We start from the raw sequence: 115,343 nt of genomic DNA, 5'->3' as shown, positions 1-115,343 counted from the left end.
GTTTTTGAGTAGCGATCGCCAAGTCCTCTGACGTAAACGTATTTCCCTCCTTCTATAGAAACACCGGTTACTCTCTTCGCAGCTTCAACAGCGGTTCCATCACCAGTCATTGCCATTTTCTCGGATGAAATACCGTCCATCATAACAACGGACTTACGCTTCACAGTCATCAGAGCTTCTTCCGATTTCCGGGTAGCTTCGGCCGTAACAACAGCAGCTTCTAGCTGCTGGCTGCTCACTTTGAGCCGAATACGCGAAAGCGTAGTCGTTTCTCCAGCATCTACCTCAACACCTTCGACAGTGAGGGTTTGAAAAGATATAAAAGACACTTTCAAATTGTATACACCAGGCTCCACCTTTATGGAAAAATTTCCGTCCAAATCGGTGTAGGATCCGTTGGAGGTACCCTCTATCATAACTGTGGCTCCAATGATAGGCTGACCATTGGAGTCTTCGATGACAGTTCCATTGATCGTTCCTTTTTGCGCTTGAGCAAAAATTGCTGACAGAACAAAAAAAGCAGTCGCTAAAAACCTCATTTTAATTGAGTTGAAAATTGTTAGGTTAAATAGAAAAGCAGACTTGCGGATTTTCCACAAGTCTGCTGTATTGGATTTGTATTGAAACTTTGTTTTCAGTTTTCTACAATTTACTGGAACACTCCAGCTTGCTGGGCCCACGTCCAACCATTAAACACAGAGACATCAGCCTGGCCTGAACCACCTGCAGAAATTCCCGCTGGAGCTGGACCATTGATGTAATCACCAAGGTCTGCAGCCGGAACATCGAGCAATACATTTGAGAAAGTAACACCGCTTACAGTAGTAAGGTCTACGTTGTCATCTTCTGATACCTGTTGACCTGACTCCAAGATGTTTGTGATAAAAATATTTTCGAGATCAACGATTGAATTATCATCAACATTGATAAGGTCTTCAGAATTGTTGCCATCAGCTGAAGCGTAAACTGTACCGTTCATGATAGTGTGACCTGCTTGCATTGATCCTTCAGGACCATCGAGCTCAAAGCAGTGACCTGTCACTCCTGACACAACAAAATTATCTACGGTTCCTGCCCAAGACTGGTCAGTGTCAAGACCATCATCACCACAGTTCCAGACTACAATGTTTGAAGCATTCACAGTTCCACCGAACCATTCAACACCGTCATCCTGGTTTGCCACTACTTCGATGTTTTCAACAACAGTTCCAGTACCTACACCTCCAAGAGTGAGACCGTTGATTTCGTTTCCTGCACCGATGTTAGAACCACCGTGACGAATAGAAATGTGGCGCAGAACACCAGAGTTGTCTCCTGGTTCGTTTCCACCGTAAAGACCGTTTTGGTCAGAAGTTGGAATACCTTCGATCTGAACTTCGCTCACATCATCTCCTGCTTCATTAGAAGCAGAGATTGGCGCTTTACCGAGAACGATAAGTCCACCCCAGTAACCACGAGTGTTAGCATCCAGGTTTGGGCTTGCAAAGTCACCACCAGCAACTTGCTCAGGAGTGATCTCATCTGCAATAGTAGTAAAGATGATCGGCAAATCCGGGTCACCATCAGCCATCAATTTGCCACCTCTGGCAATCAAGAGAGCTGTAGCATTTGGACCTGCACCAGCTTGACCTTTAATGATAGTACCAGGATTAATTGTGAGAGTAGCACCGTCAAGTACTGTGATACGTCCACCGAGGATGTAAACATTATCGCTTGTCCACTCAGTGTCAGAAGAAATATTTGAAGTCACCAAAACTTCACCTTCTTCTGGCTCTGGGTAAACGCAAGAACCGTCATCTTCTTCGGCATCTGCGTTGTAGTTAGTAGCAGTTGGATCTGTACAGCCTTCTTCCTTAGCGCAAGATGTTGCAAGTACAGCAAAGGCTCCAAATACTGTAGCTAAGATTAGATTACTTTTGAGTTTCATCGTTTGAGAGAATTTGATTTAAAATTTCTTTTGAGTTTTGAATTCGCTTGCAAAGCAATAGCAGAATCATCAACGCAGGGTTAGTTCACAATTAACGCTAATTGAATATTGTGTTAACTCAATGTTTCCAAACTCCGAAACCTTCTACTGGCAGTCGAATCCGAGCTTTAGCTGACGAGGTAAAAGCTGAAAACTCTTTCTGTGAATAGCACATGGACCGTGCTCCTCTATGGCTTTTCGATGTGTTTTGGTGGGATAACCCTTGTGGGTAGGGAATGAATAAACCGGATAACTTTCGTGGTACTTTTCCATGATCTCATCGCGGTGAGTTTTGGCTAGAATTGAAGCCGCAGCGATCGAAAGAAATTTTGAATCGCCTTTGATGATGCATTCGTAGTCGAGCTCCTTGTAAGGGTTAAACCGGTTTCCATCAATTAAGAGCAACTCTGGCGAATTGCTCAGCTGATCGATGGCGCGGTGCATGGCCAGAAACGAGGCGTTGAGAATGTTGATCTCATCAATTTCTTCTGGCGACACAATGCCTACACCCCAGCTCACTGCCTTCTTTTCGATTTCTTTTCGTAGTCTGTTGCGGTCGTTCAACGATACCTGCTTGGAGTCGTTTAGCGCGCTAAACCGAACGCGTGGTGGTAAAATTACAGCTGCCGCAACCACCGGACCTGCAAGGCATCCACGGCCCGCTTCATCGCAACCGGCTTCGAGTTTTCCTTTCGTGTAAAATCGCTTTAAAGACATTTTTGCAAAGATAAAACAGAGATCTAAAGAAGCCTTTTTTGCCTGGCGAGTTTCTCCACACTTCCCCAAAGCTTTTTAGCCGTGAGATCCCAGCTAAATTGTTTCACACGTTCGCTTCCTTTTTGAATTAACTCTTTGCGCAGGGCTTCGTCCGTTGCGATTTTTTTCATCGTCTCGGCAATGGAGTTCACATCAAATGGATCTACCAACAAAGCGGCATCTCCGGCTACCTCCGGCATGCTCGTTACATTAGAGGTGATCACCGGAACTCCACATTTGAAGCCTTCCAAAATGGGAATGCCAAAACCTTCGAAGTAAGGAACGTAAACCACCGACAAGGCACCGGCAGTGGCAACCTTCAATTCATCGGCACTGAGCCTGCCGCTAAACATCACTCTTTCGGAAAATTCCATCGACTCGAAAACTGATTTCATATCAGCGTTCCAATAATACTTTTCACCCACAATCACCAGCCGGATGTCTTCTCTGGAATTTTTTGAAAACTGATCGAATGCTTTGAAAAGTCGAGAGATATTTTTCCGCGGATGCAGCGAACCTACAAAAACGAAGTAGCGTTTTCCTTCTGCAAATTTCTTTCTGGACTCCTCTTGCTGACTTTCAGAAATCGGAGCAAAACTTTCGTTAACTCCGTTGTAGGCCACGTCAATCTTTGATGGTGAAATGCCGTACTGCTTTTCGATATCGCTCTTGCTAAACTCTGAGACAGTAACTAGCCGATCGGCCTTTCGAGCGTATTTCGGAAACATCGTTCTGTAAAACATCCGAATGTGAAAAGGCAAGTCGGCCGGGTAGTGTTCGAAGTTTAGATCGTGGATTACCGATAGAGTCGGCTCTTTAGTACGCAACGAAACGTATCCATCTGGCGAGAGAAAAAGATCACAGCCGAGGGCTTTCAACGCATTTTTCACACTGAACTCAAACCAGTAAACAAAAGCCAGCGGGTGCCTGGCTTTGGGAGTGAGTACCACCGGGTAAACATTGTCAGCAAAGACAAACTCCTCGCTGTAGGGTCGGTCGAAAAAGAAGAAAAAATCATGCTCGGGATGTTGCTTCACGATCCGCTTCATGGTTTCGAAAGTGAACCAACCGATTCCATCCAGCTTTCCTGAAATCAACAACCGCGTATTTACTCCAATTTTCACTTTACTTCGATGGTATTCTGATGAAACGGTGGGCGAAGTTAAGGGATTCCGCCACAACTGAGGAATGATTATCTTGCGCCACGATTTTTCGATCCACCGCGCGCTATGCAAAGAAGGTTTGTTTTCAACCTCATATTACTTCTGCTGCTCAATCTACTGGTGAAGCCTTTCTATATCTTTTTCATAGATATGGAAATTCTCGAGCGTGTGGGTGCCGAAGTTTACGGTAACTACTTCGCGCTGATCAATTTCTCTTTCATTCTCAACATCATTCTCGATATGGGAATGACCAACTTCAACACCCGTCACATCTCGCAAAATGAGCACTTGCTGCGAAAACACTTTTCCGGGATGCTGTCGCTCAGGGCAATTCTTTTCATTTTGTACCTGATTGCCGTGCTGGTTTTTGGCTTTTCTTTTGGCTACTCCACCGAGCAACTCGAGATTTTGGTCGTACTCGCCTTTAACCAGGGACTCGTTGCCACCATTCTATTTCTGCGATCAAACCTCACGGCACTGCAGCTTTTTAAGCAAGACAGCCTGGTTTCGATTCTAGATAGATTGCTGCTCATCGGCATGATGGGAGCTCTGCTTTGGGGTGGAGTCACAAGCGAGCCGTTTCAGATCGAATGGTTCATCTACGGACAAACGATCGCCTATTTTTTAACGGCTCTTTTCGTTCTGATTTTGGTAGTTCGCCAAACAGGAAAACTGCGTCCACGGATCGAACCGATCTTTTCGAGGGTCATTTTAAAACAAAGCATTCCCTACGCTCTGCTCACTCTTTTTATGATGGTGCACTACAAAACCGATGGTGTGATGCTCGAGCGAATGCTCGACAACGGAACGCTGCAAGCCGGGATTTACGCCTCGGGATATCGGTTTTTCGAGGCCGCCAACATGGTCGGTTATCTCTTTGCTGTTTTGCTCTTGCCGATGTTCTCCAGGGCGCTCAAAGAAAAGGATGACGTGGGTCCGCTGGTGGCCCTTTCGTTTAAGCTGCTTTTCAGTGGTGCTTTTATTTTGGCTGTTGTTTGCTTCATTTTCGATAAAGAAATTCTCAGTCTGAGGTTTTCAAAACACCTCGATGAAGCTGCTCCGGTTTTTGGACTCTTGATGTTCAGTTTCCTCGCCTACAGCCTCTCCTACATTTTTGGTTCGCTGCTCACAGCCAGTGGAAAGCTGAAATGGCTCAACATCCTGGCCTTTTCGGCAATGGCGCTGAATATTATCATGAACTTTTTTCTCATCCCCACGCAAATGGCCTACGGCTCGGCACTGGCGAGTTTGGTCACGCAGGCATTGGTTCTTGCTGTTCAAATTGGACTGATGCTGCACGCCTTCAAGTTCCGGCCGAATTGGGGGCTTTTATTGCGCACAGCTTTCTTCGTCATCTTGGTGATAACTACCGCCTGGAGCACGGCAATAATTAACTGGAAATGGCAGTTAGAGTTTGTATTTGTGACTGGCGCAGGGCTGCTTTTCGCAATTTTGACTGGCATGCTCAGCGTGAAGCGCTTTTTCGCTTTGATAAAACAGCGCCAACAAGAGAATTAGCAAAGTAAACCTACAACTAACATCCGTGGGACAAATCACTATTTTTGCCCCAAAATTTTTTTTGAGTAGATGAATTCAGAATCCCCTTCAGAAAACAACACGCACCTAAAGTCCAACAGCCTTTTGGTGTTTCTTTTTCGCAAGTCAAAAATCATCATCGTAGTCTGTGTGATAGCCGCTATTATCTCGGTAATCGCTTCGCTGATGATCCAGGAAAAATATCGCTCTTCAGTGAGGATGTTTGCCGCAGCAACCAACTCTATCGGTCGATCTTTTATGAAAGAAGACAACCGTGAAGATTTGATGGAACTCGGAGAAACAGAGCAGGCAGAGCAGCTCTTGCAGCTCGTCAATTCACACGAGGTTCAGGAGTTTGTGATCCGCAAATACGATCTCTTTGAGCACTACAACATCGACCCGTCTCAGAAAGGAGCCAATAGCCTCATGAGCAAAGCTTACAATGAAAACATCAGCTCGAATCTCACTAAGTTTGGTTCTGTTGAAGTGGAAGTTTTGGATGCCAGTCCAGACACAGCCATGCTCATTGCCAACGACATTGCCGCTATGGTGGACACTGTGAGCAATAGGTTGAAAAATGAGCGAGCTCAGCAAGCACTCGACATGGCCGAAGCGGAGTATCAAAAGCTGCTTCTCGAGATCAAAGAAATGGAAGCGGAGATGAGTGAGCTGCGAGAGCTGGGAATCTTCGACTACGTGACTCAAATCGAAGGGATGAACGAGCAATACGCCACAGCACTTAGCGAAGGCCGGACCACTCAGGCAAAAAACATCAAAGAAGAAATGCAGGAAATTGCCAAGTACGGAAGTGAGTACCAACGTCTTGAAACTTTAATTGAGTCAGCTTACGAACGTGAGGCCATTCTAAAAGGAAACTACGAGCTGCTCAAGATCGATGTGGCCTCAACAATCCCAGCCAAATTTGTGGTAAACCGCGGACAGGTTCCCGATAAAAAAGCGTACCCGGTTCGCTGGCTAATTGTGGTGATGTCTGTGGTTTCAGCGTTTGTGTTCACCGTGATTCTCTTGCTTGTTTTCGAGAATTTTCAGCGAATGAAACGCGAAGGGCTGCTGTAACTCTATGCTGAATCTCACTGCAAAACAACGAACCAACTGGCTTTATGCGCTCGGGCTTTTGTTTGCCCTGGCCAACGGGGTTTTTATTGCGCTGGAGTTTTACTACTTCGCGCTGTTACCGCTCGTAATGCTGGTTTTATGGGCGGCTTTCATGCGGCTCGATTTGTTGCTTTTGTTTGTCGTTTTCAGCACTCCCCTGTCGTTGAATCTGGAGGAGCTTGATTTGGGTCATCTCGACATCGGCTTCTACCTGCCCACAGAGCCGCTGCTTTTTGGCATCCTGATTCTTTTCATTTTTAAGTTACTCTACGGAAAGTCCATAGACCCGAAGATTTTCAAGCACCCTGTCTCACTGGCGATCTATGGCTATTTGACCTGGATGTTTTTGACCTGCATCACGAGCACCATGCCACTGGTTTCATTCAAATTTTTGTTGTCCAAGATGTGGTTCATAGCAGCCTTCTACTTTTTGGCCGTGCACATTTTTAAAAATCCAATTCACATACGTAGGTACTTTGTGCTCTACCTCATCCCGCTGACCGGAGTGATCATTTATACCATCATCCACCACTCGCAATACGGATTCGACATGGACGCGGGCCACTGGGTGATGTCGCCATTTTTTAAGGATCACACATCTTATGGCGCTGTGCTGGCCATGTTTCTACCTCCGGCTATCGGACTGTCCTTTATGAATAAATTCTCGCCACTGCTTCGCTTTTTTCTACTCTCGGCAGTGGCTATTTTGGTCGTGGGAATCATTCTTTCCTACACACGGGCGGCCTGGGTGAGCCTGGCAGCAGTAGCTGCTCTTTACGTTCTGATGGTGTTGAGAGTACGCTTGAATCTCATTTTGGTGGTGACTTTTGTGAGTGGTTTTCTTATTTGGAACTATCAGGAACAACTGCTAATTGAATTGAAAAGAAACTCCTCGGAGTCTTCGGACGAACTTGCCGAACACGTGGAGTCGATTTCGAATGTAACTTCAGACAACTCCAACCTGGAGCGCCTCAACCGTTGGGATGCTGCCATATCGATGTTTAAAGAAAAACCAGTTTTCGGATTTGGTCCCGGCACTTATCAGTTTCAGTATGCGCCCTACCAGAAATCTGAAAACCTCACGTGGATCAGTACCAACAATGCCGATGGAGGAAATGCACACAGTGAATATCTTGGGCCGCTGGCCGAAACGGGTTTCATGGGAACGATCACTGTTTTGATTCTATGCTACGTAGTGCTGCACCTTGGTTTCAGGCTTTTCTTCACTGTGAAAAATCCGAAGTGGCGAATCGTTGTCGTATCTACTTTCCTGGGCTGGGTAACTTACATCATTCACGGAACGCTCAACAACTATTTGGACACAGACAAAGCATCGATCCCATTCTGGGGCTTCATTGCCATTTTGGTCGCCATCGACCTTTACCACAAAGAAGAAGAAAAGGACGGTCCGGCTTTAGAAAATCCGGCAGCTTAGAATCGCTGTGTCATCAAAGTATGGCTGACTCTCACGGAAGTCGTCAATTTCACGCATGATTTTCTTGTTTAGGTCTAAAGGTGACAGCTCGTGAGCTTTTCGCAAAATATTTATCAAGCGTTTCATGCCGTATTCCTCGCGATTGTCATTCTCCATTTCCACCAGTCCATCGGTGTAGCACATCACTGTAGAGTTTGGTTTCACGGTGATCTCACCGAGGTTAACTTGTGGAATCTCATCGAACATGCCGAGACCATAAGTTCCGAGACTCAACAGCTCGATATCTCCCGACTCATCAGTCAGTACCGGTGGATTATGCCCGCAGTTCACGTATTTCAGCTTTCGGGTTTTCAGGTTGTAGATGCACACGAAAAAAGTGATAAACTTTTCTCCTCGAGCGCTCGACATCACGCGCTCGTTAAGCTCCTGAATGAGCTCGAGCATGTTTGGCTGGCGATAAGAAAAAAGTGCTCTAAGATTAGCCTGAAAGTTCGACATCAGAAAAGCCGCAGAAACTCCCTTTCCGGATACATCTGCCATGCACATCATGATTTCTTCATCGTTGAGCTGAAGAAAGTCGTAGTAATCTCCGCCAACCTGTTGGTGAGGTTTGTAAACTGCCGAGACCTTGTAAGCTTCGTGCTCGGGAAATTCTTTGGGCAGCAGCAACGACTGCATTTCGGCAGCCAGTTCGAGCTCCTTGTTGATGCGCTCCTGAACCAAACTCTGCTCGATAAATTTCTTGTTGCGAATGGCCACGATAATGATGTTCGTCAAAGTTTGAATGAACTTCATGTGTTTGATCACCGGACTCATTCGGATTTCATCTTCTCCCAAATCGCCAACCATGAGGTAAGCGAGTGGCACTTCATCGTGATGCACAGGAATGACTACATCGAAAGACTCAGTTTGGCCTCCTGAAGTAAGGTTAAGCGAGATCGATTCTGATTGATTAAAAAAAGATTCATCCTTGATATCGCGAATTTCACCAGCTACACCCACCTTTAGGATGCAGGTCCAATTACCCATTTCCTCAGCGAAGAGGATGACCTTTTCGATGCCCAGCCGATTGACGAGCACATTGCGATAAAGATCGAGCAGTTCTTCAACATCGAGATTCTTGTTGATAGCCTGCGTAATTTCCAAAAGGGCATTGAGCTTATAACCTTTTAATTCGAGCTTTTTAGTGAGTCGCAGCAGGCGTGAAGACATGGTGGAGCTTATTTCAGTTTTTCGATAATCTTCGGCAATTTACGGATCATGGCGATTTCTTTAAACTTTTCGCGCACCTCTCCTGCCGGACTACCAAAGTAGGTTTTATTTGGTTCAAGTGATTTTGTGAGTCCGCTCTGCCCTAGAACAACCGCGTTTTCTCCGATGCGTAAATCGCTGGGAACGCCAACCTGACCCCAGAGCGTTACGTTGTCTTCGATCCAAACACAACCGGAAACGCCAACCTGAGCCGCAAAGAGACAGTTTTTTCCAATTTCGCTATCGTGGCCGATGTGCACGTGGTTATCGAATTTGCAGCCATCTCCAATAATGGTGTCGCCAGTAACTCCGCGGTCGACAGTGGTGCAAGCACCGAGCTCCACTTTGTTGCCAATCACCACTCTTCCGCAAGTGTGCATGCGGTCGTATTCTTTTCCTTTCTTCTTGTAGTAAAAAGCATTGGCCCCAATCACGGCATTCGCATGAATAATCACATCGTCACCAATCACCGTGTCGTCATAAATAACAACTCCGGAATGGATAATGCAGCGCTTTCCAATTTTCACTTTGGGTCCGATTACTGCCCTCGGATGCACGATTGTGTCCTCTCCGATCTCAGCGGACTCGTCCTGTTCTTCCGTCCACGGAGTAAAGGGGTTGAACTTTTTGGTGAGCTTGTTGAAATCGTCAAATGGATGTTTTGAAACGAGCAATCCCTTTCCCTCAGGGCAATCCACTTCTTTGTCGATCAAGATAGTGGTAGCGGCTGATTGCAACGCCTTGTCATAATATTTTGGATGGTCCACAAAAACCAGATCTCCGGGCACCACCTTGTGGATTTCGTTGATTCCTGAGACTTCGTGGTTGGGGTCACCAACATACTCGCAACCGAGCATTTCAGCAATTTCAGCGAGTGTTTTGGATGGGGATAGTTTCATTTTCCTACTTCAGATTTGTGAACGAAATTAACCAATTGACTGCATATAAAAAATGCTCCCGATAGGTGTCGGAAGCATTTTTTAGAGATTTGTTTTGAAGTCGCCTTTTTTGAATTTGCCATGGTTAGCAAACTCTTTCCCTGTGTCTCGACTCCGCTCGACAACCGGCTTGCCCGCAGGCAACTGGCTGGTGCGGTGGGAGTTTCTCGAGCGGAGTCGAGAGACCTTTGAAAAAAGCATTAAAATTCAAGCAGGAAAGCACCAAGCTAATGGGTTGGCCATTGAAATTATTTCTTCAATCGCTCTGAGTATTCTTTCGTTCTTGTGTCGACTTTAATCATGTCCCCGGTGTTAATGAACAGCGGCACACGCACTTCTACTCCAGTATCGATAGTCGCTGGCTTTAGAGTGTTTGTGGCTGTGTCACCCTTCACACCTGGCTCGGTATAAGTCACTTCTGCTTCCACAAAATGTGGCACCTCGCAGCTCAGCACTTGCTCCTCTTCAGCATGGAAAACGATGCTGCAAATCAGCTCTGGCTTCAAAAATTCCGGAGAGTCAATCAGGTGTTCCTGAATGTTGATCTGCTCGAAATTCTCAGTGTTCATAAAGTGATAGCCGGTGTCGTCTTTATAGAGAAACTGGTATTCGCGTGTTTCGATTCGCACCGGGTCGATTTTGTGTCCTGCAGAAAAAGTCTTGTCGAGTACTTTTCCGTTGTTCAGGTTTTTGATTTTGGTTCTGACAAATGCAGGACCTTTACCTGGTTTCACATGCTGAAATTCTATCACCTGGAACAGGTCGTTGTCCATCTTGATGCACAGCCCGTTTCTGATATCTGAAGTAGTTGCCATAATTTTTCTAATCGGTTTGCTGACAAAAATAAATGAAATGCCCGCATTGGCAAGCATCCCCGTTCGTCAGCTTACTTGTTATTTTTCGAATTTTTCAACACAAACTCTTCTTCGAATCTCCTGGCGATGGCGTTCACCGCAAAATCAAAGTCTTCTTTGGAGATGTTGTTTGGCGGACCCTGAGCGGTGTTGCTGATGTCGATCACGTAGATCCTGCCGCTCTTTTTGTCACGCAGCACATCCAGTTCCCCGTATTCGAGATTCACTTTTTCGCAGAGCTCGTTCATGAGGCGAATTTCTTCTTCGGAGAAAACCTCTGTGCTTGGCTTCACCTCGGCCTTAATGGTGGTTTTAAATCTCCTCCAGTTGTTACGGTACTTGAGATAAACGAAATCCAAAACGCCATTCACCACGACCACGCGGATGTCCATCACCAACTCGTTTTCAACGGAGTTGTCGATCAGCAACTGGTAGATCGCTCCTTCCTCGGTTTCTTTCAATGGCCCTTCTACCACTTGACCATCGTGAGTTGCATTCACATTGCTCTTCTGAACCATCTTTCCCTCGTAGGTGAAAGGATCAACGAAAGTGGAGTATCCAAAAACTTCGGCTGTTACTTTCTCAGTAAAAACCTTGCTGAGGTCGCGGCTGTGGAGGTTTACCACTCTCTTTTCTTTCGCCACTTTCTCGAGCCAGTGGTACTCTTCCCGATAGGTGAGATACTCCCAGTAGATGGCCAAATCGAAGTTGCTCTTTGGGTTGTTGGTTATCTCGTAGTTGAGTGCTTTTCCAACCTTGTAGATCGTGGAACTCCGACTTGGGTAGTGCGGATAAACCAGCAGCGTTTTAGAGGCCGAACCTCTTTTGAGTTTGTTCTTGATTCGCAGTCCGAGGTGATTCATATCCTTGAGAAACATCTCAAAAACAGGCATCTCTCGTCTATATCTATTAAAAATGCCTCTGCGAAATTTGGGAAGGAAATACATGCAATTCGTTTGATAAACTGGTGCAAAGCTAAGGACTTTCAACTTGTCTTTGGATTAGAGATTTCGCACTGCGCTGATGACGTCAAAACCTCACCCTCAGCTGCATCTTCAGCTCGCTCTTTACCTGGCCATCGATTTGATTCAAGCCGGTGCTGATGTTTTCCTGATTGTCGTAAAACCAGCGCGACCAGCGCACCCACAGGTCCACTCCGCGGGCCACATCCCATTTCACCATGGCGTAAACTCTGGAGCCGCGGTAGAAATAGGCGGGGATGGAGAATGCGTAGAGCAAGTCACTTTCGTAGGAGTAGATCCGCGAGTCGAAGCTCTCGGTATCGAAAAGTGCGTATCGGAAACTCACCGACCACGGACTTTCCAACTTCTTGAACTGCACATCCTGAGCGATCAAAAACCCTTGCTCGCGAGGCGTGCCGACCTGGTTGAAAATATTCCACTCCACACGGCTTTTCAATTTGAAAGATTCACTCACTTTGTAGGAAGCGTTGATGCGATAGTTTGTTTGCTCGTAAGCTACTGGGTAGTCGATCATAACATCCGGCTCGGGGACGTTGCGATCTTTTTGAGTGTAGCGTGCGCGGAAATAAATCTCCGTGTTTCGAGCGGGATTCCAGTTGAGCTGCGCCAGCCACTCGTAGCCATCGGCCGGAGCATCCGATCGAAACTGTAGCCACGGAAACCTGAACTGGTCGAAGTAAGCGCTGAAATTCCACTTCTTTCTCAGCTTGGCATCGAGGCCGAAATAAATTCCGCGCTCATTGGCAGGTCGTGAGCTTTCGCTGAAAGCATTGGTGTAGAGCGACTGGTAATCTTTTGTGAAGTGACGGTGAACCACAGTGACCGACAGCCTCGGATCGAGTGCAACGAGCACTCCGTTGATCGTGGCGAAACCTCCGTTTTGACTTCGTGAAAACTCCCCAAAAAAGTTGAAGTTGTTTTTCACCCAGTTGTAGTCGAGGCCGGTCACAAAGTTTTCGTTGTTGTCGAACTGAAACTTGTTGTAAGGCTGAAGCGTCCGTTGCACATCGGCATCGTAGGTCGATCGCATGGCGGTGATTCCGAAGTGAAACTTGCGCTTGTCGAACGACAAATTTCCTCCGATGTGTTCTTCCAAAATCGCGTCTTTATCAGCCACTTCATTTTCTGTTCGGTGAAATCCGGTGGCCTGAAAAGACGAAACTGTAAATCGCGGCTCACCATCCAGCGAATCGATTGCGGTCACGTTCGCATCGATCATTTTTCGGGAGTAAAAAGTCGTCAACTCCCAGTTTTTGTGACCGAGCGTCACTGCTCCTCCTCGCATAAAAAGATTTTCGTCAACCGAAGTGTAAGGTCGAATGCCCACCTGGTTTCGCTTCACGTTTAGCGCAAACGAAGATTTTCCAAAACCGAGTCCTGACCAAACGGTGAGCCCCTGACCAAACTGTGCGTGAAAATCGCCAAGTGCTGCCGCTCGCAGCCAGCCATCGTCAGAGTAAAAAAGGTGGCCCGAGTAAAAGTCGAATCCCTGCTTTTGTGTTCCTTCAAAAAACTCTTCTCCCGGATCTTTTTCTGCCGTGAGTCCCACGCTAAGGTTCTTTCTGAACTTGTAGCGATACCTAAGGTAGTAGCGGTCCTGGTTTCCCAAAAATCGGTTTGGTGGATCATCAAGATCTTCTTCGGGAATATCAGTGTAGCCCTGCTGCTGCTCGAGGATTCTGGTGTAGCGCAAAAACAAATCGTGTTTACCCTCGGTGAGCATTTCTTTAATGGAAAAACCAGCAAGCTCGCCTTCATCGCTAACTGTGATAAACGGACGCAGATTGTTGATCGTTTCGCGGTCGAAACCTTCCACAGCCTGCAACTCAAAAATGGACTCCAGCTTTCCATAGCACTCAATGTGTTCCAGCAAGTAGTTGATCTGGATATCTGTCAGCAAGTAGAGCTGGCGAAGTTCTTCGGCAGTGGCCGCGTTCAGGTTCAGCGGATTGTCGTAGAAAAAATTGAGGTCGTCAAAAAGTGTGGTGTAGTCGAGCTCGGTGTCTTCATCGAGGTTTCCAGCAATGGTTTCGATGCGCTGCTCGATGATGTCTTGCTTTTGGAGATCGGTTTCACTCGCCTCTTCCTGTGCCTGCATTTGCAAAAAGCAAAAACACAACAGCAGAGAACAGCCGATTTTCATCCAATCATTCAGCCGCATAAGTGAGAGAGATTTGCGGAGTAAAACCAAGCACTGCGCGATAAGCAGAGGCGATGTCGAGTTTAAATCCCTTAAAAGCGTAGCCAAACCCAAGACTGGTGGAAGCCGGGGCAGTTCCGACTCCGGCTCTCACAAAAAAGTCATCTACCAACTGATACTCGAGCCCGGCTTTGAAGCGCACATCGTAGTCGAGGTCTTTGGAAAACTCGGCCACGGTGACAATCTTTTCGGAAAAGCGATATTGAATTCCCGCCTTTAGAATCGATGGCGTTCGCTCGTCATTGTAATCGCTGAGCTCTGTGCGGTTCGGATTGTAAACATGAGCGGCCAGCATCAGCTCGTCATTCATTTGGTATTGAAACCCGGCCTGCACAGTAAACCCACCTTGCGAACCGTAGTTTTCTCCGAGGCGGAGATTGAGGTAATCGATTTGCACTCCGGCATAAAAATCCTCACCTAGTTTTCTGGCGTAGGCCAATCCGTATTTGCTCTGATTGTAGAGCGAGTATCCGTAAGAATTGTAGGAAAGTCCGAAGGTTCCGCCACCGACAGGCACTGCCAGCGCAGCTCCGCGGACTGACAGTTCTTTGAGCGTAAAACGACTTTCGTAAAAAGCTCCGGCCGAGATGGTTTCCACACCGGCAAGACCCGCCTGGTTGTTAAACACAGACCACACATCCTGAAAAGTAAGCGAAGCATTGGAGACCCCTGCAGCCCTGGCACTCCCCGGCAGGTTGGTGTCCTGAGCAAAAGAAAGTGCAGCAAAGCAGCCCACAAAAAGCACAGTTAGTAGAAGTCGTTTCATAGCTAGTAATGAGATTGGGAAATTAGTGATTTTAGGTAAAATGGAGCTGTCAGAAAAGTCAACCTCCCATTCTCAATTTATTCACACCTGCTTAATGTTTACCTAAAGGTGATTGGCGTAATTGTAGAAGTTACAAACCACCTATGCCTCTAATTAACTATTACCTCTCATTCGAGCACTCTCACCCACCATGAGTCAGTAGACTCACCAATACAACCCATGCCCCTTCTGAAAAAGTCTCATGAAGAAATTCTTCAGAACGTACCTCACAGCGAAAACGTGATGGTTCACAAAGAACCAAACCCAAAATAAACTATACTAAAACCAATTATGATTCGCTTTTTATTTTTCCTTTTTATTTTTTTTCCTGTTCTGATTGGAAACACTCAGAACTTAATTCCGAATCCGAGTGGAGAAAATTTTATTGAATGTCCAGAAACATTGAATGCATTAGAAACTTCTTCAACAGGATGGATCAATTTTAGAGGCTCTCCAGATTATTTTAATTCTTGTTCTGAAAGCCCTTATCTGGGAATCAACAATTCACTTGGATACCAACCACCACGAACTGGTGAAGCGTATATGGGGGGGCTTACCTATCATATAGGCTTGCCTCAAGAAAGAGAGTATTTGGGAGTAGAATTAACGGAACCATTGACAATTGGTGAAATTTACCACATCTCCTTTTATATTTCTGTTGCTTTTCGAGAGGAAACTGGTATTTACTTGGCCTCAAACAATCTAGGATGTCTCTTTATGGTGAATAATTACTTAGATTCAGACGAGTTTGGAAACATACCCAATTTTAGCCATTATAATTTTCAAGAGCTAAGTACGGATACCCTGAATTGGATAAATCATTCCTTCACTTTTGTTGCAGATTCGGCCTATCAATATGTTGCTTTCGGAAATTTTTACGATGATGACAATACAACCATTGAATATCTAGCAGTGGGAGAAGGAAATGCTGGCGCCTACGTTTTCTATGACGATTTTTGCATCTCTCAAAGTAAAAATGAGTGTGAGGTCACAAATTACATAAATAAGGAGGAAAGTATTCTTGAAATTTATCCTAATCCCGCTAGTCAATTCGTATCAGTTTATTCCACTAGTCCAATTATTTCTGTGACTCTCATTGACATGCAGGGAATGAAACATGAGGTTGATATACAAAGATTAAATAGTAACGACTATAAAATAATTCCGGATGAATTTGCATCGGGTACGTATATTCTTCATTTGAATACTGAAAAGGAAATTTTTGACAAGCGTATTATGATTACAAAATAGCTTCATCATGAAAAAATTAATTTTTTTGAGCTTTGTGATGCTGTCTCTGAGCGGCATGACCCAGGTAACCTTTAATAATAACGCCCCTGTAGCAGGACGTTACGTTGGTTTTAACAGTTCAGCAAACCTTCCACTCCCCATCCGCAACGATGGAAATGCAGACATCGAAATCTGGCGGAATCTGATTCAAAGAATTCGAATTGGCGAAATAAATACGTACAACGGACTCAATGGTCTTCAGGAAGTACAATGCACCCGAATGAGTCTCGGACTAAATGAAATAGATGACAGTAACGGAGAGGATGACAGTTATAACTTTGCCTGGTCGATGCTGCATCTTTGGAATGATGAATTATCCTCAAGTATGCAAAGAGACTGGTTCAATGTAGGTACTTCCTACACTACCAACAAGGACTTTTTTTATTGTGGTTTAATGGAAAGACCGACATCAACCGGTGACGACAACCAAAGTGACGCTATACTGGCCTGGGGCTCCAATGAAACTACAAATCCTGATTATTTCCGAATTCTGTTTTTAGCACGAACTACTGGTCAAGGTCCTGCTGCAACCGAACAAGGAAGAGAAACATTTAGAATCACTCCTTTGGGAAATGTTGGAATTGGTGATTTCAGCTCCATGTCCACTGGACTAAATGAAGACCCGACCTTCAAACTGGATGTCGATGGTAACGCTCGGTTTAGACAAATTCAGCAAGCCGCGGGGAATGTCCTCATCACCGGAAAGCAAGAGGATGCTATTGGAGATTATAGTTTGAGATACCTCTCATTTTCTGGTAATCAAAATGAATATCTTGCTGGGGATGGCACATGGCAAGATGTTAACTGCGAATGGAATATCAATGGCAACGATCTTTCAATGGGTTATGCTGGCGCCTGCCAGACCGGAAGTATAGGGATTGGCAGCCTTGCTCAAGGCGATTCTAAGGTACACATCGAAGATGAGGTGGTCAATGACTTCCAGAATTACCGAACGCTCAATGTGGAGACCACAGTTACCGCAGATCAGAGTTTTGATATTGGAATAAACTCAGATATTCTTGATCAGGGACAGGGAGAACCTATTGCAGTTAACGGCTTTGCGAGAGGGGGAAAGTCTGCAATTGGAGGCCGATTTGAAGCCCGATCAGCTCAGTTCACTTCTCAAAATCTCATTGGTGTTAATGGAATAGCAATTGATTCTCAATCTGCTGAAGACGAGGATAACGCAGCATTCGGAGTTTATGGATTTGCCAGATCGGATTTAGCCTGTAGACAAACTATAGGTGTATACGGTGAAGCAAGAAACACATCTTCCTCGAATTGCACTGCTGAAGTTCATGCAGGATATTTCGCAGGCGATATCGTTCAGTTTGGAAACTCAATCATGCTTTCAGATGAAAACATCAAGTCAAATATCACAGAAATTCAAAATCCACAAGAGATTTTAATGTCACTTCAGCCAAAAAGCTACTCTTATAATTTGGAAAGCACTATTGGCCAAAACCTACCCCAAGGTACTTTTCACGGATTCATTGCGCAGGAAGTAAATGAAAGCTTTCCTTCAATAGTCTCAGATGTCATGATTCCAGCGAAATATGACGAGTTGGGTAATCTTGTCCAACCCTCTGAAACTCTCAAGGGGGTCAGATACACTGAGGTCATTCCTGTTCTGGTAGCCGGTTATCAGGAACAACAAGCCGTAATCGACCAGCAAGCTTCAACCATTTCTGAAATGCAAAGTCAGATAGATGAACTTTACTCTATGGTGGCTGATTGCTGTGCCGATGCCAGCAATCGCTCGCAAAACACTGGAGAAAATACAGATCAGTACGAGTTGGAAATTGAAAAGCCATCTCTCGATCAAAATGTTCCTAATCCTTTTCAGGAAAAAACCACAATCACCTATCGCTTGCCAGAGCAAACCTCGATTAAGGTTTTAGTTTCTGACAGCAAGGGAAATCTGGTGGAAACTCTTGTAGAAGGCCAAATGCCAGAAGGTGAATACACAATCAGATGGGATGCTACAGGTCTTGAGTCCGGCATCTATTTCTACTCACTTCAGTCAAACGGAATTGAACTGGTGAAAAGAGCAGTGAAACTCTAATCGAACTAAGATTCAAAAAGAATAGGAGGCAGCACCGATAACTGAAGTGCTGCCTCTTTTTTTCCTTCCACAGCCACTCAGGATTTTAATCCGCTGTGGATTGCTGAATTCCAAAAAATAAATATCTTTGCACCCCTTTTTCAGGATTCAGTTCCTGAATGGGCTTGTAAAGACAAGCAAAAAAATGCGGGTGTGGTGAAATTGGTAGACACGCTAGACTTAGGATCTAGTGCCGCGAGGCTTGGGGGTTCGAGTCCCTTCACCCGCACTTTAAAATTTTAATTAGCCGGAACGTACCGGAAACAGCAGAACAAGCCCGGAAAATTCCGGGTTTGTGCATTTAATAAGCAATCATTCAAACCCTACATCCACATGGATATTCAACAGGAAAAAGTGGACGAACTGAATGCAGTTCTCAAAATCAAGTTGGCTCCCGAAGACTACAAGCCACAGGTTGACAAGGCGTTGAAGCAATACAAAAAGCAGATCAACATGCCTGGCTTCCGCCCGGGAATGGTGCCGATGAGTGTTGTTAGAAAACAATACGGAAAGTCAGTGCTTGCCGAAGAGATCAACAAAGTGCTCAGCGAAAGCATCCAAAAGCACATTGAGGAAAAGGAACTCAACATCCTCGGAAATCCACTGCCAAAAGAAACCGATCAGGTGGAAGGCGACTGGGACGATCCGCAGGAGTTTAAGTTTGAATATGACCTCGCCCTCGCTCCGGACTTCGAAATCAAGCTTTCGGCTAAAGACAAATTCACTTACCACAAGATCAAGATCGACAAGAAACTGATCGACCAGCAGGTGAGCGACCTCGCCAAGCGCTACGGCAAAATGTCGGAGCCAAAAGAAAGCGGTGAGAAAGACATGCTCATGGGCCAGTTCGTTGAGCTGGACAAAAAAGACGAGATCAAAGAAGGCGGCATCATGAAAGACGCCACCATTAGCATCGAGTTTGTGGAAGACAAAGCCACCAAGAAAAAACTCACCGGATTGAAAGTGGGTGATGAAGTGGTTGTGGATCCACACAAAGTTTCCAAAGGACACGATGACCTCGCCAAAATGCTCGAAATTTCTCACGAGCAGGTGCACGACATCAACACCAACTTCCGCTTTAAGGTAACTGAGATCAAGCGTCTCGAACCGGCAGAAGTGAACCAGGAGTTGTTTGACAAAATTTACGGTGAAGGCGAAGTGAAGTCGGAAGAAGAATTCCGCAAGAAAGTAGCGGCTGATCTCGAAAAGACTTTCGAAAACGATCAGAAACGTCTGCTTCAGCGCGACATCACCAAAAAGTTGATCGACAAGTTCGACCCGACTTTGCCAGATGAATTCCTCAAAAGATGGATCAAGGTGGCCAACGAAAAGCCACTTACCGATGAGCAGATCGAAGAGGATTACCCAAACTACTCGCGCAGCCTCAAGTGGCAGCTGATCGAAAACAAGATCATCAAAGAGAACGACTTGAAGGTGGAGCCGGAAGAAGCGGTAAACCACGTGAAGAAAATGATGGCGGAGCAGTACGCACAGTACGGCCTGCCAGCTGACGAAGAGCAACTAAACATGGTGGCTCAGCAAGCGCTTTCTAACAAGGAAGAGTCGCAGCGCATTTTCGAAAACCTCTACGAAGAGAAGGTGATCGAAGCAATCAAAGAAAAAGTGAAAGTGGACGAGAAAGAGGTGAGCATGGACAAGTTCATCGAAATGGCCAACGAAGGGTAGTCGTAAAGAGATTTAAGCACTCCTTCATAATCTCTCGACTCCGCTCGAGAAGCTCCAGCCGCACTACAGAGCAAAGTGCACAAGAAGGTTGGCGAGCTAGTAGAGACAAGGCCAGTTTCTCCAGACTTCAAAAAGACAAAAGCCGGATAGATACTGAATCAAGTTCAGCATGACATCCGGCTTTTTTAATGCTCTTTTGCCCGACAAGGAAAACTCCCCAAAGCCACACCCACTGAACAATCGGAGCCGTTTTCAGTTAGTTTTTTCGAATTGACTTAGCTCATTTTTACTACGACTATTTCGAGCTATATTTGTCAGGCCCATTTTTGTGGGGCAGAATTTTTGAGAAGAAGCGTATATGATCACAGAAGCAACAACTCCCGAATTTCCACATAACCCCTCGGTTTTTACCAGCGAAGTCGACTTCGACAACACAGAAGTCGCATTTCAAAGCAAATCCGACCTCAAACTGCGTAAAGCTTACTGGCTTTTTAAGATGGTCGGACGCACTTCTTTGGTGAAACTGGGTAAAGGAATGACCTTCCTCGCCCTGAAGCTTCGCATTCCCATTGCGTGGATCATTCGCCCCACTATTTTTCAGCAATTCTGCGGAGGTGAAAGCATTGAAAGATGTGCCAAAACCACCAAGATTTTGGACGCTTACAACATCGGAACAATTCTCGACTATTCGGTAGAGGGAAAAGAAACCGAAGAAGATTTTGAAAGAACCACAAAGGAGGTCATCAAAACCATTCAGACGGCCGAAGGTAATCCGCACATTCCGTTTTGTGTTTTTAAAGTAACGGGGGTTGCACGTTTCGATTTGCTCCACAAGATCAACGAAGACGAGAAGCTCACCGAAGACGAAAAAGCGGAATTCAAAAAGGTCCACGAACGCATCGAAAGAATTTGCCAGACCGCTCACGAAGCGCGAACTCCGGTTTTTATCGATGCTGAAGAGAGCTGGATTCAGGACACCATCGATAGCATTGCCGAGGAAATGATGGCGAAGTACAACGATGAGAATGCGATCATTTACAACACTATTCAGCTTTATCGCCACGACAAGCTCGACTACCTGACGAGACTACTCGACATGGCCAAGGAGAAGAACTTTCGCCTCGGAGTGAAACTCGTTCGCGGGGCCTACATGGAAAAGGAAAGAAAGCGCGCTGACGACATGGGCTACCCATCACCGATTCAGCCCGATAAAGAATCGTGTGACCGCGACTTCGACTCTGCCATGGTTTTTTGCATGGAACACCTCGATGACATTTCTTTTTGCGCGGGAACCCACAACGAGGAAAGCTGCATGTATCTCGTGCAAATGATGAAGCAGTTCAACATCGAAGGTCCAGATCCACGAGTGTTTTTCGCACAACTTTTTGGAATGAGCGACCACATCAGTTTTAACCTTTCGAATGCCGGCTACAACGTGGCCAAATATGTGCCTTACGGTCCGATTCGCGAGGTGATTCCTTACCTCATTCGAAGAGCCGAAGAGAACACTTCTGTGAAGGGACAAACAGGACGCGAGCTCGGCTTGATTATGAAAGAGCTCAATCGCAGAAGATCTATGGCCGGAAATCGCGTGAATAAAGTTCGTTCGAAACCTCAGAGCGCCTAAGCGAAAAGTTTAGCAATCGCAATCTACTTCTCTTTCCAACCACTCTACTTTGGTGACGGTAGATGTGCTGTCTCCAGCGGCAAAAGTCATTCGGTAATTCTCAGATTCGCTCCGGGAAGCATCCACGATGTAGATCAACGGATTTTGGTGAACCTCGCTTAAATCAAACTGCACACTACCCGTTTCGAGCAGGTGGTAGAGATCGTCTTCAGTGATTTCGCGGCAATCCATCAGGCACTTGGCGCGCTCGGTAATTTGAAGTTCGGTTTCGTTGAGTCGCTTTAGTACTCGCGCATTTGGCGCCCAGCCAAACCAGTCGCGACCACCAAAAAGGATGATGCACAGCAAGGTGCCAATTCCCAATCCGATAAAAAATTTGTTGAAGCGTTGTCTGAAATTCATGCCACTGGTTTTTGCGACTTCAAAAGTACCAAAATGAGCTGCTAAATTTCTCTAAACGCTACTCAATTCGGAGCAGAAAAACTGGTAAAATCCATCACTTCGAATAACTTTGAACCTAAACACAACGATAGATGCTGAGCTGCAAGAACCTCACTTTTTCTTACGACAAGGACAACGCGCTGCAGTTTCCTGATTTCGAATGCGCCACAGGAGAGCACGTGCTTCTACTGGGAGCTTCGGGAACTGGGAAAACCACGCTGCTACATCTGCTTGCCGGCTTGCTAAAGCCCACAGGAGGAAAAATTGAAATTGCAGGAACCGACCTCACCGGGCTTTCACAAAAAAGGCTCGACAAGTTTCGTGGAGAAAAAGTGGGAATCGTTTACCAAACTGCTCACTTCGTTAAATCGCTCAGTGTGATCGACAATCTGATGATGCCTCAGTTTTTGACAGGCAAACCGACTCAACCACAGAAAGCAAAAGAATTGCTCGAGCGGCTCGGCATCGGCCACAAGGCCCACAGCAAGCCATCAGACCTAAGTGTTGGTGAGCAACAGAGAGCTGCCATTGCTCGCGCCCTTATCAACAACCCGGAAGTGATTTTGGCCGATGAGCCTACCTCCGCCCTTGACGATAAAAATGCTCTTGAAGTGTTGCACTTACTCGAAGATCAGGCTCAGGCCGCCAACGCCACGCTCGTGATTGTTACCCACGACAACAGACTCAAAAGTCACTTTGAAAAGCGCATCGAACTATGAATCTGATTAAAGTCAGCTGGAAAAACATTCAGTACAAACCTCTGAGTACAGGACTGAGCTTGCTGCTCCTGGCTTTTGGGGTGGGCATTATCAGTCTGCTGCTTCTTGTGGAAGTTCAGCTCAAAAACCAGTTCGACCGCAACATCAAAAATATCGACATGGTGCTTGGGGCAAAAGGCAGCCCGCTGCAACTTATTCTTTCAAGTGTTTATCAGGTAGATGCGCCAACGGGAAACATCAACTATCAAGAAGCGCAGCGAATAGCAAAAAACCCTTTTGTAGAAAAGGCCATTCCTCTGGCCTATGGCGACAATTTTAAATCCTACCGAATCGTAGGAACTACTCACGACTACGTAGATCACTACAGCGCTAAAGTGAAATCGGGAAAGCTCTGGTCGAAGGAATTCGAAGCTACAATCGGGAGCAAGGTTGCCCAAAACGAAGGACTCGAAGTAGGTGACACTTTTTACAGCGCCCACGGCCTGGAAGACACGACAGACATCCACAAGGACAAGGCATTTACCGTAGTGGGAATTTTCGAATCGTCAGGGACTGTGGTCGACCAGCTTGTGCTCACAGGAGTTCAATCCATTTGGGGAGTTCACGAAAGTCACGGGCATGACCATGATCACGCTCACGAGCACGAAGAGGACAGAGAAATCACGGCCATGTTTTTGAAAGTTCGCAACAAGATGGCACTCTTCAGCATTCCCAAACAGCTCGAAGATTCAAAGATTCAGTCGGTGTTGCCCTCTGTAGAAATCAATCGCCTAAACGAAGGATTTGGCATTGGCATGGGAACACTTCGGGTGATTGCAATCGCCATCATGATCCTATCTTTTGTTAGTGTTTTCATTTCGCTCTACAACTCACTCCGCGAGCGAAAATACGAGCTGGCACTGATGAGAAGTATGGGCGGAACCAGAGGCACGCTCTTCAGGCTGATCTTGCAGGAAGGACTGCTGCTGGCCATTCTCGGCTTTGTGATTGGAATTGTGCTTAGCCGCATCGGCCTTTTGATTTTGTCTCACTACATGTCCGAAAATTTCCATTATTCCCTGGATCAGATCGGAATGGTTAGCGGAGAATTTTGGATGTTGCTGATCACTATCTTTGTGGGAATTTTGGCTTCATTGTTGCCAGCTTACCGGGCAATGAAAATCGATATTGCAAAAACGCTTTCCAATGAATAAACACAGTTTTTATCTTCTTTTCGCAGGACTTTTGTTTTTTATGGGAGCACCCAAAATGGAGTACGATGAATTCAGTGACTTCTCATCTGAAGCTCCAGTCGAACTCACCTGGGATATGCTCACAGACGTAGAGTTTAAGGATGTATACGTGGAAGAAATTGACGCTTACTACTGGAAGCCAACCTTCGGGGAATCTGTCAAAAACCTGGAGGGTAAAGAAGTTTACATCACTGGCTACATCATCCCTGTGGACTACGATGAAAACTTTTACGTGCTCTCACGCTACCCTTACGCCAACTGCTTTTTCTGTGGTGGTGCGGGGCCAGAATCGGTCGTTGATCTTCGTTTCAAAAAAGAAGATGGAAAAACTTACAAGACGGATGAGCGCGCCACATTCAAAGGCACACTGCGATTAAACGCAGACGACATTTACGAGATGAACTACATCCTCGAAAACGCGGTGGAGTACAACTAGTCTTTTGGTTCATCCTCTCCATTTCCAATTTTGAATGCCAACATGGCCGAGAGCGAATTGTATTCGGCCATTGAGTATGTGGTTGACAATTCTACCACATGCCCCAATTTAAAACTAGCACCCACTGCGAAACGTGGCCGACTGTTGGTGGCTTCAACAGAAATGGGATCTGTGGTACTAAAAGCTTCCTGAACTGTAGGTGGTGCCGGCTTGGGAACAGCCTGATATTCCACTTCAAACGAATACGTACCGAGCATGTCGAACCTAGTTGAAGTGTTGTAGTATCCAACCAAACCGTAAATTGAAAGTAACTTGAAATCGTATGAGGCGACAGCCTCAAGATTCAGTGAGTGGTCAGTCATTCGAATTTCTTGATTCTCGCCTTCTAGTAAATCTTCCGGTTCGTGCCTAAAGGTAGAGTAGCTGTAGTAAGCTCCAATAATCGTGTGAAACTTTCTGTCCTCATCAGCAAAATACTGCGTGATGTCGTGTCGAAAACCTCCTCCAATTAAGAAGTGATTTACATCCAATACTTTGATTGGCGGAATTATTCGCAATTGCAACTCACTGGCTTGTGGCAAACCCATTCCAATTTGAAGAGCCGCTCCAGGCACTCCATTGTTGGGAGTCGTAATTCCCGAGAGAGCCGCGATCTCCTCTTCGTAGGTAACTGTTCCTCCCACGCCTCCCTGAACCCGGTAGATCAATTCCTGCTCTGTAGCCCCACCAAGCACTGTCGGCAACTCAGGATTTGAAGGATCCTTCAACCTGAGATTATCCGTAAAACCTACCTCGTTGAAGTTGAACTTTGTGTTTGGCGACCTCAAAAAAGTGGCCGTAGCCTGTACACCGATGCTAAAGGCAAACGGTTCGAGAATTTCGCCAGACGGCTGCCATCCTGAAACCTGGTTAGATCCGTAAGCGTCCAACACAGGACCGATGTACTCATTAGAGTACAACTGAAGGTTGTAAACGAAATCTTCTGTAGCCGCTTCAGAGTCGAAATCGATCAGCTGCGCCTGAGTATTGAAAACAGTAAAAAAGAGTGCAGGTAAAAGTAGAAGTCGTGACATCGATTTTGTTTTAAGCATTAGATCGGGTAAAAGTAAAACCCTAAAATGTCAAAACAATACGAAAGAAGAGCCTATTTGGATTTCATTTAATCTTGACTCCTTTAAATCACTCCTTAAACTTCAGCTTCTCCGACCTTCCCTTTCGGAAAATGCGGTTGCTGTTGCTCAGTCCTTTTCTCAACTCTCGTTGCTTTTCTTCCGGCAGGTGAATGATATCCTGGCAGTCGGATGAGCAGCATCCCTCGTACTTCTCTTTGCACTCATCGCATTGGATGAAAAGCAGATGGCAGGCATCGTTTACACAGTTGGTGTGCGTGTCGGCCGGTTTTCCACACTGGTGACATTTGGCAATCACTTCGTCAGAAATCCGCTCCCCTCTCCGATCGTCAAACACAAAGTTTTTACCGCGAAACTTATTTTTGATTCCCTCGAGCTTTGCTTTTCGAGTGTATTCGATAATTCCCCCATCGAGTTGATGAACATTTTCGAAACCTTCGTGCTTCAACCAGGCGCTGGCTTTCTCACAGCGAATTCCTCCGGTGCAGTACATCACGATGTTCTTGTCTTTCTTGTCCTGGAGCATTTCTTTCACCTTGGGCAGCTCCTCGCGGAAAGTGTCTACATCGGGTAATATTGCTCCTTCGAAATGCCCCACTTCGTGCTCGTAGTGGTTTCGCATGTCGATCAGGATCGTATCCTCGTGATCAGTCAATTCGTTGAACTCTTTTGCGCTCAGATGTTTTCCTCGATTTGTTACATCAAACGTTTCATCGTTGAGACCATCTGCAACTATTTTATCGCGGATTTTGATCTTCAATTTAAAGAACGATTTTCCATTGTCATCAACCGCGATGTTGAGTCTCACTCCATCCAGAAAAGAAATGGAATAAAGGTGTTCCTTAAAAGCGTCAAAGTTTCTGGTAGGTACAGAAATTTGAGCGTTGATTCCCTCACTCGCCACGTAGGTGCGGCCAAGCACACCGAGCTCATCCCAGTGGAGGAATAAATAATCGCGAAAAAGTTGGACATTTTTGATGTGAGCGTACTGGTAAAAAGAAAGCGTGGTGCGCTCCTCTTTACTGTTGGCGATCATCTCTTTAAGTACGCTCCTGTCGGTTTGGTTAAATAGCTTCTTCATTTACAATTGCAAGTTATAAACGGAAACCCTGCTTACCTTTCAGGATCCTGATTTGTTAAATAAAAGTGCAAAGATAACTATTTCAATTCGTTGAAATTTTCACAACGAATTTTAACAATTCATCGACAATTCCAACCCGTTCGCGGACGTTGATTAGCTGTTCGTTTGACGAACCAATTTTACACCCCTGACGGTGTTGAAAAAATGGGAGCTGGAATCACGTGAGTGACTCGATTTTTTGACTATTTTCAGGGGGCCTTAAAAACAAAATACACTGGAAAATGCTTGAATTCTGCAAGAAAGTTTTGACAAAGGTGAGTTTCGATCGCCTGCTTTTCAAAAAGGAGCTGAAGAAATCGATCAAGTGGTTAAAGAAAGATGAGCTAATCCAACTTCAAAAGTGGTGTGAAAACCGATTCGGTCACCTCTACCGTGACATTATTCAGGAATCATTTCCTCCGGCATTGGCCTGACCTTCATCTGGAAGCTCTTTAATGAATTCGAGGTTTCTCAGGAGACCTTCAAACTTTGTTCGTTTCACAGCCGATTTTCTAAATATTTCATTAAAAACATCGCGAGTAATCTCGTACCACTCTTCGCGTTTCATCTCGAGCAATTTCGGGTGAGGTTCGAAATGAGGTTCTTTGTGTGGTTTCGAAAACCTGTTCCAGGGACACACGTCCTGGCAGATGTCGCAGCCAAATGCCCAGTTTTCAAAGTTCCCTTTTTCCTTAATCGGAATTTCATCTCGCAGCTCAATGGTGTAGTAAGAGATGCATTTGCTCCCATCAACCACGTAGGGCTCGGTGATGGCATCTGTGGGACAGGCATCAATGCAACGGGTACAAGTTCCACAGTAATCTTTGATCGGACCATCGGGCACCAATTCCAAATCCAGAATCAACTCCGCCACGAAGAAAAACGATCCGCTCTGCTTGTTGATCAGATTGGTGTTTTTGCCCATCCAGCCAATTCCGCTTTTCTCAGCCCAGGCCTTGTCGAGCACAGGAGCTGAATCTACGAACACACGCCCTTCGATGTCGCCTACCTCTTCCTGTAGCCGATCAACCAAGGACTTCATTTTTTCTTTAATCACAAAGTGATAATCCTTGCCGTAGGCATACTTCGAAATTTTCGGTGCGCTGGGATCTTTCTGTGTTTCGGAGGGAAAATAATTGAGCAGCAGAGAGACCACAGATTTTGCTCCCGGCACGAGCTTTCTCGGGTCGAGGCGCTTATCGAAGTGATTTTCCATGTAGCGCATCTGCCCGTGCATTTCTTTCTTCAGGTAATTCTCTAGCCGTGGAGCCTGATCTTCCAGGAAATCGGCTTCGGAAATTCCACAGTAGTCAAAACCCATCTCCTTCGCCAATCGCTTTACGAGTGCCGTTCGCTCTTCTTTGATGTGTAAAGTGCGTGACATAAATTGGCGTTTTATTGACCGGGAGTTGCCAGTCTAAAGTCGCTAGAGCAATCGGCCCTGCGATGGATTTTTGTAAAGTCCTAGGTGCTTGTAGGCTCTTTCCGTCACCTGCCTTCCGCGAGGCGTGCGAATAATGAATCCTTCCTGAATTAAAAATGGCTCGTAGACCTCTTCGAGCGTTCCCTTGTCTTCTCCAACAGCAGTTGCAATTGTGGTGAGACCAACCGGTCCACCTGAAAACTTGTCGATGATGGCTGAGAGGATTTTGTTGTCCATTTCATCGAGCCCAAACTCATCGACATTCAAGGCCTCAAGTGAGGAATGAGTGATTTTCAAGTCGATCAGTCCATCTCCTTTTATCTGCGCAAAATCTCGAACTCTACGCAGCAGTGCGTTAGCAATTCTGGGCGTTCCCCGGCTTCTGCGTGCAATCTCATAAGCCGCGTCCTCTTTGATTGGAATATCCAAAATATGAGCGCTCCTTTCGACAATGTCGGTGAGTGTTTGAGCATCGTAATAGGAAAGTCGGCTATTGATCCCAAATCGAGCGCGCAACGGAGCTGTGAGCAATCCCGAACGTGTTGTGGCCCCCACTAGTGTAAATGGATTGAGTTCGATCTGCACAGTGCGCGCATTTGGGCCGGTATCAATCACGAGGTCGATGGCGTAGTCTTCCATCGCTGAGTAGAGGTATTCCTCCACTACTGACGAAAGTCGGTGAATTTCATCGATAAAAAGCACATCGTTTTCTTCGAGGTTGGTAAGGAGTCCAGCAAGATCACCCGGTTTGTCGAGCACTGGCCCAGAAGTGGTTTTTATCCCCACTCCCATTTCATTGGCAATGATATTGGCAAGAGTGGTTTTCCCAAGTCCCGGAGGGCCGTGAAGCAAAACGTGATCGAGCGACTCCGATCGCTTCTGCGCAGCTCTTACAAATACCAACAGGTTATCGAGAACTTTTCTCTGACCGGTAAAATCGTCAAACGTCTTTGGCCTGAGAACCCTCTCCAGCTCCTTGTCTGAAGACTGTTCGGCTTCTTCTTGAAAATTGAAATCGCTCATGCTTTTCTAATGGTTAAAACAAAGGTAAGGATTGACAACATCAATTTGCAATCAGAGTTCGTCACGAATGAGGTCCTTGTAGATCTCGGAAAAAAGCACTCTAACTTTTAGCAAATAAACCGGTGAAGTGAACTGGTAGTTGGTCGGCTCGTTGTTTACGATCATCAATCTGTAGCCCACACCTACTCCAAGTCCCAAATATTTTAATAGTCGATACTCTACTGCCATTGCCGGTTCGTAAGAAACCATCAAACCGGATTTTGTTCTTTGCTTTTCTTCGTTCTGATCCTTGTAAGTCAAATTGCTCCATCCTATCCCAAACTGAACGGGGATTGTTACATACCACTTGTTCTTTCTGTAAAACGTGTAGTCGAGGTAAGGTGAGAAATAAAAATAATGTAGGTCAGCTTCTCTTTCGAATGTTCTTTCTTCGGCTTCGAACTCATAAATAGTTTCAAAATCGGAGGCCAACCAATTAAACCCAAGACCATAGCCAATCACATTCTCGTAAGTGACTCCTGCTTTTACTCCGCGAATTCTGGCGCTTCTGCCTGTAATAAAAGAATTGCGAGTATCCAGCCGGGCTGTGAAAGAAGGCTCTCCTGAAAATGCAGCTTTGAGACTGTCACTTAGACTTGCCGGCTGGGCCGAAATGACACCAGAGAACAAGAGAGACCAAAACATAAAAATCACCAACTGCCGCATAAAAGAAATGTCCGTATTTAATTAATACGGACATTCCAAAGCTACAGTATATTTTCAATTTTTTAATGGCCCTCTTCGCCAGCTTTGAGCGGCACCGTTTGAGGGACAAAATCCGTATCGTAATCTGGATTACTGTAATCGTAAGGCCAACGGTGAACTACCGGCAGCTCGCCTGGCCAGTTACCATGTACGTGTTTCACTGGAGTTGTCCACTCGAGGGTGTTAGACTGCCATGGATTTTCTGGGGCACGTTGCCCGCGGAAAATGCTGTAGAACAAGTTGAAAAGGAACAATGCCTGAGCAACAGCTCCAATGATGGCGAATACACTAATCACTGTGTTGAGTTCCACAACCCAATCGAGGAACGGGAACTCTGAGTAGCTGTAATATCTACGTGGCGAACCAGCAAGACCGGTGAAGTGCATTGGGAAGAACACACCATAACCGCTTACAATTGTCAGCCAGAAGTGGGCGTAACCCAATTTGGTGTTCATCATCCTTCCAAACATTTTCGGGAACCAGTGATAAATACCACCGAGCATCCCAAAGATGGCCGACATTCCCATCACAATGTGGAAGTGACCAACCACAAAGTAAGTATCGTGAACTTGAATATCGAGTGCCGAGTCGGCAAGGATAATTCCTGTGAGACCACCAGTAACAAATGTCGATACCAAACCGATGCTGAATAGCATGGCAGGTGTGAATTTGATATTTCCTTTCCAGAGTGTTGTGATGTAGTTAAACGCTTTTACTGCAGATGGAATCGCAATCAAAAGAGTTGTGAATACAAACACAGACCCGAGGAATGGACTCATACCACTGATAAACATGTGGTGACCCCAAACAATAAACGAAAGGAATCCGATGGCGAGAATCGAGCCGATCATGGCGCGATAACCGAAGATTGGTTTTCTCGAATTGGTGGAAATAACTTCAGAGCTGATACCAAGAGCAGGAAGAAGTACAATATACACTTCAGGGTGTCCCAGGAACCAGAATAAGTGCTCATACAAAATTGGAGACCCACCAGTAACGTCAAGAGCTTCACCTCCGATGTAAATATCTGAGAGGTAGAAGGCCGTTCCCATACCGCGGTCCATCAAAAGAAGAACCACTGCAGAAACAAGAACCGGGAACGAAAGCACACCCAAAATGGCTGTTACCAAAAACGCCCAAATTGTAAGAGGAAGGCGGGTCATCTTCATCCCTTTCGTACGAAGGTTTACCACTGTAACGATATAGTTCAAACTTCCCAAAAGTGAAGATGCAATAAAGAGCACCATTGAGATCAACCAAAGAGTCATTCCCATTCCAGAACCAGGCATTGCCTGTGGAAGAGCACTCAACGGAGGATAGATCGTCCAACCACCTGACGCTGCACCGGTTTCGATGAACAACGATGATATCATGATCACACTGGATACAAAGAATAGCCAGTAAGAAAGCATGTTAAGGAATCCAGAAGCCATATCTCTCGCACCGATCTGAAGCGGGATGAGAAGGTTACTGAATGTTCCTGAAAGTCCTCCTGTTAAAACGAAGAAAACCATGATGGTACCGTGAATGGTAACCAGAGCCAGATAGGCGTTTCTATCCAAAACACCTTCGGGTGCCCATCGGTCTCCGAGGAATGTGTTGAGGATGGCAAAAGATTCACCGTCCCAACCAAGCTGGAGCCTGAAGAACACCGATAGCATCAGTGCCACGATCCCCATAACAACGGCAGTCAACATAAACTGCTTTGAGATCATCTTGTGGTCTTGAGAAAAGATGTATTTCGATACAAAACTTTCCTTGTGATGATGTGCATGTGCGTTTGCAGCCATAATTCTCTAGATCTATTTTCTTTCTAAATACTTTTAATCAGTCTTTGTTGCAATCTGCTGACTGAAATTATTCTTCCGGGTTTTGGGATTCTTCAGAAGCTGCCATTTCCGCACCTTCCATATTTTCAGATTCCTCACCCTCGTTCATCTCAGGATCTTCTGATTCTTCGTTTTGTTCTTCATTGCTGGCCTCTTGTTCTCCCATGGAGGCGCCAAAAGTTTCTTGTTCTGCCAACCAGGCCTGGTAGTCCTCTTCACTTTCAACTACAAGTTTGATTTGCATATTGAAGTGAGCCGAACCACAAATCTTGTTGCAGAGAAGCACATAGTCAAAATCGGGGTTTTCCGTGATCTGACGCATGCTGTCAGTAGTAATTGTCGGAGTCACTTTGAATCGTGTTGGCACGCCAGGAACAGCGTTCATTTGAGCTCTCAGATGAGGGAGGTAAGCCGAGTGAATCACATCACGGCTTCTAAAGATCATCTCTACCTCACGGCCAACTGGCAGGTGGAATTCACCTTTCATGATTTTGTCATCCATCCCAGCTTCCCAGGCATTGATTCCATCGATTTCATATGACTCGAGATCGTAAACTCGCTGTTTGTGGCGAGTAAGTCTGTACTTTCGGTCTTCGAGAGCTTCAACCTGATCTTCCGGAAGCAACAACATTTCTTCACTTTGCAATCTCTCTTCCAGAGTCTTGATCTCTTTGTCAAGTTCTGCAATCTTTTCGTTGATGGTTTTGTCGGTGATCAAACCGAGCGGATTCATCGTGCTGATCACATTGAAGTTGGCAGCTCCGAAAGCCCCATTCTCTCCAGGATAGCGGGCAGTCCAGTCGAATTGCTTCGCATAGATCTCCACTTGTAGTGTTCCTTCAGAAGCCTTTCCTGTAATGTCGCTCCATGTTCTCAATCCGTAGATGATCAAGAAGGCAAGAACGATAGAAGGGATTACTGTCCATACCAATTCCAGACGGTTATCGTGTGGGAAGAATTTCGCCTTGCGATCCTTTCTGAAGTAGTACTTAAATGAGAAGTAGAACAGCAGCGTGTTCACAATGAAAAACACAGCAATGATGATCCACAAGTTGATCGTCATCAATTGATCCATTGCAGCACCGTGTTCAGATGCGGCAGGTGGAAGATAGTTGCCATACTCGACCATCAGGTAAATTACACCCGCATAAAAAGCGAGCATAAATACAATCATCAACACGGCATTCAACTTGTTGTCAGCGTGGGAGATCTCCTCTTCGCGCTTATTTCGCATTTTCGCGGAGAGCTCATACACTTTTGCCAGCTGGGCAATTGCGATTATTCCCAAAATGACAACCAATACGATGAGAAGCTTCAACATGGCTTTTTATCTATTTTCTTCTTTCTTAATTCTTTCTTTCTCTACCTGTTAGATATGGTGGTTTTTACTTTCCTCCATATAAGGATTGTTCACTGGAACGAGCGGTGCCTTAGACAGGGCATTAAGCACCACGTGAATAAACAATCCGAGGAAACCGAGTGCTAGCCCGATCTCAAATAATCCGAACACGTTGTGGTCGTGCATTGTTCCAGGAATAATCATCAAATAAACATCTACGAAGTGACCAACAAAGATCAAGGTGGCCACAAACATGAGATAGTTGGTGTTTCTTTTTGCATCGCGCGCCATCAGGATAAAGAATGGAGCAGCGAAGTTGATCGCGAACATCAGGAAAAATGGCGTCATATAGTTGGCGTATCTCGTTTCGAAATAAACCACTTCTTCAGGAATGTTCGAGTACCAAATCAACATGTACTGTGAGAACCACAGATAGCACCAGAGCAAGCTGATGGCAAACATCCATTTACCCATATCGTGAATGTGTGATTCATTCACTTTCTGCAGGTATCCCTTTCCTTTGAGCCAAAGCACAAGTGACACTGAGAAAATCATAGTGGTCACCCACATTCCGGAAAATGCATACCAGCCGTACATCGTACTAAACCAGTGCGTGTCGATAGACATTAACCAATCCCAGGCAAGTGCCGATGAGAAAACGGCAAACAAAACAAGGAAAAGTGCAGAGCGCTTGAAAACAAGCTTGTGAATTCGCAGGCCTCCTTCTTCGTCTTCTTCGAGCGATTTCTTTCTAAACCATTTAGCGGCAAACCAGAAAATGGCGATGTAAATGATTGTTCTGATCCAGAAGAAAACATTGTTTAGGTAAGCGTGCTTTCCTGCAATGATGTGATCAAAATCAGGGTTTTCTACAACCGAAACACCAGCCTCCTGAGCTTCTTCCTTTTCCATGTAGTACTCAGGGTGATCGGTCTCCATGGTGCTTTCCACCACGTATTCCGAGTAAGTAGCCTCATCCATCCAGTGGTAGATGTGATTCCAGTGAAGTGATGCACCAACGAAAACGAAGATCAAAACAATTGACCCAATCGGCACGAATGCATACATCGCTTCAAAAATTCTCTTCAATTGAGCCGACCAGGCTACTTCCGCAGCATACTGCAACGCGTAAAAGAAGAGTGCTCCAAGAGCAATTCCGTAAAAGAAGAATCCATTGACCAACAAGTTGGCCCACCAGCGCATGTGGTGATATTCTTCGGGGTTCACCCAGCCTTCGGGAGCCGAATCGGTGAAGAAACCTACAATCAGGGCAACCAATCCGATGGCCATCAGGATGTAGGTAAATACTTTTGTCTTTGCTGGAAATGTAAAATTCATTTCTGGTCGCTCTTTAACAATATTCTAATTATTCACTTTCTGTTGATGCAGCCTCAGTATCGCCTTCTGCGTTAGCCTGAGCACCGTTTTCATCTATAGCAAATCCGTTTTCATCGAACTCTGGCGTTTCTCCGCTCATGAGTGTGCGCACATACTGGATCACGATCCAGCGCTCTTTTGGAGAAAGCTGTGATGCGTGTGAACCCATCAAACCTTTTCCGTAAGTGAGTGTGTGGTACATTTTTCCATCGGGAAGGCCCGCACGACTTTGATATGAAGGAACTACAGGGTACTTTCCACCCGCTTTCATTGTGATGCTTCCGTCTCCTTCTCCTCCTTCGCCATGGCACTGAATACAGAAAGTAGTAAAGATTTCCTGTCCTTCTTCGATGTATTCTTTCTTGGTTGGGAGTGGACTTTTCAGTTCCGCTCCAGCCGCCTCATAGCCATCAGTATTGTTCGGATAAGGATAAGGCATCTGAAATTTTGCTTCTTCCTCTGATGCAAATTCGATTGTTCCCTCTACAGGTTCTCTCGCAGACTGAGTTTCTGGATTATCATAATCCACATAAGCCTCAATTGCAGGTGAGCGATACATATCTGGCATGTATTCCACTCCAGGACTGTTTGGGTCATCGGTACAAGAAGCCAACACCAACACTGCAGCGAGTGCTACTGTAGTTCCGGCTTTTTTATGTCGATTCATCATTTTCATCTTTTCCGTTTCGATTATTCCTCGATATCCTCAATTTCCTTTACACTCAGTTCCATTAGTCCAGACTCCTTTAGCATCCCTTCGAGGGCTGACGAGTCGTGATTAGGATTTTCTTCGGTTGTGATTTCCATCACAAACGCATCATCAGTAGTTCTTGGATCCGGATTGCTAGCTGGCATACCTGGAAGCGTTCCGTTTCTCAATAAGTAAGTAATGGCCATACCATGAGCAGCACAGAGCACACTAAACTCAAAGGTAATCGGCACAAATGCCGGCAAGTTTTGAATGAGGGTAAAGTTTGGCTTACCACCAATGTTGGCTGGCCAATCGTAAATCATAAAATACCACATTCCCAAAAGGGCAAGTGTCATCCCTCCCATGGCATACATAAAGGAGGCAATGGCCAAACGCGTTCTTTTGACTCCGATGATGGGGTCCAATCCGTGAATCGGGAAAGGCGAGTACACATCTTTCACGTGCACACCTCCGCTCACGAGCTTCTCTGCGGCAGCCATGAGCGTCTGCTCATCGTCATACATCGCGTGTAATACTTTCTGCGCCATTTATCTAAGTTCTTTAATAACTATTAAATGCTCTGTTTAATTAATCTTTCTTCTTTTGAGCCTCACCGGTAACTTTCAAAATCGACTTCAACTCATTTAGTGCCAACACCGGGAAGAATCTCGCAAACAACAAGAATAGGGTCATGAAGATTCCAATTGTCCCCAGGAAAACTCCGATATCGATCGGTGTTGCGTGGAACATCGCCCATGAGGAAGGCACGTAATCTCTGTGGATAGAAGTCACGATAATCACGTAACGCTCGAACCACATACCGATATTCACAATGATCGACATGAAGAAAGTAAACATCAGGTTTCTTCTCAATTTTCTGAACCAGAAAAGCTGCGGACTCACTACGTTACAAGTCATCATGATGTAGTAAGACCAGGCGTAAGGTCCAGTTGCACGGTTGATGAATGCGTAAGATTCGTATTCAACACCTGAGTACCACGAGATGAAAAGCTCAGTGAGGTAAGCCACACCGACAATTGATCCCGTTACGATGATTACAATGTTCATGTACTCCACGTGCTTGATGGTGATGTAGTTCTCCAGTTTGAATGCCTTTCTCATGATGAGAAGGAGCGTTTGCACCATGGCAAAACCTGAGAATACCGCACCTGAAACGAAGTAAGGCGGGAAGATGGTGGTGTGCCATCCCGGAATTACTGACGTTGCAAAGTCCATCGATACAATCGAGTGAACGGAGAATACAAGTGGAGTTGCAATACCTGCCAAAACGAGAGAAACTTCCTCGAATCTGTTCCAGTGTTTTGCTCTTCCTGTCCAGCCAAAGCTGAGCATCGCGTAGATTTTCTTCGGAAGTGGCTTCACCATTCTGTCGCGAATAGTCGCAAAGTCAGGAAGAAGTCCGATGTACCAAAACACAAGTGAAACACTGAAGTAAGTAGTAATCGCAAAAACGTCCCAAAGGAGTGGTGAGTTAAAGTTGGGCCAAAGCGAACCAAATTGGTTCGGCAGTGGTAGCACCCAGTAAGAAACCCAGATTCTACCCATGTGGATTCCAGGGAAAGTAGCTGCCATGATCACGGCAAAAATTGTCATCGCCTCTGCAGATCGGTTAATTGCCATTCTCCATTTCTGGCGGAAAAGCAAAAGTACCGCTGAGATCAGCGTTCCCGCGTGACCGATACCAACCCACCAAACAAAGTTGGTGATATCCCAGGCCCAGCCTACAGTTTTGTTCAATCCCCAAACACCGATACCCGTACCGATCAGGTAGAGGATGCATCCCACACCGTAAAGTGCGATCAAACCAAAAATGGTGATTAGGAGATACCAAAGCTTCGGTGCTGGTGCCATAATTGGCGCCACAACATCATCTGTGATGTCTTTGTAAGTTTTGTCGCCCAGGATCAGGGGCTCTCTTATTGCCGCTTCTTTCTGCATTTTCTAGATCGGTTTTTTAGGCTTGATCACTTTCTTCAATATTTCTCACTTTGACCTGATAGTAAATATTAGGTCGCGTTCCAGTCTCTTCCAACATGTTGTAAGACCTTACATCAGCAGACTGATTGTTCACTGAAGATTTCTTGTCGTTGAGGTCTCCAAATGTGATGGCGTTGGTCGGGCAGGCATCTGCACAAGCAGTCTGAATCAGTCCGTCCGGCACTGGTGTGCCTTCTCTCTTCGCTTCCAACTTTCCTGATTGAATACGCTGAACACACATAGAGCATTTTTCCATTACTCCGCGTGAGCGAACTGTCACGTCTGGGTTCAATACCATTCTCATCAGGCTGTCTTGCGCTGGGTTTACTCCCTCAAACTTGGCGTAGTCCTGGTAGTTGAACCAGTTGAAACGTCTCACTTTATAAGGGCAGTTGTTGGCGCAGTAACGAGTACCGATGCAACGGTTGTAAGTCATTTGGTTAAGACCTTCATCACTGTGTGAAGTGGCCAATACCGGACAAACAGTTTCACAAGGAGCGTGGTTACAGTGCTGACACATCACAGGCATGAAAACCGTCTGAGGGTTTTCTGCTGGATCTTCCATCGCCTCGTACATGGAAATTTTACCCATGTCCTGCTCTTCTGCTTTCTCCTTGGTCATGTCCGAAGAGTAGTAGCGGTCGATACGCATCCAATGCATATCGCGGTAGCGTCTCACTTCGTCTTTACCAACAACCGGAACGTTGTTCTCAATGTGGCAGGAAGTCACGCAGGCACCGCATCCGATACAGCTACTCAAGTCGATGGCCATACCCCAACGGTGTCCAACTTCTTTAATCGCGTGCTCTTTCCACAAGTCGGCATTTGTAGCGCGTTGTCTATCCTGAGCAGTGATTTCTCCATCCCCATTCACGTCTTCGTGAATAGTGAGTGTTGGATATTCGTTGAATGAAGCTTGCCCTCTCGGCTTGTCTGATTCAGCTTTGTAAGTTGAGAAAGTTGTTTCTTTCACAACTGAATCTCGGCCCATAACAGTACCGTGAATCTGAACTGAAGCAAGTGGGTATGTCACTTCTTGCTTTTCCAGCTGAGCATTAACAGCGTGGTAAACAGGAAGGCCATTTATCATTGTTGCCATTGGGAAGACATTCTTTCCAATTGGCGCCATTTCTTTTTCTCCTGGAACGTATCCAGCGTTGTAATTCGGAGTGAAGTCCGCGTTTGTAAATGCCGCTTTTCCAATTTCCTCAAGTCCATCTCCACGACCGTAACCGAGGGCGATACCCACAGTTCCGCGCTTCTGACCTGGCTGTGGGTAAACCGGAAGAGTAACTTCTTTTCCGTTTACTGTCACTTTTGCCATGCTGGCGTACTCGCGCTCACTGATGTGGCGGTTGTAGCCAAGCTCATCGATGTCCGATGGCGACATGGTAATGTAGTTGTCCCACGTGAGACGAGAAACAGGATCTGGAAGCTCTTGCAACCACGGGTTGCTGGCCTGGTTACCAGTTCCGATTCCTACTTTTTGGTAGAAGGCAATTTCAAATCCTTCACCAGCCTGACTTGCTTTTTGGGCTGCAGCCTTAGAGGCCGCAATAGCATCGCCAGTAAATGCAATAGCCGCTGCCGCCTGTTGATCACCTTCTTCGGTGGCCATTTCTGTTTTGACGGGAGCGTTTTTCATCGTTCCTCTCAACACAGCCATGTTCCAGTCCTTGTCGGAGTTCATTTTGGCTTTTGTGTAAGCAGCGTTGTAATTCTTTCTAAGGTAAGTGTAGTAGTCTTCGTTGTTACCAGACCATTTCAGGAAGTTCTCCTGAGCCGGACGCGAATTGAACAACGGAGCAATTGTCGGCTGAGCCAAATCTACACGACCATTGTAAGGACTGAAATCGTTCCAGCCTTCGAGGAAGTGAGTGTCGGGAGCTTGAACCGCGCAGCGAGAAGCAGTTTCATCGCTGAAAAGGTTGAAGCAAGCTGAGTTTTTCACCTTTTCAAGTCCGGTTCTGAAAGCTTCAGTATCGTACCATGAATAAGCTGGATTGCATCCGTAGACAATCATAGTGTCCACAGAGCCGCTATTCATTTCACTTACCAACTGAGCTACTTTTTCGTCATCGCCTTTAAACAAGTTGATTGGATTGCTCAGGTCGATCGTAGAACCGTAGTTCCCTAGCTTGGCGTTGATCGCATTGACAAGTGTTTGAACTTGCGGATCGTTGCTTCCAGAAACAACGAGCGACTCACCTCTGGTGCTTTTCAAAGCTTCTGCCGCTTTGATGATCGCGTTTTCATTAAGTCCTGATGCATCTACAGAAGGACCACCTCCAACAGCGTTGAGAAGTGCTGCGGCAACTAATCCTTCCTGAGAAGGCTTGATGGCAGTTCTGTGATCGGCATTGGTACCGGTAAGGCTCATTACGGTTTCGAACTGGAAGTGCTTCGACATCCAGTCACCGTCAGGTTTTCTGGTTTTGGCGTACTGACCAACGTATTGGTTGTGCATCAACCAGTTTGCGAGAAAGTCTGCAGAAATGCTGACAATCGTTTTCGCTTTTGAAAAATCGTATTTCGGAATGCCATCCACACCGAAGTCGGCTTTATTGGCCTTTCTCATTCCAGCATAAGAAACCGCATCGTATTGAATATGCTCAGCGTTGTGAGCCTGCACGAATTGGTTAATCGCTTTTTGAGTAGTCGGGCTGGCAATTGAAGAAGTCAAAACTTTGATGTTGCCACCGGCCTGGAGTGCACTGCTCATGCGCTCGTCCACCTGCTGCCAGGTTGCATCCTGACCGTCAACCTTTGGCTGCTTCAGTCTTGCTGAGTCGTAGAGCGGCAAAATTGAAGAGTTGATTCGCGCATTGAGCGCTCCTCCGTCAATTCCATGCTCGCGATTGCTCTTGATGAGAATCGGACGCCCCTCGCGGGTTTTCACCAACAGGTTACCGTAGTCGCTTCCATCGTAGAAAGTAGACGCATAGTAGTTGGCAACACCGGGAGTGATCTCCTCGGGTTTGTTAACGTAAGGAATTGACTTGGTTACCGGAGTTTCGCAGGCAGCGAGTGTAGCAGCAGCCACACTAAAGCCCATAAACTTGAGAAAGTCGCGTCTTCCGGTAGAAGTCTCTTTCAATTTATCATCCGACAGGAACTCATCAACAGATTGCTCCTGAGGAAATTCATTTTCCATAGACTCTTTGAAGGCAGCCGTGTTATCCAGCTCCTCGAGTCCAGTCCAATATTTCTTTGTGTTTCCCATTGGGCGCTCTCAAAATTATTTTAGTAGTGACACTTGGCGCATTCCCATCCGCCCAGTTCTTTCACTGTAATTTTTTCGTCTTCGAGATATTTTCTCAATTCTTCTCTACCACGCTCGCTGTCTACCAGTCTGTCGTGGATTTCCTGATAGTAACCGTTCTCAGAATCGGCTACCTGTACAGAAGCTTTATTGTGACACTCAATGCACCAACCCATCGTGAGCGTTGGCTTAGAGAGTTCGATTGCTCCTTTAGTCTTGTTGTTGTCTTCTACTGGCGACACGCGACCTACAGTGTAAGTTTCAACCGGTCCGTGGCAGTTTTGGCATTCGAGGCCAGCCACTTCAACGTGCTGCGAGTGGTTGAAGTAAACGTGATCTGGGAGGTTGTGCACCTTCACCCACTTCACAGGCTTGGTTTCGTAGTCTTCTATATAAGTACCCATCTCCGGGTCGAAACCGATCGCGTCATAAATTTTTTGGATTTCTGCGGTAGCCTCATCGTTGTGACCTTTCTTAATACCAGTGTGGCAGTTCATACAGATATTCACTGAAGGAATTCCTGAGTGCTTCGACTTGCTGGCAGAGTGGTGGCAGTACTGGCAATCGATTTTGTTTTTACCAGCGTGCAACTTGTGTGAAAACTTGATCGGTTGCTCTGGGCGGTAACCAACGTAAACACCGATATCCATTGCTGCCTGATACGCAAGCACGAGAATAAAGACGGTGATAAAAAGGCCAACCAGAGAAACCGACACTCTGTTTTTCCAGGCCCATTTTTTGAATCTCACAAAGTAACCTTCGCTCGCTAGTGCCTCACCAGTCTTCTGCTGGTGCATGTAGGCTTGAATTTGTCTTCTGATTCCGGCTGCTGAAAGTGCGATGATCAGGAAGATGATTCCGAGGATGAGGAACCAAACACCGTAAGACGACTCTTCGTCATCCTCTGTGGTGTAGTCATCGTCCCATGCATACCAATCTTCTCCTCCACCGGCTGCCATATCTTCTCCACCACCTCCGTGGTCACCTTCGATCACCCAGGTGAGAATGTGGTTGATGTCTTCAGCGCTAACCGCTTGTGCCTGCATCATTCCAAAGCGCGGCTTGTATTCAGCCACCATGGAGTTCACGTACTGGTCACCGGCATTGAGTGCTTCGTTCGGATTCTGAATCCAGGTTACGATAAGCTCTTCTTTGCCTTCCCAGCGCTCTTCAATTCCTTCGAGCCCTGGTGCCGCAAGCACTTCTCCGGTTGGGTAGTGACAGGATGCACAGTTATTATTAAACAATGTCTCTCCCTTGGCCATGTCGCCACCAGTAAAAATACTGCCTTCGCCATCTTGCGCCAACATTGACGAAGAAGCAAAAATTGCAGTAACAACAAATACTGTGGTGAGTAGATTGGACAAGTTTAAAATCCAGGTTGGTCTATGGTTCATTTCTCGATACGGTTTCAGAACAACGTCCCTCATTTTCGCGCGCAAATTTAAGGGATAAATCAGTTTGGGTTGGTCAATTGTCACAAAATTGTCAACCTCGAATTTAATTTAAATCGATTCTAAATTGTGTTGAAGTCGGCAACTTTGAACAACTATCTGGACCTAAGCTCATCAACTGACGGTTACTCAAATTGTTTGCACGCGGCTTCAATTTCGAGCTAAAATAAGGCTTTTAAAATTTTACATTTGTTTGTCCGTTCATAGCTTATCAAAAAAGAAAATTGGATAATGAGAAACCTCTTATTAATATGTATACTCTTCGGGCTTTCGCTCGGAAATAACCTGCAAGCGCAAGACGATGACCCGTGGTGGAAAAAGCTCTTTAAGTCGGATGATACAGAGAACACCGATCAGCAGCAAGGAGACCAACCTGAAGAGAAAGAGTCTGTTTTGGACAACTACAAGCTGGGAGAAGAAGAAACTGCAGATGCCACCCTGCCTCGCTCTTTGAAAAGAGAACCGGGAAACATAAACTACAAAAAAGACTCGCGCATCGACAGCCTGAATCAGCGGATGATTAATGACCCCGCTGAGCTACGCGGGTTTAGAGTCCAGATTTTCTTCGGCAGTCTCGATCAGGCCAGAGAAGCCAGAGCTGAGTACATCAAGCTCGAACGGGATGACGATTGCTACCTTGAGCAAAGCCCACCCAACTTTGGCGTTAGAGTTGGTGATTTCCGTACCAAGGAAGAAGCCTACGAAGTTCTGGTTGAGTTGAAAAAGATTTACCCTTCGGCCTACATTGTCCCCGACAAAATTGAGCTTCCCAAGCTGCCGGAATAGAAATTTCAGCACTTAGATAAAACAATAAAGAGGTCTCAATGGACCTCTTTTTTTGTGACTTTATTTTACTGACAACCTGCTTCTTTTCTTTGAGAATGCTTTATTAAAACTTGTAGCCAAACTCTACATCAGAGATTACGATTGTACTGTCTACAATTGTATCCTGTACCACGGCATCGAGCAATCCTTCTACGTAAAAATCATCGAATTCCTCGATATGCTCAATGTTGGTAATTTCTAAACGAATTTCGCAAACTTGCCTTGCATTTAGATAAGTATTGTTACCATCTTCATCTAGAAAATCTTCATCATAATCTGAAAAAATGCACCACGGTCTCGATTGATCTGTCGTATCTGTAGAATAAAAAACTCCTTCTTGAAGTTGTGAAGTTTTACCAATATGAAGGGATTCGGCATCACTACAATTTTGGATCGTAAAAGTCATGTAGCCTTCTTCAAAATCAAGGAATCCACTTGGATAAAAAGTACCATAAATACTCACACAATTCCAACTTCCGTTGTACTGGAATTCTTCTCCATTTACCTTACCTGAAAAATAGGTGTCATAGTCATCTTGCTGGGTCTGCTCGTTTTCGTTATCATCAGGGGAGTCAATTTCCTTTTTACAACCAAAAAGAAAAAGGGCAAAAACTCCAAAAAGCAGCAATAGCTTGAAATGTTTGTGGATGTTTTTCATAATTAGCTTGTTCTAGTTTCTGAAAGATAAGGAAGTCTGAGAAATGCTATGGGTACAAACAAAAAAAGAGGCCCATCAAGGCCTCTTCTTTTAATATTTCTATAAACTGAGCTTACAGCGTCTGCTTCACTTCCACTTCTTCGTAAGCTTCGATGTGATCGCCTTCTTTGATGTCGTTGAACTTGTCTACGTTCAAACCACATTCGAAGCCTTTCTTCACTTCTTTCACATCGTCCTTGAAGCGCTTCAGTGATCCGAGCTCTCCGGTGTAGACCACAATGCCCTCGCGGATGACTCTCACTTTGCTGTTTCTTGTAATCTTGCCTTCGAGCACGAAGCAACCGGCAATGGTTCCGACCTTGGAGATCTTGAACACATCGCGGACTTCGGCAGTTCCCACCACCTTCTCTTCGATTTTTGCAGAAAGCAGACCTTCCATCGCTTTCTTCATCTCGTCTATGGCTGCGTAGATTACAGAGTAGTGTCTGATTTGAATTTCCTCTTTCTCTGCGAGTTTTCTGGCAGAAGCCGATGGTCTCACCTGGAATCCGAGGATAATGGCATCGGAAGCTGAAGCCAGCAACACGTCCGACTCGGTGATGGCACCCACAGCTCTGTGGATCACGTTCACCTGTACTTTTTCTGTGCTGAGTTTTTGGAGTGCATCGGTAAGTGCCTCAACGGAACCGTCCACGTCACCTTTCACAATGAGGTTAAGCTCCTGGAATTCTCCAATGGCGATACGTCTTCCGATCTCTTCGATGGTGATGTGTTTCTGCGCACGAACACCCTGCTCACGCTGCAGCTGCTGACGTCTGTTGGCGATGTTACGGCTCTCGCGCTCGTCTTCGAGAACGTAGAACTTGTCACCTGCATAAGGAGCGCCATCCATACCGAGAATACTCACCGGCATTGCTGGGCCTACTTCATCAACAGCCTGTCCTCGCTCGTTGTGCATGGCTTTTACTTTACCACTCCACTGACCGGCAAGCACCGGATCTCCAACTCTCAGCGTACCTGCTTCTACAAGCAGAGTAGTCACGTAGCCGCGACCAACATCAAGTGTGGCTTCGATTACGGTTCCGTGTGCTCGCTTGTCTGGGTTTGCCTTAAGATCGAGCAGCTCGGCTTCGAGCAATACTTTTTCGAGCAGGTCGTCTACGTTTTGCCCTTTCTTGGCAGAGATTTCCTGCGACTGGAATTTCCCTCCCCATTCTTCGAGAAGGATATTCATTTGCGAAAGCTCTTCGCGAATTCTATCCGGGTTGGCGTCTGGTTTATCAATTTTATTGAGTGCGAAAATCATAGGGATTCCCGCTGCCTGAGCGTGGTTGATGGCCTCCTTGGTTTGCGGCATCACGTTGTCGTCCGCAGCAATTACAATGATGGCGAGGTCGGTAACCTGAGCACCACGAGCACGCATGGCAGTAAATGCCTCGTGACCCGGAGTATCGAGGAAAGTGATTCTTTTTCCATTATCAATTTCCACATTGTAGGCTCCGATGTGCTGAGTAATCCCCCCAGCCTCTCCGGCAATTACGTTCGCCTTACGGATATGGTCAAGCAACGATGTTTTACCGTGGTCAACGTGACCCATCACCGTCACAATTGGCGGACGGGGCTGAAGATCTTCCGGATCGTCTTCTTCGACCTGAATTGCTTCCTGAACATCTGCAGAAACGAATTCTACGTCATAGCCAAATTCTTCGGCAATGATCGTAATCGTTTCGGCATCCAGTCGCTGGTTGATGGAAGCGAAAATACCGAGCGACATACAAGCACCGATAATGTCTGTTGGCGACTTGTCCATCATGTTGGCCAATTCACTAACAGTCACAAACTCGGTGAGCTTGAGTGTTTTTTCTTCTTCCTGCTGCTTTTGAGCTTCCTCTTCAGAACGCTGAGCCACAGCTTCACGCTTGGCTTTTCTGAGCTTGGAAGATTTCGATTTTCCGCCACCGCTAAGGCGTGCGAGTGTTTCCTTGATTTCTTTTTGGATGTCGGCTTCGGTAACTTCAGGTCTGTCCTGACCTTTCTTACCTCCTTTTTTGCCTTGTCCTGGTCCCTGTCCTTTGCGATCGCCCTGCTTGCCAACGTCAACTTTGGAGATGCGTTTACGCTTGCGTTTTTTCTTCGACTGTGTGTCTGAAGATGAAGCTACAGGCTTTTTCTTCTTGCGATCGTCCTTTGGAAGTTCAATTTTTCCAACTACGTTGGGACCGCTTAGTCTTGTAGTTCCAGCTCTGATCACCGAAGACTTCTCATCTTCAGCCTTTTTCTCGTCACTGGCTTTTTTATCAGCAGCTTCTTTAGCTTCCTTCTCGGCTTTGGCCGCTTTTTCAGCTTCGGCCTTTTCCTTCTCAGCTTTTTCTTTAGCTACTTTTTCGGCCTTCTTCTTCTCTTCGGCCTCTTTTTCTTTGTCTTTCTTCGACTTCTTGTCCGGACGCGTTTTTTGGTTGAGCTTGTTCAGATCAATTTTCCCAACTACGCGAGGGTTTTTCTCTCCTTCAGCAGCCTCCTCTTCGGCAATTGGCTCTTCGGGAGCCTCTTCCTTTTCTTCTTCCTTCTCTTCAGCTTTGCTCTCTTCAGGGACGTCTACTTCGATGATGTCAGCATCTGATTCTTTTTCCTTTTCGGGCTCATCAGATGATTCGGCAGACTCTTCTTCTTCTTCCACCTCTTCAGTGGTTTCTTCTGTGTCTGTCGTTTCGGCTTCAGTTTCTTCCGCTTCAGCTGCAGTCTCTGCAGATTCCACCTCTACTTCCTCTTCGTCTTCGTCCTCTTCGTCTTCTTCCACACCTTTCTTAGACGATTCGAGTGAAATGGTTTTTCTCTCTTCGCGTGTGAGGTTCGCTTTTTTGGACTGCTCTTTCAGTTTTTGATCTGTCTGAAATTGGTCCACAAGCTTGTCGTACACCTCGGGCTCAACCTTGGTATTGGGCTTAGCATCGATGTCGATTCCCTCTTTATTGAGGTAATCCACGATGGTGCTGATACCAACGTTCAATTCCCTGGCGGCTTTACTTAACCTTACTGCCTTTTTAGTTTCTGACATACAGTGTTTCTCTCTAAAGTTGTTTTCTGAGCTTGCGCTAAATATATCAATAATCTTATTCCAACTCTTCTCTCAGGATATTCAATACCGCCTGAACGGTTTCGAGCTCGAGATCGGTACGCGAAACGAGGTCGTTTTCGTCCAGCTCGAGGACGCTACGAGCGGTGTCGCAACCAATGGCTTTTAGCTCATCGATAATCCAGCTGTCAATTTCATCTGCAAACTCTTCCAAATCGACATCGTCAATTTCCGCATCGCTTTCGCGGTACACGTCAATCTCAAACTCCGTGAGCTTGCTAGCGAGCTTAATGTTGTGCCCACCTTTGCCGATTGCAAGTGAAACCTGATCGGGGCGGAGGAACACATCGGCCTTCATGTTTTCTTCATCGAGTGTGATGGAAGAAATCTTTGCCGGGCTCAAAGCTCGTGATATCAGCAACTGATTATTGGAAGTCCAGTTGATGACATCGATATTTTCGTTTTTCAATTCTCTCACAATGCTGTGGATGCGGGCTCCTTTCATACCCACGCAGGCTCCTACCGGATCTACTCTGTCATCGTAAGACTCTACAGCAACTTTGGCTCTTTCGCCTGGTTCTCTGACAATCTTCTTGATGGTGATAAGTCCATCAAAAACTTCTGGCACTTCCTGTTCGAAAAGTCTTTCGAGGAATTCAGGAGCTGTGCGCGAAAGGTAGATTTGCGGGTTGTTGTTTCGCATATCCACTTTGGCAACTACGGCTCTCACCGTGTCGCCTTTTTTGAAAAAGTCGGAAGGAATTTGCTGATCTCTCGGGAGGATGAGCTCGTTGTCTTCATCATCGATGATGAGCATTTCGCGTTTCCAAATTTGGTAAACCTCACCGGTGATGATTTCACCCACGCGTTCCTTGTACTTCTGGTAGATATGATCTTTTTCGAGATCGAGAATACGCGAAACGAGGTTTTGGCGCAAAGACAAAATGTTTCTGCGACCAAAGTCATTAAGTGTAATTTCCTCAGAAGCTTCCTCTCCAACTTCGAAATCCTCCTCAATCTTTTGCGCTTCTGAAAGTGCAATCTCGAGGTTTTCATCTTCTACCTCACCATCGGGAACAATCTCTCGGTTCCTCCAAATTTCGAGGTCACCTTTATCGATGTTGATGATAAAGTCGAAGTTTTCATCACTTCCGTATTTCTTGATGATCATTGCGCGGAAAACGTCTTCCAAAATGCGCATCATCGTTTCGCGGTCGATGCTTTTGAGTTCTTTAAACTCCGAGAACGACTCTACGAGATTTAGACCTTCCATGTCAATTTATTTAAACGAAATAACAACTTTTGTTTCCTTTATATTTTCAAATGGGATTTCGTGCTGACGCTCCACCCATCTTTTAGCCTTGCGGCCTTCTATGCGTTCCTTAGTTCTGGTCTCAACAGTGATCAGATTTTCGTCCACAGCTTTGAGCTCTCCCTGAATCTTTTGCTCGTCTTCGGTTTTTACAACAACCTGGCGGCCGATGTTTTTGCGATACTGCCTCAATACTTTCAGGGGTTGGTCGAGGCCGGGAGAAGACACTTTGAGTTCAAAGTCCTCCTGCTCTCGGTCCAGGTTCGATTCAATGTGTCGGCTAATGGCAATGCAATCTTCTATACTCGTGCTGGTGTCGCTGTCCAGCAGCACGGTAATCTGATTATTAGGGGTGACTTGAAGATCTACCACAAACTGGCTGGCAGGCTCTAATTTCTCCGCTATTAATTTTTCAATTGCTTCCTTACTGATCATTGATTCTTCACAGTAAAAAAAAGAGGGGATTTGATCCCCTCATTCTTATTCTCTGTTCAATTTTGCCGCAAATATAACACCTTTTAAGGAATTAGCAAGCGCAAAAATTCTTGTTCAGACTCTTTTTCAACTGAGTAAAAGCAGTGACAAAAAAAGCGACAGACTCCTCTTAAAAATTGGAGTTGTCTGCAGTCATTTTTTCAGTTAGCGCTTATCGAAGTGCTTGCCGACTTTAACCTTCACCACCTGGCCGTTTTCGTAGACAAAGTGCTGCTCGAGTTCGCGGGTTTTTTCGTTGTAAAGTTTGAAGTCACCATCCAGTCGATTTTTGGAGTACTCGGCTTCTTTGAGCACCTGCCCCCTTCTGGTGTAGGTGATGGACTTGCCTTCGCGAATTCCCTCTTCGTAGGTGATCATTTGCCTGGGCGAGCCGTTGGGGAAGTAGTAGGTCCACTCACCGTGAGGCACTCCGTTTTTGTATTCGCCTTCCTGCTGTTTGATTCCGCTGGGCTCGTAAAGCACCCATTCGCCATGTCGCTGTCCCTGGCTGTTGTAAGATCCTTTTTCGTGGAGCTGTCCATTTTCGAAGTAGTATTCCCAGTCGCCCACTTTTAGGTCGCCATCCCACTCGCCTCGGTAGTTTACCACACCGGATGGGTACCAACCTTCCCACTTGCCATCGAGCTCTCCGGCTGAGTACGAGCCGCGGTCTTTCATCTGGCCGTTTTCAAACCAGCTGGTCCACTCGCCTTCTTCGAGGCCGTATTCAAACCTTCCGGCCTGAAGGTCGCTGCCGTCTTCAAACCAGTAGTGCCAGTCACCGTGTTTTTTGCCGTTTTTGTAATCACCGGCTTTCCACTTTTGCCCTTCAAAATAATTGAACTCCCAGAAGCCTTCCATCTTTCCTTCCTGGTATTCTCCATGATAGTGGATGTTTCCGTTGGAATAGTAAAAAGTCCACTCCCCGTGTTGCTGGTCATTCACAAACTCACCAGTCATTTCTTCCTGGCCATTTTCAAAATACCAGGTCCACACGCCTTGCTTCTTTCCGTTTTCGTAAGTACCCTCAACCTCCGTTTGACCATCGGCATAATTCTTTTTGTACTCACCGTGAAATTCGCCTTTGTCGTTGTAGTTGATTTCTTCGTAAAGTGTGCCGCTTCGGTACCACTCCTTCCAGTTTCCGGATTTTTTGTTTTTAGAATATTCACCTAAAAACTGTCGATCGCCATTTGCAAAAAAGATCTCTGCCTTACCGTGTTTCAGGCCATTTTTGTAATCGATACTTTCTTTAATGGTGTCGTTTTCATAGCGCGAAATCCAGGTACCATCGCCCATTTCTATAAGCTCCTTGTCCTGCGGAGTGAAGTAACTCCAAAGGTGCATGAGCGAATCGGTGTATTGTTCCACCATCATGGTGTCGCCATCTGCATAGAAATAGTGCCAGTAGCCAACTTTTTCACCGAGGATGAAGTAACCTTTTTCTACCAGTTGACCTTCTTCGGTCCAGCTCTTCATGGCGTTGTCTTGTTTTCCTTTCACAAAACAACCCTCGTGCATTTTCTGCCCATTCTTAAAGTAGCGAATCACTTCACCATCGAGCTCTCCCTGATTGTAGTGGGCCACTTCCTTGAGCTGCCCGTTGGGATACCAGTACTTCCATTCCCCTTGCTCGAGTCCGTAGAGGTACCAACCCTCGGAACTTTTTTGGCCGTCTTCATAAAAATCAACGTAGTGCTGCTTTTGAGCCGACAGTGTGAAAGCTCCCAAAAACATGGCTACAATTAAGATGATCTGCTTCATTCGTTGTTGTTTTCGCTCCAAACTTACGCGGATTTTTCGACCTCACTAACGAGCTCAGTGAACGAAAATTTCAACCCTGGTTGTTGATAGTTTTCATTGTTAAGTCTTTAGACAGTCAATTGTGCTAAAAAAATGACTGAAGTGGATTGTGCGGTTTTCGTATTTTCGGAAGCGACTTTTGAAAAATTTACTTCAGAACCTCCGATGATGAAACGAACTGTACTCTCCCTGCTTTTTGTAGCTGCTCTGGCTACAGGCACATTCATTCTTTTGCAAGAAAACGACAATTCACAAAGTCCCACCGACCCCAACGGAGCAATGACCGAGGGACAGTTGAGCAACCCACACAGTAGAAAGGCCTTTGAGCTGGAACGATTGAAAGACCCAGCTACTGGAAAAATTCCTGAAAACATTAGAGCACGTGAATTGGCCTTTGCTAGCCGATTGCCCAAAAGAGCCGAGGGGCGAAGCTCCAGCTTGTCGTGGATTTCTCGCGGACCAAATAACAAAGGGGGGCGAACAAGAGCGCTGGCCATAGACATCACCAATGAAGAAGTAATGCTGGCCGGTGGTGTGACTGGCGGAATGTGGCGCTCTACCGATGGTGGCGAAAGCTTTGAAAAAGTGACTTCACCGGGCGACATCCACTCCGTTAGCTGCGTGGTTCAAGACACCCGCCCTGGACAGGAAGATACCTGGTACTACGGAACCGGAGAAGAATTTTACAGCGTAGTGAGTCCTTCGAGTTTTAGCTCACCAATGAGTGGTGACGGCATTTTTAAATCAACTGATGGTGGAGCTACCTGGAGCCCGCTCCTTTCTACCAGTTCTAACACGCCTCAGTCGACATTGGAAAATGGTAGCTACGACTTTGTTTGGAACATGGTTATCGATCACACCGACAACGAAAACGATGTGGTTTTGGCAGCGGTTTTTAACGGAATCATCCGAAGTGAAGATGGCGGAGACACCTGGACTCAGGTACTTGGCTTCAACGAATCGCCTTCGATTTTTACTGATGTGATGATTACGCCAGCAGGTGTTTTTTATGCCACCATTTCTGATGAAGGCAATGGCTCTGGGTTTTTTCGAAGCGAAGACGGAATTAACTGGGTAGACATTTCTGAAAACAATTTTGTGAGCTACCGAAGAGCTGTGATGGCTTACAATCCGCAAGATGAGAATGAAGTTTACTTTTTGTGGGAAGGTCCGTCAACAGAAAACTCGATTAACCACAACCTAAGAAAGTACACATATCTGACAGGCGATGGATCTGGTGAAGACGGAACCTGGGAAAACCTGTCAGCCAATTTACCACAAGAAGCCTGTATTTTGAATATCGGAAGCGACTTCGATTTCGGAACGTTCGGCTCTCAGAGCTCCTTTGACCTATGCATGACTCATCACCCCACGGAGGAAGATGTGCTCTACATTGGCGGAAGAAATATTTTCAGAAGCACCGATGGATTTACTTCACCGGATAACACCGAATGGATTGGCGGATATCGTTGTAACGAAGCAAACCCAATCGATTACTCCTATCCCAACCACCACAGCGATCAGCATCGCATGGTCTTTTTACAATCCAACCCTGACGTGATGTACTCGGCTAACGATGGTGGAGTTTATCGAACTGACGATGCCATGGCAGACTCGGTGAGCTGGACGAGCCTAAACAATGGCTACGTGACTACCCAATTCTACACCGTGGCTCTGGAGAGAGGAATCGCCACTTCAGATTTTGTTATGGGCGGAATGCAGGACAATGGAACCTGGATTACAAACTCCATGATGGTGGACCAGGACTGGAAAGAAGTACATGCTGATGACGGTTCTTTTTGTGCCATTCCCGAAGGCAGAGACTTCGTGATCTCCAGCAGTCAGCGCGGGAGGATCTACAAAAAAGAACTCGATGAAAATGGAAACCTTGTAGGTACAGAAAGGATCGATCCACAGATTTCTCCTTCGATGCTTTTTATCAACCCACTTATGCTCGATCCCCAAACTAACAACCACCTCTACCTGGTAGCAAACAGAGCTATCTGGAGAATGGATAATGTGAGCGAAATCGAAGTTACAAACAACTACGTAGAAGCGATTGATAACGATTACTGGAATCAGCTTTCGGAAAGCCAGCTTCCATTTGGTTCTGGAAGAATCACATCGTTGGATATTCCGAAGGTGCAAAACTCAACTATTTACTACGGAACTAATGCCGGAGGAGTGTGGAAGCTCGAGAATCAGTTTGACTCGGAAAATGATGAACAGGTAGAACTGGACAATGAGCCTTTCCCGCCAAACTCGTGGGTGAGCGCCATTCAGGCTAATCCCCTGGATGCGGATGAAGTGATTGCTTGCGTTTCGAACTACAACGTACCGTCAATTTTTCACTCGACTGATGGAGGTGAAACTTTTATAGATGTGAGCGGAAATCTGGAAGAAAACCCAGATGGAACTGGTGCCGGCCCTGCTGTTTACTGGGTAGAAATATATCCTACTGAACCTCAAACTTATTTTGCTGCAACCAGCATTGGTCTTTTCTCTACCGATAATCTCGATGGTGCAAATACGACCTGGGTTCAGGAAGGTCCGGAGACCATCGGAAACATTGTAGTGAACATGATCGACAGTCGACCGTGGGACGGTGCTATTGCCATTGGAACTCACGCCAATGGGATTTTCACTTCCACAACCGATCCCGTGCCAACGATCGGAGTAAACGAGAGCCAGCCTTTTGCTGCCAAGGCTCAGGCGTACCCAAATCCATTTACCGAATTCATCAACTTTGAATACGAATCGGCTACAGCCGGAAATACAAAACTGGAAATCTTCGACCTCAACGGAAGAAAAGTTGCCACGGTAACCGACAGAAATGAAGAGGCTGGCAAACACAACCTCAGATGGTCGCCTAAAGACGTGGAAAAAGGAGTTTACTTTTACAAATTGCAAGTTGGCAACAGCCAAAAAAGTGGTAAGGTTATTTACCGCTAAGTTGCAGAATGAAAAAATGACTATTCGCTAAATGGCAGCAAGAAAACTTAGAGTTCCAAAGAAGATTCCTCTGAGGAACCGCAAGGCCAAAAAGAAAAGGATCAATAAAACCGGAATGCCCCCGGGAACCCTCATTTATCAGGGTACCGAACCGGTTAAGCCGCTTACCATCCAAACCATGAGTTACAGCGAAGGCCACATCGAAGAAGACGGATCTTCGACAGTGGAGGAATGTCTGTCGCTGAAAAAATCGGATCGAAAAACCTGGTTTAACGTGATCGGTCTCAGTGATGTAGACTCACTAGAAAAGATGGGAGAGAGTTTCGGAATTCACCGTCTTGTGCTGGAGGACATTCTCAATACCGAGCATAGTCCCAAGGTAGAGGTATTCGAACACTATTTATTTTTTACCCTGAAGATGATCAGCCTTGGTGAAGACAAGGCCGTGGAGTCCGAGCAAGTGAGCATAATTCTAGGCGAAAACTACGTGATTTCATTTCAGGAAAAAGAGGGAGATGTTTTCGAACCCGTTCGGGAGAGGCTAAGAGCCAAGAAAGGCAAGATTCGTTTGCGCGGAGCCGACTACCTACTCTACGCTCTGGTGGATGTGATTGCCGACAACTATTTTACAGTGATCGACACCTACGGAGACATTCTTGACGAGCTGGAGGACGAAATATTCAACGACCCCAGAGAAGAGCACCTGCAAATCATTCAGCAGACCAAGCGCGACCTTATCAAACTTCGTAAGTCAGTCTTCCCTTTACGAGAGTCTGTCATGTTTCTGGAGCGCAACGATAGCGCTCTGGTTAGCAATGAAACCACACCCTTTTTTCGCGATGTCTACGATCACATTTTGCATGTAACTGACTCTATTGAAAACTTTAGGGAACTCAATACCGGCTTAAAGGACATCTACCTCTCAAGTCTTAGCATTAAGATGAACGAAGTGATGAAAACGCTTACGATCATCGCCACTATTTTTATTCCGCTCACTTTTGTTGCAGGTGTTTACGGAATGAATTTCGAAAACATGCCTGAGCTGAGTTGGGAGTATGGCTACCTCGCAGTGTGGATCGTGATGTTGGTCATAACCGTTTTGATGGTGATCTATTTCCGGAGAAAAAAATGGTTTTGAGTTTTCGAAAAACTCAATAAACGCTCTTTAAAATTAAAAGTACCTTAAGACTTGAGAATCATCGGTTATTAACTCGATTGACTTTGTCTTACATTGAGAAATAATTAATCTGTCAAAAGGGTCCTGGTGGTGAAACGGCAGCGTCAAAAGGGTTTCCAGATCGTGGTGGTCAAACTCGAGAATCTCAAATCCCTTTTCTGTCAAGAAGTCTCTCAAGTCTGATAGACTTCCATTAATCTTTAACTTTCCAATGCTCAATTTGATGGCAATTTCCCACAAACTTGCGTTACTCAAGTAAATAATATTCGAAACATTCTCAATTTTGACTTTCGTACTTTCTTTTATCCTGCTATCTCCTGAAATATACCAAAGTAAAATGTGAGTGTCTATTAAAAACTTCACTTTCGATAGTCGTTAAATGAGTCAAGTGGTTCGTTAAAGTCATCAGATATTTCTTCGATTAGGTGCTTTCCAGAACCAAAAATCTTCTCTTTCGAATTTGCCTTTTCCGGATTCAGCCTCTTTTTTAAGGCCAGCAATTTATCTATTGCTTGCTTATCTTTCAATTGGCTAATCCAATCTATAAGTTCAACTTTGACTGAGTCAAGATTCATCGCAAAACATTATTAATCTGATTATCAAAGATACAAGAATTCATGGAGTTCCTTTTTAAGGGAGTTTACAGCTTTTTGAGAGAGTTCTTTAGATAGAACTACCTGAAAACTTCCAACCGTTCACTATCCAAACGGAGCATGATAAAAAGCAGCATAGTGAACCCGATAATGGACGATCCTCCGTAACTAAAGAACGGCAGAGGAATACCGATTACAGGAACCAGTCCGATTACCATCCCCACGTTGATCATGAGGTGCATGAAAAGAATTGATGCTCCACAGTAGCCGTAGACACGGGAGAATTGAGAACGTTGCCGTTCGGCAATGAAAATCAATCGCAAAATCAGCGCGATATAAAGAATAATAACAAACGAACTCCCCAGAAAGCCCCATTCCTCGCCTACAGTGCAAAAAATGAAATCGGTGCTCTGCTCAGGTACGAAATTAAATTTGGTAAAAGGACCTTCGAGGTAGCCCTTTCCAGAAAAACCTCCAGAGCCGATGGCTGTCTTCGACTGCTTCACATTATAACCAGCACCTTGCGGGTCTTCGGTGATGCCTAGCAAAACCTCAATTCGCTTTTTCTGGTGCGGCTGCATCACTTTCTCAATGGCGATATTTACCGAGGAAGAGAAGACAATTGCCAGTACTACAGAGACAATCACAATGGTCGTGTTTCGCCTTCGAAATCTGGGTAAAACCAGCCACCTCACCAGCATCACACCGACCACCCCGATAGCTGCCAAAATCCCCAGCAGGACATAACTTCCTTCCACCTGTCCAAGAAGCAAGAGATCAAAACTTGTGTAACTCATCAGGATCGAAAGAACTCCGAGCACGATGCCGGCTATTCCAACAATCAAAATGTTTCCGGAAAACCCTTCGCGATAAAGCGGGAGGATAAATGCAGTAAAGACGAGTACTGTTCCTGTATCGGGCTGCAGCAGAATGAGTCCAGCGGGTATTGCAAAAATCAATACTGCTCGGGCACGGACAGAAATCGACCTGAACCTCGACCCTGAAGAACTGACAAACCACGCCAGCATGAGGCTGGTGGCCATTTTGGCAAACTCCGATGGCTGCAGTCCAAAACCGCCAATTCTAAACCAGGCTTTATTCCCACCTACTTCTTTACCGAAAAACAACACAAGCACCAGCAGTAAGAGTACGGCCAGGTAGACAGGTATCGAAAGCCTTCGAAGAAACTCGCCTTCTACGAGCAAGATCAATAGACCGACAGCCACGCTCACACCAATCCACAAAAATTGCCTTCCGTACTCTTCAGACAGAGAGAAGATATTGGTGACCTCGGGGTTGAAACTGGCGGAATAAATATTCAGCCAGCCAGCCAGTACGAGCCCCAGGTAGAGGAAGATCGTCAACCAATCGAGTTTGTCGTATGCCAGTGCTGTTCTTTTCAATAATCTAAAAATTTAGCATCCAGGATGCGCTGCTCCTTGGCTGGATTCGAAATAGAGTCGGTGAGGTATTTTTCCATCATGAGACTCGCAATTGGCGCTGCCCAGGTTCCTCCAAACCCTGCATACTCTACATAAACTGCTATTGCAATCTGAGGATCGTCTTTTGGCGCAAAAGCCATAAAAACCGAGTGGTCGGGACGCGGTTCGTTCTGCACCGTCCCTGTTTTTCCACAAACTTCGATTCCATCAATGCGAGCTCTCCTTGCAGTTCCGCTAGGGTCAGAAACCACTCGTTCCATTGCATCCACTACCACATCAAAGTGCTTGCGATCTACAACTGTGTATTGCTTTTTCTGATACTCTTCGCGCTTTGCTCCCTCCTCCTGAATTTTGCGCACCAGGTGAGGCGTATAAAAATACCCTCTGTTCGCTATGATTGCAGCCAGATTTGCCATCTGAATCGGAACGATTCCAAGCTCACCTTCGCCAATGCTAATCGAATAAATCGTGCTAAAAGCCCAGCGTCTTTCGCCATAAACTCTATCGTAGTAGTCGACTCCCGGAACGAACCCCTCGTGCACACCTGGGATGTCTACCTGAAGTGCTCGCCCCAATCCAAAACTTTCAATATTCTCTTTCCACCGAGCCAGCCCGATGCGACTATCAGAAAAAATATTGTCGCGTTCGCCAGACTGAATCATTCGTTTGGTCACTTCGTGAAAGTAGGGGTTGCACGAGTGAATGATAGCGTGCTCAAGATCGTCATAACTGTGTGCACCATGGCATCCGATGATATTTCTATTGCATCTGATCCTTGTGCTTTCATAAATTGTTTCCGTTTGAAGTGCAACCAGCGCCTGAATCATCTTGAAAATTGAGCCGGGTCGATACTGCCCCATAATGGCGCGATTGTAAAGCGGGCTCAAAGTGTCTTCCTTAAGTCGCATGTAGTTTTCACCGCGATTTCGCCCTACTAGCAAGTTCGGATCAAAGGACGGACTGGAAACCATGGCCAGAATCTCACCAGTGGATGGCTCAATTGCTACAATACTTCCTTTTTTGTTTTGCATTAATCGCTCACCGTAATATTGCAATTCGGCATCGATGGTTGTCATCAGGTCACTCCCAGACTGTGCGATAGTATCGAATTGACCTTCAGCAAAAGCTCCCTTTTCGTTGTTGAGCACGTCAACCAAAACAAATCGTGCCCCGCGCTTCCCGCGGAGTTCCTCCTCGTAGGTTTTCTCTATTCCGTTCTTTCCAATATAATCTCCGGGTTTGTAAAATGGATTTTGTTCAATTTCTCTCTGACTCACTTCGGCAATGTCGCCCAGCAAAAGCGGACCAATCGGGTAGGGATAATTTCGAAGTGTACGTGGCTGTCCGTAAAAGCCAGGGTATTTGAAAAGTTTTTCGCTAATCCTGGCGTATTCTGTCGGAGGAATTTGCTTAATAAAAATGGATGGCCGGTAAGGAGCATTGGGTGGTGAAACCGCTCGTTCGTAGCGTCTGTCAAACTCTGCTCTTGTGATATTCACGAGTTGGCAAAACTCCACTGTGTCCATTTCTTGCATGTTGCGCGGCAAAATCATGAGATCGTAAACAGCCTTGTTAGACACGAGCAGTTTACCCTTGCGATCGTAGATCAAACCGCGAGACGGATAGATCGTAATCTTGCGCTCGGTCATCTCAGCGGCTTTACCTTTCCAGGTGTCATCCACCACCTGCAGGTAGTAGAGACGCACCAAAAAGATCACCGCGATTGAGAGCACAATGGCAATGATGACGTATTTCCTATTGTCTAAGTTCATGATCTTCTCCTCGACTTAGGTCGAAAACTCAGGTATTGAATAATGACCATTATTATCAGCGTAGCGGCTGCACTGGAAATTGCCTGAAGGAGGGTGATAAAAAAGTTGCTGAACCTAAATATCTCTACGTAGAACAACCATAGGTGGTGAGCCACCGTGATGATTCCTGCAAAGGCCAGATACCAACTCAAGCCCATTTCCTGCACAGTCGGCAATTGCCCAAATTCGTATCCATCGCGAGGAGCGAGCACACGAAGCACTAACGGCTGAATGAATCCGATAAAGACACACGCTGAAGTGTGCATCCCCAGAGTACTGCTAAACGTGTCAACCAAAACACCTGTAGCGAACGCGATAAAAAGCACGGCCGTGCGAGGAGTTTCAACCGGGAGCATCAAAATTGCGAAGATGTAGATGTAAGGATTTACCCACCCATTAAATAGGTTGAGCTGATTAAAAATCAAACCCTGGAGCAGAATAAAAAATACAAATCGGAATATTTGACTTAAAACTCTACCCAGCATCCTGCACCCTTTCTTCGAGATTTTCGCGCTCTTCTTTGAGCAGGTTTATGATCACATTCACGTAACTCAGCGAGCTAAAGTCTGTTGACAGATCTATGGTTAGAGCATAGAAGTTTTCTCCCTCTTTGATTTCTTTTGTCCGCACTGTTCCCACTGTCACGTTTTCCGGGAAGAACGTGGAATAGCCTGTGGTGACTATGGTGTCACCAACTTCAATTTTTGCGTGCTTCGGAATATCGTTTACTTCCGCCACTCCGGGATCGGTTCCCGGCCAGCGAGCCTGACCAAATTCACCGGATTTCTTGAGTTTCACGCTTACCCTAAAATTAGTATTGGTCATGGGCATCACTACAGCGTAGTGATCGGAAACGTCCTTTACCACACCCACCAGTGAGTTGTTGGCCACCACTCCCATTTCTGGTGCGATGTCGTGATTTCTTCCTTTGTCGATGGTGATGTAGTTCTGTCTCTTGCTTACCGAATTGTTCACAACCTTGGCACTGGTGTAGACGAATTGTTGTCTAAAAAGTGAGTCGTTTTCCGAAAGGATGAGGTTTTCATTGAGGTCGTAGTAGGCTCTTCTTTGCCTGCTCTTCAGGAGTGCATTTTCGAGAGCCAGCTCATCGTTGATCTCCGAAAGTCGCATGTAATCTTCCACTGCATTTCGCTTGCTGTAGAGATCACCAACCAGTTCATTTGCAGAGCTTAGGTAGGCTGTTTGGTGAAACCGGTTGTTGTAAAAAAGCAAGGCGAAAGCAACGACCTGCAAAAGCAGAAAAAGCAAAAAGACGTGATAGCGAAAAATAAGTTGAATCAGGTTGCGCATCTTTCAGACTTTTGTTTGTGACCAGGTTTTTTACCGGTCGGGCTGTGTCGGTTTCCTCGAAGGCACCACAGCCATTGTTACGCATTTAGTCTCTCATCAAAAACTGGTAGTGGTCGATGTTCTTAAGGGCAATTCCCGTTCCGCGGGCAACAGCTCTCAATGGATCTTCGGCCACATGCACCGGAAGTTTTGTTTTGAGTGAAATCCGTTTGTCGAGACCTCTCAGCAAAGCTCCTCCACCAGCGAGATAAATTCCTGTGCGGTAGATATCTGCAGAAAGCTCTGGGGGCGTATTCTCCAAACAACTCAAAATGGCTTCTTCAATTTTTGAAATCGACTTATCAAGTGCGTGGGCTATTTCGGTTGAAGAAACCTGAATTTCTTTAGGAATTCCGGTCATTAAATCGCGACCCCGAACTTTGTAGTCTTCTGGCGGCTCATCGAGGTCACTCAGTGCGGCACCCACTTCAATCTTAATTTGCTCAGCGGTGCGCTCACCAATCAAGATGTTGTGTTGTCTGCGCATGTACTCCTCAATGTCCTGCGTGAATTCATCACCAGCCACTCGGATATTTTTGTCGGTTACGATTCCACCGAGAGCGATCACAGCAATTTCGGAAGTACCACCTCCGATGTCGATAATCATATTTCCCATGGGCTCTTCCACATCGATTCCGATACCGATGGCAGCGGCCATTGGCTCGTGGATCAGATAAACCTCCTTTGCGCCAGCATGTTCTGCAGAATCTTTTACAGCGCGCTTTTCCACTTCAGTGATTCCCGAAGGAATACAAATCACCATTCTGAGTGATGGGGCAAACCAGTTGCGGCCTTTGTTGATCATTTTGATCATCCCCTTGATCATGTCCTCGGCACTGTGGAAGTCGGCAATCACACCGTCTTTTAGTGGTCTTACGGTTTTGATGTTCTCGTGGGTCTTTCCGTGCATCTGCTGGGCCATTCGCCCGATCGCTACCGTTTTGCCAGTGGCTCTGTCTTTGGCCACAATTGACGGTTCGTCTACCACTACTTTATCATTGTGAATGATTAGCGTATTGGCCGTCCCGAGGTCAATCGCGATTTCCTGAGTGAAAAAATTAAATAATCCCATTTATTTACTTGTCCCTAGTGTGCTTGTGCCTGTAAGTCCGGCAATTTGCAATTTTTTTACGATCTAATGCTTATTTTGATGCGTTCCAAGTTACATATTTTACTGCTCAGGCAACGCGCACTGGTTTTCAAAATTATCCATTGTGGATTGTTTAAAAACATCAATGCCTAAAGTGCCTGTTTCCAGTGAAGTACATCGACATGCCGTGAGCATCGCAATATTCGATCGATAGTTTGTCTTTAATGGATCCACCCGGTTGGATCACTGCTTTCACTCCAGCTTCATCGGCTAACTCCACACAATCGGGAAATGGGAAAAACGCATCGGACGCCATCACAGCTCCGTTAAGGTCGAAGTCGAATGCCTTTGCTTTCACTACCGCTTGCTTGAGCGCATCTACACGCGAGGTCTGCCCAGTACCACTGGCGCACAGTTGCAAATTTTTAGCGAAAACGATGGTGTTCGATTTGGTGTGTTTCACCAGCTTGTTAGCAAACTCTAAGTCGGTCAGCTCTCTTTCGCTGGCTTCGGCTTTTGTCACTTTCTCAAAATCTTTCACCTGGTCGGTGATCATGTCTTTGTCCTGCTCCAACACACCGTTGAGAATCGTTCTGAACTGTTTTTTCGGCAACGCCACTTCTTTTTGAACGAGCAGAATTCGGTTCTTTTTAGACTTCAAAAGCTCCTCAGCTTCGTCATCGAATTTTGGCGCAATCACCACTTCGCAAAACAAGTCGTTGATTTTTTCTGCCGTGGGCAAGTCAATGGTGGTGTTGGAAATCAAAATCCCTCCGAAAGCAGAAACGGGATCTCCGGCAAGTGCGGCTGAGTAGGCCTCAGAAATGGAGTCCCTCGTGGCTAACCCACATGCGTTGTTGTGTTTGAGAATGGCAAAAGTTGGCTTTTCATCTTTAAACTCAGCCATGAGATTTACTGCTGCGTCTACATCAAGAAGGTTGTTGTACGAAAGCTCTTTTCCGTGAAGCTTGTCGAACATCGCTTCCAGATCGCCATAAAAAACACCGTTCTGGTGCGGGTTTTCACCGTATCGCAACGTTTCGCTCTTGCGAATGCTGTTTTTGAAAACGGCCTTTTTTCCTTTGTTGAAATACTCAAAAATGTGCGTGTCGTAGTGCGAAGAAATGTCGAAAGCATCTCTGGCAAAACTTCTTCTTTCCTCCTCTGTACTTTCAGCTCCGTGGATCGAAAGGAGTTCAATAAGCGAATCGTAGTGATCTACTGAAGGCACTATCAAAACATCCTTGTAATTCTTTGCCGCTGCGCGAATGAGACTGATTCCTCCAATGTCAATTTTCTCAATGATGTCCTGGTGCTCGGCACCTGATGCCACAGTTTTTTCAAACGGATAGAGGTCGACAATCACCAGGTCTACTTCTGGGATTTGATAGCTGTTCAACTCGGAAATGTCTTCACCGTTTTCTCTTCTCGCCAAAATTCCACCGAAAACTTTTGGGTGCAGTGTTTTCACTCTACCACCGAGAATCGAAGGGTACGAAGTGAGATCTTCCACTGCAGTAACAGGAACTCCCTGATCTTCAATAAATTTTTGAGTTCCACCAGTTGAGTAAATTTTTACTCCGAGTTGATTGAGTTTTTTGAGCACAGGCTCGAGGCCTTCTTTGTTGAATACTGAAATCAGAGCAGACTTGATTTTTGTGTGGCTCATGGCGCAGGTTTTTGAGGTTCCAAATTAGAAAGGTGCAAAGGTAATTAAGCCACAGGGAAATGCCACACGACAGCCCGACTTTGATCGACTTGTTAATTTTATAGAATCTCGATCATTTCCCAATTTGAGCAATCGGACATTGAGTTGCTTCTGCTAAATTCGCAACTATGCTCATCCTCCGACTCATCCGCGAGAGTTTTTCGTTTGCTTTTCAGGCGATTGTTGCTCATAAGTTGCGCACGCTGCTTTCGCTTCTGGGAGTAACCATCGGAATTTTCGCCATCATTGCGGTGTTCACCCTTGTGGACACTATGAAACTCTCGCTCGAAGAAAGTTTCGACATGCTGGAAGACGATGTGATCTTCGTACAAAAAATGCCGTGGGCACCTGAGCCAGGAGAAGAATACGAATGGTGGAAGTACATTCAGCGAGAGCAACCCACCATGCAGGACATGAACCTGCTTGACGAACGACTCACGACACACCAGGCCATTTCGTTCCAGTCGGGAATAAGCGCCACCGTGGAACACCGCAACAGCTTTGCGAAAAACACGAGCCTCATGTCGGTTTCTCACAACTACAAAGACGTGATGAAAGTGAAACTTCAAGATGGCCGTTACTTCACCCAGGTAGAATCGGCTGCAGGAAGAAACCTGGGCGTGATCGGGGCTGACATTGCCGAGACACTTTTCCCGGCACAAGATCCGATTGGTAAAGACATTAAGGTCAACGGACTAAAAGTAAATGTGATTGGAGTCTTTGAAAAAGAGGGAAACTCGATGATCGGCCAAACCTTTGATCGGGTTGTGATGGTTCCTGCGGTTTTTGGAGCACGACTGATCAATTACAGGGAAACAGACGTCTCAATAGGAATTAAAGCTAAAGATGGAGTTTCGCTGAGCGAGCTCAAAGACGATGTGATAGCAAACATGCGTTCTCTTCGCAGCTTGCGACCAAATGATGAAAATGATTTTGCTGTTAACGAGAGTACACTCATTTCAAAAACGCTTGATGATGTTTTTGGCTACGTAAATTCCATCGGATTTTTCATTGGCTTTTTTGCGATTTTGGTAGGTGGTTTCAGCATTGCAAACATCATGTTTGTATCGGTAAAAGAGCGTACGAGAATCATCGGGATTCAGAAATCTCTGGGAGCAAAAAATTATTTCATCATGCTGCAGTTTCTTTTTGAAAGTGTGATGCTGTGCCTCTTTGGTGGCCTCATCGGACTTGGGCTAATCGCTCTGATTGTAGGCATCGTCAATCTCATGCCTGTGGAATTCGAGATCGGCTGGTTCTGGTCCAACTTCTTCATCGGTATTTCTATTTCCCTGGCTATAGGGTTGATTAGTGGAGTGCTTCCAGCGAAAACGGCAAGTAATCTAAACCCGGTGGTCGCCATTCGATCAAACTAAAAAATCCCTCCCGCCACATTGGGCAAGAGGGATTTATGTATTTAAAGTTAGGCCGTTTGGTTAAGGCTGTTGATTATTGGTTCGTTTCTACGATTCGCTGAGAGTGTAATAGTTTGCCGCCAGAGCGAACATTCACCCAGAAAACTCCAGCTGGTAAACCGTCCGCAGCAATAGTTGCATTGTTATCGATCCCATTCAATTTCTTTGAAATAACTAATTGGCCAGCACTGTTCAGAACCTCAACTTCTACGCGATTATTAATACTCTGGGCAACATCAATTTCAATCGTACCAGCGAAATAATTCATCATAATTTCTTGTTGGCCACTATCCAAACTTTGGTCGCTCAGAACCTCATCAGAGACAGTGATTGTCTTATTGAACTCATCTGAGCATTGGCCATCGGATACAACCAGAGATACCGAGTAGACACCTGGACCAGCGTAAACGTGAACCGGGTTTTGCGTTAACGAATCGAGGTTTCCATCTCCGAAATCCCAGCGAAGAGTTTCGTAATTTGCTGATTGATTAAAGAAACTCACTGAAGCTCCTTGCGAGTAACTCAAAGTGTCGGCACTATTGCTGAAAGATGCATTTGGCGCATCCTCATCTCTGAGAGCAATTGTTTGAGATGTGAAATTGTCGGAGCAGTTGTGCGTAGCCACCAGACGGTGAACTCCAGAGCTCAGGCTATCGATAACGAAATCTTCGCTGATCTCTGTAAAAGTGTTCAACAGTTCTCCTTCTCCATTTTGTAGCTCAAACTCCCATTCGTATAGCTCCTCAACATCGACCAGAATAGAACTTCCAAATTCTTGATTGCACTCAGCGGCTAACGCCTCAGTCTCCCAAGTTGGCTCCGATGCAGCTTGCACCTGGAATGTAGTACTCGCTACTGGGCACAGCTCGGATTCATTGAGCACGGTTAGCGTGTAGTGGCCAGGAGCGAGATTTTCGATTGTTCCCGGTTCGTTGCTCTCTTCAATCTCTGCAAGCAGCTCACCATGTAAATCGCGCCACTGGTAAGTCCAGGGTCCTTCTCCATAACCCTGGCTCACGGCTGTCCCGTCATTGAGTTCCGGACAGGTTTCGTTCTCAACACCAACCTGGAGTGGAGCTGAAAAATGCAGAGCAAATCGTTCTTCCAAAGGAAACTCTGTCTTCTCAAACGCCAGTTCATCCCCCTGGTTGAAAGTGTAAAAGTTGCCACTCTCCCGATCTTCTAAAGTCAGGCAGAGATTATTGTCGTAGGCATCTACCAAAGAATTACGCAAGGTGAAGCTCGTCTCGGCCCCTTCTTTCACCATGATATCTATGAAGCCACCTTCAGTCGGAGTAGGGAATAAGTTAATCGACATCTGCTCACGCACGCTGTCTGGCGCAATGGTACATACGGAAGGGAGGTTGGCATTTTGCGGAAAAAACTTGAAGGCATCCAGGTCGCCATCGAAGTTTTTAGTCGCGTTTTCATTAAACCCAATCACTGCCCTGTCGGTAGTTGTTTCGCTAATGAGATCGATGTGGATTACAGTTTCTGTATCCATGGGTTGGCTTCGCATAAATACGCCATGACCACTAACTTTTGCCATTTCGTTGATTACTAACTGTGGATCTGCAGAACCGTTGGTTTTGACCCAAAACGCCTGACCGGAAGCAATTTCGGCAGTAGCTGAACCATTTGAAATCCCTGCAACATAAGTAGAATACTGGCCAGAGTATGGATCATAAAGGTAAATTGCATCGAAAATACCATCGCGCACCCAACCGGAGGCGGCATCCCAGCTAATTGCAGATGGGTACGGATTGGCGACAAGATTCCACCCATCATTAAATTCATCAGTTTCCGATTCGGTATAAGTCAAAGGCAAGCTGAGGTCTCCCCGGTGAAAGTTTCCTTCCACTTCCACCATTGTTGGCGCAGGCACCATGTAAACAAAATATCCACGGTCGTTATCGATCGTGTCGGTAACTGAGCCGATGCTTTCAAACCCATAGTTAACATTTGTACCAAAACCGATCATCGTCTCATCGTAATATCTGATGTTACTCCATGGATTGTCGGCTCCGCCATAAGTTGGATAGTCCGCCCCTTCAAAACCGGTGGTTACAAAATCATCGTTCCACTGCTCAAAGGTGGCATCTACTACCGGAGTACAGAGCATTCGCCATCCTGCAGGTCCAGCAGGAATGTATCTCTGAACGCGAATTCGATTAGTGATGATCTCAGCGTTACCCACGAGCGGTCCAATGCTTCCCGTATTTTCTTCATCACTCACCAGAGTAATCAAGTTCTCTTTCATGTCCATCACACCGTTTTCGATGTTCAGTCTCCCTGTGATCGTCACTGGTGTCAGAACTTCGAGAGTATCTACATCAACACTCAGGTTACGGATAACAGGTTGACCATTGGAAATCAACTTGTGCTTTCCATTTCCGTTGAGGCGCAGTGTCCCTTGCTGAGCAGAAATATCTCCATCAATTCGGATGTTGCCATTTACATTCACCGTAAATTCATCAAAATTCATGACTGACCCAGGTCGGATGATGATATTTTTGGCAGCAATGTTTTGAGTGATTTGAGGAGCAAAATTCACCTGATCAAAAATGAGGTTATGGTTAGGTCCAGGCACCTGGTTTTCTTCCCAGTTAAGTGGATTATTCCAATTTGAGTTGACAGTTCCACGCCAGGTGAAGTGAGTCGTCAGACACATCTCAACCGTTATCTCTGATCCGAACTGCGGGTTTCCCTGGAATAAATAAAACTGTTCACCTGATTCATCTTCGATGTAAAAGACCCCATCTTCATTGCAATCCTGATACATTTCACCGGCAAACCCATCTCCGTACCCATCAGAAATCTCCAAGGTGTAGCATCCGTTGCTTGCACAAAGGGCTGTTCTGTGAGAAATACTGTTTTCGGGAAATTCATTTTGGTAATCACCGGGGTGAACTTCTGCGATCACGCCTCCTTCTGGACCGTACAGCGTCCATCCTATTTCATCACCCCAACAATCTGGTTCGAAGACAAATTCCAGTTCGGTTCCAGGCTGACCTTCAGGAATTTCCAGCGCCTGAGAAGACTCGTTGCTACCCCAGCCATTAGAAGCCTCAAGTGTAACTTCAAAGCTCTCACCTTCCGGGAGCGAAGAGCTAAAAGAGCTACCTGTCCCCGAAGCTGGTGACCCTCCCGGGATGCTCCAGCTGAAATCTGCCGGGATATCCGTAGAAACTTCAAAGTTAACTTGCGCATCACCGCATCCCGACTGAACAATTGAATAAGTGAAGTCAGCAGAGGGAGCCTCGTACTCACAAGAACCATCATCGGCCAAAGCGTCTTCGTTGTAGTTGGAAGCCATTGGATCGATACAGCCTGCTTCCAGACAAAATGTGTAGCTCACAGAACTGCCAAATGCCGGATTCTCAAGTTCGGCAAGAATTTCGTCTTCCATTGAGATGGTGAAACCTCCATTATTCCAGCAAAACAAGGACCCACCGGAATTCATCCCATTGCCTCCAGAATCGTAAACGGTGAAAGTGTAGCAGCCCTCAGAGAGGTCGAAAGAGTATTCGTGGGGGCCACTGCCTAAAGGGAAAGCATAACCAGAGTAACTCTCTTCGCCAATAACTTCGCCCTCAGCATTCGTCAGTTGCCAGTCTGTTTGGCCTGGCAAACAATCAGTTCGAAACTCCAGCTCCACCGAAAACTGCTGTGAAGAGGTTTGAGCCTGAATAGAGGTAAGAAGAAAAAATAAAAATGCGAGAGTGAGAAAACGTTCTGAGATTTTGAGGTGCCGAACGTTTCTCAACAACAGGTAAAAGCGAGTTTTTAAAGGTTCGATTGTAGACGGCATTTTATAAAGTCGAGATTAAACTAATTAGTATCCCGGTCTACGTCACCGCATAGAGAAGTGTTCTGCCTTTTTTAATGAAATATGAATGAGTTGCAGCTTTGTGGGTATAAACAAAAATACCCCGAACACGGGGCACTTTTGAAAGGGAATATTTTATTGTCAAATTAGCTCTAAAACTCGAAACTGATACCCGCCTGAAAGGTCATGATATCGGTTGACGATTCGTTAGTATCGTACGTCAACCCACCTTCTGGACCGATCTCCACAGAGTCTGGATCTACGTATTCCGTATTTCCTCCTTTTAGGTTAGAGAATCTCGCTTCTACAGCAAAAGACCTGGTGAGGCGAAATTTCACTCCGGCAGCCCAACCGTAGCTCACTGCAAAATCTCGAAACTCCTTATTGGTTTCGGCCTCTGCCTGAGCTGATGATTCTTCAGATTGAATTTTGGTTTTTGTCGAGTAGGTTTTAAATCCACCCAGAATGTCCCCATAAATCTGGAAGCGGCCGCTAAACGGTTTAAATCTACCTACTGCGTGATAGGTGTAAATGTTGTTGTTTACATCGATTTCTCCTCGTTCGTAAACGTTGTTTCCTTCGGAGTCTTGTCCGGCCAGGATCCGAATGTCATCGGAGTTCGACCCCATGCTTTGCCAGCTTCCATCGAGCCCCAGCTCTAGCGGACTTTGTCCCAGATTAAAAAGCAACTGACCTCCAAATCCTACAGGAACCCCATCGTAGATTTCTTCAAAATCTCCACGCGGTGCGCCAAAGAGCAAACCAATACTTAGCGATGGAGCACGTTCTTTCGGGTCTCTGACAACAATCACCTCATTGTCGTCATTTTGATTGCCAAGCTGGCTAAAAACCGGACCTACACAGATCAGGATAAAAACGAAGATTGAAACTGCCTTTTTCATATCCCTTTGATTTTGAAGTTGACACACGAATTTACAACACTTGTGCCAGTTTGTGAATACCTCTGTATTACTTTAGTTTTCAGCAGACTGCGAAATCTGTGAATACTGATCTAGCAACCGTTCAGCTTGAGTTTCATCTTCCCATCCAAAGAACACCAAATCTCGGTGAGCCGGAAGACCACTTAACCATTCTTCAAGATTCTTTTTGCAGGTGTAGCATTCTTTTTGAAGCTCAAAAAGACTTCGAATATCGAGCAATCGTCTTTCCTTTTCCTTCGGAACCAACAGCATAAAAGGCACCGATTTCTCTCCATCAAGTAGTTTTAAAACCGCTACTGGATAGACCTCCATTACCTCTCCGACCGATGAACCTGAGTTGAGCACGAAACACTTAATGAACTCGCGATCGTTGATGCTGTCGATTGGCGCTACCGCAAACTCTCCCAGGTTCACTGGAACAGGCAGGAAATTTTCAATCGTATCCTCCTCTCCATCGAGATTTTTCCAGATTTTGCTTCCGGCCAATTCTGTAATCTCAACCTGATAAAACCCGTTTTCGGACTTCAAAGATGGTGACGCTGAGTCACTGCAGGAAACAACTGAAAAGACGATCAAAGAAAAGAAAAGGCAGATTCTTAAACCCATAGGTCTATTCGGTTTCTGGCAAAGATAGCGATCAGATTATGCGGTCTAATCAACGAATTAGTCTAATTAGATATTTCGAATAATTAATTTAGCTTCTCAACCAAACAAGAAAGTAAAACATGATGAAGATCCTCGTCACCGGAAGTAATGGTCAATTGGGGTCGGAGCTGAAATTTCTACAGTCGGAATTTCCTCATTTCCAATTCAAATTTTTCGATAGAAAGAGTTGGGATATCACTTCTGGCAGCGAAACTGAAAGACGGGTCGCACAAGAAAAGCCCGATGTGATCGTAAACTGTGCGGCCTACACGGCAGTGGACAAAGCTGAAGAAGAGCCTCAAGTGGCCGCCAAAGTGAATGATGAAGCGGTGAAACATCTTGCAGATGCCGCTCAAAGGCATGACTGTTTCCTCATCCATTTTTCTACCGATTATGTATTTGATGGAAAGTCAAAAAAGGCCTACCAACCGAGCGATGCTACCAATCCGCTATCCGTTTATGGAAAGACAAAACTCCAGGGCGAAAAGCATGTACTCAAAATCGATAAAGGATTGGTGCTTAGGGTGTCGTGGCTGTTCAGTACTTTTGGCAATAATTTTTTAAAAACCATGCTTCGCCTGGGCCAGGAACGAGATGAACTTTCGGTGGTGAACGACCAAATTGCATCACCAACCTACGCGCGCACCCTGGCGAACGATTTGCTCGCTGTGCTTCAACGATGGGAGAAGGGCGAGTTGAAACCCTACGGGCTGTTTCACTACTCGCATGAAGGACTGGCAAGCTGGTTCGACTTTGCTGGAGAAATTTTTAGAACTGAGGATATCCCGGTCGATCTTAAACCGGTGACTTCAGAAGAGTTTAAAACTGCAGCCGAGCGACCACATTTTTCGAAACTCGATAGTTCGGGATGGAAAAATGAAACAGGAATTAATCCCATCAATTGGGAAGAAAGCGTGAAATTTTGCTTAAAGAATTTGAAAAAAGAGAACGAATGAACACCAGTGTAGAAAGCACTATCGAAGAAAAAGCAAAATCCTGGCTTGCTCCGGGTTTTGATGAGAATACAAGAAAATCAGTTCAGCAACTGATAGACTCCAACCCAGAAGAGCTAACCGAGTGTTTTTATACCAACCTGGAGTTTGGAACTGGCGGCATGCGAGGCCTAATGGGTGTGGGAACCAACAGAGTAAACAAGTACACCATCGGCATGGCCACTCAGGGTCTGGCAAATTATCTCAAAGAAAGTTTCGAAGGTGAAATCTCTGTGGCGATTGCTTACGACTGCCGAAATAACAGCGACTTTTTCGCAAAAACCACCGCAGATGTTTTTTCTGCTAATGGCATCAAGGTCTTTCTCTTTGACGAATTGCGCCCCACTCCGGAGCTTTCTTTTGCTATTCGGCACCTTGGCTGCAAGAGCGGTGTTGTGGTCACTGCATCGCACAACCCGAAGGAATACAATGGCTACAAGGTGTACTGGGAAGACGGGGCACAGATCGTTGCACCTCACGACAAAAACATCATCAAAAGAGTGATGCAAATCACTTCTATTGACGAGGTTAAATTCGATGGCAATCCAGATCTCATCGAAAAAATCGGGAGCGAGATAGATGAAGAATACCTCAATAAAGTTTCGGAATTATCGCTGTCGCCAAAAGACATCGCTGACCAAAAAGACCTAAAGATTGTCTACACGGCACTTCACGGAACTGGTGTAAAATTGGTTCCTGCGATCTTGAAGAAAGTCGGATTCGAAAATGTCTCCACCGTAGCAGCTCAAAACCAAACAAGTGGTGACTTCCCAACTGTGGTTTCACCAAACCCCGAAGAAGAGGCCGCCATGAAAATGTCACTCGAACAGGCCGAAAAAGAGGGAGCCGAAATACTTCTGGGTACAGATCCCGATTCGGATCGCGTTGGCGTTGGAGTGCGCACTCCAGAGGGTGACTACACCTTGTTGAATGGCAATGAAACAGCCACACTTCTGGTTTACTACCAACTACTTCGTTGGCGCGAACAGGGAAGAATAAACGGACGTCAATTTGTTGCAAAAACGGTGGTTACTACCGAGTTGATCGACAACATCGCTAGCAGTTTTGGAGCAAAAGTCTACGACACACTCACTGGCTTCAAACACATTGCCGCGAAGATTCGAGAGCTCGAGGGCCGCGAAACTTTTGTAACCGGAGGTGAAGAAAGCTACGGCTATCTCAGTGGCGATTTTGTTCGTGACAAAGATGCCGTGAGCTCAGCCATGATGATTTGTGAAATTGCAGCCTGGGCAAAAAATCAGGGGAAATCTCTCATCGAGATCCTCGAAGAGATTCACAGAAAATTTGGGTTTTATCGCGAGGCGCTCATCTCAGTTGTGAAAAAAGGAAAAGCTGGAAAAGAAGAAATTGCAGAAATGATGCGCACCTTCCGAACCAACCCACCGCAAGAACTCGGTGGATCAAAAGTGATTCGCATCAACGATATTCTCGATGGAACCTCAGTAGATTTGGAGACGGGCCATAAGAACAAAATCGCTCTGCCGCAGTCAAACGTGTTGCAATTTTATACGGAAGACGGCAGCAAAGTGACAGCCCGGCCCTCGGGAACAGAACCGAAAATTAAGTTTTACTTTTCTGTGAACCAGAAACTGAAACCAACGGATAACTACAAGGAAGTAAAGGACAAGCTGAACCAAAAACTCGAAACTCTTAAGAAAGATTTTACCTCTCAATAAATGATGTAATGGGCAAGAAACGCCAAATTCTCGTAGACCTTGACGTACTTTTAGACAACCCTTCTCCGATGCTCATCGCGTCAGAGAGCGGAGAAATCGTGATGGCTAACTCCTTTTTTGAGCAAAGCACGGATTTTAAAGCGGGTTCACTTTCAGGAAAAAACCTGAGTGAGGTATTGGAGGGAGGTGAGAAGAATCCTTTTCTCAAGAATCTAAAATTGAAACTGCTCAGAAAGAAGAGCTGGAAAGACGAAATGACCTTTGAGACTGGTGTCGTAGCCCGTAGCACAATCGTCCCGTCCCATCTTACAGACGAAAAAGAACTTCATTTTGCAGTGAGGCCAGAAAGTTTTCAGCGAGGATCAGAAAACAATATGAGACTGCTACAGGACAAAAAGATTCTGCAGGCGGTAAGCAGCAATCTCAACGAAGGAGTTTATCGCTCCACCGAGAGTGGTCAAATTATTTATGCGAACAACGCCATGCTAAAAATCTTCGGTTACGACTCGATCGAAGAAATCAAAGAAATCCACCTTTCAGAAGTTTACGTAGACCCGAATAAGCGAGCTGAAGTGATGAATAAGCTCACCGAATTTGGAGAGGTCGTAAATGAGGAAGTGCTTTTAAAAAGAAAGAACAAAGAAATCTTTTGGGGCCTGCTGGGCACAACCAGAAGTGTGACCGAAGATGGTACCGTAGTTTACGATGGGGTAATTCGAAACATTACCACCTTCAAAGAACTGGAAAACAGGCTCAGAGAAGAGAAGCGAAAAGCTGAGGAAGCTGCCCGAACCAAAGAGCAATTCTTGTCCATCATGAGTCACGAGCTCCGAACGCCCATGAATGCAGTGATTGGCATCACCGACTTACTTCTTCGCGACAATCCACAGGATCACCAGATTGAAAACCTGAAAACGCTGCAGTTTTCAGCTGACAATTTGCTTCACCTCATCAACGACATTCTCGATTTCTCAAAAATAGAGGCCGGGAAAGTGGACTTTGAAACGATTACTTTCAATTTCCGCGATCTGATAGAAAAAGTCTTTGAATCTTTCAAGCCAAAAGTGAAGTCTAAAAAAATCGCCTACAAACTCGAGCTGGATGAAGACGTGCCCACTTTTCTGAAAGGCGACCCTACCAGGCTTTCGCAGATTTTGAATAATCTGATTAGCAATGCGCTCAAGTTTACCTACGAAGGTGAAATTAAAGTAACTGTGCGGTCAGTCGGATCGAATCCCAACTTGCACAACTTGGCCTTCGAGGTAAGCGATACGGGAATCGGTATCAATCAAAAACAGATCAACCACATTTTCCACATGTTCACGCAAGCAAACTCCTCAACGAGCAGAGAGTTTGGCGGGACGGGTCTCGGGCTTACCATCACAAAAATGTTGGTAGAATTGCTTGGAGGCAAGATCGATGTTGTGAGTGAACCCAACCGAGGATCGAAATTCAGCTTTCAGCTTCATTTCGACAAAGCAAATAAAGACAAGGCAAAAAAGAAACCGGAAGAAGGCGAGCCGGATCTTTCTCATTTGTCAATTCTGGTGGTAGAAGACAACAAGGTCAACCAACTCGTTTTGGAGAAGTACCTTAAAATCTGGAAGGCCAAAGTTCACCTGGCCTCTGGCGGTAACGAAAGCATTCAGATTTTCCGGGAAAATAAAATTGACATCGTGCTCATGGATCTCCAAATGCCTGGAGTGGACGGATATTCTGCATCGGAAGAGATTTTGAAATACTGCCGCGAGAAAGGCATTCAGGAGGTGCCAATCCTGGCCGTCACCGCATCTTCCATGTCTGAAGTAAAAAAGAAGGTGGTTGAAGCCGGAATGCTCGACTCTATCACAAAACCCTTCTCTCCAAAAGAACTACACAAAAAAATATTGCGCTACACAAGCACTTGAGAGAACCAGCCTTCACCCTCTTCGGGAACAATCTCTTCCTCTCTCAACTCTTTGTAGAAATCGCTGTCTTTAATGGCTGGAATAATTGTAAGGGCAAATCCACGCAGTGGTTCGTACAAGAGAGATTTCTCTTTTTCCTCCTTCGGTAAAAGGCCCACCTCTTTATCGATGGTGTCCGCAAAAACAAGAATGACGCTGAGAATTAGCCCCACCTTCAAAATCCCAAACGCCAGCCCTAGAAGTTTGTTAACGAGTTTCATGGCCACCATGTTGACCACTTTTTCTACGGCTTTTCCCAAAAAGTAAACTGCCACAACTATCCCCAGAAAAGTGACTGCAAATGAAATCACTGGCATAAAGTCCGTCTTAACTTTTAGGTCATTTTCGATCCAATCGGCAACGTAATCTGAGAAATGAATCCCTCCGTAAATCCCGACAATCAGTGCAAGCAGGGAGAAAACCTCGATGACGAGTCCTTTCTTAAACCCTTTGAAAGCCGCCCAGGCCAAAGGAATTATTAAAACCAAATCGATCCAGCTCATGCCGACAAAGTTATTTTATAGAAAAGCCAATTGGCGCAATTCCAAATGGAGTTTTGCACGTGGATTTGAACAAATCCGATCAACTGATTAACGATGAAGAATAAATTGAAACTTCCGTCTTCGCTTTTATTAGCTTTGTTTGCTCATCAAAAACCAGTTAAATGTCGCGACCAATCATCCGAAAGGGCACCGTGGAAGATCTCCCTGGAGTTTATGATCTAATCCTCGAACTGGCTGAGTATGAAAAAGCAGCCGACCAGGTTGAAACCTCTGTCGAGGAAATGGAAAGGGATGCTTTTGGAGAAAATCCGGTATTCGATTTTTTCGTGGCTGAAGTAGATGAGGAAATTGCAGGTGTGGCCCTGTATTATATTAAGTATTCGACATGGAAAGGTCGTGGTCTCTATCTCGAGGATTTTGTAGTACGTCAGCAACATCGGGGAAAAGGAATTGGGGCATTGCTTTTTGAACAGCTACTAAAGCTGGCAAAAGAAAAAGGCTACCGCAGAATGGAGTGGCTCGTGCTCAACTGGAATGAACCGGCACTAAATTTTTACAGAAAATATGGCGCTGACCTCGACCCGGAATGGATCAACGGCCAATTCAACTATGAGCAACTGCAGGCATTTAATTTAGAAAACAATTGAAATGAAGGTATTTAAGTTTGGCGGAGCTTCTGTGCGAAATGCTGAAGCTGTAAAAAATGTGGCGCGCATATTAAAATCGCAAAAAGGCGAGAAGATCGTTGTTGTGATTTCCGCCATGGGTAAAATGACCAACAAGCTGGAGCAAATTCACAACGACTGGCGAAATGGCGAAGATGTGGACGAACAGGTTAAGGAGTTCCGACAGTTCCATCTCGAAATTATCAAAAACCTACACGGTGACAGTTCCACGGAAGTAGCAAGTCTCAACGCCTACTTGACAGATCTCGGTGCCATTTTGGACAAGGGCCCTTCACCGGAATTTGACTTTGACTACGACCAAATCGTCTCTTATGGAGAACTAATTTCTACCAAAATTGTCCACTCGTGGCTCGTTCGGGAAGATTTGCCGGCAGAGTGGGTAGACGTTCGGCATGTCATCAAAACCGACAATAAGCACCGCGAAGCAAAAGTAGACTGGAACAAAAGTGAAGCGTCTGCCAGCATTCTTAAAGACCATCTTGAGAAAGAAGGAACAGATATCCTGGTCACTCAGGGATTCATCGGCTCAAGCAAACTCGGCAACACCACTACTCTCGGCCGCGAAGGGTCCGACTTTTCTGCCGGTATTCTGGCCTACCTCACCAACGCCACTTCAGTAACAATTTGGAAAGACGTTCCGGCTATGCTAAATGCAGATCCAAAATGGTTTAACAACACCATCGCTCTGGAGAAGATCTCTTACCGCGAAGCCATTGAATTGAGCTACTACGGAGCTAGCGTCATTCACCCGAAAACCATTAAACCTCTTCAAAACAAACGCATTCCGTTGTACGTGAAATCGTTCAACGATCCTGAAGCGAAGGGCACGATTATCCAGGAGCACATGGATTTTGATCATCGAGTGCCTTCTTACATCTTCAAGCCAGATCAACTGCTCATTTCGATTTCTCCCAAAGACTTCTCTTTCATAGTCGAAGAGAACTTGCGGGATCTATTCGATGCATTCTCAACTTTGGGCATTCACATCAATCTGATGCAAAATTCAGCCATCAATTTTTCCATTTGTATCGACCGAGATAAAGTGCTGTTAGAAAAGTTAAAATCGCTTTTATCCAATACCTACGAAGTGAGATACAACGAAGATCTCGAGCTTCTGACCATCCGTCACTACAACAAAAACACTGTGAGTCAGCTTACTGCGAACAAGGAAATACTAATGGAACAGAAGACAAGGCAGACGATGAGGCTGGTGTTGCGTGACCTCAGCCAGGAAGAGTGATTTCAAAATTTCTGTTAAAAACTGTGATTTTTAAAGAAATGTTGGAAAAGATTTGGTTTTGCAAATAAAACATGCTTATCTTTGAATCATCTGCAAGGCGATCTAGTCTTGCAAATAAGGCAAATTTTCATAGTTTACAATGTACTAATTGTAATGGTAGTTTTAGTTTAATGTTAAGTGGAATAGGGACTGAACGCAGTCCCTATTTTTTTGTCCTTTTCTCAAGCTAAAACCACCTCTCAATCAATCTTTTTGCCCGTTCATAGATTTCCCTTGAAGCCTTTCACATCATTGACGTTGAGTTACTATTAACCCCAAATACTCAATGCTATGAAAAACAGAAGGACTCCATCGCTCAATGTTGGCAGCATGGCCGACATCGCATTTTTACTTCTCATCTTTTTCCTTGTATCAACCACCATCGAAAGTGATGAAGGAATCACCCAGCACCTTCCGAAGTGGGATGCAGACAGAAACTCTCCAACACCTCGACAACTCGTTCTCGACATCAAGATCAATGGCTCTAACGAACTTCTGGTGAATGACGAACGAACTGATATCGCTGGCATAATCGCTTCCACTAATTCTTTCTACACCAATTCCGGAGTTTTTGAGAATAAGCCGGTGAATTCTGATTTCCCCATCAGAAAGTGGGTGGACAAAAACCGCTGTCTCCAGATGCTAAGAAATCGTGATTCAGAGCCGTTGAGTTCAAGCAAGGTTGAATATTGGAATGATTTGTCTCTCGCGTGCGAGGAGCTGGGCGCATTCAAGGCATTCCCAGACAGGGCTGTGATCCACATTTCTTACTCAGCCGATACAGAGTACTCACGTTTCATTGAGGTGAGAAATGCTGTGGAAATGGCGATGAATAAATTGCGAGATCAACTTGCCATGAAGCAGGCAGGGAAAAAGTTCAATGATCTGAATAACCGCAACGAAAAGGAGCGAAAACTCAAGAAAGCAATCATGGTAGTGTATCCACAATCGATCAGTGACGAGTTGCTTACAAACAAAAAAGTCCCGCAAAACGGGACTTTCGTTTGAAATATTTCCATCTGACAATGTCGTCAGTACTCATCTTCATTAAAAAAGAAATCTTCTTTGGTCGGATAGTCCGGCCAAATGTCTTCAATTGTTTCAAAGAGCTCTCCCTCGTCCTCAATCTGTTGGAGGTTTTCAACTACTTCCAAAGGAGCACCAGTACGCATAGCGTAATCGATGAGCTCATCCTTGGCTGCAGGCCAGGGAGCATCTTCAAGATATGAGGCCAATTCTAACGTCCAATACATAGTTTATCTCTTTTTAATAGGTCTCAAAAAACTTACGCAAAAATAAATTTTTTGTTATGCGAGTCAACATTTATTAAAAAGTGTGGCTCTCGCTGCCACATCTCTGCACATCTATTTGTTTATCAAACACTTCAATCTTTTTCTGGAAGCCAGGGCATCTCATCGGCATCCAATTCTTTGGCTAACCAACGGGACAAAACGAACAGATAATCGCTAAATCGATTCAGGAACTGAAAAGTCAGTGTTTGAACCTGGTGTGTTTCATTCATTCTCAGCACTGTGCGTTCTGCTCTTCTGCAAACACTTCTAGCCATGTGAGCGCTGCTCACTGCCTGATGGCCACCGGGCAAAATAAAATGACGCATCTCAGGTAGATCCTCCTCAAGTCGATCAATCTCTCTTTCGATCGCAACGATGTCATCTTCCTTTAATTGTGGTAGTTTCATTTTAGAACCACCTTCAACTTCCGCCAACAAACTACCCATAGTAAAAAGCCTGTCCTGACTCCAGACTAAGAAATCCTTGGTCTTTTGATCAGGTGCCCAGTCGCGAACAAGCCCCACAAATGAATTGAGTTCATCGACTGTTCCATATGCTTCAATCTGAACGTGATGTTTTGGAACGCGCTTACCTCCTATCAAAGATGTTTCTCCAGTGTCGCCTTTCTTAGTGTATATTTTCATTTTTGGTTTTGTAAAAGTTAAACCTGATTACAGCACAGGCAAAAATTTGTTTGCCCAAATCTCGAATAATGACAAAAATGGGCTTTTTCACGGTCTAAATCTTTCACGTTCAACTTTGCCCTTTAGAGAATAAAGCAAAAAAAGTGAATCCGGCAAAAAAACTTTTTGAGATTTACTCAGCTCGGATTCCCGGCACTACAAAAACTGTTAAGCTCAACTTCCAATTGCTCAATAACTTTAAATTTGCGAAAACCATAAACCAAACGGCCTGTGAGCACGATGATGGAGGAAGGGTTTGTAAAGTACAGCGACCCAAAAAAACAAGAACGCTACGACCGCGCCTATTTGAAAATGGCCGAGGAATGGGCAAAACTTTCGCACTGCAAGCGCAGACAGGTTGGCGCTCTTTTGGTGAAGGAAGGAATGATCATCAGTGATGGCTACAACGGCTCTCCAACTGGGTTCCCAAACAACTGCGAAGGAGATGACGGCAGCACGTTGTGGTACGTTCTTCACGCAGAAGCCAATGCAATAATGAAAGTAGCCAAGTCGCACAACAGCGCGCGGAACTCCACTCTCTACATCACAATGTCGCCCTGTCGCGACTGCAGTAAGCTCATTCTTCAGGCCGGAATAAAAAGGTTGGTTTACATCCGGGGTTATAAAGATGACGCAGGATTAAAATTTTTGGATCGCGCAGGATTGGAAATTGTCCAAATCGAAAAACCCTGATTCACAACAAAAAGCTTGCGATAGTGGTTAAATAAGGGCGAAATTTTAGAACTCTTTAGATTAAGTCAGAAAGCGAATGTCACAAAGAATTGACGATTATATTGGATCGGGAAACAACCGAAAAAGGTTTAACCCACTTCAACCTCTCATTTATGCCATTCTTCTCATGGTCGGCCTCTACATTGGCACCAACCTGGATGACGGCAATATTTTTTACGTTGAAAAACAGGACGAATCGAACCCAAACAAGTTGGTGAATATCATCAACTACATTGATAAAAACTATGTGGACACCGTTCACAAACAACGACTCATTGAAGGAGCCATCGAATCGATCCTGACCGACCTCGACCCTCACTCCTACTACATCAGCTCGGAAGAGCTACAGAGAATTCAGGAACCACTAGAGGGAAACTTCGAAGGAATCGGAGTTGAGTTCACCATCCAGGACGACACGCTGATGGTTGTTTCTCCTATTGAAAACGGACCTTCGGAGAGAGCGGGCATTCGCGCTGGCGATAAAATTGTGCGTGTTGAAGGCGACACCATTGCCGGCACCGGCCTCACCAATGAGAGAGTGATGAAACTCTTAAAAGGTAAGAGCGGGACAGAAGTCGAACTGGGGATTAAGCGCAGAAACAAATCGGAATTGATGACCTTCAACATCGTCCGTGAAGAAATCCCTATCAAAAGCATTTTGGCCAGCATCAAGGTAAATGACAACACTGGTTACGTGAAAGTAGCTCGCTTTGCCAAGCCCACCTACCATGAGTTCAAGTCTGCTGTGAGTGACATGAAGAAAAACGGTGTGAAGAACCTCATCATTGATCTTCGCGGGAATGGCGGAGGTTACCTGAACACTGCCATACCGATGGTCGAAGAATTCCTCAACAAGGATGACCTCATCGTCTACACAGAAGGAAAAAACTCACCGTACACGCCCTATCACGCGAGTGGCAAAGGTCAGTTTAAAGACATGAAACTCGTTGTGCTCATTGATCAGGGCTCAGCTTCTGCCAGCGAAATTATGGCCGGGGCTCTTCAGGATCACGACAGGGCGATAACTGTAGGAAGAAGAAGTTTTGGAAAAGGCCTCGTGCAGGAAGAAATTGGTCTGCCCGATCAATCGGCACTGCGACTCACTGTTGCGCGCTATTATACACCAGTAGGACGAAGCATTCAACGACCTTATGGAGATGGAATTGACTACGAGCACGATTTTGAGCAGCGCTACGAAAGTGGTGAACTTGTATCTGCCGATAGCATCAATTTCCCCGACAGCCTGAAATACACCACCCCAGCGGGTAGAACTGTCTATGGTGGTGGTGGAATTATGCCAGATATTTTTGTACCCATAGACACTGTAGGAACTTCTCGATTCCTAACAGAGCTCAACTACAGTAATCTTTTCAGGGAATTCTCATTTCGCTACGTTGATGCAAATCGCAATGAACTCAAAACTTTTGAGAGTGCTTCGGACTTTGAAGCCAACTTCAACTCAAAAGGAAAGGTCTATGACGAGTTCATGGATTTTGCGAGTGCTGAAGGTTTCACACCTAAAAACGATGACGAAGAGATTTCAAAAAGTCGAATTCAGCTTCTCACAAAAGCGCATATCGCACGAAATCTTTTCAACGATGAAGCTTTCTACCAAATTCTTTTGAAAGACGACAACGTCTTTGAGAAAGCCATAGAAATCACCAGAGACTACAGCAGCTTCGCCATCACAGCGGATTGACAACTTATTGCTTATCAGTCTTCGAGCTGTTTTTCAAAACATTATCAAGATGGAGCTGTTTTACTCTGACATGCCCGATAGCTTTTGAAAGCTAACCGAGCATTCACGGTTGAATTTTTATATTTGACCAATAAGGAATAAACCCTATATATTAACCACAAAAAACGAAATCAACATGGCATTTAATCTTCCAGATTTACCTTATGCTAAGGATGCATTGGAGCCTCATATCGATGCGCGCACAATGGAAATCCATCACGATAAACACCATGCCGGATATACCAAAAAGCTCAACGCAGCAATTGAAGGATCGGCTATGGCTGACATGTCTATCATGGACATTTTGAAAGGCATTGACAGCAACGCTGACAAAGCTGTTCGCAACAACGGTGGCGGTTTTTACAATCATTCACTGTTTTGGGAAGTAATGGGACCAAACGGTGGCGGACAGCCATCAGGTGATTTGGCCAGCGCAATCGACTCTGCTTTTGGCTCTTTCGACAAGTTTAAAGAAGAATTTTCTGCGGCTGCAGCATCTCGCTTTGGTTCAGGATGGGCCTGGCTAGTTGTAAATAACGGCAAGCTAGAAATCTGCTCAACTCCAAATCAGGATAATCCAATTATGCCTGTGGCTGAGTGCAGTGGTCACCCAATTCTCGGGCTCGATGTATGGGAGCACGCTTACTATCTGAAGTATCAGAATAAGCGTCCTGATTATATCGATGCGTTTTTTAACGTGATCAACTGGGATGCAGTAGCGAAAAAATTTGAAGAAGCGAAGTAATTTCTTCTTCGACAAACGCACATTTAATTAAGGTAGGCCCTGTCAATTAGTTTTGGCGGGGTCTTTTTTTTTGTCTGATTAATCGAGACACCTCTTCGCCAATCAAAACTTCTATATTTACCGCAATGCAGGAATATGTTATCATAGTAGCTGGCGGTGTTGGCAAGCGAATGGGAGCTCCTCTTCCTAAGCAATTTTTGGAGTTAGCCGGCAGGCCAATTCTGATGCGGACCATTGATCAATTTAAAGGAGCACGTCCTCAGATCAACGTGATTGTTTCCATCCACAGCGACTATATTGAGCTCTGGCAGTCGCTTTGTGAAAAACATCAGTTTACGATAGATCACACCTTGGTGGCCGGAGGCAAGGAGCGTTTCCATAGCGTGAAAGCCGGTCTCGACAGTATTTCTGCAGAAGAAGGTGTGGTGGGAGTTCATGATGCGGTGCGCCCCCTCGTGAGCGAAAAAACCATTCAGACTTGTTTTGATAGTGCTTCAGCTAAGGGAGCAGTAGTGCCAGTCACCATGGTTTTCGACAGCATTAGAAAAGTCACCGATGCCGGCAATAAAGCCGTGAACAGAATCGATTATCGGATAGTACAAACGCCTCAATGTTTCGATCTCAAGCTCATAAAATCAGCTTTCAACTCTGGCTATCGGGAGGAATTCACGGACGATGCGAGTGTGGCAGAAGCTGCCGGTCATGACATTAACCTCGTAGAAGGAAATCGCGAAAACATAAAAGTGACCACTTCCGAAGACTTAAAGATTGCCGAAGCCTTTCTGGCTCAGCGCACGGACTGATTGTCGAAAAAGAGGTACTTCCCAGAAATCTCTGACCACTTGCTGTATCTGGTGAATAACATCAGAAACCCTACGAAAATCACTATAGAAATCACAGTGATCAACGGAGAAGCCGCCTGGCTTTCGAGTTGACCATCAGTAAAAGATGGATCGTGCTGGATGTAGTAGTAAGTGATCACCGCCAGGGCATTGTTGGTGAAGTGCGCCAAAATAGGAGCCCAGATCGTTCCACTCCAAATCAGGAGATATCCAAAAATGGCACCGAGCATCATTCTGGGTAGAAAACCGTAAAACTGCATGTGAATGGCGCTAAACACAAAAGCTGTAATCCAGATGGAAAGGTGAATTCGCTTGGTGGCTTTTGCCATTTGACTTTGTACAATCCCGCGGAAGGCAAGTTCTTCGCCCACTGCTGGCAGCGCAGCAAAAAGCAGTAAGTTCAAAAGCAGGTCGGAAACATTCGGCATGTTCATCATCCGCTCGGTCATGTCTGCCGCCCGGTCCTCAAAAGGTTTAAAGATGCCTTCCAACGTACTTCCTTCGGGAATGAGCCATTCGTTCAGCCTAATGGTCCACTCAATTTGAGAAAGTGTGAAAATCATGAATATTGGAACGAACAGTAGCATCCACGATCCGCGTTTCGACCAAAAATCATCTACTGCCTCGCGAGAAAACATGACAACGAACAAGATCGAGGCGACAATGAAACTCCCAAGCTGGTTGGCCGCATTTGTCCACCTCAAGATTTGAATATCATTGGGATCTTCTTTCTGCCCTGTAACGATTGAAAATACCTCTTCATAGCTGAGTCCGAGGTTGGCACTTAAAATCAGAATCGCAAGGCCACTAAAGATCAGCCCAAAAACGTAGGTAAGAGGAAGAAAGATGATAACCTTTGCAGCAGGTGAAAGACTTCGAAGAAAGGAGTTCGCCATGGAACTGGATTCAGATTTCGTAACTTTGTCGACCGCAAAAATGCAGCATTTCTGCCAAACCTGAAAAACATGGTGAAGATTGGAGACATAGAACTAGGTGATTTTCCGCTTTTGCTGGCACCTATGGAAGACGTGAGCGACCCGCCTTTTCGTCACCTGTGCAAAAGAGCAGGTGCAGATTTGATGTACACTGAATTTATTTCTTCGGAAGGCTTGATTCGCGATGCAGCTAAGAGCGTGCAAAAACTCGATGTTTACGAACAAGAGCGACCAATCGGCATTCAGATTTTTGGGAGCGATATCGAATCCATGAAGCGAGCTACAGAAATTACGGCCGAGAGCAATCCCGACATCATCGACATCAACTACGGCTGCCCGGTGAAAAAGGTAGCCTGCAAAGGAGCCGGAGCCGGAATTCTTCAAGACATTCCAAAGATGGTGGAGATGACACGCGAAATTGTCAATTCCACTTCCCTGCCTGTGACTGTGAAAACACGCCTCGGCTGGGACGACAGCACCAAGTACATCGTAGAAGTTGCCGAGCGACTTCAGGATGTAGGCATCAAGGCGATCTCCATCCACGGTCGCACCCGCAAGCAGATGTACAAAGGAGAAGCCGACTGGACGCTGATCAACGCGGTGAAGGAAAACCCCAGGATGAACATTCCTGTTTTTGGAAATGGCGATATCGATTCTCCCGAAAAAGCGCTGGCCTACAAAAACCAATACGGAGTGGACGGAGTGATGATTGGCCGCGCTTCTATTGGCAATCCGTGGATTTTTAGGGAGATAAAGCACTACGTAAAAACCGGTGAAATTCTACCACCGGCTAGTCTCGATGAACGCGTGGATGCTGCCAAAGAGCACCTTCAAAAATCAATCGATTGGAAAGGCGAAAAGCTCGGTGTAGTAGAAATGCGCAGGCATTACAACAACTACTTTAAAGGAATTCCTCATTTTAAGGAGCACCGAATGACTCTCGTTACGGAGATGGATGCAAATGTCATTTTCGAAAAGCTGGACGATATCCGAAAGAACTTTGCTGGTTATCAGTTTGCTTCCTGAGTACCATAGCGCGACACCAGAAAGTGAACGAGCAAAAAACTCGATGCTGAGCCGATGAGTAGCACAGTTCCAAAGATTCCAAGCACATCGAGAAAAGCCACTCGCATCGGGTAGAACTCAACGATGGACCCTTGTAGTCTCAAGATTCCGATGTGCTGCTGGGCGAGACAAATGGCCACTCCGATAATGAGTCCGGCCAGCGCTCCTACCAGATTTATCAGAACTCCCTCCAGAAAGAAAATTCTTCTGATGGTTTTCTTTTGCGTTCCCATACTCTGCAGGATGAAAATGTCTTTCTTTTTCTCAATCACCAGCATCGTGAGTGAAGCTAAAATATTGAAAGCTGCAATCACCAAAATGAAAAGCAAAATGAGAAACGTTGCCCACTTCTCGGATGCGTTGGTCTTGTAGATCAGCGCGTTTTTGTCGTAGCGGGTAATCACTTTCAAGTTGTCGCCCAGTTGCTGTTGGAGTTCTTTTTTGAAGACTTTTAAATCTTCGACTCCTTGCAACTTCATTTCAAAAGCGCTCACTTCATTTTCGTAGTTAAAGGTTTTCTTGCCAAACTCAAGCGGCACAATGATGTATTTCACATCGAGCTCGGCATTCACCGAATAAGCGCCACTCACCATGATCGGTTTTTTGTTGAACGCGTTTTCGCGATAGGTTTTCAGGTTTCTACCGCCTACGGGCGCAAAAACCGTTATCATCGGCTTGTCCCCGGTGCGAAGCGGAAGTCGGAGTTCGCTGCGAATCCCCACCCCCACAAGAGCGTAGTTAAACTCATCGTCTTTCATCAAAAAGTCTCCGGCAATCACAGCCGAGTCGATTTGCGAAACTTGATGGTAGCTTTCGTCCACGGCTTTCAGTGTCGCCACGGTCACTTTGTCGCGATACTTAAGCATCACATCTTCTTCGATTACAGCAGTCCAGGCAGCAATTTTTGGATTGTTGTCAAATATTGAAGTATCCAGTGAGTCGTTGTGGATCGTTTTCCCGGAAGCCGGCATCACGGTGATCTCCGCATCGAACGTGCTGAACATCTCCTCGACCAAAACCTCGATTCCATTGAATGCCGACAGCACTACGATCATAGCCGCAGTGACAGTAGCCACAACCACCATCGAGATCAGCGAGATCACGTTGATGATGTTCTTCTTCTTTTTGGAGAAGAGGTATCTGCGGGCGATGTAGTAGGGAAAATTCATGGTCGATTCTACAGGCCTCAAAGAAACACAATTGAAAGGTGATTGACAAGGATGAACTGGCAAGAGGCGAAAAGCGAAATTCCAATGACCAAACCAAAATCATCAACCCTTCACAATTTTTTCGAAAACTATAGGTTGTATTGTTTGCGTCTCTTTTCGAATAGACAAAACCAAGACTATGACCCGTTCGATTAATCGCTATTTTCGCAGCTCCATGAAGAAGCTTACTCTCATTTTTAGTCTCCTTTGTATGGCCGCTTTCGGCCAGTTGTCAGCGCAGACCACTGCTCCTAAGTACAGCAATGAGTTTTTGCAAATCGGTGTTGGCGCCCGCGCTTTGGGCATGTCCAACTCTCAGGTATCAGTGGTTAACGATGTGACCTCGGGCTACTGGAACCCTGCCGGACTTTTGAGAATGGAAAACGATCTTGAAATCGGAGCCATGCACGCAGAGTATTTTGCGGGAATTGCCAAATACGACTACGGTGCTGTGGGTAAAAAGCTGGACGACAAAAATGCCGTTGGCTTTTCTGTGATTCGTTTCGGTGTGGACGACATTCCAAACACGACTGAACTGATTGATGCCGAAGGAAACATCGACACAGATCGCATCACAAGATTTTCTGCTGCGGATTACGGCTTTGTTTTTTCTTATGCGCGCCAATCGAACATTCCAGGTCTTTCACTCGGTGCCAATGCAAAAGTGGTTTACCGAAAAATAGGTGATTTTGCCCAGGCCTGGGGCTTTGGCCTCGATGCCGGAGCACAATACGAAACCGGCAAATGGCGATTTGGAGCCATGGCTCGAGATGTCACCAGCACGTTCAACGCCTGGCAAATGTCTCTGGACGAACGCACCATCGAGGTTTTTGAGCAAACAGGCAACGAGATTCCCGGAAACTCAATCGAGGTGACTTTGCCAAAACTGATCCTTGGAGCCTCTCGCGATTTTCAGATCACCGAAAAGGTTGGACTGCTCGCAGCGGTTGACATCGATATCAGCACAGACGGACAACGAAACGTTTTGGTCTCTGCCGACCCGGTGAGTGTGGATCCACATCTTGGAATAGAAGCCGATTACATGGACATCGTTTTCATTCGTGCCGGTGTGGGAAATATTCAGCGCGTAAAAACCTTGCTCAACGAGGATGACTTCACATTTCAACCCAACATGGGAATCGGACTAAAGATTAAATCCTTCACCCTCGATTACGCCCTCACCGACATTGGCGATGTCTCCGGAGCGCTTTACTCCAATGTGTTCTCGCTGAAGTTTGGGTTGTAAACCCTGGAATATTGCGAACTCTAAGAATCATCACCATATGCACAACCTTTTTAGTTGGAGGGTTTGCACTTCTCGTTATCATTTTGAACGAGTTGGAAAGCGGCCCCTCACCTCTCGAGGATCCTACAATGTTTTTCCCAATAGCTGGTTGTCTGCTGTGTATTCCCAGTCTGATTTTCAATTTCAAAAAATTAAAATCAAAGGAAGAAATTAGTGCCTCGAATGAAAGCCTTCTCGATTTTGACTTTTCCACAGACGAACTTTCAGATTCAGGGAAACCAAGAACCACTCTCTTGCTATGGATCATGAACCTCGTTTTTGGTCTGTTTATCTTTGCTATTGGACTAGTCTTACTGAGTTTTGCTGTGCGCCCAGATCCATATTCTTCCTCATTTCAAAAGCTCTTTTCCTTTGTTCTGACTACAGTAGTTATTTTCACCGGTGCTGCAGTAATTGTCCTGGGTCGGAAGAGGTGATTAGTTTTTATCTGGAACAGCAACGACCTTGCTAAACAGTTTACGCAGTTGTCGAACAACTGGTCAATCTACAAAATGGTCTGTTCTTTTACATGCGGCTCTAGAACTCAAAAGCATGTGATTTATATTTTTTCAATTGTGCTCTACCTAAGGAAAAGCTATCCATGAGCATGAATAATGAAGCTTAAAAGTATTCTTTCTGATTGGGACATTCTTTGAACGATATGTATTAATTTTATAGACAAACTACTAAACATGCGATCTCTTTGTTGCCTCCTTTTTTCAGTCTCTTTCTTCCTCTTGACACATCCTATTTCTGCTCAGGATATTAATCTGGACCTTGACCTTGTAGGCTACTACCAACTAGAAAACAATGACTCAGACTCTTCAGGTTTGACAAATGATGCCACAGCAGTAGGAGGAACATATGTTGAAGACCAATGGGGCAATCCTCTTTCTGCGTACAGATTGGACGGCTATGACCAACACATCATCTACCCAGAAATAATTACTCTGGCAGAGCCTGAATGGAGTTATTCCCTGTGGCTAAAGCCGGAAGAATACGCCACAGCCTTTACTGATATGTTTTTGCTCTCCCTGGCAGACGTAAGTGTTTTTGAAGATGTCCACCTATTCATAGATGATGAGGATAATGAATTCAAGACTTACTTTGCCTCGGAAGGAGACAAAGAGAGTACAGATGTAATCGCAGAACCTGGCAACTGGTATCACCTCACCATAAGCAGCTCTGCGAGTGATACGGTGAGAGTCTATGTCAACGGTGAAAAACGCATTGAAAAGATGATTGACTTCACAGGCACTGGAAACTCTTCTTTTATGTTGTCCAGCATTATCGAATTCGACCCGGTTTACAAAGGTCGATTCCTGGGTGTGGTAGATGAGATTAGAATTTACGACCGGGTTCTAACTGATGACGAAGTGGCCACACTTCACGACCCGGACTGGAACACCCCAGAAGAACCTCCGGAGCCAGTCTTTCTCGAGCTCCACCAATCATTTACAGGACTTACGGGAAACCCAATAATTCGCACAAATGCTACAGTAACCCGAATAATGGCTTTCGACCCTCGTGGTAGATTAGTACTTGATATGACTTCTGGATTTTCCGATGAATTTGAAGTACCGATCCCACCTGCATCATCCGGAATGTATGTACTTCACATCTTCACCACCGAGGACAAGCACGTAGAGAAGATAATGCTCATGTACTAATGGGTTAAAGGCCAATTATGGTATAATATTTCTACCTCAATCCATTCCTGGTCAAAACTTTGGCTGACATTGGTGATATCTCAATGGCAATTGATTTTATTATCTTCTCCGAAGCTTGGCTTGCAGAGCTATTCAAGTATCCAACTCAGCATTTTCTAGTTAAATCAATGATAAGATGAGAATTTACAGAATTATAACCATTTGCGTCATTTCACTGCTAGGAGCATTTGGAGCTTTCATAGTTATCAAGGAGCTTTCTCAGAATCTACAGGCGTTTCAAAAGGACCTTACATTGTTAATTCCTTTGGGAGTAACTATTCTATTTATTCCAAGTTTAATTTTCAATTTGAAAAGGCTCAATCAAGGTGCAGAAAGATCAAACTTGAGCAGAGACTTGCTAGATCTTGAACCGATCGACCAGGAGGATTCTCAGAAAAGTTCAAAGTTTCTGTGGCTTACTAATCTTCTCTTTGGGATATACACTTCAATTCTGGGAGTTTTGGTAGTAGCGCTTCTTGTTAACACTCCCGCAAAGAGTTTTTTTCTTGCTCTCTTCTCAGGACTTGTGATGGTTACTCTTTTTTTCACCGGAATATCAGTTATTGTATTGGGACGGAAGAGGTAATCTGAGTACAACTCTTTTTGAGAGAAAAAACTCGTTAATGAATTATCTTTCTACCCGAAAAACCTCAACCGACATGAAAAAAAGATTAGGAGAGCTCGTCATTCAGATCATTCCTGTGATGATCGGTGTGTACCTCGGATTCGTTCTTTCAGATTGGGCGAAGAGCAATGAGATCAGTTCGAAAAAAGACCAGTTGGCACAAAATATTTCACTTGAAATTGAAAGCAACAGGCAAAAACTGAAGAATGTGATCGACTATCATAAGATGCTTCGCGATAGCTCGAGACATTACGCAAACTCAGACTCAACCCCAGAGAGGATACGATTTTTTGGAGGCTTAAGAACACAATCGTTGACAAGCAGTGCCTTCGAAACTGGAATTCAAACAGGAATAATCAACGAACTAGAACTCGATCAAATCCAAACGTTAAACAAAACCTACACTCAACAGGAGTCTTACAACGATTTTGGCAAAGTTGTACTATCTGGAATTATCAATTTTGACTTTCAGAATAAAACGTCATCGATTGAAAGACTTCTCAACTTTTTATCAATCACCATGACAGACATTGTCATTAAAGAAAAGCAGTTACTTGAGGAGTACGAAGACACTCTCGAGATGATTGACAAATAGAAGTTTCTTACTTGTTTTACACTATTTTACAATCCTGAACACCGATCTGACCCAAACCAGATTACTTTTACTTGTGCACCAATCGACAAACAATGAAAGCAATCTGGCCGATCCTCATTTTTGGAATCCTGACCACTGGCTCTTGCAACAGCAGGGCTCAAGAAGATGACAGCTCTTCGCCTGAAGGATCTGTCCAACAAATCATCGCTCCAGGTGAAACCATACTCAGCATCCACCAGGACCAAAATGGCGACTACTGGTTTGGCAGCAATGGACTTTATCACTACGATGGAAAGAACCTCACTCACTACACCAGGGAAGACGGTTTGATAGGAGACCAAATTCGCGACATCCAGGAAGATGACGAGGGCACCTTGTACTTCGACACTCCCAGAGGAGTCAGCAAATTTGATGGAAAAAAATTCGAGTGGCTCAGACCATTTGACCTGGAAGACAATGAGTGGAAGCTAGAAAAAGGTGATTTGTGGTTTAGAGAAAGTGGCGATAGAAACGCTGTTTACAGGTATGATGGCGATCGCTTGTACGAGCTTCAATTACCGGAAAAAGACTTGGAAAAAGCTTATGGCATGGACTTCGGAAAGCCACGCTACAGCCCTTATGGACTCTACAGCACCTACACAGACAAGGCGGGCAACATTTGGTTCGGAACTCTCTCCGCTGGTGTTTTTTGTTTTGATGGTGACTCCATCCACTGGATTGCCGAACGAGAGCTCACAACACTCGAAGATGGTCGTGTGCCGGGAGTGCGCTCCATCATCGAAGACAAGGATGGAAATTTCTGGCTGAGCAACACGCTCAATCGCTACAACGTGAAAATCTCTGATGGCCAATTTTCATACGAAAAGCTAGATGGCCTGGACCAATCGACAGGTGGTCCACTAATGGAATTCCCTTACTTCATGTCTGCAGTCACCGATAACGAGACGGGCGATTTGTGGATGGTCACCTACGCGCAAGGAGTGTGGCGCTATGATGGGCAAAACCTTAAGCAGTACAAAATCATGAATGCAGGAACCGAAGTCCTTCTGTATTGCATCTATAAAGACAGAGAAGGAAATCTATTACTTGGAACACACGGTGCTGGAGTTTGGCAATTTGAAAGCGGGGAGTGGAAGAGGTTTGAGATAGCTACAGTTGGTCAATAGAGCCCCACGACAGCAGCACTCGAAGTCGCCTCAAAATCGTGCCCCACATTGGGCAGTAACTGATAATTCCAGTTCCAGGAAATGTTGAGAGACTGTGCTGTGGCAAGGTTCTCGTTGTAGAAATATTGAGCGCGCTCCAGACGATCGTCTCCCTGGGCATCTGCGTAAATATTGTGGCGCAATCCCGGTGCATTCGGATCGTTGTCGGCACTTCCAATCATCACTGTAATTGAGGTAGAATACAGGTTGCTCAAATCGAGATTCTCTCGCGGGCTTTCTTCCAGACCATACGGAAAAATTACTTCGTCATCTGGCATGGTATACCACCCGGAAGCAGCAGCAACTACCCGGTTGAACTTCGCATTCGGTTTGAAAATCACCAGGCGATGCACAAACTGGCCCCCAGCCGAATGGCCGAAAACATCGTAGCTCGGCTGAGTGCTTCCAGTAATGGATTTTACGTATTCAAAAATCGGATCTACCACAGAAAAAGTCCACTCTTCCTCTGGATTCAGGGTTTGAGGAGTTGGGTTATCGCCATCAACAAAGATATTTCCAAGATTGTAAGAGTCCCCGCCTGGATAGAACTCGTCAGAAAATTCAGGCGCTACAACAATAAAGTTTCGCTGATCGGCTGCAGAGATGAGTGCATCCCGACCGCCCTGAGCATCTCTTCCTGCACCGTGAAAAACCATCAGAATTGGTGTATCCTCAGTAGCATCCTGTGGAATGTGATAGAAAACCTGTACCGGTTTGTTGGCCAATGGTGAAAACTGGTCGAAGGTGAAGGTTCCCGTTCCACGAATTTGAATTCCTGAACCAGTTTCGATGCTCTCACTTTTATCACACCCTACAGAAACCAGAGCCAGAGCCACAAACACAATTAAAAACTTGTGCATAATTTGAAAATTGAACACCAAAAATACTGAGTGCCATTTCAGAAAATCAGTCCACGAATCATATTTTATTCATACCAGTTCAACTACACGAAGTGTTGTTGATAGAGCTTTGCCATTTGCTCCACTTTCTTTTTGATGATTGGTGGCCTAACGGATGAATAGCCCATAATAAACCCTTGCTTTTTCACTTCACCACTGTAGCACTTGCTCAGGGAGTGTGTTACAATGTTGTGTTTGGCGAAAAGCTCTACCACCGCTTGATCATTGATTCGATCGTCAACCTGAGCATGAAGGTGCAAGCTGTGCATTCCATTCTTCACTAACCGCACGTTGCTTTCGAAAGAATCTTCAAAAGTTTTAGTAAACAGCGTCTCTCTTTCTTCTGCAACTTCAATTACTTCTTTGACGTGGCGGTGCAAGTAGTGCTTCTCGATAAACTGATTTAGAACCACTTGAATTGAGGGAGGCACAAATCGATGCGAGTGCTTGAGTAAAGCTTCTACCGCATTCAGCAAGTATAGTGGCACTACCATGTAACCCATTCGGATAGACGGATGCAGCAAGCGGTTGAACGTGCTGAGATAAATCACTCGATCATCCTTGTTAAGCCCAAAAAGTGAAGGCGTGTGGTTATCGAAGTTGTGCAGCTCGTGCTCATAGTCATTTTCAATGATGAAAGCCTCGTTCTCGGAAGCCCATTGCAGTAGATCTTTTCTTCTCTGCAAACTCATCCGCTCACCTGTTGGATAATGGCAGGAGGGCGTGCAGTGCAGAAGCCTCGTATTCTTAAAACGTTTCTCATTGAGCTGTTCCACTTTCAGTCCTTCTCCATCGAGATCAACCGTTTCGATCTCTGCTCTAAGACTTCTAAAAATAGAATTGACGTTTGGGAAAGTAGGGTTCTCGATAGCCATTTTATCCCCAGGATTCAGCACAACATTCCCTACCAGATAGAGCGACTGTAAGGATCCTGAAGTGATGAGAATCTGCCTTGGCTCACATTTAATGTTTCGACTCAGGTTCAGGTAATTGGCAATATTTTTCTTCAACTGATCTATTCCCGTGGACGGAGAATAAGAGAGTGCCGAAGACTTGATGTAGCGCCAGTAAAAATTCGACAGATTTTTCCACTGGTTCACCGGGAAAATATCCAATGGCGGCAATCCCGGTCTAAAAGCAATGCTCTTATCGTCTGTACTGTTTATCAGTGACACATTCTTCAAAAAAGACTTTCCTGTTTCAGATATAGGCGGGTAATTTTTTGAAGGTAAGTCCAGTTTTTTGTGCTGACCGTGGTCATTCAGCTGTATTTGTTTCACAAAATGGCCAGCACCCTGTCTGGAATCGATGTACCCTTCCAGTCTCAAAAGTTCATAGGCGCGAATAACTGTGGTTCTGGAAATCTCCAACTCTTTTGATACCACTCTTGTGGAAGGAAGCTCAATGTCAGAAGGCAATTCGTTGTTGATAATCGAATCTTTAAGCACGTTGTAGAGTCGCTGATAGAGGCTTACTGACTTGTTTTGAGACTTGTGGCGCTTTGTCTTCTGCGTAAACTTTCGGGAAATTCTATCGAGTACCGATTCCATACTGGTATTATTAAAAAGAGATAATTGGTATGCTAAAGATAGGATTAAAACGAGGTCATTGGTTGAAAATTACAGATCTCTGTCGCTGGCAGAGCACATTTTATGAATCTCTAAAAACCCAGATGATGAAAAAATTATACTTACTATTCGCATTAGTCTTTATCGCTAGTGCTTCTTTCGGACAGCTCGTGATCAATGAAGTACTCTACGATCCTTCGAACGAAGCTCTCGATGGCGATGCCAACGGAGACGGAGCTTACGACCAGGAAGAGGATACTTTTATTGAGTTTATAAACACGGGAACAACAAATTTCAACGCCAGTGGCTACGAAATTTGGGATGACCTTGCTGAAGGTGAACCAAAGTATGTCATTCCAGATGAAACGTGGATTCCCCCAGGTGGTGCTCTCGTTGTATTTGGTGGTGGAACACTTACCGGAGATTTCGGTGGCGCAGTATTGCTCACAACAGAAAACGCAGATGGTTTAAACTTCAACAACTCCGGTGAAGTAATCGTGATTCGCGATAATGAAGGAAACGAAATTTTGACCTTTGACTCTGACGCTCTGTCGAATAACCCCAACGAATCTTACACGCGAAATCCTGATATCACAGGAGATTTTGAGCAGCATGGTGACAACACGCCAATCCTCTTTTCTCCAGGGACAATGATCGATGGAACGCCTTTCAACACAGCTTTTGTTGTGGAAAGTATTACTGTTCAAGGTGAAGGCGGAGCAACCAGCATCGACACCCAGGGAGGAACACTTCAGATGGAAGCGATGGTGATGCCAGACTTTGCCGATGATCAATCGGTAACCTGGTCTGTTACCTCAGGTGAGAACGTGGCCAGCATCTCTGATTCTGGTTTACTCACAGCCATGGAAGACGGAACAGTGGAAGTTACTGCCACGGCTAATGATGATTCAGGTATAACAGGATCCGCGGAAATCACTGTTACCAACCAAAGCATTGGAATCGAAGAAAATGCTCAGGTTGAACTTTCGGTTTACCCTAACCCTGCTCAGAACTTCATTACCGTTAAGGCTTCAGAAAATGTCAATTTTATTCAGGTTATCAACCTGAGAGGAAAAACAGTTTTGGAAGCACCCGTTGCAGGAGAAAAAGTAGATGTTTCGAAGTTGCAAGAAGGAGTTTATTTGCTCAAGGCGTTTTCAAATGGAAATGTCAGCACTTCTCGATTTATCAAGCTTTAATCAAACCAATCGGCAAGTTCTATTTAGAAACTTCAAATTGATTCAATGAAAATTAACAGATTGATCCTAATTGCGCTCATCAGCGGAATGTTTACAGCTTGTGAAACTGATGATGTCGACAGCTCTCTGGGCGGACCGGAGGTGAGCCTTTCGGCATCGACTACCACCATCAGCGAAAATGGTGGTACAGTCGAAGTTTCACTATCACTTAGTGATGAATCTGATGATCAAATCCTGGTGGATCTCGCCTTTGCGGGATCCGCTTCAGGACTTGGAGAGGATTACAGCATCAGTGCTGATGTGGTGACTTTCAACGCTGGAGAAAAGCAGAAAAGCATCACCATAACTGCAGTGCAGGACACTTTGGAAGAAGGAAATGAGAGCATTACAGTGAGCATTTCTAACGCTAGTAATGCACAATTCGAACCCACCGAAAGCCTGGCCATCGTTATTGAAGATGACGATGTATCACTTCAGTCGCAGTTGATACTGAATGAAATTCTCTACGACCCGTCTAACGAAGGTCTGGATGGAGATGCAAACGGTGATGGAACTTACGCTCAAAATGAAGATGAGTTTATTGAGCTGTTTAATCTATCTACCCAACCGCTGGACATGAGCGGGTATGAGATTTTCGATGACGAAAACCTGGCGATCAATACTCCAAACCACACGGTAGCTCCCAATACAATTATTCAGCCTGGACAGGCACTGGTAATTTTTGGAGGAGGAACACCCACAGGTACATTTGGAAACGCCACTGTTCAGACAACGGACTTTGGAGAATTGAATCTCAACAATGCCGGAGATCGATTGACCATCAAAAATGCTGATGGAGAAACTATTCTCACGTTCGACATTGAGCCTCTTTCAAACAATCCGAACGAATCTTACACGCGAAATCCCGACCTTACCGGTGACTTCGTGCAGCACAACACTGTCAATGGTATACTATTTTCACCTGGAACAAGAACTGACGGCTCTCCCTTTTAAAAACCAAAGCTGGAAAGAATTAGTATGAGTTTTATTGCTCCCATTATTGCCCTTGGCTTCATTGTCATTGTCGCTACTCTACTGCTCAAAAAATGGTATCCGCATGCCGTGCTTTTAATAGCCGGATTACTGATGCTAATTGTGGCATGGGCAATGGATCTTCAACTCCCTTCGCTGATGAAATCGACTGGTTCTACTGGGCTAGACCTGTTTCGATACATCAAAGAATCTTTTAGCGAAACCAACGCAGGAGTGGGATTGATGATCATGGCCATTGGCGGATTTGTAGCCTACATCGATCATATCGGTGCTTCGGGGGCTCTTGTGCATTTGGCCATAAAACCATTATCGCTTCTCAAAAAATACCCGCACTTATCGGCCTCAGCTGTAATCCCAATCGGACAGGTGCTTTTTGTTTGCATTCCATCTGCAGCTGGATTGGGACTTTTGCTCATGGCTTCTGTTTATCCGATTTTGAGAAACATTGGCGTCAGCAATCTATCCGCAGTTTCGGTGATCACTGCTTGTACGGCTTTTGGGATAGGACCAGCCTCGGCCATCACCGCCAGCGCGGTTACCATTGCTGGCGAAGCTCCTGTGAGTTATTTCGTTCAGCACCAAATTCCGCTTGTGATCCCACTATCGATAGTAGTGGCTGTTGCATTTTACTTTGTCAATCGCCACTTCGACAAAACCGAGGATCAAAAGCCTGTGGATGTTTCCAAGAAAGGTAGTGTGAAAGCACCGCTGATTTATGCGCTGATCCCAATTTTGCCGCTGATTCTTTTGATTGCTTTCTCGAGTCTGTTTCAACTTTTCGAAACTCCTATCCTGCTGGACACGTCTACAGCGATGTTCATCAGCTTGTTTGTGGCCATCATTTTTGAATTGATCAGAAAGAGGAATTTCAAAGAAGTGTTTCAGTCGTTAAAAGTCTTCTGGAACGGAATGGGTAATATTTTTAAAACCGTGGTGACACTCATCATCGCGGCCGACATTTTCGCTAAAGGCTTAATCTCCCTTCAGTTTATCGATGGATTGGTCTACGTGGCTCAGCACATGGGTCTGGCGGCAATCGGAGTTGGAGTGGTCATGACTGTCATGATTTTTCTCGCTTCGATGTTGATGGGAAGTGGCAACGCTTCGTTTTTCGCTTTTGCTCCACTCGTGCCAGATATGGCCGTGAAGCTAGGCGTAAAAAGCACATCCATCATTCTCCCAATGAACCTGGCAGCATCGATGGGTAGAACCGTTTCTCCCGTTGCCGGAGTGTTGATCGCCACAGCAGAAATTGCAGAAGTGAGCACGCTTCAAATTGTAAAACGAAACATCATTCCGCTAGGCTCAGCCCTGGTGGTCATGTTATTATATCACTACATCTAATATGATACTTATTAAAAATGCCACCGTTTATGCTCCCGAAAAATTGGGCAAGAAGGATCTGCTTCTTGGCGGTGGAAAAATATTGTCAGTAGAAGATAAAATTGAATCGCACAGCAGTTTTGACGAAGTGTGGGATGCCGAAGGAAAAGTCGTGACTCCCGGACTGATCGACCAGCACCAGCACATTATTGGAGCTGGCGGAAAACGCGGATTTTCTTCGATCACTCCCGAAGTGATGATTTCCGATTTGATGGCCTGCGGAACCACAACAGTAGTGGGATTGCTCGGTACTGATGGCGCTACTAAAAGCATTAAAAGTCTTTACGCAAAGGTGATGGGACTCGAGAGCGATGGAATGTCGGCTTACATGTACACTGGCTACTATGGCCTCGACCCGGTTAGAATTACCGATACGGTGCAGGACGAAATGATTTTCATTGAAAAAATTCTCGGATGCAAAATCGCCATCGCTGATGTACGCTCGTCCTACCCAACAGATCTCGAACTCTTAAGAATTTTGCGTCAGGTGCGCGTAGGTGGAATGATCGGGAATAAGAAAGGAATTCTTCATTTGCATCTTGGTGCTCTGGAATCGAAAATGGACTGTCTGTTTAGGATTGTAAAAGACCACGAGTTTCCGATAGAGCACATTTCTCCAACTCACGTTGGACGGACAAAGCCACTTTTTGAAGAAGCGATTGAATTCGCAAAGCTCGGTGGCATGATTGACATCACGACTGGCGGAACCAAGTACACAGACCCCTACAAGTCTGTGCTTTACGCCATTGAAAAAGGAGTCTCGATCGATAAGATGACCTACAGCAGCGATGGGAATGCGGGACTCGATAAAAAAGACAGCGATGGAAACGTAATCGGATCGCGAAAAGCACCCATTCACCTCAACCTGGAACAAGCTGTTGCCCTCGTCAAACACGGCAATCTCGACATTTCAGAAGCTTTCAAAGTAGTGACCTCCAACCCTGCTGCCAACCTGGGACTTTCCAACAAGGGTCGCATTGCAAAAGGACTTGACGCTGACCTTTGTTTTTTCGATGACGATCTCAACCTCACTGAAGTTTTCGCCAAGGGCAAAAAGGCCATGGATGATCAAAAAGTGATTTTAAAAGGCAGGTTTGAATAATTCAATTCCAATGAAGAAGAACAAAATATTTTGGATTAGCTGGATGCTGTTTTTGCCCACTGCGCTTTTTGCCCAGGAGCAAAATGTCCACTCCTACACTTTTGGTGAGGGAATGACCTTCAGCTCTACAAACGGCTACGAGCTCAACTTCAGAGGCTACATGCAGCCTTACTACGAGTTTAAAAGCTACACCGATGCCGACATTGACGAACCTCTTCAGCGGTTTAGAATGCGCAGACTTCGACTCAGACTTTCCGGAAGCGCGGCAAAACAAAAAATTGAGTATCGCTTTCAGGCCGATTTTAGCGGTAGCTCCGAGGCCGGTGACCAAACCAGCCAGTTGCTCTTTGACGCCTGGATTGCCTACAACATTACAGACGATCTCGAAATCACGTTTGGTCAAAAAGTGACCCCAACCGACAACCGCGAATTGATGATGGGATCGCAAACTTTGCAACTACCCGAACGAAGCAGAGTGACTTCAAACTTCGCCAGTATTCGAGAGTTTGGAGTTTTTATAGATGGGCGATTTCGCACTGGACGTGGAACGTACCTGAAACCCGCACTCGCCATTACCAATGGCGATGGAGGAAACGTTTTCACGGCAGACTACGGTGGACTAAAAATCGGTGGTCGTGTGGATTTCCTGCCTTTCGGGCTTTTCACAAACTACGGCCAGTACCGGCAGGGTGACATTGTGCGAGAACTCGCTCCAAAACTCGTAGTCGGTGTTAACTATAGCCTCAACATGGGCATGAGTAGCCGAAGAGGACGTGGCAGCGGAGAAATCCTCTACCTGGATGAAGAAGGTGAAGTTTCACTACCCGATTACACCAAATATGGATTTGACTTCATGTTTAAGTACCGAGGGTTCTCGGTTTTAGGTGAATTCGTTGGCTCTTCAGCAACGGTCCCCGATGACATCACAACACGAGTGCGAAACGATGGCTCTACCTCCAATACTTTTGAGGTGGACGGAGAGCAAAATGTGGAGAATTACGTCAAAAACAGGATGATGATAGGCCGTGGCTACAACATTCAGGCAGGCTACATTTTTAAAAATCTTTTTTCGATTGATGCCCGCTATTGTCACCTCGACAGCGATGAGTTCTCCTTTATGAACAACGGAACTTTTTACAACCGACCCAACTACTACACCCTCGGTGTTACCAAATATTTTTCTAGAAGCTATGGATACAAGGTGCAGGCTTCTATGACCTATGTGGAAGCCGATCCCGGATCAAACGACATCAATAGCAACCCGATGGAAGGAAACGAGTGGATCGGTCGACTCATCGTCACACTATCATTTTAAATCGAATATGCGACAACTCATAATTATAATATTTGCTTTCTGCTTCAGTTTGTTGGGATTTACTCAACCAAACCCACAGCCCAAAGGAATTACTGAGAAGTTCTTTCCAGACCCCGATGTGGAAATTAACACACCGGGATTTGAGAAGAAGAGAAAGTTTACCGACTACGAAGGCATGATGGCTTATCTCAACGAGCGCGCTGAAAAGCACTCCGATGAAATGTCCATTTCATTTATCGGTGAAAGCCAAAAAGGCAAGAAGATCCCGATGGTGCATCTCAACCGGGACGGAGGCGATGACAAACTGCGGGTTTGGATCCAGGGAGGACTGCACGGCAACGAGCCTGCCAGTACCGAAGGCGTTCTTTTTCTGATCGATCAGTTGCTCAACGACCCGGAGCTTTCCTACCTCCTCGATAAGTTGGAGATCAAAATTGTGCCGATGGCCAACATCGATGGCTATCTGAAGAACAATCGGTATGCGGCAAATGGATTAGACCTCAACCGTGATCAGACCAAGCTCATAGCACAGGAAAGTGTTTTTCTCAAGCAGGCTTTTAGCGACTTCAACGCTCACGTTGGACTTGACTTTCACGAGTATCGCGCCTACAGAAGAGATTTCACGAAGCTCAGCACTTTTGGAGTTACCAATCCCTACGATGTGATGTTCCTATATTCTTCGAACCTCAACGTGCCGGAAAGATTGAGGAACTACACACGTGACCGGTTTGTGGCAGATGCCGAGGTCATTCTAGACCTGAACGACCTCAGCCATCACGCCTACTTTTCGGCTTCTACTGTTTTGGGCGATATACATTTCAAGCAAGGATCGCTGAATGCCCGCTCCAGTGCGACTTCCTATGCTCTGGCAAACACCATTTCCACATTGGTGGAAGTGCGGGGAGTTGCCCTGGGTAAAACATCTTTCAAGCGAAGAGTTTACTCCACCTTTTTGGTGGGTAAGTCCTACTTGAAAACTGCTTATCAAAATGCCGAAGAAGTAAAAGAAGTCCTGGCTCTTTCGGCTCGCGACAAAGGCGAAGCTGTGATGAAGACCAAAAGCAGGATATCAGAACAAACCATGACCCTCATCGACATTGAAACCGAAGAAAAAATCGAATTAAAGGTAAAGCTTCGCGAAGCCTGGCACTCAAAAGCAGAAATGAGCAGGCAACGACCAACGGCCTACCTGATTCTACCGGGCAATGAAGAGCTGGTGAAAAAGCTTAAAGTTCTCGGAATCACACTGGATTCACTTTCGGTATCAAAAACGATCGATGTCGAGAAATATAAGATTACCGAGTATCATCAGGTGGCGGAAAAGTACGAAGGTCAAAACCGCCAGATGACAGCCGCAAAAACGAGCAAGGTGCAAAAAGAATTCCCTGTTGGAACCTATGTGTTGCGAATGGATCAGCCTCGAGCTAACCTTGCCATTGAAGTGCTGGAGCCCGAGGCTCCAAACAGCTTTGTGAGTTTCGATGTGTTGCATACAGAACAAGGTGCCGAGCTTCCGGTCTATCGCTATCTCCTAAACGAAAAGTTTTAAATCAAAATGAAAAGAATAATCCTTTTATCGGCCGCAATCCTGCTGGCGTCACTTTTTGCCAAAGCACAGGAAAACTCAGAAAACGAAACATCGTTTGAGCTGGGTAGCGGAGTTAATTTCGACCTCAACGATGGAGCTTACAAATTCAAGTTGAGTGGGATGATGCAGCCCTACTACGCTTTCGAGCAAGTGGGTGATGAAGACCCTGACTACTTTTTCAACTCCAAAAGGACCTACCTCAATTTTGGTGGTGAAGCGGTGGAAGAGAAAGTGAGTTTTTTCTTTCAGGTGGATTTCACTCAGCCAGAGCCGTTGCTTGATGCGTGGATTAAGTACAACCCATTTGGTGAGTTTAATGTCACTGTCGGTCAAATGCAAAACATTTCCAACAACCGCGAAATGCTCCACATGGAAGATCATTTGACTTTTCCCGACAGGAGCTTGCTAAGCACTTCGCTCAGCAACACCGGCCGTGAGCTCGGACTTTTCATAGACAACACTTTTGGAGATGAAAACTTCGCAGTGATCCCTCATATCTCTGTCACCTCGGGTGATGGCAGAAACTCTTTTGGAGCCGATTCGAGAGACGTTGACCTCGGAGGATTGAAATACGGTGCTCGCATCGACCTCTTTCCGCTCGGAATGTTTACCAAAGGAAACGAAGGCCAGGTAGCAGATCTGATGCACGAAGAATCTCCAAAAGTCTTGCTTGGTGCAGCAGCCAGCTACAACGATGGCGCGAGCAACACTGTGGGGGAAGGACATGGCGACTACTTTCTTTACGATGCCGCGGGAGAGGTGCAACTTCCCGATTACCGCCAGCTCTACTTCGATATCCTGGCGAAATACAAAGGATTCTCCGTTCTGGGAGAGTACGCCATTGCCACAGCAACTTCACTTGACGGTTCTTTTGTGGACCCAACAGCAACGGAGTTTCTGCGACCAACCCAAATCAGCCAGTACCTAACTCTCGGAACAGCCTACAACGCCCAGCTTGGCTACGTGACCAAATCGGGCTACGCACTAGACTTGCGTTACAGCGCCCTAACCCCAGAGTTTGGAGATAATGAAATGTCTGTAGCAGCAGAAACTACTGCCATGACAGTAGGCTTCTCAAAGTATTTTAAGGAAAATGCACTGAAGATTCAGGCTGCAGTCACCACCCTCGACAACGAGCGAATGGAAGATAACACACTGACCGGCCAGTTGCTGTTTCAGTTGATTTTTTAGGCTGAGGCCTGGCGGAAATAATCGAATTCAATCATTCTTCCTGTAGAATTGACCTGTAAAGATCAATTTCAAACCGACTGAAGTGGGATTTTTAGGTCGTCTTCATTTTCTTTCAACTGTCTGATGTATTTGATCGATTCCGAAATAGAGTCACTGATTACAGTGATAAAAGATCCTGATTTGGCCTCCTCAATCGATTTAGTGATGGCCGCTTTTTCATCTGGAACGTAGCTCACTGGTTTGTTTGGGTCGACCTTTTGGATGCCTTTCATCAGCAATTCGCGAATGACTTCGGCAGTCCTTCCTCTCAATTCTGCGTCTTGTCTGATAATTATTTCATCGAAGATGGCAGCGCTAACTTCTCCCAATTCGACAATGTCCTCATCCCTCCGATCTCCTGTCCCGGCAATCACACCAACCTTTGGAAACCCTTTTGTTTTCTTCAGAAACTCGCCCAAAGCCTCCATGCCGGAAGGATTATGAGCGTAGTCGAGCATTAATTCAAACTCCTTGAATTGAAACAGATTCATTCGGCCGGGTGTCTGTGCTGGAGAAGGAGTAAAAGTTTGCAAAGCCAGACGAATGTCTTCTAACTGGACATTACGTAGAAATGCAGCTAGCGTGGCCGGTAGGACGTTCTGAATCATGAAAACCGCTCTTCCGGAAAAGGTGAGTGGAATATTCACGACTTTCTCTATACGAATTTTCCAGCCGCCTTTGTTGATGGTGATGTAGCCATTTTCGTATACAGCTGCAATGCCACCAGCTGCGCAATGTTCGATAATTCGCTCATTGTTTTCGTAAAGGCTGAAAAGTGCAATTTTAGATTCGATATCTTCCCGCATGCTGTAAACCATGTCGTCATCTGCATTCAAGATTGAGTAGCCTTCGGGAGTTACATTTTCAACTACAACAGATTTCACCCTCGCCAATCCTTCCAGCGAATGAATGCCTTTCATGCCAAGATGGTCGGAAGTAATATTGGTGACGATACCGATGTCGCACTTGTTGAAACCCAGTCCTTCCCGCAGTATCCCACCTCTGGCCGTTTCCAGCACTGCGAAATTCACGGTGGGGTCGCTTAGAATGAATCGCGCACTTTTGGGACCGGTACAGTCACCCGTTTCCAGAGTGCTGTTTTGTACATAAATTCCGTCCGAAGTTGTATATCCAACTTTATAACCTACACTTTTCATGATGTGTGCCGTCAGTCGCGTTGTAGTGGTTTTCCCGTTGGTTCCGGTAATTGCCACAATGGGTATTGTAGCTTTTTGGCCGGGAGGATAGAGCATATCTATCACTGGCTCGGCAACGTTCCTGGGCAAGCCCTCAGTGGGGTCGAGGTGCATTCTAAAGCCTGGAGCTGCATTCACTTCCAGCACTGCACCGCCATTGTCAACAACCGAAGTTTTAAGGTTCGAAGCCATGATGTCAATCCCACAGATATCCAGGCCGATGATGCGCGAAATGCGCTCTGCCATAAATTTGTTGTAAGGATGCACCGAATCGGTTACGTCTGTGGCTGTGCCTCCCGTACTTAGGTTTGCCGTAGTTTTCAGATACAGCCTTTTGCCATCGGGCAAAATTGATTTGAGCGTGAGCTTCTTTGTCGTCAGTATGTGTCGGGTCATCTTGTCCACGGTAATTTCAGTGAGCATATTTTCATGCCCAAAGCCTCTGCGCGGATCTGCATTCACAGCGTCAATAAGTTGCTTAAGAGTCGACTTCCCGTCCCCGACCACATGTGCAGGAGTTCTTTTGGCAGCGGCTACCAATTGATGGTTGATCACCAGGAGCCGGAAATCATGACCTTTGATCCTGCGCTCTACAATGATACGCTCAGAGTAATTTTGGGCCAGCTTGAAAGCTCTTATCGCTCCAGCTTCGTCCTTGATATTTGTTGTTGCACCTTTGCCGTGATTGCCGTCAACAGGCTTAATGACACACGGATAACCGACATAACTCAGTTCATTCAGGAGTCCTTCCTCATCAGTGCAAATTCCGCCACCTGGAACGGGAACTCCGGCACGTTGGAGTAGAAACTTAGTATCTTCCTTGTCACCGGCCAGATCCACACCAATTCCACTAGTTTGACTAGACATGGTTGCCATGATTCGTTTTTGATGAACGCCATACCCCAGCTGCACAAGTGAAGCGTCATTGAGACGCATAAATGGAATTCCTCTTTTGGTAGCCTCGTCAACAATAGACTGTGTGCTCGGCCCCAGTTTGTATTCTTCCCGCAGTCGTTTCAATTCGTAAATGTCTGTATCTATTTGATAGGATTCTGCGGCAATTAATGCTTCGACAATCCTCACTGCTGCTTTGGCAGCATATACACCGGCCTTCTCCTGAGTATAATTGAAAACGACATTGTACACACCATCCTCTCCCGTTCCCCGTGTTCTTCCAAAACCGCAGTCCATTCCCGCAAGGGTTTGAATCTCGAGTGCCACATGTTCAATGATATGCCCCATCCAGGTTCCAGATTTCACTCGCTCGAAAAATCCACCTTCGTGACCTTCCGAACAGTGATGCTCGTATAAGGATGGAATCAACTTTTCGATCCTATCGGAGAATCCTTCGATTTTATCTGAAGGACGGACCTCCATTTCTTCCAGGTCGAGTTTCATCACAATTAGTTTGTGTCGCCTGTTGGACCAATAGTTTGGACCTCTTAGTATCTTGATTTCTGCTATTTTCATTCGTTAGTCTTTGCTCAGAAATTGGTTTAAAACATTTCTGAAATTTGGGTTAGATGGCCTCAGAAAAGAATAAGTTAGCCGGGGAAATTTGGACCTGGCAATTGCTAACTTTGCTTTAGGGATAGCGTATCATCAAAGTTAGCAGATTGACGCTTACTTCAACAACAATCATGAGAAAACCAAAAGGTATTTTGATCGCCATTGGCGGAGCGGTCGACAAAGGAACAGTCGAAGAGTTGGATAATTCTGAAGATCTCAGCTCAAAGTTTCTGGAAGTAGGCATCTTAAAGCGAATGATCGGAGCACTTCCCGGGAAAACCAACAGGATTGAAGTCATTACTACCGCTTCGATGATTCCAGAAGAAACAGGGCAACATTATCTGGATGCTTTTGCAAGACTTCAAAACGACAATGTTGGAGTGATCCACATAAAAGAACGCGAAGACACTTCTAACAAGGAATTCAAGAAAAGAATCGAGAATGCCGAGGGAGTGTTGTTCACCGGAGGAAACCAGTTGCGATTGACCACAATTTTTGGTGGTACTGCAATATTGAGGTTAATGCTGGAGAGGTACCAAAACGAGAATTTTGTGGTTGCGGGCACAAGTGCCGGAGCCATGGCCATGTCTTCTGCCATGATCTATGGTGGCAGTAGCACCGAAGCTTTGCTCAAAGGAGAAGTGAAGCAATCGCGCGGTTTTGGATTTATTGATGATGTCACCTTCGACAGCCATTTTATTAAACGCGGCAGGTTTGGAAGACTTTGCCAGGCCGTTGCCAACAATCCCGCTGTGGTGGGAATTGGGCTGGGTGAGGATACCGGCTTGCTGATCACTGGAGGTGAACACATGGAAGCAATTGGCTCGGGACTCGTAACTATTGTGGAAGGAAATCATATCACATACACCAACATTGCGGAGATTGAGGACAACGAACCTATTTCTATCGAAAATCTTACAGTGCACATCCTATCGAAAGGACACAACTACATTCTTTCTGAAAGACACCTGATCTGATCGGTAGTTTTTAACTGTAAATCTCTACCAGCTGAGGTTTATCGCTAGTCACTACTCCACGATACATGCCTTCAGTATTGAAGGTCAGCGTGCAATTTCCTTCGCTGTCGACAGCAACAACTCCGCCTTCGCCTTGTTGATTTTTCAGCTTGTCGAGGATGACAAATTCTGTGGCCTCTTTTAGAGAAAGCCCTTTATATTGCATTAATGCAGAGATGTCGTAGGCGACAACGTTTCGAATAAAATATTCTCCATGACCCGTTCCTGAAACCGCACAGGTTTTATTGTTGGCATACGTGCCAGCACCAATGATCGGGGAATCACCAATTCGGCCAAATTGTTTGTTGGTCATTCCACCTGTGGAAGTTGCTGCTGCCAGATCACCATGGATGTCCAGCGCCACTGCACCTACTGTTCCCAGTTTCTTCCCACCATTTTCAAAGTTCCCTTTCAGACTTTCGTTTTCACCGCTGTGATCCAACACAACCTGATCATGCTGCTGAGCTATTTTCAATTGCTGATAGCGCTCCTCATCATAAAAGTAGGACGGATCCATCAGTTGAAGGTTTTGTGTGCTGGCAAATTTTTCTGCGCCTTCTCCCGCCAACATGATATGGGGTGAGTTTTCCATGATTCTGTGAGCTGCAGAAATAGGGTTTTTAATTTTGGTTACTCCAGAAACGGCTCCCGCATTCAGCGTTTTCCCATCCATTATGGAAGCGTCCATTTCATTTTTACCTTCGTGAGTGAAAACCGATCCACGGCCGGCATTGAACAGTGGTGAATCTTCCAGAACAATTATTGCAGCTTCTACTGCGTCAATCGCCTTTCCACCTTTTTTGAGAATCTTCTCACCAGCATCCAGTGCTTCACCGAGTGTCTTTCGATAAGCCGTTTCTTTGGCGGCAATCATATTCTCTTTCAAGATGGTTCCCACACCTCCGTGAATAGCCAAAACAAACTTTCCAGTGCTCATCATTTTCTTGTAAAAGTAGTTGAAATAGGCATGGGCAGCACTTGCAGAATTTGCCGTCCCAGATTAGAAAATATAAGTGATCCAATAATTATTTGGACTTGACGGGAAGCTCTCAGAGATTAAAAGCGATCCCATTTTAGTATTATTGAAAGCGTAGATGGTCAACAAGTATTTTGAAATATTAGGCGTTGGTAAGAACGCAACTCTGGCTGAGATCAAAAAAGCTTTCAGGAAAAAGGCGAAACAGCTGCACCCTGATGTAAATGATGCTCCGGACGCGAAAGAGCAGTTCATTCTTCTCAATGAAGCTTACGACTACTTTCAGAACCTCAAGGCAGGGAAAGCTTACAGCTCAAAGAAGCACACTTACCGAAGACCGCGATCGAGAGCAAAGACCTATGAGGACTGGAAGAATAAAGAGCGTGAGCGCACTCGTGAACGAGCGAGAGAACACGCTCGAATGGAGTACGAAGCTTTTCTAAAAACCGATTATTACAAAACAACTTCGGCACTCGCTACACTTGTCGATTACCTTGCCACTCTGTTTGTCCTCTTCATCTTTATTGGAGTTCCGATTATCGGCTATTCTTACGATGGTAAATTCGGACTCATCATGGCCGGCCTCATCGTTTTTGTGACTGTTCCCGTTTGGGCGCGAATAGTAGTGCAAACCATTCCCAAACTCAACTTTAGGGAGTTTGTGCCCGCACTCACGAGGATCGTGAATTCCAAATCGTTTTTTCTCACTGCAGCAGTTGCAGTCAACTTCATCGTCATTCTGAAGATCGGTTTCAACACACTGATTCCGGTTTATCAACTTGTGGCTCTGTTGGGAATCTCGTTTGTTGCGTGCTTCCTCCTTTCTCGGAAATTCGCTTCAAAATACCGCAAACAGCAATTCAGAATAGCCCTTGCTCCGAGTCTGGTCAGCTTCATTCTGGTTGTCAATTTTGTTTTCGCCACGGGCGCTTTTGAGGAAACGTATTCTTTCAGGCACCGCACAGAGTGGTATGGGAACCACCGGGGGAGCAGTGCGCGATTGGAAAAAGTCGCCTTCATTCACCTGCAGCAAAACAAGTACGAGGAGTACGAAGGAATCAGGCTTTTCTTCGATTTCGAATCGATGAAAGAAGCCAAAATAATCACCTACACTTTTGCCGATGGCCTCCTGGGCTGGCGCGTGGTGAAAGATTATGAGTTTGAGTATTGAGAATTCTTAACTTTCCAGATTAGGAATTTAATCAACAACAAATGCCCCAGACTTCTAACCATATCGACTACATAGAATTTAAAGCGCCCGATCTCGAGAGGGTGAAAGCATTTTACTCGAACGCTTTTGGCTGGACTTTTACCGACTACGGCCCCACTTACACCGCCTTTTCAGAAAGTGGCGTTCAGGGAGGATTTGAGAAAACCGAAGACGAAATCGTAAACGGTGTGCTAGTAGTTCTCTTCCACAAAGACCTGGAGGCAGCTCAATCAAAAGTAAGCGATGCTGGTGGCAAAATCACCAAAGAAATTTTCTCTTTCCCCGGAGGTAGAAGGTTTCATTTTGCTGACCCGGCCGGGAATGAATTGGCGGTTTGGGGAGAGTAAAAAAATGAAAATTCGCTACCTTTGATGGAAAGGACATCCCATGAGCACTACCGAACTCAAATCTCACCTTTATAAACTCCTCGAAGAGATCGATGATGAGCAGTTGTTGCGCACTGTTTACGACTTTCTCAAAGAATCCAATTCGGACGGAAAATTCTGGCAAACACTCACTGAAAAGCAGAAAGACGAAATCTATCTTTCTTTTGACGAATCTGAGGTTGACAGTAATCTAAAAAGCTGGGATGAGCTGAAGAAGAAGTACTGATGCAGGTTTACGTTACTCCCAGAGCCGAAAGAGATTTTAATCGTATCATTCGATACATCCGAAAAAAGTGGGGAGATTCAACAGCACAGGAATTCATTCACAAGTCTGATGCTATTTTTAAACTGCTTAGGCATTTTCCATCTATAGGTGCCATAGAAGTAGGGGAAATCAGAGGGTTTCAATTAACACCTCAAACGAGAATTCTTTACAGAATTAAAGCCGACAAGATCGTTATCCTGTCCTTTTTCCAGGTTCGGCAAAACCCAAACAAGAAGTCTAGCAATGACTAAGTTTTTCAATTGAACTATTCTCTGTTCAAAGCTTTACCTTACATTTGTATCGCGAACGATTTAATCGCGCTAAATATAAAAATGAAGAACGTCAAAACAAACACAGTTCAGAATGTCTTTCGGGTGATACTGGGAGCGTTCATGGTTCTGGCAGCCATAGGCCATCTTACTTTCCAGAGAGAAGAATTTCAGGCGCAGGTGCCCAACTGGATTCCGATTGGTAAAGATTTCATCGTAATTGCCTCGGGAATTGTAGAAGCCGCTCTCGGCCTGTCCATGATTGTCTGGAGAAAAAACAAGGTATTGGTCGGCATTGCGCTCGCCATTTTCTACGTGCTCATCTTCCCTGGAAATATCGCGCAGTACATGAACGAAGTCGATGCTTTTGGTTTAGACACAGACCGGAAACGACTCATCAGACTGTTCTTCCAGCCGGTGCTCATCCTCTGGGCGCTTTGGTCTACCGGAGCTCTCAGGTACCTTTTTAACAAAAACCGAAAAACGAATTAAAGAATGTCAGCAACGAATTTTTACGACTTTGAAGCCAACGATTTGAAAGGCCACAAAACGTCCATGAAGGATTACGAAGGAAACCTCATTTTGGTGGTAAACACCGCCAGCAAGTGCGGCCTCACTCCGCAATACGAAGGGCTCGAAGAGCTTTATTCCAAATACAAAGATCGGGGATTCACCATCCTCGGGTTTCCGTGTAACCAGTTTGGAAGCCAGGAGCCGGGCGATGAAAACGACATCGAAGAATTTTGCCAGGTAAACTACGGAGTCAGCTTTCCGATGTTTGCGAAAGTAGACGTGAACGGCAGCGATGCTCATCCAATTTTTAAATACCTGAAATCCGAACAAGGTGGATTCCTCGGCAGCAAAATCAAGTGGAATTTTACTAAATTTCTCATCGACCGAAACGGTCAGCCGGTGAAGCGATTTGCTCCAACAACCAAACCTCAAAAAATCGAAAGTCACATCAAAAAAATGATCTGATCATGCACTCTCAAGAATTGCTCGCACTCAAAAACCAACTCTGCTTTCCGCTCTATGCCACGTCTCGCCTCACGACCAAGCTATATGCTCCGTTGCTCGAAAAGCTGGACATCACTTATCCACAGTATTTGGTGCTGTTGGTTTTGTGGGAAAGGGATGTGCAATCGGTGAGTACGATTGGCAAAACACTCTACCTAGAGTCCAACACCCTCACTCCACTGCTAAAACGCATGGAGCAAAAAGGACTGCTCGTTCGCGAACGATCGAAAGAGGACGAGCGAACCGTCATGGTTTCACTCACCGAAAAAGGAAAAGACCTCCGGGAAGAAGCCGTTTGCATTCCGAAGCAAATCATCGAGTCGCTCAGTGGAGAAGAAATTGACGAAAAAGAAATCAAGCAGTTTAGAAAGACGCTTTACAAGATTTTGGGGCAGTTGTCTGAGGTTGAGAGTAAGTGACAAAACTCTTACTTTTAGCCCAATACCTTTTTCAATAGACGCTGATGAAATCCCACCTAATCCTCTCGCTCGCTATTTTGCTGACATTCGCAGGATGCAAGAAAGATGACCCCGAAGAACCCACCGATTCCACTCCTACAAATGACTGCCCGGAAAATGCCGCTCTGGACGAAATCGAAAACCGCAATTTCGGGATGGGTTTCACCACCTGGCCATATGAGGCCACACAGGAGAGAGTAGAAGATACCTACGATTTTCTAGGCAATAACGGAAGCATCTATTATGAACACCTCGACAACCGCATTCCGTGGGACGCCTTCATAAATGACACTTCACTTCCCGAAGCCTACGTAAACGATGTTCAGGGACGAGTAAACAATGCGCCAGCTGATTTAGATTTTCTGCTTTCAGTAAGTATCCTAAACAACGGCCGGACTGACCTAATCGAAGATTACTCTGGCAACATCCCCGTATACGAAAACCTGAATGACCCGGAGATCGCTGAAGCCTACACAGAACATCTGACTTACCTCATCAATCAACTAGACCCTGACTATCTGGTGATGTCGCTGGAGTCCAATGAACTCTTGATTAATTCGCCCGAAAAGTGGGAGTCTTACAAACTTTTAATGGCAGAGATCAGAACGGAAATAAACACTCAATTTCCCGGGCTTCCTGTCTCTGAGTCTATGACGCTGCACAACTGGCTTTCGCCAGACATTGATGAACCGCAGACGTACATCAACGAGATTAGCGATTACGTCACCAACTTCGACTTTACGGCTGTGAGTTTCTATCCATACTTCAAAGGACTTAGCTCGGAAGCCGAATTTCAAACTGCGTTTGATTTTCTTCACAGCCAAACCAGCTCTCCGATTGCCTTCGTGGAAACAGCCCATCTGGCTGAAAACCTGGTAGTGGAAAACCTCAACTTATCCATCGAAAGCGATGAGTGCGAGCAAAATGATTATCTGGAAACGCTGTTGCTAAATGCACAGGAGCAAGACTACGAGTTCGTTATTTGGTGGGCGCATCGCGATTTTGATGCACTTTGGGAAACGCTTCCTTCAGAATCGCAGGACCTTGCGAAAATCTGGCGGGACACAGGTTTGCTAGACGAAGACGGAAACGAAAGACCCGCAATTGTTACCTGGAGGGAAATGCTTGAGAAGTGAGTTTTCAGTTTCTCGAAAAAGTAAATCCCTAAATTGCTGCCTTAATTCTTCAACTCATGACTACTCTCGCTTTTATCGGCCCCTGGCAAATCGTGCTACTTCTCATCGCCTTCGGTATTTTCATTCTTCCTATCATCGCTTTAATAGAAATAGTGCAAAATGAGTTTGAGGGATCCAACAAAATCATTTGGGTGTTGGTTGTCCTACTACTGCCTTTCCTGGGGTCTGTGCTATATTTCGTGATCGGACGAGACCAACGACTCCCAAAGTAGAGCGCCTTTTTTAGCAGTAATTAGCCTTGCTGTCCCCCAGATGTCACCCCCATCTATAAGGTGGGGAGGGAACCATTTTCCTTTATTTGTGTCTGCACTTTAGAATCAAAAAGACAGATATGAAATCACTGAAAAGTCTACCCCTTGTCATAGCTTTTTGCATCCTCACAATTTCAACTTTCGCACAAACTTGTTTTCCGGAAGGGATCGAACTTGAGTCGCAAGCTGATGTGGACGCATTTCTAACAGAAAACCCCAACTGTACTGAAATCGAAGGCGATCTGTACATCGGCTTACTCTTTGGAGACACCGACATAGAAAACCTCGATGGGTTGGCAAACATCACTTCGGTCGGAGGGAGCGTCACCATCATCAACAATCCACAGCTCACCTCAATGACCGGCTTGAGTTCGCTCACTTCGATTGACGGCACTCTAAAAATCCAAAACAATCAGGAGATCACCACGCTCGAGGCCTTTTCCAGTTTAGAATCGATTGGCGAATGGCTCTCGATTCGCAACAACAACGGACTTACCGACCTGCAGGGACTGGAGGGACTGACAGAAATCCCCGGGATTCTGGAGCTCAATGCCAATCATGGATTGCTCACTCTCGAAGGACTCGGGAACATTACCTCGGTTGGTAATGATTTCACCATCACTCACCACTCGATGCTGACGAGCCTCGAAGGAATGAGTAGCCTCAGTAATGTCGAAGAGAACCTCGTCATTTTTAACAACGATGCACTTCAAAACCTCAACGGCCTTGACGGACTCACCGAAATTGGTGGAAACTTCAATATTCAGGATAACAACCAACTTCAGAGCCTTAGCGGCTGCAACGAACTAATTACTGTCAATGGCGGCTTTGGGATAATTGCCAATCAATCCCTCACCACACTTGGTGCACTTCAAAACCTGGAGATGGTGTTTGGAAGCATGGCCATTTCAGGAAATCCATTGCTTCAAAATTTGGAAGGACCAGAATCGCTCACAGAGATTGGTGGGACACTTGAAATAGAGAGTAATTTCGGGCTATTGAACTGCAACGGAATGGAAGCCCTCACCGACCTCGGAGGAGGACTTATCTTGCAGCAAAACCTTTCTCTAACTGATGTCACCGCTTTTTCACAACTCAACGAAGTTGGTGGTGCGCTAACGATCAGCAACAACAACGCCCTGACCGACCTCACGGGTTTACATAATATTTCCTCAGTAGGAAATGGACTTTACATTCTGAATAATCGAATGCTGCCCTCAGTTGAACAGCTTGAGAATATATCAACCATAGATGGCGAGCTACTAGTTAGTCTCAACGACTCACTGACCACCTTGTGGGGACTGGAGAATATTGCCCCTCAGAGTATTTCAGAATTGACCATCACCGACAACCAGTCGCTTGAGCACTGCCACGTGCAGAGCATTTGCAGTTATCTGGATGTGGAATCGAATCCCTCTGAAATTCTCGGGAACATCGCGCCTTGTGGCAGCAGAACCCAAATTGAAAATGCCTGTACAGAAATCTCTGTAACAGAAAATAACAACACTGAGGTTTCAATTTACCCAAACCCAGTCGCTGAAAATCTGAAAGTTGACGGAACAAAAGCGGGACAACAGGTCACGGTTTATAATCTGGTGGGAAAAAGAATGTGCGGTAAGGCCTCGGAAGGAACTCGCACAGAGATCAATTTTTCAGGCTTTTCTGCTGGAGTCTATTTTTTACGAATTTCGGATGGCGAGGTGATAAAGACTTTCAGAATAGTGAAAGAATGAAGTAAATCTGCCTTTCTGAGAAACATCACTTTAGCATAGTCAACTGTCAATTTCGATTTTCCTACTGGGATCTCAAGATTACGGCTCAAATCAGCAACCTGCTCTAAATTGATTTTTAGTACCTTGTGTGAAATAGACATGACAACTGTTTAGGTCTGCTTAACAAAACAATTGACTATGCTTACTTCCTACAACTCGCCAGATTCCAGACTGCGCAACCGGATCGTGAAATTTTCACTAATTGTATCCCTTGTTTTTATAGCTTCAATTTCATTTGGTCAGCTCACAACAGACGAAAGCTTACCACCAGAAGAAATCGTTCAGGGCTTTTTCGATTCAGGATTAATGATAACCAACGTGGAATTTAATGGAGAGCCAGAACAGCTGGGAAATTTTGATTGTCAGAATTGCGGTATCGGGCTCACAGACGGCTTCATAATCACAAACGGATCAGTGGAAAATGCCGAAGGGCCAAATGACGGGCCCGGAGCCTCTCACTCGGCTTCAATGGAGAATTTCTATGAAGAAGATCTTTTGACGATCTACCCCGAAATGTCATTGGTGATTAACGATGTCACCACACTGGAGTTCGACTTTGTAGCAGCCGGAGACTCGGTTTGGTTTGACTATGTTTTCGCATCAGAAGAATACAACGAGTACATTGATTCTAGCGGATTTGCCGTTTCAGATCCATTTGGAGTTTTCGTAAGCGGCCCCGGCATTGACGGTCAGTTTAGCAACGGTGGAAAAAACATTGCGCTGATTCCCGGCACTGACGACTACGTGCAAATAGAAAACCTCAACAATGGCGAGAACAACAACGGACCTTGTGTGAATTGCGAGTATTTCATTACCAACCCGGCAGACCCGGATGATCCCGAGAGTGTGCAGTACGATGGCTACTCAACGGTGCTAACTGCAGGCATCGGTGGGCTGCAAGCTGGTGAAACTTATCACATGAAAATTGCCATTGCCGATGTCTACGACAATTCTTACGACACGGGAATTTTCTTCGGAAACCAGAGCCTGCACTCAAACAAAAAGTTTGTTTCTTTTCACAACGGAGAGGAAGAAATCACGGAATCTAATCCAATATCCGTTTGCCAAACAGCTTACCTGGAGGTTGTTCGGGTATCACCCTTGAATTTGGCCGATACTGTTCACCTTATTAACACCGACAACACGAATGGAGAACAAGGTTTTTACTTTTCTCTATTGTCAGAGGAAAACATTGTCATCCCGCCCGGAGAAAGTAAGAGTGAAATTGAAGTTCATACCCCGATTAACAACTACGGTACATGTGATGGATCATCGCATTTTTTGCACTCTTTCATTTACTATGAGAATATGCCAGATAGTCTTGTTACTATTGATGATTGGGCAACCCTCTATGCTCTGGATTCTATTCTCACTCCAAGCCTTCCAGATAATCTAATTCTCGAAGACACAGTAGCACTTTGCGATAATGAAGGACATCAGATTCAAACTGAAGAATTTGATTACTCCTGGTTCAATCTTGACTGGGGCATTCAAAACGTATATCCAAGTTTTTTAGGAAATGGTGATTCTTTACTTGTCTCCCCCAATCAAACTACGACTTACATTTTCACAGCCGAGCATGAGTGCAGTGATTTTTCGGTGGCGGACACCATCACGCTCGATTTGCCAGTTAACCTCAATGTTGAGCTCTCGCCAGATAGCAGTTCTTTGATAGCTCAGGAAGACTTTGCGCATTTCCAGTGGCTAGATTGCAATGA

Annotated in this window: 98 protein-coding genes and 1 tRNA gene (1 of these 99 running past the window's edge); 50 read left to right on the top strand and 49 right to left on the bottom strand. The window is 45.5% G+C overall.

The annotated features are described in order from the left end of the window. The 4 genes from ABHV44_RS07830 to ABHV44_RS07815 all read right to left on the bottom strand — a co-directional run. On the bottom strand, positions 1 to 539 hold the beginning of the coding sequence (locus ABHV44_RS07830; protein WP_459074118.1) for a TonB-dependent receptor. Its footprint begins 2,362 nt before the window's first position; 539 of the gene's 2,901 nt are visible here — the first part of the coding sequence; it begins with the start codon at positions 537 to 539; its stop codon lies off the left edge, out of view. A 110-nt stretch (positions 540 to 649) separates the two neighbouring features. Beyond that, positions 650 to 1,927, bottom strand: a complete 1,278-nt coding sequence (locus tag ABHV44_RS07825) for a hypothetical protein (protein ID WP_459074117.1) — start codon at positions 1,925 to 1,927, stop codon at positions 650 to 652. 144 nt (positions 1,928 to 2,071) lie between these two features. Further along, entirely contained in the window at positions 2,072 to 2,683 is a 612-nt protein-coding gene (locus ABHV44_RS07820) for a ribonuclease HII (RefSeq protein ID WP_459074116.1), read from the bottom strand. A gap of 23 nt (positions 2,684 to 2,706) precedes the next feature. Next, complete coding sequence (locus ABHV44_RS07815) at positions 2,707 to 3,846, bottom strand: glycosyltransferase family 4 protein (RefSeq protein ID WP_459074115.1); 1,140 nt, start codon at positions 3,844 to 3,846, stop codon at positions 2,707 to 2,709. A 105-nt stretch (positions 3,847 to 3,951) separates the two neighbouring features. Here ABHV44_RS07815 and ABHV44_RS07810 point away from each other — a divergent pair, with 105 nt between their 5' ends. The 3 genes from ABHV44_RS07810 (at position 3,952) to ABHV44_RS07800 (ending at position 7,972) form a co-directional block, all read left to right on the top strand. Then, positions 3,952 to 5,403, top strand: a complete 1,452-nt coding sequence (locus tag ABHV44_RS07810; RefSeq protein ID WP_459074114.1) for an oligosaccharide flippase family protein — start codon at positions 3,952 to 3,954, stop codon at positions 5,401 to 5,403. Between the two features lie 69 nt (positions 5,404 to 5,472). Beyond that, the gene (locus ABHV44_RS07805; RefSeq protein ID WP_459074113.1) at positions 5,473 to 6,498 is read left to right on the top strand and encodes a hypothetical protein; all 1,026 of its coding nucleotides are present in this window, start codon (positions 5,473 to 5,475) and stop codon (positions 6,496 to 6,498) included. Between the two features lie 4 nt (positions 6,499 to 6,502). Then, on the top strand, positions 6,503 to 7,972 hold the full coding sequence (locus ABHV44_RS07800; protein WP_459074112.1) for an O-antigen ligase family protein: 1,470 nt from the start codon (positions 6,503 to 6,505) through the stop codon (positions 7,970 to 7,972). Here ABHV44_RS07800 and ABHV44_RS07795 read toward each other — a convergent pair. The 6 genes from ABHV44_RS07795 to ABHV44_RS07770 all read right to left on the bottom strand — a co-directional run bounded on the left by ABHV44_RS07795 (position 7,952) and on the right by ABHV44_RS07770 (position 14,964). Then, positions 7,952 to 9,184 carry a PP2C family protein-serine/threonine phosphatase gene (locus ABHV44_RS07795; protein WP_459074111.1) on the bottom strand — a complete coding sequence of 411 codons (1,233 nt, stop codon included), beginning with the start codon at positions 9,182 to 9,184 and terminating at the stop codon, positions 7,952 to 7,954. The two genes, ABHV44_RS07800 and ABHV44_RS07795, sit on opposite strands and share 21 nt — an antisense overlap. Before the next feature lie 8 nt (positions 9,185 to 9,192). Continuing rightward, the gene (locus ABHV44_RS07790) at positions 9,193 to 10,122 is read right to left on the bottom strand and encodes a UDP-3-O-(3-hydroxymyristoyl)glucosamine N-acyltransferase (RefSeq protein WP_459074110.1); all 930 of its coding nucleotides are present in this window, start codon (positions 10,120 to 10,122) and stop codon (positions 9,193 to 9,195) included. Positions 10,123 to 10,409: 287 nt separating this feature from the next. Then, positions 10,410 to 10,976 (bottom strand): elongation factor P, encoded by a 567-nt coding sequence (efp, locus tag ABHV44_RS07785; RefSeq protein WP_459074109.1) that lies wholly within the window; start codon positions 10,974 to 10,976, stop codon positions 10,410 to 10,412. A gap of 71 nt (positions 10,977 to 11,047) precedes the next feature. Then, a complete protein-coding gene (locus ABHV44_RS07780; protein ID WP_459074108.1) occupies positions 11,048 to 11,962 on the bottom strand; it encodes a hypothetical protein in 915 nt (304 codons plus the stop codon). Positions 11,963 to 12,044: 82 nt separating this feature from the next. After that, the gene (locus ABHV44_RS07775; RefSeq protein WP_459074107.1) at positions 12,045 to 14,159 is read right to left on the bottom strand and encodes a ComEA family DNA-binding protein; all 2,115 of its coding nucleotides are present in this window, start codon (positions 14,157 to 14,159) and stop codon (positions 12,045 to 12,047) included. After that, the gene (locus ABHV44_RS07770; protein ID WP_459074106.1) at positions 14,146 to 14,964 is read right to left on the bottom strand and encodes a hypothetical protein; all 819 of its coding nucleotides are present in this window, start codon (positions 14,962 to 14,964) and stop codon (positions 14,146 to 14,148) included. The genes ABHV44_RS07775 and ABHV44_RS07770 overlap by 14 nt, the downstream gene beginning before the upstream one ends. Positions 14,965 to 15,294: 330 nt before the next feature. Here ABHV44_RS07770 and ABHV44_RS07765 point away from each other — a divergent pair, with 330 nt between their 5' ends. From ABHV44_RS07765 to ABHV44_RS07745, 5 genes are all read left to right on the top strand, one after another. Continuing rightward, a complete protein-coding gene (locus tag ABHV44_RS07765; protein ID WP_459074105.1) occupies positions 15,295 to 16,254 on the top strand; it encodes a T9SS type A sorting domain-containing protein in 960 nt (319 codons plus the stop codon). Between the two features lie 7 nt (positions 16,255 to 16,261). After that, positions 16,262 to 18,358 (top strand): tail fiber domain-containing protein, encoded by a 2,097-nt coding sequence (locus tag ABHV44_RS07760; RefSeq protein ID WP_459074104.1) that lies wholly within the window; start codon positions 16,262 to 16,264, stop codon positions 18,356 to 18,358. Between the two features lie 186 nt (positions 18,359 to 18,544). Beyond that, a tRNA-Leu gene (locus ABHV44_RS07755) sits at positions 18,545 to 18,626 on the top strand. A 104-nt stretch (positions 18,627 to 18,730) separates the two neighbouring features. Next, complete coding sequence (tig, locus tag ABHV44_RS07750; RefSeq protein WP_459074103.1) at positions 18,731 to 20,083, top strand: trigger factor; 1,353 nt, start codon at positions 18,731 to 18,733, stop codon at positions 20,081 to 20,083. A gap of 358 nt (positions 20,084 to 20,441) precedes the next feature. Beyond that, positions 20,442 to 21,710, top strand: coding sequence for a proline dehydrogenase family protein (locus ABHV44_RS07745; protein WP_459074102.1), 1,269 nt, complete (start codon positions 20,442 to 20,444; stop codon positions 21,708 to 21,710). A 9-nt stretch (positions 21,711 to 21,719) separates the two neighbouring features. Here ABHV44_RS07745 and ABHV44_RS07740 read toward each other — a convergent pair whose 3' ends face one another. Beyond that, positions 21,720 to 22,112, bottom strand: a complete 393-nt coding sequence (locus tag ABHV44_RS07740) for a hypothetical protein (RefSeq protein WP_459074101.1) — start codon at positions 22,110 to 22,112, stop codon at positions 21,720 to 21,722. Between the two features lie 131 nt (positions 22,113 to 22,243). Between ABHV44_RS07740 and ABHV44_RS07735 the strand changes: the two genes are divergently transcribed. Genes ABHV44_RS07735 through ABHV44_RS07725 form a run of 3 tightly spaced genes read left to right on the top strand, consistent with a single transcriptional unit; the run spans position 22,244 to position 24,538 of the window. Continuing rightward, on the top strand, positions 22,244 to 22,870 hold the full coding sequence (locus ABHV44_RS07735; RefSeq protein ID WP_459074100.1) for an ABC transporter ATP-binding protein: 627 nt from the start codon (positions 22,244 to 22,246) through the stop codon (positions 22,868 to 22,870). Further along, positions 22,867 to 24,063 carry an ABC transporter permease gene (locus tag ABHV44_RS07730; protein WP_459074099.1) on the top strand — a complete coding sequence of 399 codons (1,197 nt, stop codon included), beginning with the start codon at positions 22,867 to 22,869 and terminating at the stop codon, positions 24,061 to 24,063. The genes ABHV44_RS07735 and ABHV44_RS07730 overlap by 4 nt, the downstream gene beginning before the upstream one ends. Then, entirely contained in the window at positions 24,056 to 24,538 is a 483-nt protein-coding gene (locus tag ABHV44_RS07725) for a DUF3299 domain-containing protein (protein WP_459074098.1), read from the top strand. The genes ABHV44_RS07730 and ABHV44_RS07725 overlap by 8 nt, the downstream gene beginning before the upstream one ends. Here the strand turns inward: ABHV44_RS07725 and ABHV44_RS07720 are convergent. Both ABHV44_RS07720 and trhO read right to left on the bottom strand, forming a co-directional pair. Then, a complete protein-coding gene (locus ABHV44_RS07720) occupies positions 24,535 to 25,611 on the bottom strand; it encodes a DUF6588 family protein (protein ID WP_459074097.1) in 1,077 nt (358 codons plus the stop codon). The genes ABHV44_RS07725 and ABHV44_RS07720 overlap by 4 nt on opposite strands. Positions 25,612 to 25,717: 106 nt before the next feature. Continuing rightward, a complete protein-coding gene (trhO, locus tag ABHV44_RS07715; RefSeq protein WP_459074096.1) occupies positions 25,718 to 26,749 on the bottom strand; it encodes an oxygen-dependent tRNA uridine(34) hydroxylase TrhO in 1,032 nt (343 codons plus the stop codon). 281 nt (positions 26,750 to 27,030) lie between these two features. Here trhO and ABHV44_RS07710 point away from each other — a divergent pair, with 281 nt between their 5' ends. After that, positions 27,031 to 27,222 (top strand): hypothetical protein, encoded by a 192-nt coding sequence (locus ABHV44_RS07710; RefSeq protein WP_459074095.1) that lies wholly within the window; start codon positions 27,031 to 27,033, stop codon positions 27,220 to 27,222. Here ABHV44_RS07710 and queG read toward each other — a convergent pair. From queG to ABHV44_RS07655, 11 genes are all read right to left on the bottom strand, one after another. After that, the gene (gene queG, locus ABHV44_RS07705) at positions 27,192 to 28,172 is read right to left on the bottom strand and encodes a tRNA epoxyqueuosine(34) reductase QueG (RefSeq protein ID WP_459074094.1); all 981 of its coding nucleotides are present in this window, start codon (positions 28,170 to 28,172) and stop codon (positions 27,192 to 27,194) included. The genes ABHV44_RS07710 and queG overlap by 31 nt on opposite strands. A gap of 42 nt (positions 28,173 to 28,214) precedes the next feature. Next, the gene (ruvB, locus tag ABHV44_RS07700; RefSeq protein WP_459074093.1) at positions 28,215 to 29,234 is read right to left on the bottom strand and encodes a Holliday junction branch migration DNA helicase RuvB; all 1,020 of its coding nucleotides are present in this window, start codon (positions 29,232 to 29,234) and stop codon (positions 28,215 to 28,217) included. Positions 29,235 to 29,285: 51 nt separating this feature from the next. Then, positions 29,286 to 29,939 carry an outer membrane beta-barrel protein gene (locus ABHV44_RS07695; RefSeq protein WP_459074092.1) on the bottom strand — a complete coding sequence of 218 codons (654 nt, stop codon included), beginning with the start codon at positions 29,937 to 29,939 and terminating at the stop codon, positions 29,286 to 29,288. Positions 29,940 to 30,001: 62 nt separating this feature from the next. Then, on the bottom strand, positions 30,002 to 31,768 hold the full coding sequence (locus ABHV44_RS07690; protein ID WP_459074091.1) for a cytochrome c oxidase subunit I: 1,767 nt from the start codon (positions 31,766 to 31,768) through the stop codon (positions 30,002 to 30,004). 67 nt (positions 31,769 to 31,835) lie between these two features. Continuing rightward, positions 31,836 to 33,128: a cytochrome c oxidase subunit II gene (locus tag ABHV44_RS07685; protein ID WP_459074090.1), complete on the bottom strand. Its 1,293-nt coding sequence runs from the start codon at positions 33,126 to 33,128 to the stop codon at positions 31,836 to 31,838. Between the two features lie 48 nt (positions 33,129 to 33,176). Further along, complete coding sequence (locus tag ABHV44_RS07680) at positions 33,177 to 34,484, bottom strand: quinol:cytochrome C oxidoreductase (RefSeq protein ID WP_459074089.1); 1,308 nt, start codon at positions 34,482 to 34,484, stop codon at positions 33,177 to 33,179. Positions 34,485 to 34,512: 28 nt separating this feature from the next. Further along, the gene (locus ABHV44_RS07675; RefSeq protein ID WP_459074088.1) at positions 34,513 to 35,199 is read right to left on the bottom strand and encodes a c-type cytochrome; all 687 of its coding nucleotides are present in this window, start codon (positions 35,197 to 35,199) and stop codon (positions 34,513 to 34,515) included. A gap of 14 nt (positions 35,200 to 35,213) precedes the next feature. After that, on the bottom strand, positions 35,214 to 35,762 hold the full coding sequence (locus ABHV44_RS07670; RefSeq protein ID WP_459074087.1) for a DUF3341 domain-containing protein: 549 nt from the start codon (positions 35,760 to 35,762) through the stop codon (positions 35,214 to 35,216). Between the two features lie 40 nt (positions 35,763 to 35,802). Further along, entirely contained in the window at positions 35,803 to 37,173 is a 1,371-nt protein-coding gene (nrfD, locus tag ABHV44_RS07665) for an NrfD/PsrC family molybdoenzyme membrane anchor subunit (RefSeq protein WP_459074086.1), read from the bottom strand. A 16-nt stretch (positions 37,174 to 37,189) separates the two neighbouring features. After that, on the bottom strand, positions 37,190 to 40,435 hold the full coding sequence (locus ABHV44_RS07660) for a TAT-variant-translocated molybdopterin oxidoreductase (protein WP_459074085.1): 3,246 nt from the start codon (positions 40,433 to 40,435) through the stop codon (positions 37,190 to 37,192). Positions 40,436 to 40,455: 20 nt separating this feature from the next. Beyond that, positions 40,456 to 41,871: a c-type cytochrome gene (locus ABHV44_RS07655; RefSeq protein WP_459074084.1), complete on the bottom strand. Its 1,416-nt coding sequence runs from the start codon at positions 41,869 to 41,871 to the stop codon at positions 40,456 to 40,458. 288 nt (positions 41,872 to 42,159) lie between these two features. On the opposite strand from ABHV44_RS07655, the gene ABHV44_RS07650 reads away from it, so the two are divergent. After that, a complete protein-coding gene (locus tag ABHV44_RS07650) occupies positions 42,160 to 42,714 on the top strand; it encodes an SPOR domain-containing protein (RefSeq protein ID WP_459074083.1) in 555 nt (184 codons plus the stop codon). A gap of 103 nt (positions 42,715 to 42,817) precedes the next feature. On the opposite strand, the gene ABHV44_RS07645 is transcribed toward ABHV44_RS07650, so the two are convergent. The 5 genes from ABHV44_RS07645 to ABHV44_RS07625 form a co-directional block, all read right to left on the bottom strand. Further along, entirely contained in the window at positions 42,818 to 43,411 is a 594-nt protein-coding gene (locus ABHV44_RS07645; protein ID WP_459074082.1) for a hypothetical protein, read from the bottom strand. 112 nt (positions 43,412 to 43,523) lie between these two features. Further along, positions 43,524 to 46,466, bottom strand: coding sequence for a translation initiation factor IF-2 (gene infB, locus ABHV44_RS07640; RefSeq protein ID WP_459074081.1), 2,943 nt, complete (start codon positions 46,464 to 46,466; stop codon positions 43,524 to 43,526). 55 nt (positions 46,467 to 46,521) lie between these two features. After that, on the bottom strand, positions 46,522 to 47,757 hold the full coding sequence (gene nusA, locus ABHV44_RS07635; protein ID WP_459074080.1) for a transcription termination factor NusA: 1,236 nt from the start codon (positions 47,755 to 47,757) through the stop codon (positions 46,522 to 46,524). A gap of 6 nt (positions 47,758 to 47,763) precedes the next feature. Next, positions 47,764 to 48,231 carry a ribosome assembly cofactor RimP gene (gene rimP / locus ABHV44_RS07630; RefSeq protein ID WP_459074079.1) on the bottom strand — a complete coding sequence of 156 codons (468 nt, stop codon included), beginning with the start codon at positions 48,229 to 48,231 and terminating at the stop codon, positions 47,764 to 47,766. A 204-nt stretch (positions 48,232 to 48,435) separates the two neighbouring features. Further along, on the bottom strand, positions 48,436 to 50,034 hold the full coding sequence (locus ABHV44_RS07625) for a toxin-antitoxin system YwqK family antitoxin (protein WP_459074078.1): 1,599 nt from the start codon (positions 50,032 to 50,034) through the stop codon (positions 48,436 to 48,438). Positions 50,035 to 50,166: 132 nt separating this feature from the next. On the opposite strand from ABHV44_RS07625, the gene ABHV44_RS07620 reads away from it, so the two are divergent. Next, on the top strand, positions 50,167 to 53,025 hold the full coding sequence (locus ABHV44_RS07620) for a T9SS type A sorting domain-containing protein (protein WP_459074077.1): 2,859 nt from the start codon (positions 50,167 to 50,169) through the stop codon (positions 53,023 to 53,025). Between the two features lie 31 nt (positions 53,026 to 53,056). Further along, entirely contained in the window at positions 53,057 to 54,163 is a 1,107-nt protein-coding gene (gene corA, locus ABHV44_RS07615; protein ID WP_459074076.1) for a magnesium/cobalt transporter CorA, read from the top strand. Positions 54,164 to 54,196: 33 nt separating this feature from the next. Here the strand turns inward: corA and ABHV44_RS07610 are convergent, their stop codons facing one another. The 8 genes from ABHV44_RS07610 to purH all read right to left on the bottom strand — a co-directional run bounded on the left by ABHV44_RS07610 (position 54,197) and on the right by purH (position 62,157). Beyond that, entirely contained in the window at positions 54,197 to 54,565 is a 369-nt protein-coding gene (locus ABHV44_RS07610; RefSeq protein WP_459074075.1) for a type II toxin-antitoxin system VapC family toxin, read from the bottom strand. Beyond that, positions 54,562 to 54,777 carry a hypothetical protein gene (locus ABHV44_RS07605; protein ID WP_459074074.1) on the bottom strand — a complete coding sequence of 72 codons (216 nt, stop codon included), beginning with the start codon at positions 54,775 to 54,777 and terminating at the stop codon, positions 54,562 to 54,564. The genes ABHV44_RS07610 and ABHV44_RS07605 overlap by 4 nt, the downstream gene beginning before the upstream one ends. Before the next feature lie 98 nt (positions 54,778 to 54,875). Next, a complete protein-coding gene (gene rodA, locus ABHV44_RS07600; protein ID WP_459074073.1) occupies positions 54,876 to 56,198 on the bottom strand; it encodes a rod shape-determining protein RodA in 1,323 nt (440 codons plus the stop codon). Next, on the bottom strand, positions 56,195 to 58,009 hold the full coding sequence (gene mrdA, locus ABHV44_RS07595) for a penicillin-binding protein 2 (protein WP_459074072.1): 1,815 nt from the start codon (positions 58,007 to 58,009) through the stop codon (positions 56,195 to 56,197). The genes rodA and mrdA overlap by 4 nt, the downstream gene beginning before the upstream one ends. Beyond that, on the bottom strand, positions 58,006 to 58,473 hold the full coding sequence (locus ABHV44_RS07590) for a hypothetical protein (protein WP_459074071.1): 468 nt from the start codon (positions 58,471 to 58,473) through the stop codon (positions 58,006 to 58,008). Before ABHV44_RS07590 ends, mrdA begins: the two co-directional genes overlap by 4 nt. A gap of 49 nt (positions 58,474 to 58,522) precedes the next feature. Then, positions 58,523 to 59,359 (bottom strand): rod shape-determining protein MreC, encoded by an 837-nt coding sequence (mreC, locus tag ABHV44_RS07585; RefSeq protein ID WP_459074070.1) that lies wholly within the window; start codon positions 59,357 to 59,359, stop codon positions 58,523 to 58,525. An 85-nt stretch (positions 59,360 to 59,444) separates the two neighbouring features. Further along, entirely contained in the window at positions 59,445 to 60,470 is a 1,026-nt protein-coding gene (locus tag ABHV44_RS07580) for a rod shape-determining protein (RefSeq protein ID WP_459074069.1), read from the bottom strand. A 160-nt stretch (positions 60,471 to 60,630) separates the two neighbouring features. Continuing rightward, entirely contained in the window at positions 60,631 to 62,157 is a 1,527-nt protein-coding gene (gene purH / locus ABHV44_RS07575) for a bifunctional phosphoribosylaminoimidazolecarboxamide formyltransferase/IMP cyclohydrolase (protein ID WP_459074068.1), read from the bottom strand. A gap of 167 nt (positions 62,158 to 62,324) precedes the next feature. Between purH and ABHV44_RS07570 the strand changes: the two genes are divergently transcribed. After that, positions 62,325 to 63,572, top strand: a complete 1,248-nt coding sequence (locus ABHV44_RS07570; RefSeq protein WP_459074067.1) for an ABC transporter permease — start codon at positions 62,325 to 62,327, stop codon at positions 63,570 to 63,572. Between the two features lie 73 nt (positions 63,573 to 63,645). Here the strand turns inward: ABHV44_RS07570 and ABHV44_RS07565 are convergent, their stop codons facing one another. The 3 genes from ABHV44_RS07565 to ABHV44_RS07555 all read right to left on the bottom strand — a co-directional run bounded on the left by ABHV44_RS07565 (position 63,646) and on the right by ABHV44_RS07555 (position 68,987). Then, the gene (locus tag ABHV44_RS07565; protein WP_459074066.1) at positions 63,646 to 67,422 is read right to left on the bottom strand and encodes a PKD domain-containing protein; all 3,777 of its coding nucleotides are present in this window, start codon (positions 67,420 to 67,422) and stop codon (positions 63,646 to 63,648) included. 170 nt (positions 67,423 to 67,592) lie between these two features. Further along, a complete protein-coding gene (locus ABHV44_RS07560; protein WP_459074065.1) occupies positions 67,593 to 68,342 on the bottom strand; it encodes a hypothetical protein in 750 nt (249 codons plus the stop codon). Positions 68,343 to 68,414: 72 nt separating this feature from the next. Beyond that, on the bottom strand, positions 68,415 to 68,987 hold the full coding sequence (locus tag ABHV44_RS07555; RefSeq protein ID WP_459074064.1) for a hypothetical protein: 573 nt from the start codon (positions 68,985 to 68,987) through the stop codon (positions 68,415 to 68,417). Between the two features lie 119 nt (positions 68,988 to 69,106). Between ABHV44_RS07555 and rfbD the strand changes: the two genes are divergently transcribed. From rfbD to ABHV44_RS07540, 3 genes are read left to right on the top strand one after another with little or no spacing between them, the layout of a single operon-like run. Further along, the gene (rfbD, locus tag ABHV44_RS07550) at positions 69,107 to 69,982 is read left to right on the top strand and encodes a dTDP-4-dehydrorhamnose reductase (protein ID WP_459074063.1); all 876 of its coding nucleotides are present in this window, start codon (positions 69,107 to 69,109) and stop codon (positions 69,980 to 69,982) included. Then, positions 69,979 to 71,715 (top strand): phospho-sugar mutase, encoded by a 1,737-nt coding sequence (locus ABHV44_RS07545; RefSeq protein ID WP_459074062.1) that lies wholly within the window; start codon positions 69,979 to 69,981, stop codon positions 71,713 to 71,715. Before rfbD ends, ABHV44_RS07545 begins: the two co-directional genes overlap by 4 nt. A gap of 8 nt (positions 71,716 to 71,723) precedes the next feature. Beyond that, positions 71,724 to 73,622 carry an ATP-binding protein gene (locus tag ABHV44_RS07540; protein WP_459074061.1) on the top strand — a complete coding sequence of 633 codons (1,899 nt, stop codon included), beginning with the start codon at positions 71,724 to 71,726 and terminating at the stop codon, positions 73,620 to 73,622. Here ABHV44_RS07540 and ABHV44_RS07535 read toward each other — a convergent pair. After that, complete coding sequence (locus ABHV44_RS07535) at positions 73,607 to 74,164, bottom strand: CvpA family protein (protein WP_459074060.1); 558 nt, start codon at positions 74,162 to 74,164, stop codon at positions 73,607 to 73,609. The two genes, ABHV44_RS07540 and ABHV44_RS07535, sit on opposite strands and share 16 nt — an antisense overlap. A gap of 161 nt (positions 74,165 to 74,325) precedes the next feature. On the opposite strand from ABHV44_RS07535, the gene ABHV44_RS07530 reads away from it, so the two are divergent. From ABHV44_RS07530 to ABHV44_RS07520, 3 genes are all read left to right on the top strand, one after another. Then, positions 74,326 to 74,811, top strand: coding sequence for a GNAT family N-acetyltransferase (locus tag ABHV44_RS07530; protein ID WP_459074059.1), 486 nt, complete (start codon positions 74,326 to 74,328; stop codon positions 74,809 to 74,811). A gap of 1 nt (position 74,812) precedes the next feature. Then, the gene (locus ABHV44_RS07525) at positions 74,813 to 76,090 is read left to right on the top strand and encodes an aspartate kinase (protein WP_459074058.1); all 1,278 of its coding nucleotides are present in this window, start codon (positions 74,813 to 74,815) and stop codon (positions 76,088 to 76,090) included. 330 nt (positions 76,091 to 76,420) lie between these two features. After that, on the top strand, positions 76,421 to 77,137 hold the full coding sequence (locus ABHV44_RS07520) for an ExbD/TolR family protein (RefSeq protein WP_459074057.1): 717 nt from the start codon (positions 76,421 to 76,423) through the stop codon (positions 77,135 to 77,137). Positions 77,138 to 77,160: 23 nt separating this feature from the next. Here ABHV44_RS07520 and ABHV44_RS07515 read toward each other — a convergent pair whose 3' ends face one another. Beyond that, entirely contained in the window at positions 77,161 to 77,382 is a 222-nt protein-coding gene (locus ABHV44_RS07515) for a DUF2795 domain-containing protein (RefSeq protein WP_459074056.1), read from the bottom strand. Positions 77,383 to 77,513: 131 nt separating this feature from the next. Beyond that, positions 77,514 to 78,065 carry a cob(I)yrinic acid a,c-diamide adenosyltransferase gene (locus ABHV44_RS07510; RefSeq protein WP_459074055.1) on the bottom strand — a complete coding sequence of 184 codons (552 nt, stop codon included), beginning with the start codon at positions 78,063 to 78,065 and terminating at the stop codon, positions 77,514 to 77,516. A gap of 279 nt (positions 78,066 to 78,344) precedes the next feature. Here ABHV44_RS07510 and ABHV44_RS07505 point away from each other — a divergent pair, with 279 nt between their 5' ends. The 4 genes from ABHV44_RS07505 (at position 78,345) to ABHV44_RS07490 (ending at position 82,122) form a co-directional block, all read left to right on the top strand. Continuing rightward, on the top strand, positions 78,345 to 78,797 hold the full coding sequence (locus ABHV44_RS07505) for a deoxycytidylate deaminase (RefSeq protein WP_459074206.1): 453 nt from the start codon (positions 78,345 to 78,347) through the stop codon (positions 78,795 to 78,797). Between the two features lie 76 nt (positions 78,798 to 78,873). Then, entirely contained in the window at positions 78,874 to 80,535 is a 1,662-nt protein-coding gene (locus ABHV44_RS07500; protein WP_459074054.1) for a S41 family peptidase, read from the top strand. Positions 80,536 to 80,710: 175 nt separating this feature from the next. After that, complete coding sequence (locus ABHV44_RS07495) at positions 80,711 to 81,319, top strand: superoxide dismutase (protein WP_459074053.1); 609 nt, start codon at positions 80,711 to 80,713, stop codon at positions 81,317 to 81,319. Positions 81,320 to 81,444: 125 nt separating this feature from the next. Beyond that, entirely contained in the window at positions 81,445 to 82,122 is a 678-nt protein-coding gene (locus tag ABHV44_RS07490) for a 2-C-methyl-D-erythritol 4-phosphate cytidylyltransferase (RefSeq protein ID WP_459074052.1), read from the top strand. Here the strand turns inward: ABHV44_RS07490 and ABHV44_RS07485 are convergent. Further along, positions 82,107 to 83,057, bottom strand: coding sequence for a CPBP family intramembrane glutamic endopeptidase (locus ABHV44_RS07485; RefSeq protein WP_459074051.1), 951 nt, complete (start codon positions 83,055 to 83,057; stop codon positions 82,107 to 82,109). The two genes, ABHV44_RS07490 and ABHV44_RS07485, sit on opposite strands and share 16 nt — an antisense overlap. Before the next feature lie 69 nt (positions 83,058 to 83,126). On the opposite strand from ABHV44_RS07485, the gene dusB reads away from it, so the two are divergent. Then, positions 83,127 to 84,122, top strand: coding sequence for a tRNA dihydrouridine synthase DusB (dusB, locus tag ABHV44_RS07480; RefSeq protein ID WP_459074050.1), 996 nt, complete (start codon positions 83,127 to 83,129; stop codon positions 84,120 to 84,122). Here the strand turns inward: dusB and ABHV44_RS07475 are convergent. Then, a complete protein-coding gene (locus ABHV44_RS07475; RefSeq protein WP_459074049.1) occupies positions 84,107 to 85,330 on the bottom strand; it encodes an FtsX-like permease family protein in 1,224 nt (407 codons plus the stop codon). The genes dusB and ABHV44_RS07475 overlap by 16 nt on opposite strands. 214 nt (positions 85,331 to 85,544) lie before the next feature. Here ABHV44_RS07475 and ABHV44_RS07470 point away from each other — a divergent pair, with 214 nt between their 5' ends. The 4 genes from ABHV44_RS07470 (at position 85,545) to ABHV44_RS07455 (ending at position 90,749) form a co-directional block, all read left to right on the top strand. Beyond that, on the top strand, positions 85,545 to 86,615 hold the full coding sequence (locus ABHV44_RS07470) for a putative type IX sorting system protein PorV2 (protein ID WP_459074205.1): 1,071 nt from the start codon (positions 85,545 to 85,547) through the stop codon (positions 86,613 to 86,615). Positions 86,616 to 87,346: 731 nt separating this feature from the next. Next, complete coding sequence (locus ABHV44_RS07465; RefSeq protein ID WP_459074048.1) at positions 87,347 to 88,324, top strand: LamG domain-containing protein; 978 nt, start codon at positions 87,347 to 87,349, stop codon at positions 88,322 to 88,324. A 698-nt stretch (positions 88,325 to 89,022) separates the two neighbouring features. Beyond that, positions 89,023 to 89,583 (top strand): hypothetical protein, encoded by a 561-nt coding sequence (locus ABHV44_RS07460; RefSeq protein WP_459074047.1) that lies wholly within the window; start codon positions 89,023 to 89,025, stop codon positions 89,581 to 89,583. Between the two features lie 92 nt (positions 89,584 to 89,675). Further along, a complete protein-coding gene (locus ABHV44_RS07455) occupies positions 89,676 to 90,749 on the top strand; it encodes a ligand-binding sensor domain-containing protein (protein WP_459074046.1) in 1,074 nt (357 codons plus the stop codon). On the opposite strand, the gene ABHV44_RS07450 is transcribed toward ABHV44_RS07455, so the two are convergent. Next, complete coding sequence (locus tag ABHV44_RS07450; protein WP_459074045.1) at positions 90,743 to 91,648, bottom strand: alpha/beta hydrolase family protein; 906 nt, start codon at positions 91,646 to 91,648, stop codon at positions 90,743 to 90,745. The two genes, ABHV44_RS07455 and ABHV44_RS07450, sit on opposite strands and share 7 nt — an antisense overlap. Positions 91,649 to 91,731: 83 nt before the next feature. Then, positions 91,732 to 93,237 carry a MocR-like pyridoxine biosynthesis transcription factor PdxR gene (gene pdxR, locus ABHV44_RS07445; protein WP_459074044.1) on the bottom strand — a complete coding sequence of 502 codons (1,506 nt, stop codon included), beginning with the start codon at positions 93,235 to 93,237 and terminating at the stop codon, positions 91,732 to 91,734. 122 nt (positions 93,238 to 93,359) lie between these two features. Between pdxR and ABHV44_RS07440 the strand changes: the two genes are divergently transcribed. Genes ABHV44_RS07440 through ABHV44_RS07410 form a run of 7 tightly spaced genes read left to right on the top strand, consistent with a single transcriptional unit; the run spans position 93,360 to position 102,065 of the window. Next, positions 93,360 to 94,454, top strand: coding sequence for a lamin tail domain-containing protein (locus tag ABHV44_RS07440; protein ID WP_459074043.1), 1,095 nt, complete (start codon positions 93,360 to 93,362; stop codon positions 94,452 to 94,454). 45 nt (positions 94,455 to 94,499) lie between these two features. Continuing rightward, positions 94,500 to 95,447: a lamin tail domain-containing protein gene (locus ABHV44_RS07435; protein ID WP_459074042.1), complete on the top strand. Its 948-nt coding sequence runs from the start codon at positions 94,500 to 94,502 to the stop codon at positions 95,445 to 95,447. Between the two features lie 24 nt (positions 95,448 to 95,471). Then, positions 95,472 to 96,830 (top strand): C4-dicarboxylate transporter DcuC, encoded by a 1,359-nt coding sequence (gene dcuC, locus ABHV44_RS07430; protein ID WP_459074041.1) that lies wholly within the window; start codon positions 95,472 to 95,474, stop codon positions 96,828 to 96,830. A gap of 1 nt (position 96,831) precedes the next feature. Continuing rightward, positions 96,832 to 97,971: a beta-aspartyl-peptidase gene (gene iadA, locus ABHV44_RS07425; protein ID WP_459074040.1), complete on the top strand. Its 1,140-nt coding sequence runs from the start codon at positions 96,832 to 96,834 to the stop codon at positions 97,969 to 97,971. A 10-nt stretch (positions 97,972 to 97,981) separates the two neighbouring features. Next, a complete protein-coding gene (locus ABHV44_RS07420; RefSeq protein ID WP_459074039.1) occupies positions 97,982 to 99,286 on the top strand; it encodes a porin in 1,305 nt (434 codons plus the stop codon). A gap of 7 nt (positions 99,287 to 99,293) precedes the next feature. After that, positions 99,294 to 100,835, top strand: a complete 1,542-nt coding sequence (locus ABHV44_RS07415; protein WP_459074038.1) for a M14 family metallopeptidase — start codon at positions 99,294 to 99,296, stop codon at positions 100,833 to 100,835. Positions 100,836 to 100,841: 6 nt separating this feature from the next. Next, positions 100,842 to 102,065, top strand: coding sequence for a hypothetical protein (locus ABHV44_RS07410; RefSeq protein WP_459074037.1), 1,224 nt, complete (start codon positions 100,842 to 100,844; stop codon positions 102,063 to 102,065). A gap of 68 nt (positions 102,066 to 102,133) precedes the next feature. Here the strand turns inward: ABHV44_RS07410 and cphA are convergent, their stop codons facing one another. Continuing rightward, positions 102,134 to 104,770, bottom strand: a complete 2,637-nt coding sequence (cphA, locus tag ABHV44_RS07405; RefSeq protein ID WP_459074036.1) for a cyanophycin synthetase — start codon at positions 104,768 to 104,770, stop codon at positions 102,134 to 102,136. 170 nt (positions 104,771 to 104,940) lie between these two features. Between cphA and ABHV44_RS07400 the strand changes: the two genes are divergently transcribed. After that, positions 104,941 to 105,786 carry a cyanophycinase gene (locus ABHV44_RS07400; RefSeq protein ID WP_459074035.1) on the top strand — a complete coding sequence of 282 codons (846 nt, stop codon included), beginning with the start codon at positions 104,941 to 104,943 and terminating at the stop codon, positions 105,784 to 105,786. A gap of 10 nt (positions 105,787 to 105,796) precedes the next feature. Here the strand turns inward: ABHV44_RS07400 and ABHV44_RS07395 are convergent, their stop codons facing one another. Then, the gene (locus ABHV44_RS07395) at positions 105,797 to 106,765 is read right to left on the bottom strand and encodes an isoaspartyl peptidase/L-asparaginase family protein (RefSeq protein WP_459074034.1); all 969 of its coding nucleotides are present in this window, start codon (positions 106,763 to 106,765) and stop codon (positions 105,797 to 105,799) included. A 154-nt stretch (positions 106,766 to 106,919) separates the two neighbouring features. Here ABHV44_RS07395 and ABHV44_RS07390 point away from each other — a divergent pair, with 154 nt between their 5' ends. From ABHV44_RS07390 to ABHV44_RS07340, 11 genes are all read left to right on the top strand, one after another. Then, complete coding sequence (locus ABHV44_RS07390; RefSeq protein WP_459074033.1) at positions 106,920 to 107,972, top strand: J domain-containing protein; 1,053 nt, start codon at positions 106,920 to 106,922, stop codon at positions 107,970 to 107,972. A gap of 41 nt (positions 107,973 to 108,013) precedes the next feature. Further along, entirely contained in the window at positions 108,014 to 108,358 is a 345-nt protein-coding gene (locus ABHV44_RS07385; protein WP_459074032.1) for a VOC family protein, read from the top strand. A gap of 40 nt (positions 108,359 to 108,398) precedes the next feature. Next, positions 108,399 to 108,623, top strand: a complete 225-nt coding sequence (locus tag ABHV44_RS07380; protein ID WP_459074031.1) for a hypothetical protein — start codon at positions 108,399 to 108,401, stop codon at positions 108,621 to 108,623. Beyond that, positions 108,623 to 108,913, top strand: coding sequence for a type II toxin-antitoxin system RelE/ParE family toxin (locus tag ABHV44_RS07375; protein WP_459074030.1), 291 nt, complete (start codon positions 108,623 to 108,625; stop codon positions 108,911 to 108,913). Before ABHV44_RS07380 ends, ABHV44_RS07375 begins: the two co-directional genes overlap by 1 nt. Positions 108,914 to 108,994: 81 nt before the next feature. Further along, positions 108,995 to 109,423: a DoxX family protein gene (locus ABHV44_RS07370; RefSeq protein WP_459074029.1), complete on the top strand. Its 429-nt coding sequence runs from the start codon at positions 108,995 to 108,997 to the stop codon at positions 109,421 to 109,423. A 3-nt stretch (positions 109,424 to 109,426) separates the two neighbouring features. After that, on the top strand, positions 109,427 to 109,909 hold the full coding sequence (locus tag ABHV44_RS07365) for a glutathione peroxidase (protein WP_459074028.1): 483 nt from the start codon (positions 109,427 to 109,429) through the stop codon (positions 109,907 to 109,909). A 2-nt stretch (positions 109,910 to 109,911) separates the two neighbouring features. After that, positions 109,912 to 110,367 (top strand): MarR family winged helix-turn-helix transcriptional regulator, encoded by a 456-nt coding sequence (locus ABHV44_RS07360; RefSeq protein ID WP_459074027.1) that lies wholly within the window; start codon positions 109,912 to 109,914, stop codon positions 110,365 to 110,367. Positions 110,368 to 110,411: 44 nt separating this feature from the next. Next, positions 110,412 to 111,542 (top strand): hypothetical protein, encoded by a 1,131-nt coding sequence (locus ABHV44_RS07355; protein ID WP_459074026.1) that lies wholly within the window; start codon positions 110,412 to 110,414, stop codon positions 111,540 to 111,542. A 56-nt stretch (positions 111,543 to 111,598) separates the two neighbouring features. After that, complete coding sequence (locus ABHV44_RS07350; RefSeq protein WP_459074025.1) at positions 111,599 to 111,814, top strand: PLDc N-terminal domain-containing protein; 216 nt, start codon at positions 111,599 to 111,601, stop codon at positions 111,812 to 111,814. A gap of 119 nt (positions 111,815 to 111,933) precedes the next feature. Then, positions 111,934 to 113,586: a T9SS type A sorting domain-containing protein gene (locus tag ABHV44_RS07345; protein ID WP_459074024.1), complete on the top strand. Its 1,653-nt coding sequence runs from the start codon at positions 111,934 to 111,936 to the stop codon at positions 113,584 to 113,586. Between the two features lie 177 nt (positions 113,587 to 113,763). After that, on the top strand, positions 113,764 to 115,343 hold a 1,580-nt coding region (locus tag ABHV44_RS07340), incomplete at its 3' end, for a choice-of-anchor L domain-containing protein (protein WP_459074023.1).

The sequence above is a fragment of the Halocola ammonii genome (assembly GCF_049334165.1).
In the GTDB taxonomy this organism is placed as follows: Bacteria; Bacteroidota; Bacteroidia; order Flavobacteriales_D; family Sanyastnellaceae; genus JBEGHD01.
Note: the sequence above shows the minus strand (reverse complement) of the source record. Positions and strands in the feature narration are given on the sequence as shown.

Bases quoted from the DNA above. Each gene is read 5' to 3' on its own strand.
- ABHV44_RS07355 (WP_459074026.1), top strand. From the start codon at position 110,412: ATGAAATCCCACCTAATCCTCTCGCTCGCTATTTTGCTGACATTCGCA.
- ABHV44_RS07675 (WP_459074088.1), bottom strand. From the start codon at position 35,199: ATGAAAATGATGAATCGACATAAAAAAGCCGGAACTACAGTAGCACTC.
- ABHV44_RS07495 (WP_459074053.1), top strand. From the start codon at position 80,711: ATGGCATTTAATCTTCCAGATTTACCTTATGCTAAGGATGCATTGGAG.
- ABHV44_RS07395 (WP_459074034.1), bottom strand. From the start codon at position 106,765: ATGATGAGCACTGGAAAGTTTGTTTTGGCTATTCACGGAGGTGTGGGA.
- ABHV44_RS07745 (WP_459074102.1), top strand. From the start codon at position 20,442: ATGATCACAGAAGCAACAACTCCCGAATTTCCACATAACCCCTCGGTT.
- corA (WP_459074076.1), top strand. From the start codon at position 53,057: ATGGCAGCAAGAAAACTTAGAGTTCCAAAGAAGATTCCTCTGAGGAAC.
- ABHV44_RS07450 (WP_459074045.1), bottom strand. From the start codon at position 91,648: ATGCACAAGTTTTTAATTGTGTTTGTGGCTCTGGCTCTGGTTTCTGTA.
- rimP (WP_459074079.1), bottom strand. From the start codon at position 48,231: ATGATCAGTAAGGAAGCAATTGAAAAATTAATAGCGGAGAAATTAGAG.
- ruvB (WP_459074093.1), bottom strand. From the start codon at position 29,234: ATGAGCGATTTCAATTTTCAAGAAGAAGCCGAACAGTCTTCAGACAAG.
- ABHV44_RS07825 (WP_459074117.1), bottom strand. From the start codon at position 1,927: ATGAAACTCAAAAGTAATCTAATCTTAGCTACAGTATTTGGAGCCTTT.
- trhO (WP_459074096.1), bottom strand. From the start codon at position 26,749: ATGAAGAAGCTATTTAACCAAACCGACAGGAGCGTACTTAAAGAGATG.
- cphA (WP_459074036.1), bottom strand. From the start codon at position 104,770: ATGAAAATAGCAGAAATCAAGATACTAAGAGGTCCAAACTATTGGTCC.
- ABHV44_RS07485 (WP_459074051.1), bottom strand. From the start codon at position 83,057: ATGGCGAACTCCTTTCTTCGAAGTCTTTCACCTGCTGCAAAGGTTATC.
- ABHV44_RS07400 (WP_459074035.1), top strand. From the start codon at position 104,941: ATGAGAAAACCAAAAGGTATTTTGATCGCCATTGGCGGAGCGGTCGAC.
- ABHV44_RS07605 (WP_459074074.1), bottom strand. From the start codon at position 54,777: ATGAATCTTGACTCAGTCAAAGTTGAACTTATAGATTGGATTAGCCAA.
- efp (WP_459074109.1), bottom strand. From the start codon at position 10,976: ATGGCAACTACTTCAGATATCAGAAACGGGCTGTGCATCAAGATGGAC.
- ABHV44_RS07775 (WP_459074107.1), bottom strand. From the start codon at position 14,159: ATGCGGCTGAATGATTGGATGAAAATCGGCTGTTCTCTGCTGTTGTGT.
- ABHV44_RS07520 (WP_459074057.1), top strand. From the start codon at position 76,421: ATGAAAAACAGAAGGACTCCATCGCTCAATGTTGGCAGCATGGCCGAC.
- queG (WP_459074094.1), bottom strand. From the start codon at position 28,172: ATGTCACGCACTTTACACATCAAAGAAGAGCGAACGGCACTCGTAAAG.
- ABHV44_RS07510 (WP_459074055.1), bottom strand. From the start codon at position 78,065: ATGAAAATATACACTAAGAAAGGCGACACTGGAGAAACATCTTTGATA.
- ABHV44_RS07695 (WP_459074092.1), bottom strand. From the start codon at position 29,939: ATGCGGCAGTTGGTGATTTTTATGTTTTGGTCTCTCTTGTTCTCTGGT.
- ABHV44_RS07470 (WP_459074205.1), top strand. From the start codon at position 85,545: ATGAAGAAGCTTACTCTCATTTTTAGTCTCCTTTGTATGGCCGCTTTC.
- dcuC (WP_459074041.1), top strand. From the start codon at position 95,472: ATGAGTTTTATTGCTCCCATTATTGCCCTTGGCTTCATTGTCATTGTC.
- ABHV44_RS07545 (WP_459074062.1), top strand. From the start codon at position 69,979: ATGAACACCAGTGTAGAAAGCACTATCGAAGAAAAAGCAAAATCCTGG.
- purH (WP_459074068.1), bottom strand. From the start codon at position 62,157: ATGAGCCACACAAAAATCAAGTCTGCTCTGATTTCAGTATTCAACAAA.
- iadA (WP_459074040.1), top strand. From the start codon at position 96,832: ATGATACTTATTAAAAATGCCACCGTTTATGCTCCCGAAAAATTGGGC.
- ABHV44_RS07730 (WP_459074099.1), top strand. From the start codon at position 22,867: ATGAATCTGATTAAAGTCAGCTGGAAAAACATTCAGTACAAACCTCTG.
- ABHV44_RS07420 (WP_459074039.1), top strand. From the start codon at position 97,982: ATGAAGAAGAACAAAATATTTTGGATTAGCTGGATGCTGTTTTTGCCC.
- ABHV44_RS07735 (WP_459074100.1), top strand. From the start codon at position 22,244: ATGCTGAGCTGCAAGAACCTCACTTTTTCTTACGACAAGGACAACGCG.
- ABHV44_RS07555 (WP_459074064.1), bottom strand. From the start codon at position 68,987: ATGGGTTTAAGAATCTGCCTTTTCTTTTCTTTGATCGTCTTTTCAGTT.
- ABHV44_RS07530 (WP_459074059.1), top strand. From the start codon at position 74,326: ATGTCGCGACCAATCATCCGAAAGGGCACCGTGGAAGATCTCCCTGGA.
- nrfD (WP_459074086.1), bottom strand. From the start codon at position 37,173: ATGCAGAAAGAAGCGGCAATAAGAGAGCCCCTGATCCTGGGCGACAAA.
- ABHV44_RS07770 (WP_459074106.1), bottom strand. From the start codon at position 14,964: ATGAAACGACTTCTACTAACTGTGCTTTTTGTGGGCTGCTTTGCTGCA.
- ABHV44_RS07490 (WP_459074052.1), top strand. From the start codon at position 81,445: ATGCAGGAATATGTTATCATAGTAGCTGGCGGTGTTGGCAAGCGAATG.
- ABHV44_RS07515 (WP_459074056.1), bottom strand. From the start codon at position 77,382: ATGTATTGGACGTTAGAATTGGCCTCATATCTTGAAGATGCTCCCTGG.
- ABHV44_RS07380 (WP_459074031.1), top strand. From the start codon at position 108,399: ATGAGCACTACCGAACTCAAATCTCACCTTTATAAACTCCTCGAAGAG.
- ABHV44_RS07345 (WP_459074024.1), top strand. From the start codon at position 111,934: ATGAAATCACTGAAAAGTCTACCCCTTGTCATAGCTTTTTGCATCCTC.
- ABHV44_RS07800 (WP_459074112.1), top strand. From the start codon at position 6,503: ATGCTGAATCTCACTGCAAAACAACGAACCAACTGGCTTTATGCGCTC.
- ABHV44_RS07560 (WP_459074065.1), bottom strand. From the start codon at position 68,342: ATGAAAAAGGCAGTTTCAATCTTCGTTTTTATCCTGATCTGTGTAGGT.
- ABHV44_RS07505 (WP_459074206.1), top strand. From the start codon at position 78,345: ATGATGGAGGAAGGGTTTGTAAAGTACAGCGACCCAAAAAAACAAGAA.
- ABHV44_RS07620 (WP_459074077.1), top strand. From the start codon at position 50,167: ATGACTGAAGTGGATTGTGCGGTTTTCGTATTTTCGGAAGCGACTTTT.
- ABHV44_RS07820 (WP_459074116.1), bottom strand. From the start codon at position 2,683: ATGTCTTTAAAGCGATTTTACACGAAAGGAAAACTCGAAGCCGGTTGC.
- ABHV44_RS07390 (WP_459074033.1), top strand. From the start codon at position 106,920: ATGGTCAACAAGTATTTTGAAATATTAGGCGTTGGTAAGAACGCAACT.
- ABHV44_RS07680 (WP_459074089.1), bottom strand. From the start codon at position 34,484: ATGAATTTTACATTTCCAGCAAAGACAAAAGTATTTACCTACATCCTG.
- ABHV44_RS07570 (WP_459074067.1), top strand. From the start codon at position 62,325: ATGCTCATCCTCCGACTCATCCGCGAGAGTTTTTCGTTTGCTTTTCAG.
- ABHV44_RS07415 (WP_459074038.1), top strand. From the start codon at position 99,294: ATGCGACAACTCATAATTATAATATTTGCTTTCTGCTTCAGTTTGTTG.
- ABHV44_RS07795 (WP_459074111.1), bottom strand. From the start codon at position 9,184: ATGTCTTCACGCCTGCTGCGACTCACTAAAAAGCTCGAATTAAAAGGT.
- ABHV44_RS07500 (WP_459074054.1), top strand. From the start codon at position 78,874: ATGTCACAAAGAATTGACGATTATATTGGATCGGGAAACAACCGAAAA.
- ABHV44_RS07805 (WP_459074113.1), top strand. From the start codon at position 5,473: ATGAATTCAGAATCCCCTTCAGAAAACAACACGCACCTAAAGTCCAAC.
- ABHV44_RS07580 (WP_459074069.1), bottom strand. From the start codon at position 60,470: ATGGGATTATTTAATTTTTTCACTCAGGAAATCGCGATTGACCTCGGG.
- ABHV44_RS07525 (WP_459074058.1), top strand. From the start codon at position 74,813: ATGAAGGTATTTAAGTTTGGCGGAGCTTCTGTGCGAAATGCTGAAGCT.
- ABHV44_RS07685 (WP_459074090.1), bottom strand. From the start codon at position 33,128: ATGTTGAAGCTTCTCATCGTATTGGTTGTCATTTTGGGAATAATCGCA.
- ABHV44_RS07625 (WP_459074078.1), bottom strand. From the start codon at position 50,034: ATGAAGCAGATCATCTTAATTGTAGCCATGTTTTTGGGAGCTTTCACA.
- ABHV44_RS07540 (WP_459074061.1), top strand. From the start codon at position 71,724: ATGGGCAAGAAACGCCAAATTCTCGTAGACCTTGACGTACTTTTAGAC.
- ABHV44_RS07725 (WP_459074098.1), top strand. From the start codon at position 24,056: ATGAATAAACACAGTTTTTATCTTCTTTTCGCAGGACTTTTGTTTTTT.
- ABHV44_RS07535 (WP_459074060.1), bottom strand. From the start codon at position 74,164: ATGAGCTGGATCGATTTGGTTTTAATAATTCCTTTGGCCTGGGCGGCT.
- ABHV44_RS07365 (WP_459074028.1), top strand. From the start codon at position 109,427: ATGTCAGCAACGAATTTTTACGACTTTGAAGCCAACGATTTGAAAGGC.
- ABHV44_RS07455 (WP_459074046.1), top strand. From the start codon at position 89,676: ATGAAAGCAATCTGGCCGATCCTCATTTTTGGAATCCTGACCACTGGC.
- ABHV44_RS07670 (WP_459074087.1), bottom strand. From the start codon at position 35,762: ATGGCGCAGAAAGTATTACACGCGATGTATGACGATGAGCAGACGCTC.
- ABHV44_RS07565 (WP_459074066.1), bottom strand. From the start codon at position 67,422: ATGCCGTCTACAATCGAACCTTTAAAAACTCGCTTTTACCTGTTGTTG.
- ABHV44_RS07370 (WP_459074029.1), top strand. From the start codon at position 108,995: ATGAAGAACGTCAAAACAAACACAGTTCAGAATGTCTTTCGGGTGATA.
- pdxR (WP_459074044.1), bottom strand. From the start codon at position 93,237: ATGGAATCGGTACTCGATAGAATTTCCCGAAAGTTTACGCAGAAGACA.
- ABHV44_RS07475 (WP_459074049.1), bottom strand. From the start codon at position 85,330: ATGAATTTTCCCTACTACATCGCCCGCAGATACCTCTTCTCCAAAAAG.
- mreC (WP_459074070.1), bottom strand. From the start codon at position 59,359: ATGCGCAACCTGATTCAACTTATTTTTCGCTATCACGTCTTTTTGCTT.
- ABHV44_RS07465 (WP_459074048.1), top strand. From the start codon at position 87,347: ATGCGATCTCTTTGTTGCCTCCTTTTTTCAGTCTCTTTCTTCCTCTTG.
- ABHV44_RS07660 (WP_459074085.1), bottom strand. From the start codon at position 40,435: ATGGGAAACACAAAGAAATATTGGACTGGACTCGAGGAGCTGGATAAC.
- ABHV44_RS07710 (WP_459074095.1), top strand. From the start codon at position 27,031: ATGCTTGAATTCTGCAAGAAAGTTTTGACAAAGGTGAGTTTCGATCGC.
- dusB (WP_459074050.1), top strand. From the start codon at position 83,127: ATGGTGAAGATTGGAGACATAGAACTAGGTGATTTTCCGCTTTTGCTG.
- ABHV44_RS07740 (WP_459074101.1), bottom strand. From the start codon at position 22,112: ATGAATTTCAGACAACGCTTCAACAAATTTTTTATCGGATTGGGAATT.
- rfbD (WP_459074063.1), top strand. From the start codon at position 69,107: ATGATGAAGATCCTCGTCACCGGAAGTAATGGTCAATTGGGGTCGGAG.
- ABHV44_RS07760 (WP_459074104.1), top strand. From the start codon at position 16,262: ATGAAAAAATTAATTTTTTTGAGCTTTGTGATGCTGTCTCTGAGCGGC.
- ABHV44_RS07360 (WP_459074027.1), top strand. From the start codon at position 109,912: ATGCACTCTCAAGAATTGCTCGCACTCAAAAACCAACTCTGCTTTCCG.
- ABHV44_RS07350 (WP_459074025.1), top strand. From the start codon at position 111,599: ATGACTACTCTCGCTTTTATCGGCCCCTGGCAAATCGTGCTACTTCTC.
- tig (WP_459074103.1), top strand. From the start codon at position 18,731: ATGGATATTCAACAGGAAAAAGTGGACGAACTGAATGCAGTTCTCAAA.
- ABHV44_RS07650 (WP_459074083.1), top strand. From the start codon at position 42,160: ATGAGAAACCTCTTATTAATATGTATACTCTTCGGGCTTTCGCTCGGA.
- ABHV44_RS07790 (WP_459074110.1), bottom strand. From the start codon at position 10,122: ATGAAACTATCCCCATCCAAAACACTCGCTGAAATTGCTGAAATGCTC.
- ABHV44_RS07780 (WP_459074108.1), bottom strand. From the start codon at position 11,962: ATGTATTTCCTTCCCAAATTTCGCAGAGGCATTTTTAATAGATATAGA.
- ABHV44_RS07385 (WP_459074032.1), top strand. From the start codon at position 108,014: ATGCCCCAGACTTCTAACCATATCGACTACATAGAATTTAAAGCGCCC.
- mrdA (WP_459074072.1), bottom strand. From the start codon at position 58,009: ATGAACTTAGACAATAGGAAATACGTCATCATTGCCATTGTGCTCTCA.
- infB (WP_459074081.1), bottom strand. From the start codon at position 46,466: ATGTCAGAAACTAAAAAGGCAGTAAGGTTAAGTAAAGCCGCCAGGGAA.
- nusA (WP_459074080.1), bottom strand. From the start codon at position 47,757: ATGGAAGGTCTAAATCTCGTAGAGTCGTTCTCGGAGTTTAAAGAACTC.
- ABHV44_RS07690 (WP_459074091.1), bottom strand. From the start codon at position 31,768: ATGGCTGCAAACGCACATGCACATCATCACAAGGAAAGTTTTGTATCG.
- ABHV44_RS07655 (WP_459074084.1), bottom strand. From the start codon at position 41,871: ATGAACCATAGACCAACCTGGATTTTAAACTTGTCCAATCTACTCACC.
- ABHV44_RS07765 (WP_459074105.1), top strand. From the start codon at position 15,295: ATGATTCGCTTTTTATTTTTCCTTTTTATTTTTTTTCCTGTTCTGATT.
- ABHV44_RS07460 (WP_459074047.1), top strand. From the start codon at position 89,023: ATGAAAAAAAGATTAGGAGAGCTCGTCATTCAGATCATTCCTGTGATG.
- ABHV44_RS07410 (WP_459074037.1), top strand. From the start codon at position 100,842: ATGAAAAGAATAATCCTTTTATCGGCCGCAATCCTGCTGGCGTCACTT.
- ABHV44_RS07645 (WP_459074082.1), bottom strand. From the start codon at position 43,411: ATGAAAAACATCCACAAACATTTCAAGCTATTGCTGCTTTTTGGAGTT.
- ABHV44_RS07435 (WP_459074042.1), top strand. From the start codon at position 94,500: ATGAAAATTAACAGATTGATCCTAATTGCGCTCATCAGCGGAATGTTT.
- ABHV44_RS07810 (WP_459074114.1), top strand. From the start codon at position 3,952: ATGCAAAGAAGGTTTGTTTTCAACCTCATATTACTTCTGCTGCTCAAT.
- ABHV44_RS07720 (WP_459074097.1), bottom strand. From the start codon at position 25,611: ATGTCACGACTTCTACTTTTACCTGCACTCTTTTTTACTGTTTTCAAT.
- ABHV44_RS07440 (WP_459074043.1), top strand. From the start codon at position 93,360: ATGATGAAAAAATTATACTTACTATTCGCATTAGTCTTTATCGCTAGT.
- ABHV44_RS07375 (WP_459074030.1), top strand. From the start codon at position 108,623: ATGCAGGTTTACGTTACTCCCAGAGCCGAAAGAGATTTTAATCGTATC.